Below are 112229 nucleotides of genomic sequence, written 5' to 3'. Positions count from 1 at the left end.
TTCGCCTTCGAACTGGCGCAGTCGCGTCCCAAAAAGCACCTCACCAGCGCCACCAAATCCAACGGCATTGCCATCACCATGCCCTACTGGGACGAGCGGGTTGCCGAGATGGCCAAGGCCTATCCTGGTGTCAACGTGGACAAGTTCCACATCGACATCCTCACGGCCCACTTTGTGCAGCGCCCCGACTTCTTTGATGTGGTGGTGGCCAGCAATCTGTTTGGCGACATCCTCAGCGACCTGGGGCCGGCCTGCACGGGCACCATCGGCATTGCACCCAGTGCCAACCTCAATCCGGACCGGCGTTTTCCGTCCTTGTTCGAACCTGTGCATGGTTCGGCGCCGGACATTGCAGGCCAGAACATCGCCAACCCGATCGGCCAGATTTGGTGTGGAGCCATGATGCTGGAGTTTCTGGGCCACAAGGACGCACATGACGCGGTGCTCGCGGCCATCGAGAAAGTGCTGGATCCGAAAAGTGGTGCACCGCGCACCCGCGACATCGGTGGCACGGCCAGCACCACGGATGTGGGGCGGGCAATCGCCGAGGTGCTCTGAGGCAAGAGAGCTCTCCAAGGGGCTGGCGCAGGACCTATTTCACGCTGCCAGCCCGAGCCCGCGCAGAGGTGTCGCAAAAACACCGCTGCGAGCGCCAAACACCCCCCGAAAAGAGTCTAGAATCCGCGTCCTTGCTGTTGCGAAACAGCTTGTTGTATTGACACCTTGAAGGTCCATCGCTTTAATCCTTTCAGCAGTTGAAGCTGCGAATGAGCCTCCCGCCCAGCGGACACAACCATCTCAGGATGGCCCAGCTGAGGGGAGGCAAGATTTTTGATGAGACAACCTGATCAACACCATTTCTGTACGAGGGGCTCCTTGTGAATAAGACTGAACTGATTGAGCACATTGCCAACAACGCCGACATTTCCAAGGCTGCCGCTGCGCGCGCCCTGGAGTCGACGATCGAGGCTGTGAAGAAGACCCTGAAAAAGGGCGGTACCGTTTCTCTCGTGGGCTTTGGTACCTTCGCCGTTGGTAAGCGCGCCGCTCGTACCGGTCGCAACCCGCGCACTGGCGATACAATCAAGATCAAGGCTGCTAAAGTTCCTAAGTTTCGTCCAGGCAAGGCATTGAAAGATGCCTTGAACTGAGATCCAGTTCAGGTGGGGTGCTTAGCTCAGCTGGTAGAGCAGCGCCCTTACAAGGCGCGGGTCGGCGGTTCGATCCCGTCAGCACCCACCACCACCGATGCGAAGGCGAACACATTGTTCGCCTTTTCTTTTTTGCCCTTGAAAGATTGCCATGTTTGAGTCCATCCGCAAGCACTCGAAGATCGTCATGATCGTGCTGTTCTTGCTGATCATTCCATCCTTCGTTCTGTTCGGCATTGATGGCTACAACCGGGCCATGGAAAAGGGCACGACAGTTGCCAAGGTGGATGGTCAAGCCATCACGCAGGGCGAGTGGGATGCCGCGCACAAGAACGAAGTCGAGCGTCTGCGGGTGCAGATGCCCAATGTGGACATCAAGCGCTTCGAATCTCCCGAAGCCCGTTACGTGACCTTGGAACGGCTGGTTCGCGAGAAAGTGCTGGCCTCTGCAGCCAGTGGTCAGCATCTGGCCATCAGCGATCAGAAGTTGGCACGTTCACTTCAGGACAACCCCACCATCGCCTCGTTGCGGCGCGAAGATGGCACGCTTGACGTCGAGCGCTACCGCCAGTTGCTGGGCTCGCAAGGCATGACCCCCGAGATGTATGAGGCCAGTGTGCGCGCCGATCTGGCGAGCCGTCAGGTGCTGGGTGGCATCAGCGCCAGTGTGGTGGCTCCGGCCGGGCAGGCCGACGTGGCATTGAATGCCTTTTTCGAGCACCGTGAGATTCAGGTGGCCACTTTCCGCCCTGCGGATTTTGTGGCACGGGTGACGCCCAGCGATGCGGACATCGAGGCCTACTACAAGGCGCACACTGCACGGTTCCAGATGCCTGAGCGTGCTACTGTGGAGTATGCCGTGCTTGATCTTGACAGCGTCAAGGCCGGCATCGCCCTCAATGAGGCCGACCTCAAGACTTACTATGAGCAGAACGCGGCGCGCCTGGCCTCCAAAGAGGAACGCCGTGCCAGCCACATTCTGATCACCTCGCCCAAGGATGCGCCAGCTGCAGAGCGCGACAAGGCCAAGGCCAAGGCTGAAGCGCTGCTGGCAGAGGTTCGCAAGGCCCCGGCCACTTTTGCCGATGTGGCTCGCAAGAATTCGCAGGATCCTGGTTCGGCCGCCAAGGGGGGGGATCTCGACTTCTTCGCCCGCGGCGCCATGGTCAAGCCTTTCGAGGACGCCGTGTTTGCCATGGCCAAGGGTGACATCAGCGACGTGGTCCAATCTGATTTCGGCTTCCACATCATCAAACTGACCGACATCAAGGTGCCTCAGCAGAAGAGTTTCGAGGCCATGCGCCCCGAGATGGAGGCTGAGCTCAAGCAGCAGCAAGCGCAGCGCAAGTTTGCCGAGGTGGCTGAGACGTTCACCAACACGGTCTATGAACAATCCGACAGCCTCAAGCCTGTGGCCGAACGCCTGAAGTTGACTTTGCGCACGGCCAAGGACGTGACCCGCGTGCCCGGCCCTGGCCTGCCGCCTGTTCTCGGCAACCCTAAGGTACTCGCTGCCTTGTTTGGTGCCGATTCCGTGAGCAAGAAGCGCAACACCGAGGCCATCGAAGTGGGCCCCAGCCAGATGGTGTCGGCCCGCATCGTGGACTATGTGCCAGCCCGGACCCAGGCCCTGGACGAAGTCAAGGCCAAGGTGCGCGAGTTGGTGGTTGCAGAGCGCGCCCAGGCCCTGGCCCGCAAAGAGGGCGAAGACAAGCTGGCGGCTTGGAAGACCAACCCTGCCAGCGCGACGAACCTGGGTGCTGCGGTCACGGTGTCGCGTGATGAGCTCGCCAAGCAGGCCCCGGCCGTGGTCGATGCAGCCCTGCGCCAACGTGGGTCGGCGTTGCCAGCCTGGGTGGGTGTGGACCTCGGGGCACAAGGTTATGCGGTGGTTCGCGTGGCCAAGGTGGTCCCGCGAGTGGGCGTCGAGGAGGCGCGCAAGGCCCAGGAGCGTGCTCAGTATGCTCAGTGGTGGGCATCTGCAGAGGCCCGTGCCTACTACGAGTTCTTGGCTGACAAGTACAAGGTTCAGCTCAAGACCGCCAAGCCCGCACCGCAAGCTTCTGAAGAAAATTCAAATTCGGGCGGTTAAGCAGAAAATTCGGGTTATAATTTTTGTCTGCGGTGGCTGTAGCTCAGTTGGTAGAGTCCCAGATTGTGATTCTGGTTGTCGTGGGTTCGAGTCCCATCAGCCACCCCAAGCAGATCCTGAAAACCCCGTCATGTTGAACATGGCGGGGTTTTTTATTGGCGGTCTGTACATCGCCTCGCCCCCCTTTGCCTTGGGGGCAGCCTCTTGCGGTATGACCGAGGGTTTTCCACGAAGCGATCAACCGTGGCGTGGCTCTGCGCAATTTGATTCAATCCCCTTGAGTCTCCGAGACTGAACGCTGAACGCCCGGCAGCACCAGCACCAGCGAAGACAGCGTCTTTGGTGTGGTTGTCGCAATATGATGCGTAAATTACATTACGTATAGATATGCGCTCTTCTTCACCTTCTTCCCAATCCGGCACCGATTTGCCGATCTCGGACAGTTGGCCCGATTTTGGCGAGGCGACGATGCCGCAGCCTCTGCGGGCGTTGTCCGAAGGGCTGGAGGGCGAAGAAACGCAACCCGATTTTCTGGAGTTTGATGTCCCGGACACCACGGCCCCGATGCCGATGGAGTCCATGTTTCCGACGCCGGACACGGGCCATCTGGCCTTGCTGAGAGACTGGCCGCATGCTGTCCTGGCACTCGAAATGGGGCGTGAGCCTCGCTTGCTGTTCTGGAATCAGCAGGCCGAGAACATGCTGGGATACGAGTCTCTGGACCTGGTGGGCAATCCGCTGGGTTTGACACTCTTGTGCCCTGATCAGGATTATCGAACCCGTAAATTGTCCGAGTTGCAGCAGTTGGGCGCGGCCGGTGTTGATCTGGAGTGGACGCTGACCTGCCGGGACGGGCAGAAACTGCGTTTGGCGTGGTCTCTTTTGCCCATGTTGCAGACGCAGGGTGTGTCCAGGGTGTTCTGGTTGGTGGGGGTTGATGTCAGCCGGCGAGCGTTGACCGAACAGGCTTTGCGCGGGCGGGACCGATTGTTGCGCTCGCTTTTCCGGCACCTGCCTGACATGGTTTATCTGAAGGATGGCAGGGGCACTTGGCTGATGGCCAACCCCGCCGCTCTGGCGGTGGTGGGATTGACGGAGGCCCAGGCCATTGGGCACAACAACCTTGAGCTGGCGGACCGGGGCTCGCCGATGGCAGCCGCATTGCGTTTGAGTGCGCTCAATGAGGAAGCCACTTGGCAGACGGGCCGTGCTTCCCATCTGCAAGAGGTGGGAGATGACGCTCAGGGCATGGCGCGATCGTTCGATGTCGTACGGGTGCCTAGTTTTGCCCGGGATGGCAGTCGTTTGCACATGTTGGTGATTCGCCGCGACGTCACGGAGCAGCGAACCGCTGCCACCAAGCTGGAGCTGGCGGGGCGTGTGTTGGACCAGGGCAGTGACGGCATCGTGATCTGTGATGCCGATCGCCAGGTCATGATGGTCAACCAGGCGTATTCGGACATCTCCGGATTTGCGGCCGACGAGACGGTAGGCCGCACGTACAAGTTGCTGGCCGATGGGCAGCATGATGAAACATTTCAAGCCTCCATCTGGACTGCCGTGCACGAACATGGCCGGTGGAGCGGTGAGGTCTGGGGTCGGCGCAAGACGGGCGAGGTCTATCCGCAGTGGTTGATCCTGTCGGCGTTGCGCCACCGGGCCAGTGGCGAGCTGACCCACTATGTCGCAGCCATCTCTGATCTGAGCTCCCGCAAGGCGGCCGAGGAGAAAATTGCTTTTCTGTCCACCCGTGATGTGGTCACAGGCCTGCCCAACCGCACCCAGGTGGCCATGCGGGCCGAGGTGGCGCTGGATCGCGCCCGCATCGAAGGCGATGGTGTGGCCTTGCTGGTGGTGGACATCGACAATTTCAAAACCCTCAACGATTCACTGGGGCATGCGGCGGGCGATTTTCTGTTGCGTGAAATTGGCCAGCGGCTCCAGCATTTCGGCGGTGGGCAATCGGTGGTGGGGCGTTTGAGTGGTGACGAGTTTCTGTTGATGCAGGCCGGCATCAAGACCACCACGGACGCGGCCCACCTGGCCAGCGCCATGATGGAGGCCGTTGCGCAGCCGGTGACATTCGATGGCCTGCCTGTGAATGTGTCCCTGTCGGTCGGGGTGGCGATGTTCCCCTCCGATGGGGATCGTTTTGACACCTTGTTTGGCCGGGCTGATGCGGCCATGTATGCGGCCAAGCGAGGCGGGCGGGCCGCCTATCAATTCGCCACGGCCAGCATGAATGATGCGGCGCTGGAGCGCCTGCAACTCGAGGCCGCCCTGCGTGCGGCCATTGAACAAGAGGCCTTGCGGCTGGAGTATCAGCCCCTGATCGAGTTGTCTTCTGGGCGCATGGTCGGGGTCGAAGCGCTGTGCCGCTGGGACGACCCGGAGCGTGGCTCGATTCCACCGGGTGTGTTCATCCCCCTTGCCGAAGACTCGGGCCTGATTCAGTCATTGGGACGCTGGGTGCTGCGCGAGAGCACACAGCAGTTGAAAGTCTGGCATGACGCTGGTCACACCGAACTGTTGATGGCCGTGAACCTGTCGGCCCGGCAGTTTCAGCATGGGGCGGTGCTGACCCAGGTTGAGGAGTCCTTGGTGGCCTCGGGCATCAACCCGGCGCGCCTGGAGCTGGAGCTGACCGAGAGTGTGCTGCTGCACGATGGTGAAGCGGTGATGAACACCCTGCGGCAACTCAAGGCGCTGGGCGTGAAGCTGTCAATCGACGACTTTGGGACCGGGTATTCCAGCTTTGCCTACCTGCGGCGCTTCAAGTTCGACAAGATCAAGATTGATCAATCGTTTGTGCGCGACCTGATCGACGACCCGGAAGATGCCGCCATTGTGCGCGGCATCATTTCGCTGGCCATCAGCCTGGGCTTGGCCGTGCTGGCCGAAGGTGTTGAAACCGATGCCATCGCGCAGCGCCTCAAAACACTCAAATGCACCTATGCGCAGGGTTACCACTTCGCCAGGCCCTTGCGACCAGGGGCTTTGGCAGAGCAGTTTCTGGCCGAAGCGGGTTGAGCCGCCTGCCAGCAGGGGCCGCTCACCGCAGGCCGAAAAGGCCCCCTTTGTCGGGGGCTGCTGCCATCAGGGGTTGGTCATCACCAGCTTGCCCATCACGCCGCGTGACCCCATGTGGGCATAAGCCGCCTTCAGGTCAGACATCGGCATGGTGCGATCGATCACGGGCTTGATCTTGCCCTGGGCATACCACTGAGCCAGTTCAGCCATCATGGCGGCATTGGCTTGTGGTTCCCGGCGGGCAAAGTCGCCCCAGAACACCCCCACCAAAGAGGCGCCCTTGAGCAGGGGCAGGTTCAGCGGCAGGTTGGGGATCGGGCCTGAGGCGAAACCCACGACCAGGTAGCGACCGCGCCAGGCAATGGAGCGGAACGCGGGTTCGGCAAAGTCGCCGCCCACGGGATCGTAGATCACGTCCGGGCCTTTGCCACCTGTCAGGGCTTTGATCTTCTCGCGGAAGGCATTGGGCACGCTGTCGACGCTGTAGTTGATGGTCTCATCGGCGCCGATCTGTTTGCACAGGGCGCATTTCTCATCGGTCGAGGCCGCTGCAATCACCTTGGCGCCTGCGGCCTTGGCAATCTGGATGGCGGCGGTACCCACGCCACCCGCCGCGCCCAGCACCAACACGGTTTCACCCGCCTTGAGTTGGGCCCGGTCCACCAGGGCATGCCATGAGGTGGCATAGATCATGATGAAGGCAGCGGCGTCAACGTGAGGGAACCCCGCCGGCAATGGCATGCAGAGGGCGGCTGGTGCCAAGGTGTGGGTGCCAAACCCGCCGGTACCCGAGAGGCAGGCGACGCTGTCGCCCACCTTCAGGTGCTTGACCCCTTCGCCCACGGCGGCCACCACGCCGGCATATTCCGAGCCTGGAACAAAGGGCAGCGGGGGCTTCATCTGGTATTTGTTCTGCACAATCAGCAGATCCGGGAAGTTCAGGCTGGCCGCCTTGATCTCGATCAGCACCTCGCCCGGCTTGGGGCTAGGGGTGGGCAGTTCCTTCCAGCTGAGGGCGTCCACGCCCACGGGGTTCTCGCAAAGCCAAGCATGCATTCGAATGTCTCCTGAATTTCAACCCAAAATCATAGGTGGGCTGTCTGGCGCGGGTGTGTCGCTGTAGCGACGGCTTTCAAGCCGGGTGCGCCTGCTCACGAGGGGCACCCTACAATCCGCTGTCCATCCATCAGACCATGAAAATCCTCCTTTCCAACGACGACGGCTACCAGGCGCCCGGCATCGTGGCCTTGTACGAAGCCCTGAAATCCATTGCCGATGTTGAGGTGGTGGCGCCGGAGCAGAACAACAGTGCCAAGTCCAATGCGCTCACGCTGCATTCGCCGCTGTATGTACACCGTGCTGCCAATGGCTTTCGCTTTGTCAACGGCACGCCAGCCGACTGCGTGCACATTGCGCTCACGGGGCTGTTGGGCTATCGGCCCGATCTGGTGGTGTCGGGCATCAACAATGGTGCCAACATGGGGGACGACACGATTTATTCAGGTACCGTGGGTGCGGCCATGGAAGGCTACTTATTCGGTATCCCGGCCATCGCGTTTTCCCAGGTGGAAAAGGGCTGGGCCGAGTTGGATGCTGCAGCCCGCAAGGCTCGCGAGATGGTCGAACAGATCCAGTCCCAATCCATGATCGGCGCACAGCCCTGGTTGTTGAACGTGAACATGCCCAATCTGCCCTACGACCAGTTCAAGCCGGTGCGTGTGTGTCGCCTTGGGCGCCGTCATGCGGCCGAGCGTGTGATCACCCAGGAAAGCCCCCGTGGGGAGACCATGTACTGGATTGGTGGAGCGGGCCCGGCCAAGGACGATTCCGAGGGCACCGATTTCCACGCCACCGCTCAGGGCCATGTCGCCATGACACCGCTGAAGGTGGACCTGACCGATCACGACTTGCTGGGGTATTGGTCCCAGACGGCGGCCAAGCTGCATCAGCCCCAGGGAGCGCGTTCGTGAACCGCCGCCCTGGCTTTCCGGCGCGCCTGGATCAGGCGGTGGCGGCGCCCCGCCCCTCAGGGGCGCCAGCGCCCGTGCCGACCCGTGGGGTTCGCGCTCCGGAGCGAGGCAGCCCGTGGTCTGCACCTGCCGGGTTGGGCATGGATTCCCAGGCGGTGCGCCAGCGCATGGTGCAGAAACTGGCGGCACAAGGGATCCAGTCGGCCAGTGTGTTGGCCGCCATGGGCCAGGTCGAGCGCCACGCATTTGTCGACAGTGGCCTGGTCAATCAGTCCTACGAGGACACCAGCCTGCCGATCGGCCTGGGCCAGACCATCTCAAAACCGAGCGTGGTGGCCCGCATGCTGGATCTGCTGCTGCAGGCCCCCATCGTGGCCCAGGGCGGTCTGGGGCGGGTGCTGGAGGTGGGGACAGGCTGTGGCTACCAGGCCGCGGTGTTGAGTCTGCTGGCGCGTGAGGTGTATTCCATCGAGCGCTTGCGCGGCCTGCACGAAAAAGCCCGTGACAACTTGCGGCCCATGCGCCTGAGCAACCTGCATTTGCTGCTGGGCGATGGCATGGAGGGCTTTGCCAAAGGGGCCCCTTACGCGGGCATCGTGGCCGCGGCAGGGGGCGATGCTGTGCCCCAGGCGTGGTGTGATCAACTGGCTGTTGGCGGGCGCCTGGTGGCCCCCACGGTGATGGCCGCCGGCAAGCAGGCTCTGGTGGTCATTGACAAGACAGCCCAGGGGCTGCAGCAGACCGTTCTTGAGGCGGTGCACTTTGTCCCTCTAAAATCAGGCATTGCTTGAAGGAAAGACATACTTATGCGGGGTTTGCAAGGGCGGAGTGTTTGGTGGACTGTGGCGGTGCTGGGCCTGTTGCTGACAGGATGCGCCTCCAAGACGGGACGCCAGGCGCCTGTCGAAGAGCGTGGCCCGCAATCGGTCAATTCGGCATCGGCTCCGGCGCCGGCTGTGGTGCCCCCCAAGCCTCTTCCAGGTGCCGAGAATGCCGGCAAGCCGGGCTACTACACCGTCAAACCTGGCGATACCTTGATTCGCATCGGGTTGGAGTCCGGGCAGAATTGGCGCGATCTGGTGCGCTGGAATGGCCTGGACAACCCCAATCTGATTGAGGTCGGCCAGGTCTTGCGCGTGATACCGCCCTCGGCGACGGTGGCTGAAAGCGGCGCTGTGACTCGCCCGGTGGGCAACCCGACGGTCACGCCGACCAATGGGGGTGCGTCCGGGGCTGCCAAGGCCGGTACCGCCGCGCCGGCTGCATCGGGTTCGACCGCCGCGACAACCCCAACGGCGCCCGCCGCGCCGGCTGCCCCGGCCGAGGACGATCCCGGCTTCATGTGGCCTACAGGTGGTGCCTTGCTGGCCGGCTTTGATGAAGCCAAGAACAAGGGCCTGGACCTGGCTGGCAAGGCCGGCGACCCGGTGCTGGCTGCTGCGGATGGGCGTGTGGTGTACGCCGGCGCTGGATTGCGGGGCTACGGCAACCTGATCATCCTGAAACACAACAACACCTTCCTCACGGCCTACGCCCACAACCAGCTTTTGCTGGTGAAAGAAGACCAGGCGGTGCGCAAGGGGCAGAAGATCGCTGAGATGGGGAACAGTGACTCTGACAGGGTGAAGCTTCATTTCGAGATCCGGCGGCAGGGCAAGCCGGTGGATCCCTCCCGCTACCTGCCCAACCGCTAGCCCAAAAGGTCGACCCATCATGACCGTGCGCAACGATGAACCTGTTCCTGGTGAGTCTGATGCGCATGAGGAAGCGCCTGCAGACGACGGATTGCTCGCTGCGGATGCGGGGCTGGATGGGGAGGCCGTGGCAGCCTCTTTGGCCCCCTTGCCCGCCGATGTGGAGGGGGGCGATTCGCTCGCGGTCTATCTGAGGGAGGTGCGGCGCAAGCCCTTGTTCACCCCGCAGGAAGAATTGGCGGTCGCCACCCGGGCCAGGGCAGGCGATTTCGAGGCCCGTCAGTCGATGATCGAGCACAACCTGCGCTTGGTAGTGAGCATTGCCAAAGGGTATGCCTCACGTGGCGTTCCCATGTCCGATTTGATCGAAGAGGGCAATCTGGGGCTGATGCATGCCATCGACAAATTCGAGCCTGAGCGGGGTTTCCGTTTTTCGACGTATGCCACTTGGTGGATTCGCCAATCGGTTGAGCGGGCGGTGATGAACCAGGGGCGGGTGGTGCGCCTACCGGTACACGTGGTGCGCGAACTGCAGCAGGTGCTGCGGGCGAGGCGCTCGCTTGAAAATGACCCCAGCTTTGTGGCGCGCCGGCCCGACGGGGTGCGCGCTGAGGATGTGGCGGCATTCCTGGGGCGTGAGGTGCAGGAGGTGACTGAACTCCTGGCCATGGCTGAGGCTCCCAGATCCCTGGATGCTTCACTGGATCGTTCCGGGGACGATCACACCCTGGGCGACACCCTGGTGGATGAGTTGGCGACCGACCCCAGCGGCCTGACCCAGGAACATCAGGTCGAGCGCCTGTTGGACCGCTGGGTGGATGGTTTGTCCAGCCGCGAGAAAGAGGTGCTGACTGGGCGTTTTGGCTTGCATGACCGTGAGCCTGAGACCCTGGAAGTCTTGAGCGAACGCCTGGGGCTGACCCGGGAGCGGGTGCGCCAGATTCAGAACGAGGCTTTGTTCAAACTCAAGCGCCACCTGGCACGGCACGGCATCTCACGCGATGCGTTGTTGTGATCCGTTGATGGGGATGGCGTGACGGGCCGCCCATGAGAGCCTGTTCACGAGAACAGGCTCTGAGACAATCGGGGCATGACAACCGTTTCCGAGCCCCACATCACCGACGACCCGAGCTCCGGGTTGCTGCCTCCCGCTGACACCCCAGCCAGCGCCGACCTGCCACCGGGCTGGCTGGCCATCGAATCACTTGACCTTGAAGCGCAAGGGGTCGCCCGTCGCCCCGATGGCAAGGTTGTGTTTGTCGATGGCGCATTGCCGTTTGAGCTGGTCAGTGCTCAGGTCAACCGCAAAAAGAACAATTGGGAGCAGGCCACCCTGACTGAAATCCACCGAGAGTCTTCCCAGCGCGTACGCCCTGGTTGCAGCCACTTTGGATTGCACGCCGGTGCCTGTGGGGGCTGCAAGATGCAGCACCTGCATGTGGGGGCTCAGGTGGCCGTCAAGCAGCGTGTCCTCGAGGACAACTTATGGCATCTGGGCAAGGTCAAGCCCGAAACCTTGCTGCGGCCGATTGAAGGCCCGGCCTGGGGCTACCGTTACCGTGCGCGCCTGTCGGTGCGCCATGTCATCAAAAAGGGGACGGTGCTGGTGGGTTTCCATGAGCGCAAGAGCCGCTATGTGGCCGACATGAGCGAGTGCCCTGTGTTGCCACCCCACGTGAACGCCATGCTGCTGCCTTTGCGTGCCTTGGTGGCCTGCATGGAAGCCCGAGACACGTGCCCGCAGATCGAACTGGCGTGTGGGGACGATGTCACTGCGCTGGTCCTGCGGCATCTGGAGCCCCTCAGCGAGGGCGATCTGGCACGTTTGCGTGGGTTCGCTGCCGAACATGGGGTTCAATGGTGGTTGCAGCCCAAGGGGCCCGATACGGTGCACCTGCTGGACCCTGAAGGGCCGCAGTTGGCCTATTCGCTGCCTGAGTTTGGCATCGTCATGCCTTTCAAGCCGACCGATTTCACCCAGGTGAATCCTCACATCAACCGGGTGCTGGTCAGCCGGGCCCTGCGCTTGCTGGATGTGCGCAAAGACGAGCGCGTCATCGACTGGTTCTGCGGTCTGGGCAATTTCACCCTGCCGCTGGCCACCCAGGCCCGCGAGGTGCTTGGCATCGAAGGCAGCGAGGCGCTGGTGGCACGTTCGCGCACCAACTATGCCGGCAATCAGGCATCAAGGGTGGAGGCGCCTTTGTGCCCCACCGGTTTTGTGGCCCGGAATTTGTTTGAAATGACCCCCGACATGCTGGTGGCCGATGGCTATGCCGATCGATGGCTGGTGGATCCGCCTCGTGAGGGGGCCTTTGCACTGGCCAAGGCATTGTCTGATCTGCACCAGCAGCATCTGCTACAACCCGGCAGCCTGCCTGAGGGCTGGACGGCCCCGAAGCGCATCGTGTATGTGAGTTGCAACCCGGCGACGCTGGCCCGAGATGCTGGGCTGTTGGTTCATCAGGGGGGCTATCGTTGCACCGCGGCGGGCGCCGTGAACATGTTCCCGCACACGGCCCACGTGGAAAGCATGGCCGTGTTCGAGCGCACCGCAGCCTGGGATTGAGCGCAGGGCCGCCTTGGTCGCGGCCCTCAGTGCTTGTCGCTGCCCTTGCCCTTCTTGGGTTTGGGTTCGTCTGCCTCGGCGGAGGCCTTGCTCTCCGCGCCTTCGGGGGGCGAGGCCGTCGGAATCGGTATGACCGAAGGGGCACCTTCGATCTTGTTGTCCCGCATGTATTGGTCCATTTCTTTCCAGCCATCAAAAATGGCGGATTTGGGGGCCTTGGGGTTCAGTGTGTAACAGTCTTCAATGCCACGCTGGGCGTAACGACAGGCGCCACCTGTGGCTTTGGCATCGGCCTCGCGCTGAACGACCTTCGGATCGGGGCCGAGGCCCGGAATGTCACAACCCGCCAGCATCAGCAAGGCAGGGGCGAGGATCAGCAGACGGCGCGCAAACATGATGAAGCCTGGTCAGAGTGTCTATGAGGATTATCGGCGTCACCTGAGGCGAGTTGAGCCAGGTTCATCGTTGACATGAAAAAAGGCCCCGCAGGGCCTGTTTTTTATCGCGGCACGCTTGCTGCCAACTCAACGTTATTCGCGTTCGCCGCCGAAGATACCCAGCAGTGCCAGCAGGTTCTGGAACACGTTGTACAGGTCCAGGTACAGCGACAGGGTGGCCGAGATGTAATTGGTTTCACCACCATCGATGATCTGCTTGATGTCATACAGCATGTAGGCGCTGAAGATGCCGATGGCGGCCACGGACAGGGCCAACATGCCTGCAGAGGAGCCGACGAACGCATTCACCAAGCTGCCCACCAGCAGGACCAGCACACCCACGAACAGCCACTTGCCCAGGCCCGAGATATCACGCTTGATCACGGTGGCCAGGCTGGCCATCACGAAGAACACACCGGCCGTACCACCGAAGGCGGTCATGACCAGTTCCGGGCCGTTCTTGAAGCCCAGCACCATGGCGATCAGGCGCGACAGCATCAGCCCCATGAAAAAGGTGAAACCCAGCAGCACCGGAACCCCGGTGGCCGAGTGTTTGGTTTTTTCGATGGCGAACATGAAGCCGAAGGCCCCAGCCAGGAAGACCACCAGGCCGATACCACCGGACAGCATGGCCGACAGGTTGGTGACGACGCCGATCCAGGCTCCCAACACGGTGGGGACCATGCTCAGGGCGAGCAGCCAGTAGGTGTTGCGCAGCACGCGATGCCGCTGCTCTTGCGACAAAACATTGCCATAACCCACCGACAGGTCGATGTTTTGGAAAGGTTGGTTCATGAATGAATCTCCTTGGGGAACGGCCAGAACTTGGCTTCTAAGGCATTCTAAGTGGGGACGATGAGGTGATTCTTAAAGACCCGCCTGTCAAAGGTTGGCATGCTGTCCAAATAGTGAAAATTGTTTTTCATCTAGCATCCCCCGGTGCCGGCTGAGGTGCCGCTATCCTTGCTTCTTTTCGACCACCATCAAAGGTTTTTCATGCAAACCAAGTCCGTTCTTGAACTCTCCGATGTCAAAGCCATTGCCGCAGCTGCTGAAGCAGAAGCCCTGAAGAACAAGTGGGCCGTGACCATTGCCATCGTGGATGACGGTGGACATCTGCTCTGGCTGCAACGCCTTGACGGCGCGCCGGCCATCTCGTCGCACATCGCACCGGCCAAGGCGCACACGGCCGCGCTGGGCCGCCGTGAAACCAAGGGTTACGAAGACATCATCAATGGCGGGCGCTACGCCTTCCTAACCGTGCCCAAGGTTGAGGGCCTGCTGGAGGGTGGGGTTCCTATTCTCAAGGACGGCCACTGCATCGGCGCGGTGGGTGTGAGCGGCGTGAAGTCTTCGGAAGACGTTCAGATCGCCAAGGCAGGCATTGCCGCCGTTGGCTTGTAAGCCTCTCGTCGCCAAGCCACCCGATGCGGTGGCTTGGCGTTGGGGATCCCATGTGCAAAAGCCGCTGACCCTCTTCGGGCAGCGGCTTTGTTTTGGGGGCGGCAGCACATCGGGCAGCTGCCGCATGGGCTGTGCCGCGAGGTGTGTGCCTGGGCTTCAGTTTTTGGGCTCGGTGATGAAGCCGATTTTCTTCAGCCCTGCATGCTGAGCGGCTGCCATGGCCTGGGCCACGCGTTCATAGCGAACCTCGCGATCACCCCGGATGTGCAACTCTGGCTGAGGCTCTTTGGCCGCGTTCTGGGTCAGCATGGCCTCCAGTGCAGCATCGTCGATTCGAGTCTCATTCCAGAAGTAGCTGCCATCGGCAGCGACTGACAGACGAATGGTCTCTGGTTTGGCGGCCTCGGGCTGGTTGCTGGCACGGGGCAGATCAACGTTCACCGAGTGCTTCATCACCGGGATCGTGATGATGAAGATGATCAGCAGCACCAGCATGACATCCACCAGGGGGGTCATGTTGATTTCACTCATCACCTCTTCAGAGTCTTCCTGACGTCCGAAGGCCATGATCAGACCCCTTTCTTGAGGGCCACCACGCTGGTGTTGGCACCGCTGTGAACCCGCGCTCCTGTCACGAAGAAGGCGTGCAGGTCATGGGCGAAGCTGTTGAGTTTGTTGAGAATGGCCTTGTTGCCTCGAACCAATGCGTTGTAGCCCAGCACGGCGGGAATGGCCACGGCCAATCCCAGGGCCGTCATGATCAATGCCTCCCCGACGGGGCCGGCCACTTTGTCGATGGTGGCCTGGCCGGCCGAGCCGATGCCCAACAGCGCGTGATAGATGCCCCACACGGTGCCAAAAAGGCCCACAAAGGGTGCCGTGGAGCCCACGGAGGCCAGCACGGCCAAGCCACCCTGCAGGCGAGCTGTGAACTCGTCAATGCCGTTGCGAAGGCAGCGGGTCACCCAATCACTGACGTCAAGGCTGTCGTGCAGATGCACCTTGGTGTTGCTGTGGTGCGCGGTGGCATCGCGCCCATCCAACGCCAGTTGGCGGAAGGGGTTGTCCGCATCGGTCCCCAGGCTGTTGAGACCGGCGCTCAGATCGGGGTTGTGCCAGAAGTCTTCGGCCGCGCGGGCGAACTTCTTGTATTTGATGATGTCCAGCGCCTTCAGGATGATGACGATCCAGGAGGCCAGCGACATGCCCAGCAGCAGCAGCGCAACGGTCTTGGTGACCAGGTCGCCTTGGGCCCAAACGTGGGCGAGTCCGAATTCGGTTTCCATTGAAAAGTGCTCCGTGAATTATTCGAGAACGAAATTGAGGGGAACCTGAAACCACATGGTTTCAGGGACACCACCGCGTTTGCCGGGCACGTAGCGCCAGCGCATCACGGTGGTCAAAGCGGCTTGGTCCAGGCGGTCAAAGCCGCTGGATTGCTTGATTTCTGCTTTTTGCGGCAGACCGTCTGCGCCGATCAGCACGCGCAGGATTACCTTGCCTTGTTCGCCCAGGCGCTTGCTGATGGCCGGGTAGGCAGGCTTGGGGTTTTGCAGGTAGTCGGCATCGCTGGAGGGCAGTTCGACCTTGGGCGGGGCCGGTGGCGCAGGGGGCGCTGGCGGCGCGGCAGCCACTGGCGCCGCCACCGGAGGGGCGGGTGGTTGAGGGGTGCTGACCCCTGTCGGCGCAGCAGGCGCTGGCGTGGGATCTGCAATGGCCACGGGTTGAGGGGCCGGCGGCAGCGGCGTGGGGCGGGGTGCCACCGTTTTGGGCTGGGGTACCTTGGGCACCGGAGCCGGGGGCGGTGGCGCCTTGGGGGCAGGCGGTTCGATGAGCTCGCTCAGGACTTCGGCTGGAATGATGACTTCGACCGCGCGTCGGATCAGGCCGCTTTGCAGTCCCCACAATGCCAGGGCATGAAACAGAAGCACACCACCGATGACCGCGCTGTTGCGACTGATTTTGGGACGTGCGGGAATGGATTGGGCGTGCATGGTCAGGGGTTGTGCGGGGTACCGAGTCTGGGGTTGGGGCGGGCCCTGTCCGTCATCGACGAAACACCCACCAGGCTGAGCCCAGTACGAGAATCAGACCGCCACCGAGAGTTGTGATTGTTGCCATGCTCGACCTTCCGTGAAGTGGGTGGCGAGCTGAATGGCCTGCCCCGGCATGTCCGCACGGAGTGCGGCAATCGGATGGGCAGCATTGCACTGATCCACCACGCTGCGTGCGCAACTCTCACACCGGCCACACTGGGTGGCGACACCGAGTTCAAACTGGATTTCATCGAAACCCAGCCCCGCTTTGGCGTGGCGGACAATTTCTCGGTCGGAGACGCGACGGCATACACAGACAATCATGGCAGACAGGCGGTTTGGGCTGGCTGTTGAGGATGATGTCAGTATAAATGCGAATCTGTCGCATTTGCAATAACCTCTCGAAAATCCAGGTCGCAAACCATTTTTCATGGCTCGGCTGCCCCTTGGCGCTCGTGGCAGGCTAACCATGAAAAAAGCCGACCTGAGGTCGGCTTGGCGGAGTGCTGGTCTGGCTTACTTGACGTGCTTGCCGATCAGGGCAGCAAGTTCAAACATCGAAACCTGAGCCTTGCCAAAGATTTCCTTGAGCTTGGCGTCGGCATTGATCAGGCGCTTGTTCAGCTTGTCTTGCAGATCATTTTTCTTGATGTAAACCCACAGCTTGCTCACGATCTCAGTGCGCGGCAGGGGGCTGTTGCCCACCACGGCGGCCAAGGCTGCGCTGGGGGTGAGGGCCTTCATGAAAGCCGCATTGGGGGTGCGCTTTTTGGCAGGAGCTGCAGCCTTCTTGGCGGGCGCAGCAGCCTTCTTGGCAGGAGCAGCAGCCTTGGTGGCCGGTGCTGCCTTGGCCGCTACCTTCTTGGTGGCGGGCGCAGCAGCCTTCTTGGCGGGAGCAGCGGCCTTGGTTGCCGGCGCGGCCTTTTTGGCAGGCGCTTTTGCCGGGGCTTTCTTTGCAGTTGCCATGATTGAATTTTCCTTCTGGAAGTTGATTAATCACCAGCCAAACACTGCGTTCTCGCTGGCATACCGGATGCTAATGGAGAAAAAACGGCTTTCCAAGCGAAAACGCATATTTTTCAGTGCACTCTGTTGCGCCTTTGTGTCCGCAAAGCCAATAAGGGCGCGGGTTTCGCGCATTCGGGGTGCGCTGAGGTCACTGCAGGGCCTCCGGCCATGGGTCTCCGCGCTGGCACGCTGGCACGAACTGTCGGTGGTCGGGGGCGTCTGAGCGGCACTTTTGTATGCTCTCGATCAGGCTTGTCAGTGGCGTTGGCAAGTCGTTTTCATCTCGTACATGCCATGAAAGGTCACTCTCCATGTCTTCTCTGCCTGCGGTCATCAGCACCTGCGATCTTTGTGACGAACACAAGAACGACGATTCGGGCCACTTTCGCGTGCTGCCTCCAGTGTTCAAGGCCTTTGGTGGCCGGACGGTCTTCCATGGGCCGGTGTGCATCGTCAAGGTGTTTGAAGACAATACCTTGGTGAAGCAGGCCGTCGACTCACCAGGCGAAGGGCGCGTGCTGGTGGTGGATGGGGGCGCCTCTTTGCGTCGTGCCTTGGTGGGGGGTAACCTGGCCAAGGCGGCCGCACGCAATGGCTGGGCTGGCATCGTGGTGGATGGTTGCGTGCGTGATGTGGCCGAACTCAATGCAGAGGCGGTCGGGATCCGGGCGCTGGCCTTGATGCCCCTGGCCACTGAGAAGAGAGGGGAAGGGCAGCGTGATGTTGCTGTTCAGATCCAGGGGGTGTGGGTACGTCCGGGCGATTGGCTGTATGCCGATGCCGACGGCATCGTGATCAGCTCGACATCTTTGACCTGAGCGTGTCAGGATGGCTTGGGGCTGGATGCCGCAGGGCTGGCGTCGGGCAGGGTGGCCAACACGACCCCGGCCAGCGCAATGCCAAAGGCCAGCATCTGCAACAAGGTCATGGGCTCGCCCAGAAACAGGACTCCCACGGCCGCCGCAGTGATCGGTAGCATCACTGTGAACAGGCCTGCGTGCGCAGCCGGGATGGTGCGCAATCCGGTCATCCACAGCCACACTGTCCAGACGCTTGCGGCCAGCGCGTAGAACACCAGTAGCAGCCAGTAGGCGGGTGGCACGCTGGCAAAGTTGAATGACATGGCTTGGTACAGGCCTAACGGTGTGGCCAATGCCAGCCCCCAGAGGTTGATCAAGGCGCTGATGCGTCGTGCACTCAACGCGCCGGTCAAGCGCTTGCCGATCACTGCGTAGGCGCTTTCGCACAGCACGGCGCCGACGATCAGCAGGTTGCCCAGCCAGTGTGATTCAGTCGACGCTCCGCTTGCATCCGTGCCCGGGCGCACCAGGGTGAACAGCGTGATGCCCGCCACGGCCAGGCCGATGGCCACGGCCACGCGAGGGGAGATGCGCTCTTTCAGGAATATCCAGCTCAACAGTGCCACACAGGCCGGAATGCCCGACATGATCACGCCAGTGGCCACCACCGAGGTCAGCTTGACACCGTTGAGCATCAGCACCGAGAAGAGGAAATTGCCCAGCAGGGATTCGAGGAACACCAGACGCTTGGTTGCGCTGCTCATGCGGGGTTCGTCGGGGGCGCGTCTGATCCAGCGCAACATGGCCACGGCACCGATGCCAAAGCGCAACCAGGCCAGCAGGAAAATGGGCAAGACAAGAGTGAGGGGCTTGGAAAGCGCCACATAGCTGCCGACCAATGCCATGCTGGCGGCCAGGCAGACACATGCCAGCCAACGGCTGGGGCCTGCCACCAAGCGGGGTGAAGCGTGCTGCATTCGTTACAACGTTCAAAGGAGTTGGATTGAAAACCGAAATCATGCCCGAGGAGCGGGTGCCCCGTGGCGTTCCGGCGTCGCTTGTGTTCGTGTACGGCACCTTGCGCAAGGGTGGTAGCAACGACATCAACCGCCTCGTTCCGCCGCCGGCCTTCTGCGGGTGTTCCATGGTGCCGGGGCGGCTCTTTGATCTCGGGGCCTATCCGGGCTTGCTTTTGGCAAACGGTCCCGACGAAGGGGGCAGCGCCGTTTCGGGTGAGGTGTATGCCATCGAGCCAGCACTGGAGCGGCAACTCGACCTCATTGAAGGCATACAGGGGCGGCCCGATGACGAGTATTTCCGCCGTCAGGTGTCGGTCAATGTCGAGGGGCAGAGTTGCGTTTGCCTGGTCTATGAGATCAACCCCGAGCGCGTGAATGGCCATCCATTGATCGATCACGGAGACTGGATCGGACACGTGGGTGGCGTGGTGCCCTGACGGCACCTGGACATTTGTCATGGCTTTTCACGCTACGGGTTTTGCATTTCTTATTGTGAAAATAGCCAATTGCTGCACTGCACATTAAATCCTGTCATGAGAAATTTGATTTCATAAAGAGAAATCAAAGTTGTAAGTTATTGATTTTTATAAAAAATAAAAAAGTCTTCTATAAGACATAAGATTGATTCTGACTCTTATAGAAGACTTAAAGTTCTCTCAACGCCAGCGAACTTGCAAACGCAACAAAGTTGGCACCATTCAACCAACCAGGAGTGATCACATGTCGCAATCTCTCAATTCCCAACTGAGCCGCCAGCAGCAAATCGAAGCCCTCGAAAAGGATTGGGCGCAGAACCCCCGTTGGAAGGGTGTCAAGCGCAACTACAGCGCTGCTGACGTGGTGCGTCTGCGCGGTAGCCTGTCGATTGAGCACACTTTGGCCAAGCGTGGTGCCGAAAAGCTGTGGGACCTGGTGAACGGCAGCGCCAAGAAGGGCTATGTCAACTCGTTCGGCGCAATCTCTGCTGGCCAAGCCATGCAGCAAGCCAAGGCGGGTCTGGAGGCTGTGTACCTGTCGGGCTGGCAAGTGGCTGCTGACGGCAACACTTCCGAAACCATGTACCCGGACCAGTCGCTGTACGCCTACGACTCGGTGCCCACCATGGTTCGCCGCATCAACAACACTTTCAAGCGTGCCGACGAAATCCAGTGGGGCCGCGGCATCAACCCCGGCGACAAGGAATTCATCGACTACTTCCTGCCCGTCGTGGCGGATGCTGAAGCCGGCTTCGGCGGTGTGCTGAACGCTTTCGAACTGATGAAGAACATGATCGCTGCAGGCGCTGCAGGCGTTCACTTTGAAGACCAACTGGCGGCCGTGAAGAAGTGTGGTCACATGGGCGGCAAGGTGCTGGTGCCCACCCAGGAAGCCTGCGAAAAGTTGACCGCTGCCCGCTTTGCCGCCGACGTGATGGGCGTTTCCACCATCGTGCTGGCCCGTACCGACGCCGAGGCTGCCAACCTGATCACCTCGGACCATGACGCCAACGACAAGCCTTTCCTGACCGGCGAGCGCACCCAAGAAGGCTTCTACCGTGTCAAGAACGGTCTGGAACAAGCCATCAGCCGTGGTGTGGCCTACGCCCCGTACGCCGATCTGGTGTGGTGCGAAACCGGCACGCCTGATCTGGGCTTTGCCCGTGAGTTCGCTCAAGCGGTGCACGCTGCCTGCCCTGGCAAGCTGCTGTCGTACAACTGCTCGCCTTCGTTCAACTGGCGCAAGAACCTCGACGATGCGACCATCGCACGCTTCCAGGACGAATTGTCGGCACTGGGCTACAAGTACCAGTTCATCACCCTGGCAGGCATCCACAGCAACTGGTACAACACCTTCAAGTTTGCTCACGCCTACGCCCGTGGCGAAGGCATGAAGCACTATGTCGAAATGGTGCAAGAGCCCGAGTTCGCTGCCCGTGAACAAGGCTACACCTTCGTGTCGCACCAGCAAGAAGTGGGCGCAGGTTACTTTGACGACGTCACCACCGTCATCCAGGGCGGCTCGTCCTCGGTGAAGGCTTTGACTGGCTCGACCGAAGAAGAGCAGTTCCACTGAGCGCCTGAGCGCTGCTGAGCAAGGCCCGGCGTGTCCGGGCCTTTTTTCGTGGGGTGATGAAGCTGATGTGAGGCTCGCGCTAAAATCATGGCTATTCCCTGTGTACAGGGTCACCCACTGGCAAGAGCGAGAAAGGCATCTTGGTTATGACACCGCGAACTACTTCGGAGACTCCTTCGGCTCAATGAGCCACTGGTTCGCGCCTGCTCACCTGTTTTCTGCTCCACTGAACAAAGCGCGGCCTTCCCCGCGCTTTTTTTGCGCCTTCACGGATTCAACTCACAGACATCATGATTCAGATCACGCTTCCCGACGGTTCCAAACGTGAATACCCCGGCCCGGTCACGGTGGCCGAAGTGGCTGCCTCCATCGGCACCGGCCTGGCCAAGGCCGCCCTGGCCGGCAAGATTGGCGACAAGGTGGTGGACACCAGCCATGCCATCACCTCGGACAGCCCGCTGTCCATCATCACAGCCAAGGATGCGGATGGTCTTGAGGTGATCCGCCATTCGACCGCCCACTTGTTGGCTTATGCCGTCAAGGAGCTCTTTCCGGATGCTCAGGTCACCATCGGGCCTGTCATCGAGAACGGCTTTTACTACGACTTCTCCTACAAGCGTCCTTTCACGCCTGAGGACTTGGCCGCGATTGAGAAGCGCATGTCCGAGTTGGCCGCCAAGGATGAGCCAGTCGTGCGCCGCGTGTTGCCGCGTGATGAGGCAGTGGCGTACTTCAAGGGCATCGGCGAGCACTACAAGGCGGAGATCATTGCCAGCATCCCCAGCAATGAGGACGTTAGTCTGTACCGCGAGGGTAATTTCGAAGACCTCTGCCGTGGTCCTCACGTGCCGAGCACCGGCAAGCTCAAGTTTTTCAAGTTGATGAAAGTGGCTGGCGCCTATTGGCGTGGGGATCATCGCAACGAAATGCTTCAGCGTGTCTACGGTACCGCCTGGGCCAGCAAGGATGACCTGCAGCAGTACCTGACGATGTTGGAGGAGGCCGAGAAACGAGACCACCGAAAGCTTGGTAAGGAGCTTGATCTCTTTCACATCGACGAGCATTCGCCGGGGACCGTGTTCTGGCACCCCAAGGGTTGGACGGTCTGGCAGGAAGTCGAGCAATACATGCGTCGTGTCTATCGCGACAACGGCTATCAGGAAGTCAAGGGACCGCAAATCCTGGATCAGGGCCTGTGGGAGAAGACGGGGCACTGGGACAAGTACCGTGAGAACATGTTCACCACGGAGTCCGAGAAGCGGGACTACGCGCTCAAGCCGATGAACTGCCCGGGCCACATCCTGATCTTCAAGCAGGGTATCAAGAGTTACCGTGACCTGCCGCTGCGGTTTGGGGAGTTTGGGCAGTGCCACCGCAATGAACCCACGGGTGGGTTGCACGGCATCATGCGCGTGCGGGCGTTTACCCAGGACGATGGGCATATCTTCTGCACCGAGGATCAGATTCAGAGCGAAGTCATTGCGTTCACGACCCTGCTGCAAAAGGTCTACAAGGACTTTGGATTCAAGGACATCATCTACAAGCTCTCCACCCGTCCCGAAAAGCGGATTGGCTCTGAGGAGAGTTGGGATCGTGCTGAGAATGCGTTGGCCGAGGGGTTGCGCGCATCGGGCTGCGATTTTGAATACCTGCCGGGTGAGGGTGCCTTCTATGGTCCAAAGATCGAGTACACGCTGAAGGATGCGCTGGGACGTCCTTGGCAGTGCGGCACCATTCAGGTGGATCCGAACATGCCGGAGCGCCTGGATGCCGAGTTTGTCGGTGAGGATGGTGCTCGTCACCGTCCGATCATGTTGCACCGAGCCATCGTGGGTAGCCTGGAGCGATTCATCGGAATCTTGATCGAACAACACGCTGGCGCGTTGCCCACGTGGCTGGCTCCGGTGCAGGTTTCGGTGCTCAACATCACCGATTCGCAGGCCGATTACTGCCGTGAACTGGTCAAAATGCTTGAGAATCAAGGGCTTAGGGTCCAGTTAGATCTGCGCAACGAGAAAATTACGTATAAAATACGCGAGCATTCGTTGCAAAAGCTGCCTTACATCTTGGTCGTGGGTGACAAAGAGAAGGCTGCAGGTGCCGTTGCGGTACGCGCCCGGGGTAACAAAGACCTCGGAGTGATGTCGGTGGAAGCTTTCGTTCAAACGATCGCTTCAGACATCGCCTCTAAAGCTTGACGTCGAGTCAATGATCGCTTTAGCTGACGCGTTGCCGTCGGCTAAAGCTGCATGTGCAGCCATTATTTAAAGGACACTAGCCATCGCTACTGAATTTCGTGATCGTCGCCAGCGGGAAGAGCGCAAGCACCGTCTGAACCGTGAAATCATGGCTCCGGAAGTTCGACTCTCCGGTCCGGAAAACGAGCCCATCGGCATCGTCAGCCTTGCGGAAGCGCTTCGCATGGCGGGTGAGTTGGATGTGGATCTGGTTGAAATCGCGGCCACTGCGAACCCGCCAGTCTGTCGTTTGATGGATTACGGCAAGTTCAAGTACCAAGAGCAGAAAAAAGCTGCTGAGGCGAAGTCCAAGCAAAAAGTCATCGAGGTCAAGGAAGTCAAATTCCGTCCCGGCACTGATGATGGTGACTACAACATCAAGATGCGCAACATCAAGCGTTTTCTTGAAGACGGCGACAAATGCAAGATCACCTTGCGATTCCGTGGGCGTGAGATCACGCACCAGGAAATCGGCATGGCCTTGTTGCAGCGCATTCGGGACGAGCTGGCTGACCTGATCGTGGTCGAGCAGTTCCCCAAGCTGGAAGGGCGGCAGATGATCATGATGATCGCCCCTGGAAAGCGCAAACCCTCTGCAGCCAAGGCTGTTGAGGCGGGCGCTGCAGCTGCATCGGTTTGATCAAAGCAGAACACTGAAGCCTTGCGCAAGCAGGGTTTCGGCAGGCGGCTGGCAGTGATGCCTGCTGTCCAGGTGACGGGGCTATCCCTGTTGCCGACCAAGTGGCTCGGGGCCATCAAGGCTGCAATCAGTTTGCAGACGCCTCACGAGCACAATGTAAAAGGAGCATGAACATGCCCAAAATGAAGACCAAGAGCAGCGCAAAGAAGCGCTTCCGTGTCCGTCCGGGTGGTACCGTCAAGCGCGGTCAAGCCTTCAAGCGTCACATCTTGACCAAGAAGACCACCAAGAACAAGCGTCACCTCCGCGGTGCTGTGGCTGTGCATGAGACCAACATGGGTCACATGGCGCAGATGCTGCCCGGTGCTGGCCTGTAATCAACTGACGAACAAGGAGTAATTCAATGCCTCGCGTCAAACGTGGTGTAACGGCTCGTGCCCGTCACAAAAAGGTTCTGGCCCTCGCCAAGGGTTTCCGTGGTCGCCGCGGTAATGTTTTCCGCATCGCCAAGCAGGCGGTGATGAAGGCTGGGCAATATGCCTACCGTGACCGCCGTACCAAGAAGCGTGTGTTCCGCCAGTTGTGGATCGCCCGTATCAATGCCGCTGCACGTGAACTGGGCCTGACCTACAGCCAGTTCGCCAACGGCCTGAAGAAGGCTTCCATCGAGATCGACCGCAAGATGCTGGCCGACCTCGCTGTGCATGACAAGGCTGCCTTCGGCAGCATCGTGAACCAAGTCAAGGCCAAGCTGGCTGCTTGATTTTTCACGGCTACGCCCCGCCTTGTGTGGGGCGCTGCGAACAAGAAACAAGGGCTAGGGCTTTGCACAAAGCTTTAGCCCTTTTTCATTGACAAGAGATTTTATGAACGAGTTGGACGCACTGGTCGACAGCGCCAGACAAGGTTTCGAGCAAGCTGCTACCCCGGCAGACCTGGAGAACGCCAAGGCGGTCTTTCTGGGCAAGTCGGGTCGCATCACCGAGTTGATGAAGGGCTTGGCGAGTTTGTCGATTGATGAGAAGAAGGCCCGAGGCGCCGTCATCAACCAAGCCAAGCAGGCCATTGAGGCCGCGCTGAATGCCCGTCGCCAGGCGCTTGCAGACGCCGAACTGGATGCCCAACTCAAGGCCGAGGCGCTGGATGTGACGCTCGCCGGACGTCAGGCCGGGCAGGGCGGTTTGCACCCTGTGTCGCTGACACTCGAGCGCATCGAAGGCATTTTCGGTTCGATGGGCTTTGATGTGGCTCAGGGGCCTGAGATCGAATCCGACTGGTTCAACTTCACGGCGCTCAACACGCCTGAGGACCACCCGGCCCGCTCCATGCACGACACTTTCTATGTCGAAGGCGGGACTGCAACGGCACCGAATCTGTTGCGTACGCACACCAGCCCGATGCAAATCCGCCATGCAGTGCAACATGTGAACGCGCATCGTCATCTGCTGGATGCCGGTGAGACCATGCCTGAGATTCGGGTCATCGCGCCTGGCCGCACTTACCGCGTCGACAGCGACGCCACCCATTCGCCGATGTTCCATCAGTGCGAGGGCCTTTGGATCGGCGCCAATGTCAGCTTCAAGGATCTGAAGGTCGTCTTCACGGATTTCTGCCGCACCTTTTTTGAGTCGGACGATCTGGTGCTGCGCTTCCGCCCCAGTTTCTTTCCGTTCACCGAGCCCAGCGCCGAGATCGATATTCAGTTCCAGAGTGGCCCCTTGGCGGGGCGCTGGCTCGAGGTGGCGGGGTCGGGGCAGGTGCACCCCAACGTGGTTCGCAACATGGGATTGGACCCTGAAAAGTACATCGGCTTTGCCTTTGGCATGGGCCCGGATCGACTGACCATGCTGCGCTATGGCGTGAACGATCTGCGCCTGTTCTTTGATGGCGACATCCGCTTCCTGTCCCAGTTCCAGTAACCCGTTTTGAGGCCTTGGCGGGCCGCGGTGCTCATGATGCGCCGCCTGTGCGCCACGCCTTCACCAGAAGAGTCCGACTATGCAATTTCCTGAATCCTGGTTGCGTGAGTTCTGCAACCCGCCGCTGACGACGGCTGAGCTTTCCGAGGCCCTCACGATGGCGGGTCTCGAGGTGGAAGAGTTGCAGCCTGTTGCGCCTCCTTTCACCCGCGTGGTGGTGGGGGAGATCAAGCAGGCAGAGCAGCATCCCAATGCCGACCGACTGCGTGTGTGCCAGGTGGATGTGGGCCAGGCTGAGCTGCTCAACATCGTCTGTGGTGCGCCCAATGCGCGTGTGGGCATCCGTATTCCTTGCGCGATGGTGGGTGCCGAGTTGCCGCCGGGTGAGGATGGCAAGCCTTTTGTGATCAAGGTTGGCAAGCTGCGGGGCGTGGAAAGCCAGGGCATGCTGTGTTCGGCCCGAGAGTTGAAGCTGTCCGAAGACCATGGCGGTCTGATGGAGCTGCCTGCCGATGCGCCGCTGGGTCAGAACATCCGCGACTACCTTCAGCTGGATGACACGCTGTTCACGTTGAAGCTCACCCCGAATTTGGCACACTGCCTGAGCGTGTATGGGATCGCGCGTGAAGTCTCGGCGCTCACAGGAAGCCCCTTGCTGCAGCCTGCGTTCCCCACCCTGGCGGCGGTTCATGATCAGCGGCTGCCTGTGACTATCAGTGCGCCTGATCTGTGTGGTCGCTTTTCGGGCCGTGTGGTGCGTGGTGTGAACCCCAAGGCAGCCACCCCAAAGTGGATGGTGGACCGCCTGGCGCGTTGTGGTCAACGCAGCGTGACGCCGTTGGTGGACATCTCCAACTACGTGATGTTCGAGTTGGGGCGTCCATCGCACATTTTTGATCTTGACAAGATCCATGGCGGCTTGGACGTGCGCTGGGGGCGTGAAGGTGAATCTCTGAAGCTGCTCAACGGCAACACCATCACGGTGGACGGCCAGGTGGGCGTGATCGCCGATGAGCAACAGGTCGAGTCTCTGGCGGGCATCATGGGCGGAGATTCGACGTCAGTGTCTGACGACACGCAGAACGTGTACGTCGAAGCCGCGTTCTGGTGGCCCAAGGCAGTGGCGGGCCGTTCGCGCCGGTTCAATTTCTCGACCGATGCAGGTCATCGATTTGAGCGTGGTGTCGATCCTGAACTCACGGTCGAGCACATCGAGCGTATCACCCAGTTGATCCTCGACATCTGTGGTGGCCAGCCGGGTCCGATTGATGATCAGCGGGTCAATGTGCCGTCTCCTCAGGCTGTCACGCTGCGTGTGGCCCGTGCTGAGAAGGTCATCGGCATGCCTTTGGGGCAAGATCGCTGCGCCTTGGCCCTGCGCCGCTTGGGTCTGCCACTCACCGAAGGCTCGGGGACCCTGACCGTGACCCCGCCGTCCTATCGCTTCGACCTGACCCTTGAGGAAGATCTGATCGAAGAAGTGGCTCGGATGGTGGGCTACAACAACCTGCCGACCACCAAGCCGCTGGCGCCCATTGCGCCCAAGTTGCGCGCGGAGGCTCAGCGCAGTTCCTTTGCGGTGCGTCGTCTGCTGGCGGGTCTGGGCTACCAGGAAACCATCAACTTCAGTTTCGTTGATGCGTCTTGGGAGCACGAACTCGCAGCCAATCCCAATCCGATCAAGCTGCTGAATCCAATTGCAAGCCAGATGAGCGTGATGCGCTCTTCGCTGATCGGGTCCCTCCTGCAGGTCCTCAAGTTCAATGCAGACCGCAAAGCGTCCCGCGTGCGTGTTTTTGAATTGGGCCGCGTGTTCCTGCGCGATGCCTCTGTGGCGGATTCGATCACCACGGTTTCGGGTTTCGATCAGCCGATGCGGGTGGCCGGCGTGGCCTGGGGGTCGCAGGCGTCCACCCAATGGGGCATGACCGAAAGAGCCGTTGACTTCTACGACATCAAGGGCGATGTTGAAGCTTTGCTGGCCCCGCTCAAGCCCGTCTTTGTGCCGGCTGAGCATCCGTCCCTTCACCCTGGTCGCACTGCTGCGGTGCAACTGGATGGGCACACCATTGGCCATGTCGGTGAGTTGCATCCGCGTTGGCGTCAGAAATGGGGCTTCGCCTCGTCGCCTCTGGTGTTTGAACTGGACTTGGACCCTGTGTTGGCGCGTCGTGTGCCGGCCTTCGAGTCCGTCTCGCGTTTGCAGCCGGTCACCCGCGACATTGCTGTTGTGTTGGGGGATCAGGTCACGTATGCCGCCGTAGAGTCGGCCATCCGTGCGGCCGATACGGGCAGTTTGTTGCGTGACGTGACGCTGTTCGACCTGTACCGCCCCAAGGTCCAGAAAGATGGCGCTGTGGTGCAGGGCGGTTTGGCCGCAGGGGAAAAGAGTCTGGCCATTCGCCTCACGCTGCATGGTGGCGACAATACCCTCACCGATGAGCAGATCGAAGTGGCCGTGCAGGCTGTGTTGCAGAAGCTGGCGGCCGACACCGGCGCCCGCCTGCGTGCTTGAGAGGATGCAAGACAACATGGCGACTCTTCCTGAGATCGAGTTCGCGGTCGATGACCTCGAAACGACTGCGCTGACCAAGGCTCAATTGGCTGATCTTTTGTTTGAGCAGATCGGCTTGAACAAGCGTGAGTCCAAAGACATGGTTGACGCTTTCTTTGACTTGGTCGCAGAGAGCCTGGTGTCGGGGGAGGATGTGAAAATTTCCGGCTTCGGCAATTTCCAGATCCGTACCAAGGCACCCCGCCCGGGGCGCAACCCCCGCACGGGCGAGGCCATTCCGATCGGGGCTCGGCGCGTTGTGACCTTCCATGCCAGCCACAAGCTCAAAGAGCAGATCCAAGGCTGAGGACTCGGTCACTCTTTTGCGAGAGACCTGTCCGCGCTGGCTGGCATTTGAGGCAGCTCTGCAGTAACCTAAAAGCTTTTCGTGTCGTCCGTCATCCACATGGCAAACCCATTGCCCCCCATCCCGGTCAAACGCTACTTCACCATTGGTGAGGTGGGTGAGCTGTGCGGCGTCAAGCCGCACGTTCTGCGGTATTGGGAGCAAGAGTTCACTCAGCTGCGTCCCATGAAGCGCCGGGGAAATCGCCGTTACTACCAGCACCATGAGGTGCTGATGATCCGGCGCATCCGGGACTTGCTTTACGACCAGGGCTTCACCATCGTCGGGGCACGCAACAAGCTCCAAGAGGTGGGCGGCACGGAGCCGCTTGCTCCTGAAGGTGACCTGTCTCAGGTGGCAACTCAAGGTGCTGCCTCGACGATGGCATCGACCGATGAAGGCCGGCACTTGCCGGGTCAGCTGCCGGCCGTGGGTGACCTGAACGCGCTTCGCAAAGAATTATTTGAGATTTGCGAGCTTCTCGCCGAAAGTGCCTAAAAACCGCTATATAATTTAATTCTTGTCGGCGTGTAGCGCAGCCTGGTAGCGCACTTGCATGGGGTGCAAGGGGTCGCGAGTTCGAATCCCGCCACGCCGACCATTTTATTCCAGTGAATCAATGGGTCAGTTCTCAAAAGGAACTGACCCATTTTTCATTTCTCGACCGATTGAATGCGCTCTGGGGCATGGGCCGTTCGGATGGGGCGTCAGCAGATCCCCGACATGGCTTGCCAACTAATTCACCGATTGGTTTGAGGCTTGGCCCTGCGGTGGTCGGGTTTTGTTGAAAGCGCCCCCACCCCTCGTTATGATCCTGGTGACAGAATGTTACCCATCATTACATTTCGAGCCGGCCTGCTGAAACCTTGGCACGGTCGACACGATTGTTTGATGGTTCTTTGGAATCACAAGAATCATGAACAACGCACTGCGTGAGATCTTTGCCAAACAAGGGCGCATGGCCCAGGTCCTGGAAGGCCTGAGTGACGATGCAGACCTGTTTGCAGCCGGGCTGGACAGTCTGGCCATCGTCAACGTCATGTTGGCCGTCGAAGATCGTTTCGATGTCGAAATCCCTGACGAATACCTGAACCGAGCCACTTTCTCCAGCATTGCGGCATTGGCCACTGTTCTGCACAAGTTGCAAGCTGAGCAAGCCTCCACATGACCACCGCCACCCCCATGCGCCCGGTTGAAGCCCTGCCGGGAGCGGCCTCGTGCCGCGATGATTGGGCGGCCCGAGCAGCGGCGATTGCTGAAGTGGCTGCACGCCACGCCCACGAGGTGGATCGCGATGGCCGTTTTCCCGCTGAGGCCGTGCAGGCCATGCGCGACTCGGGCTTGTTGGCTGCCTGGGTTCCCGAGTCGCTGGGCGGGCCGGGCCTGAGCTTGCGCCAGATCGCCGCCATGTGTGCCCAGATCGGCGGCGCCTGTGGTGCCAGCGGCATGATCTTTGCCATGCACCAGATCAAGCTGTCTTCGATCGTGCACCATGCCGGAAGCTCTCCCTGGTACCAGGCATTGCAAAAGCGCGTGGTCGCCGAGGCCTTGCTGCTGGGTTCGGTGACCTCCGAGGTCGGGGTGGGCGGCGATATCCGTCGCTCACTGACCCACGTGGTCCGCCGGGGAGACCGTTTCACGCTCGACAAGCATGGCTCGGTGGTTTCCTATGGTGCTTACGCAGACGCCTTGCTGATCACGGCCCGCGCAGACGAGCAGTCTCCCCCCAACGGCCAGGTCATGGTCACCCTGCTGAAAGACCAGTACCAACTGGAAAAGACGGGCGACTGGGATGCCATGGGCATGCGCGGCACTTGCAGCGACGCCTTCATGATCCGTTCCGAAGGGGCTTGCGAGCAGATTTTCGAGGCACCTTTTGCCGAGATCATTGCCAACACCATGCTGCCGGTCTCGCACATCCTGTGGTCCAGCGTCTGGTTTGGCATTGCGCACAGCGCTTTGCTGCGGGCCCGTACCCATCTGCGTGCGGTGATGAAGCAATCGGGCGGACAACTGCCGGCCGCTGCCACGCGCCTGCCTGATCTGGTGGCCCGGGTGCAGTTGCTGCATGCGCGCCTGGTGTCGGCAGCCACCCGTTTCGAGCTTGCGATGGCATCGGGGCAGGGGGCTTTGCCGATGTCCCTGACGACCGATCTGACCTTGCTCAAGAGCACCATGTCCGAAGGCTGTCTTGCGGTGGTGCAGGAGGCCCTGACCACGGTCGGCTTCGCCGGTTACAAGACCGACGGTGTGGCCAGCCTGGGTCGCCACCTGCGCGACCTGCACTCAGCTCCGTTGATGATCAACAACGCACGTTTGATTGAAACCATGAGCAGCTTCCTGCTGATGGATCCCTTGCAATTCGGATTGGCCTGATATGAGCGACGCCTTGGACACGAGTCCCACTTTTCTTGAGCAGTTGATTGCTGCGGGCCACCTGATTCCCATGGGTGTGGATGGCCTGTATGGCAAGAGCGGTGTATTCGAAGACATCCTCGACAAGCTCGATCGTCTGATCACCCGCTACGGCGCTGATCAGAAGGCCGAGGTGATGCGCTTCCCACCCGCCATCTCGCAGCAAACCTTTGAAGAGAGCGAGTACCTCAAGACGTTCCCGCATTTCGCGGGTACCGTGCATTGCTTTTGCGGCGACGAAAGCGAGCACCGGCGCATTCTCGAGTGTGTGGCCGAGGGCAAGGATTGGACCGAAAGCCAGAAGGCCTCCGGTGTGGTGTTGACGCCGGCTGCCTGTTATCCCTCTTACCCAGTGGTCGCGCGACGTGGTCCGGTGGGGCCCGACGGGGTGACCCTGGACTTGATGTCCTATTGTTTCCGGCACGAGCCTTCGCTGGAGCCCACTCGCCTGCAACTGTTCCGCATGCGTGAATATGTGCGCGTCGGTACGCCTGACCAGGTGCTTGCTTTCCGCGCCCATTGGCTTGAGGCTGGTGAAAAGCTCGTGCGCTCCCTGGCCCTGCCCTTGATCATCGATGTGGCCAACGATCCCTTCTTCGGCCGTGCCGGCCGAGTGTTGGCGGCGAGCCAGCGGCAGCAAAAACTCAAGTTCGAACTGCTGGTGCCGGTCAACAGCGAAGAGAACCCGACGGCCTGCCTGAGCTTCAACTACCACATGGACCACTTTGGTCTGATCTGGAAGCTGCGCACCCCGGGCGATGAGGTGGCTCACACCGCCTGCGTCGGTTTTGGCATGGAGCGCATCACCCTGGCCCTGTTCCGCCACCATGGGTTCGATCCCAAGGCCTGGCCGGCTGACGTGCAGGCGGCGTTGGGAGGGTTCTGATGTTGGGTGAGGCCCTTCCGCTGCCGGCCTACAGCCCGCACGCGGTGCATGGCGCCGAGCGCCATTGGCCGCAGTCCAACTGCAGCCTGGACCTTTGGATCACCTACCTCAACCACCTGGGTTTGGCGCCCGAGGCCTTGATGGGGGCGCTGGTCCAGTTGGACTACGAAGGGGATCAATTCACTTTCTGCAAGTTCGAGCCTGCCGACCTGGCTGACCTGCACGGGTTGGTTCTGCGCGAGTTGGCGATGTTCGATCGCCTGCAAGACCATGTCCAGGCCCAGGTGGCGCGTGGTCACCTGGTGCTGGTGGAGCTGGATGGCTTTCACATGCCTGACACCCGCAGCACCTCCTACCAGCGCGAGCACAGCAAGACCACCATCGGCATCGAATCCATCGACCCCGAGCGGCAGCGGCTGGGCTACTTCCACAACGCGGGGCGATATGTCCTGCAAGGGGATGACTATCGGGCCTTGTTTGCCATCGACACGGTGGACCGACAGGCCACCGGGGCGCTGTTGCCTTACACCGAAGTCCTGCAGCGCAAGCGTGCGCCTCTGCCGCCCGAGGCCTTGCGCGATGCGGCCCGAGCTGCCTTGCGTCAGCACCTGACCCTGGCTCCCGTGGCCAATCCATTCCTCGCCTACCAGCAGCAGTACGAGGCTGATCTGGCGCGGGTCATCGAGCGTGGCAATGAATACTTCCACCTCTATGCCTTCAACCATTTCCGCCAGTTTGGCGCTGTGTTTGGCTTGATGGAGCACTTTTTGCGATGGCTCGGAGACGGGGCTTTGCTGCCATTGGCAGACCATTGCGACCAGATCGCAGCTCAGGCGAAGCTGATGCAGTTTCGCGTGGTGCGCGCAGTCGCACGGCGCAAGCCGGACGACTCCGGCCGCATCCTGAGCGATGTGGCCGAACGCTGGGACGCCGTCATCGGCGGTCTGCGTCAGCACCTGGGCTGAGACCTCATGGTGAGCCCCCACTGGCAACTGCTGGAAACCCCGGGCGGTCAGTTCGACCACCCCGATCAATTGCCGCAGGCCGACGGCGCCTGGTTGCCCGCGCCTGTGCCTGGCACGGCTTGCCAAGCCTTGGCGCAGGCGGGCCGATTCGACCTGCTCGCGCCGCGTTCGCTGATGGACCTGGACATCTGGTACCGCAGTGCCTGGGCCCTGCCTGCCGCAGCCACCCTGCATTTTGAAGGCTTGGCCGGCGTCGTCGAGGTCTGGTTGGGTGGGCAGCAGCTGTGCACCCACCGGCAAATGCACCTGCCATTGAGTGTGGACCTGCCGGCTGGGCCAGTGCTTTTGATGCTGTGCTTCCGGGCCCTCTCTCGGGCGGCCGTCAAGCGCCAGGGTCGAGCCCGATGGCGGCCCCGCATGATTCAGCCCCCCAGCCTGCGCGACCTGCGTCAGACCGTGTTGGGGCACATGGCGGGATGGTGTCCGGAGTGGACCCCCATCGGCCCCTTTGGAGCGCTCCGGCTGGGCTCGCCGTCCGACGCTGAGTCCGTGAAGATTCAAGCCCTGCGCGCGGATTGGACCGGGCAGGGCGCCTGCTTGCAAGTGGCTTTGCAAGGTGCCCGGCTTGCTACAGGGGCCCAGCTTCGATGTGCCGGCACCCGGCTGCCCTTGTGCCAGCGTGATGACGGTCTTTGGTGGGCCGAAGGGGCCTTGCCCGAGGCGCAGGCCTGGACACCTCACACCCATGGTCAGCCTGTGCTGCATGAGGTATGGCTGGAGCAGGGTTCCCAGCCAACCCTGCTGGGCACGGTTGGATTTCGCCACATCGAGCTCGATCGGCAACAGGGGGCTTTCCGTCTGCTGGTCAATGGCCTGCCGGTGTTTTGCCGCGGTGTGTGCTGGACTCCGCCTGATCTGTTGCGCCTGAGCAGCTCGCCCGAGGTGTACCGCGCCTTGGTGCTTGAGCTGGTCAATGCGGGCATGAACATGGTGCGCGTGAGCGGAACCATGCTGTATGAACAGGCGGCCTTTTTTGCGGCGTGTGATGAGGCCGGCGTGCTGGTATGGCACGACTTCATGCTGGCCAACTTTGACTACCCTTCGCGCGACGCCGGGTTTCTGGCCGAGCTGGATGCCGAGGCGCGGCATTTTCTGGGCCGAACCCTGCACCACCCCTGCCTGGCCGTGCTGTGCGGTGGCAGTGAGGTGCGTCAGCAGGCCGAGATGCTGGGGGTGGACTGGCCTGAGGACGATCCTGTGTTCCAAGGCTTGCTGGCCAAGGTCTGTGCCCAGGCCCGACCCGATGTGCCCTATGTGCCGAATACGCCCTGGGGCGGGCAGCCCAGCTTCTCGACCGATCAGGGGGTGTGCCATTACTACGGGGTGGGCGCCTACCAGCGCGGCTTGGACGATGCACGCCGGGCCCGGGTGCGCTTTGCCAGCGAGTGCATGGCCCTCGCGCATGTACCGGCCGAGGCCGACCTGGCCCCAGCGCTGGCCCAGGCGCCCATGGGTCTGCGCTGGAAGCAGGGCACCCCGCGAGACGCCGCCGCGTCGTGGGATTTCGACGACGTGCGCGAGCACTACCTGCAACACCTGTATGGGGTCGACCCTGGCCAACTGCGGCGTGAAGACCCGGCCCGATACCTGGATCTGGGGCGGGCCGTCTCTTGCGATCTGGCCGAGCACCTCTACGCCGAGTGGCGGCGCCCGGATTCCGGCTGTGCCGGGGCGCTGGTGTGGCAATTGCGCGATCTGCGCGAAGGCGCCGGCTGGGGGCTGCTCGATCATCAGGCCCGCACCAAGCCGGTGTGGCACGCCTTGGCGCGGGTGCTTCGGCCCGTGCAGGTTCTGGTCACCGACGAAGGCCTCAATGGCCTAGCCGTGCACGTGATCAACGAACGCCCGCTGGCGCTGCGTGTCGTGCTCAGTCTGCAGGTGTTGCGGGATGGGCAACGCATCGTGATTGATGGCCAGCAGTCGCTGGAGCTCCCCGCCCATGGGGCTATCACCCTGAGCAGCTCTGAGCTACTGGGGCGCTTTTTTGACATCAGCTACGCCTACCGCTTCGGGCCCCCGGCCCACGACGTCAGCGTGGTGGTGTTGCGCGATGCGAACACCGACCAGGTGCTGGGCTGGGCGTGCCATCTGCCCAACCGGGTTTTGCCCGCCGCCGATCTGGGTTTCAACACCCGCCTGGAATGGCGCGACGGGGCTTGGCAACTGGGCGTCACGGTGCAGCGCTTTGCCCAGCACGTGCATTTTGTCAGCCGCAGCCATCGGCCCTCGGACGATTGGTTTCATCTGCCGCCGGGCGTCGAGAAGTGGCTGACCCTGAGCCCGCGCGAGGCCTCGCAGGTGGAGCCGGCGCTGGCCGGGGGGACTCTTGCCGCGCTCAATGGAATGACGGCACCTTGGGTGCGCCTGGTCCCGCCGCAGGTCTGAGCGCCACGTTCTACGCGACTTCATGAAATCTGTTGTTTTCTCCGGTTGCCGAGCGCAGCTTCACACGCCTGCCGATGGCGGATTTCGCCACCTGGTGCTGGTTTGCAATGCCTTCGGTGGTGAAGGCCTGTATGCCCACAGAGCGCTCTGTGCGTTGGCTGAGGACCTGGCCGCGGCGGGCATGGCGGCCTTGCACCTGGACTACCCCGGCCTGGGCGACAGCGTCGACCTGGCGGCGCCCTTGGATGCCACACAGGCCTGGTTGGACGGCGTGCGTGCGGCACTGGCCTGGGCGCGCAGCCACTTCCCGGGCGTGGTGCTGAGTCTGTGTGGCCATCGAATGGGGGCCCTGTTGGCCGCCGAGGTGGCCAGCACCGAAGCCGATGTGCGGGCTCTGCTGCTGTTGTCCCCACCACCATCGGGTCGTCACCTGGTGCGGGAGCTGCAAATCACGGCCCAGCCTGCCGCTGGGGGTGATGGCGTTTTTCTGTATGGCTGGTGGCTTGCCAATGCCACCCTGGCAGGGCTTCAGTCGCTCGATCTGGGCTGCTTGTCCCGGCGCCCGGCGCTTGCGGTTCAGGTGCTCAGTGACGCAGGTGGTCGCGCTCTTGCCAAGCTGGCGCAGGCCCATGTGCAGGCGGGTGGCGTCGAGTTTGAAGTGCATGAGATGCCTGACCTGGCGGGCCTGCGGGCCGAGCCTCATCTGGTCGAGGCGGCAGAGGCGAGCTTTGCGCGGGGTGTGCAGTGGCTGGCCTTGCGCGGCGCCAACGGCGCCAGCGCTGGGTCGTTGCACCAGCCGGCATTGCCTCTGACAACCGAGCTCCACCTGCCGCAAGGGCTGGAGATCGGGTGCCGATTCGGCCCCGCAGAGGCCTACTTCGGCATCCTCTGCCAGCCTCATGAAGCACAGCCGGATCAGCCTTGCGTGTTGATTCTGAACACCGGTGGCAATCCGCGTTCCGGCCACCACCGCCTCAGTGTGGCCCTGGCCCGTGCGCTGGCTGCGGCCGGCGTGGCGTCCTTGCGCATTGATGCCACCGGCATCGGCGACACCGTGCCCGTGGTCCGGGGGCGCAGCCTGGCGCTTTACAGTGAGGCGTCGTTGGTGGACGTCGGCTATGCGCTGAGTTGGCTTGACGGGCAGGGCTGGGTCCGCCCTGTTGTCTTTGGCATCTGCTCGGGCGGATACCTGGGTTTGCATGCTGCGGTTCATGAACCCCGCATGGGCGGGTTGGTGATGGTGAACCCCCAGAGTTTTCTGTGGGAGGGACCGTCGTTTGGCACCGAAATGCCGACGGAGGGTGGTGCGCCGGCCAAGGTGGAGATCCAGCAACTGGGGCATTACTGGCGTGTGCTGTTTGCCGGGCACTTTTGGCGGCGCTTGTGGCGTGCCGAGGTGGCGGTGGGGGGGGTGCTGCGTCAGGTGGGCAAGGCCTTGTGGTTTCGATGTGCCGCGGCGTTGCAGGCGCGGCTGCCGGCGGGTTGGGCGCTGGCGCCGCGGGCCGCCAAGGTTCAGGCCCTGTTTGCCGCTTTGGCAAAGCGGCGTCTGCCTCTGTTGCTGGTCTATGCCGACACCGACCCCGGGCTGAATGAATTGCAGGCCTGCTTTGGCCCAGGGGGGCGGCGCCTGCTGCGCAATCCGGTCGCCCATGTGCACCTGGTGGAGGGGGCTGATCACACCTTCACGGCGGCCGCGGATTCGGAGAACCTGATCCAAATCGTCAGGCAATTCGTCTCCTCCAGGTCGATCTGAAATACTTTTTCAGGCAAATTCGTAACATTCAGCAAGCGTTGGCTAGCCCATGCGCTGGCCTGCTGAGGGCTTTCGAAGTCAAGTGCGAGACATCGCGCGTCAACGGCCTGCAAACACCGCCACCGTGCCGTCATGGCCACTTGTTCTGTCCTGGGGCTTCGATTTGATGGCACTGGAGCAACCCTTGGTTTAGGGGGCTGCCCCCTTGCCGCGAGGTCATTCGGTGGCACAATCGCGTCCGCAAAAGGCCCTTCCCCAGCCACTGTCGCATCCGCCAATCGGTTCAGCCGTGTCGCGGAAGGTTTATCAACCAGCTAATGCTTCCCTGAGGGGAGCGGAGGTCCGCGGAATATGAGCGATTCTTCGTCCGTCTATCAAGCCTATCAAGGCAACACCTATCTCTTCGGGGGCAACGCGCCTTACGTCGAAGAGATGTACGAAAACTACCTGGCCAACCCGGGCAGCGTGCCTGACACCTGGCGCGATTACTTCGACGCCCTGCAGCACGTGCCCGCCGTCGACGGCAGCAATGCCCGCGATGTGCCCCATCTGCCTGTCATCAATGCCTTCGCCGAGCGTGCCAAGTCGGGTCAGACCAAAGTGGTCGTGGCCAGTGCCGACGCCGAAATGGGCCGCAAGCGCACCGCCGTCCAGCAGTTGATTGCGGCTTACCGCAATGTGGGCGCCCGTTGGGCCGATCTGGATCCGCTCAAGCGCACCGAGCGCGCGCCCATCCCCCAGCTTGAACTCTCCTACTACGGCTTCACCGATGCCGACCAGGAGACCGTGTTCAACATCAGCAACACCTTCTTCGGCAAGGACACCATGTCCCTGCGCGAACTGCACAACGCCCTGCGTGAAACCTACTGCGGCACCATCGGCGCCGAGTACATGCACACCACCGATCAGGACCAGAAGGCCTGGTGGCAAAAGAAGCTGGAAAGCATCCGCAGCAAGCCGAACTTTGGCGGTGACAAGAAAAAGCACATCCTCGACCGCCTGACTGCAGCCGAAGGCCTTGAGCGCTACCTGCATACCAAGTATGTGGGCCAGAAGCGCTTCTCGCTCGAAGGTGGCGAGAGCTTCATCGCCGCCATGGACGAACTGATCCAGTCGGCCGGCGCCAAGGGCGTGCAGGAAATCGTGATCGGCATGGCCCACCGCGGCCGCCTGAATGTGCTGGTCAACACCCTGGGCAAGATGCCCAAGGACCTGTTTGCCGAATTCGACCACACCGCCCCGGAAGAACTGCCGGCCGGCGACGTGAAGTACCACCAGGGCTTCAGTTCGGACGTGACCACCCCTGGCGGCCCGGTCCACCTGTCGCTGGCCTTCAACCCGTCCCACCTTGAAATCGTCAACCCGGTGGTCGAAGGCTCGGTGCGTGCCCGCATGGACCGTCGCGACGACCCGCATGGCAACCAGGTGCTGCCGGTGCTGGTGCACGGCGATGCGGCCTTCGGCGGCCAAGGTGTCAACCAGGAAACCCTGGCCCTGGCCCAGACCCGTGGCTACACCACGGGCGGCACGGTGCACATCATCATCAACAACCAGATCGGTTTCACCACCAGCGATCCGCGCGACATGCGCTCCAGCGCCTATTGCACCGACATCGTGAAGATGGTCGAGGCCCCGGTGCTGCACGTGAACGGTGATGATCCGGAAGCCGTGGTGCTGTGCATGCAACTCGCCCTCGAGTTCCGCATGACCTTCCGTCAGGACGTGGTGGTCGACATCACCTGCTTCCGCAAGCTGGGCCACAACGAGCAGGACACCCCCAGCCTGACCCAGCCCCTGATGTACAAGAAGATTGCGGCCCACCCTGGCACGCGTCGCCTGTACGCCGACAAGCTGGCCACCCAAGGCCTGGGCGCGACCCTGGGCGACGACATGGTCAAGGAATACCGTGCCGCCATGGACGCTGGTCGCCACACCGTCGATCCGGTCCTGACCAACTTCAAGAGCAAGTTTGCCGTTGACTGGAGCCCTTACCTGGGCAAGAAGTGGACCGACTCCGGTGACACCGCCATCCCGGCTGCTGAATGGCACCGTCTGGCCACCAAGATCACCACCATCCCGGCCAGCGTCACCCCGCACCAACTGGTGAAGAAGGTGTACGACGACCGCGCTGCCATGGGCCGCGGCGACATCCCGGTGGATTGGGGCATGGGTGAACACATGGCCTTCGCCTCGCTGGTGGCCAGTGGCTACCCGGTGCGTCTGTCGGGCGAAGACTGCGGTCGCGGTACCTTCACCCACCGCCATGCCGTCATTCACGACCAAAGCCGTGAAAAGTGGGACACCGGCACCTATGTGCCGTTGCAGAACGTGGCCGAGAACCAGGCTCCGTTCGTGGTGATCGACTCGATCCTGTCCGAAGAAGCAGTGCTGGGCTTTGAATACGGCTACGCCTCGAACGACCCCAACACCCTGGTGATCTGGGAAGCCCAGTTCGGCGACTTCGCCAACGGCGCCCAGGTGGTGATCGACCAGTTCATCGCCTCCGGTGAAGTGAAGTGGGGCCGCGTCAACGGCATCACCCTGATGTTGCCGCACGGCTACGAAGGCCAAGGCCCTGAGCACAGCTCGGCTCGCCTGGAGCGCTTCATGCAGCTGTCGGCCGACACCAACATGCAAGTGGTGCAACCGACCACCGCCAGCCAGATCTTCCACCTGCTGCGTCGTCAGATGGTGCGCAACCTGCGCAAGCCACTGGTGATCATGACGCCCAAGTCGCTGCTGCGTAACAAGGACGCCACCTCACCGTTGATCGAGTTCACCAAGGGCAGCTTCCAGACCGTCATTGGCGAACACAAGGAAGACGTGCTCAAGAAGGCCGACAAGGTCAAGCGCGTCATCGCCTGCTCGGGCAAGGTCTACTACGATCTGGCCAAGAAGCGCGAAGAGAAGGGCGCTGACGACGTGGCCATCATCCGCGTCGAACAGCTCTACCCCTTCCCGCACAAGGTGTTTGCGGCCGAACTGAAGAAGTTCCCGAATGCCACCGACATCGTGTGGTGCCAGGACGAGCCGCAGAACCAGGGCGCCTGGTTCTTTGTGCAGCACTACATCCACGAGAACATGCTCGACGGTCAGAAGCTGGGTTACTCCGGTCGTGCGGCTTCGGCTTCGCCGGCTGTGGGCTACTCCCACCTGCACCAGGAACAGCAGAAGGCCCTCGTGGATGGCGCCTTCAGCAAGCTCAAGGGTTTCGTGCTGACCAAGTAAATGCAAGAAGGGGGCTGGAAAGCCCCCGTCGAACCAGAACAAGATACCGAAAGAATTGATATGGCAATCGTAGAAGTCAAAGTCCCCCAGTTGTCTGAATCCGTGGCCGAAGCCACCATGCTGACGTGGAAGAAGAAGGCCGGCGAAGCCGTGGCCGTGGACGAAATCCTGATCGAAATCGAAACCGACAAGGTGGTGCTTGAAGTACCGGCACCGTCGGCCGGCGTGCTCGCTGAAATCGTGCAAGGCGACGGCGCCACCGTGGTGGCCGATCAGCTGATCGCCCGCATCGACACCGAAGGCAAGGCAGGCGCTGCTGCTCCGGCCGCTGCCGCTGCTCCGGCAGCCGCCCCCGCCGCTGCTGCAGCCCCCGCTGCCGCCGCTGCCTCGACCTCCAAGGCCGACGTGGCCATGCCGGCTGCCGCCAAGCTGCTGGCCGACAACGGCCTGGCCGTGGGTGCCGTGACCGGTACCGGCAAGGACGGTCGCGTCACCAAGGGTGATGTGCTGGGTGCTGTGGCTGCTGGCGTCAAGCCCGCTGCCGCTCCGTCCGTCATCCCGACCGGCGCCCCCACCAAGTCGTTGCCGCAAGTGGCCGCACCGGCCGCCCCGAGCCTGGGCGATCGCCCTGAGCAGCGCGTGCCCATGAGCCGTCTGCGTGCCCGCGTGGCTGAGCGTCTGCTGCAATCGCAGTCGACCAACGCCATCCTGACCACCTTCAACGAAGTCAACATGGCTCCGGTCATGGACATGCGCAAGAAGTTCCAGGACGCCTTCACCAAGGAACACGGCGTGAAGATCGGCTTCATGAGCTTCTTCGTCAAGGCCGCTGTGCATGCCCTGAAGAAGTACCCGGTGCTGAACGCTTCGGTCGATGGCAATGACATCGTCTACCACGGCTACTTCGACATCGGCATCGCCGTGGGCTCGCCCCGTGGCCTGGTGGTGCCGATCCTGCGCAACGCCGACCAGATGAGCTTTGCCGACATCGAAAAGAAGATCGCTGAGTTTGGCCAGAAGGCCAAGGACGGCAAGCTGGGCATTGAAGAAATGACTGGCGGTACCTTCTCGATCTCCAACGGCGGTACTTTCGGCTCCATGCTGTCGACCCCCATCATCAACCCGCCGCAGTCGGCCATCCTGGGCGTGCACGCCACCAAGGACCGCGCCGTGGTCGAAAACGGTCAAGTGGTGGTTCGCCCGATCAACTACCTGGCCATGTCCTATGACCACCGCATCATCGACGGCCGCGAAGCCGTGCTGGGCTTGGTGGCCATGAAGGAAGCGCTGGAAGATCCGTCGCGCCTGCTGTTCGACATCTAAGCCAACAACACCCTCCCAGCCGCTCGTCCCATGAAACCGGCGTGTCGAGCACCGTCTGATGGCCTCGGAGCAGGCCAAGCCAGAGATGCCGTGGAGCGGGCTTGGCCCGGCCACCGGCATCGTCCCCTTGGGGGGATGGCGCCGCAGGCGACTCAGGGGGGGATTCCAACCCACCGGGTGCAAAGCGGACACAGCGCGCACCCTGGTGGGTTTTGTTCCAACTGATTCAAGAGATTTCACATGAGCAAACAATTTGATGTCGTCGTCATCGGCGGCGGCCCCGGTGGCTACATCGCCGCCATCCGTGCAGCCCAACTGGGTTTCCAGGTTGCCTGTATCGACGAATGGAAGAACGACAAGGGCGGCCCGGCGCCTGGCGGCACCTGCACCAACGTCGGTTGCATCCCCTCCAAGGCCTTGCTGCAATCGTCCGAGCATTTCGACCACGCCACGCACCACTTTGCCGACCACGGCATCTCGGTGTCCGACGTCAAGATGGATGTGGCCAAGATGATTGCCCGCAAGGACACCGTCGTGAAGCAGAACAATGACGGCATCCTGTACCTGTTCAAGAAGAACAAGGTCAGTTTCTTCCACGGCCGTGGCTCCTTCGTGAAGGCCGCCGAAGGCGGCTACGAGATCAAGGTGGCGGGTGCCGCCGAAGAGTCCATCACCGGCAAGCACATCATCATCGCCACCGGCTCGAATGCCCGTGCGCTGCCCGGCACGCCTTTTGACGAAGTCAACGTGCTGTCCAACGACGGCGCGCTGCGTCTGGGCACTGTGCCCAAGAAGCTGGGCCTGATCGGCTCGGGCGTGATTGGTCTCGAAATGGGTTCCGTGTGGCGCCGCCTGGGTGCGGAAGTCACCATTCTTGAAGGTCTGCCGACCTTCCTGGGTGCGGTGGACGAGCAGATCGCCAAGGAAGCCAAGAAGGCTTTTGACAAGCAAGGCCTGAAGATCGAGCTGGGCGTCAAGGTGGGCGAGATCAAGAACGGCAAGAAGAGCGTCAGCGTGGCCTACACCAACGCCAAGGGCGAGGCCGTGGACCTCGAAGTGGACAAGCTGATCATCTCGATCGGTCGTGTGCCCAACACCATCGGCCTGAACACCGAAGCCGTCGGCCTGCAACTCGACGAGCGTGGCGCCATCGTGGTGAACGACGACTGCCAGACCAACCTGCCCAACGTCTGGGCGGTGGGTGACGTGGTGCGTGGCCCCATGCTGGCCCACAAGGCCGAGGAAGAAGGCGTTGCCGTGGCCGAGCGCATTGCCGGCCAGCATGGTCACGTCAATTTCGGCACCATCCCCTGGGTGATCTACACCAGCCCCGAGATCGCCTGGGTGGGTCAGACCGAGCAGCAACTCAAGGCCAGTGGCCGTGCCTACAAGGCCGGTACCTTCCCCTTCCTGGCCAATGGCCGTGCACGCGCCCTGGGCGACACCACCGGCATGGTGAAGTTCCTGGCCGATGCCACCACCGATGAAATCCTGGGCGTTCACATCGTGGGCCCCATGGCCAGCGAACTGATCTCCGAGGCCGTCGTGGCCATGGAGTTCAAGGCCAGCGCCGAAGACATCGCCCGCATCTGCCATGCGCACCCGTCGCTGTCCGAAGCCACCAAGGAAGCAGCCTTGGCGGTGGACAAGCGCACGCTGAACTTCTGATCAACCACGCATGTCGGGATCTGATGCCGTTCACTTGGCCTACGAGGCCGAGATCAAGGCGCGGGGGTTCAGCAGTGACCCCGCGCAGCTTCGTGCTGTCGAGGCCTTGCAGCGCTGTGCCAATGATTGGTCAGCCTACAAGGACAAGCGCTCCAACTCGTTCAAGAAGCTGATCAATCGGCCTGAGATTCCGCGCGGCGTGTACATGTACGGAGGGGTGGGGCGGGGCAAGAGCTTTCTGATGGATTGCTTCTTCAACGCCGTGCCCATCCGCCGCAAGGTGCGCCTGCACTTTCACGAGTTCATGCGTGAAGTGCACCGCGAGATGACCGTGCTGCAAGGCACGGTCAACCCGCTGGACGTGCTGGGCGCCAAGATTGCCAAACGCTACAAGCTCATCTGTTTTGATGAGTTTCATGTGGCTGACATCACCGACGCCATGATTCTTCATCGGCTGCTGGTGTCCTTGTTCGACAACGGGGTGGGCTTTGTCACCACCTCCAATTTCAAGCCGGACGACCTGTACCCTGATGGCTTGCACCGTGACCGCATCCTGCCCGCCATTGCCCTGCTCAACGAGCGCATGGACGTGCTGAACGTGGACAACGGTACCGATTACCGCCGTCGCACGCTGGAGCAGGTGCGGGCCTACATCACCCCGCTGGGGGCCGAGGCCGATGCCGAGATGCGTGACAACTTTGCGCGTCTGGCCGAAACCAAGGACGAAGACCCGGTGATGCGCATCGAATCGCGTGAAATCCATGCGCTGCGCAAGGCGGGCGGGGTGGTCTGGTTTGACTTCAAGACCCTCTGCGGTGGCCCACGCTCGCAGAATGATTACCTGGAGATCGCCACTCAGTTCCATACCGTGCTGCTCAGTGGCGTACCGCACATGCCCGTCAGCCGGGCCTCTGAGGCCAGGCGTTTCACCTGGCTGGTGGACGTGCTGTACGACCGCCGGGTCAAGCTGATCCTGTCGGCGGCTGTGCCCCCCGAAGAGCTGTACACCGAGGGCCCGATGGCACACGAGTTTCCGCGCACCGTCTCGCGTCTCAATGAGATGCAGTCGGCCGAGTTTCTGGCGCTGGAACGGCGCTTGGTCGACACCCGCCTCACATGATGTCCGGAACACGCCTGAATGCTCTCTTCATCTCGGTCCTGCTGTGTCTGAGTGGGGGGGCGCTGGCCGCCGATGCGCCCTCTTACCCGCCTGCACAGCCGCAGTCCGCACCGTCTTTCACCGAGGTGGAGCGTTCGCGCATCGAGCGGGAGCGCGCCGCCGAGATGCGGCGCCAACAGCAGGTGGAGAGTGGCTGCTACCAGCGCTTTGCCGTCAACGATTGCCTGCTGGAGAGCCGAGTCAAACACCGCGAGTTGATGGCCGACCTCAAGCGCCAGGAAATCGCACTCAATGACCGTGAGCGCCGCTTGCGTTCCAGCGAGCAATTGCGCCGCATTGAAGACAAGGTGTCGTCGCCCGAACGCGATATCGACCTGATGAACCGCCAGCAGCAAGGGGCGCAAAAGGCCACGGACGCGGCCAACACGGCGGCGCAAAGAGCGGTCGATGCCGCCAATCAGACGCGTGAACGCGCTGAGCGCCAGGCCGAGCAGCAACGCAAGCAGCAGCAGGCCGTCGAAAAGGCGGCAGAGCGGGCCAGCAAGGCGGCACAAGCGCCTGAGGAGGCCCGTCGGTTTCAGGACAAATTGCAGGATGCGGCCAGCCACCGCCAGCAGGTGGAGCGTGACGCCAAGAGCAGCCCGGGTCCACGCGGAGCCCCTTTGCCCGTGCCTGCCGAGGCCGGCAGCGCCCCTGCTGTCCGCCCCTGAGTGGGTTGGGATCAGCCCGGCATCGCGGCCAGGCCTGAGCTCAGCGCCGAACTGCGCTGGGCGCGCCCACCAAGGGTTCGATGCGGACCACCACCAGTGAAAGATTGTCACCGCCGCCACGGGCGCGGCCGCGTGCCTTGTCGATCAGGAACTCGGTGGCCTCGCGGGGCGAAAGGCCAGCCAGAACCGAGCCCAACTCGGCATTTGTGAAGTAGTGCCACACCCCATCGCTGCAGGCCATCAGAGAGTCGCCAGGCTTGACCTGATCGATCACATGGTAGGCCATCGGAGGATCCGATTCGGTGCCCAGGCAACCCAGCAGGATGTTGGACTGCGGGTGGTGGCTTGCTTCTTCCTCGGTCAGTTCGCCGCGATCGACCAGCGCCTGCACGTAGGAGTGGTCCAGGGTGCGCTTGATCAGTCGGTCGCCATGGAAGTGATAGATGCGTGAGTCACCTGCATGGATCCAATGGCATTCGCCATTGGGCAGGATCAAAAATGCAGCCACCGTGCTGTGGGGCTCTTGCTCGGCCGAGATGGCCGTGAGCTTGATCACCAGGTGGGCTTCTTTGAGCAACTGCTGAAGCAGTTCATGAGGCGAATCGCTTTCAGGTGCGAAGCGCTCAAACAATTGGCGCGCACTGAGCATCACCTGGTCAGAGGCCTTGCGCCCGCCGCTGCGGCCCCCCATGCCATCAGCCACCACCGCCAGCACGCAACCGTTGACTCGGGCATGGCTCAGCAGGACCACCTGGTCTTGCTGGTATTCGCGATCTCCCTTGTGTATGCCCGTGGAAGCGGTAAGTCGGTAGCCTTGAGACATGATAGGGACTTCAACCTGCAGGAGTTTCGCGCAAAGTGGTCGCCTATTATCGTGTGAAGAAATGACATGCGAATCGCAGCCAGAGCTGTCTTTTTCGGTAGGGCCCGCCTCTGCGTCGCCTCCTTGGGTGGCGCAGGTGACCGACTGGCTGAGCCCGGGAGGCCATCTGCAGCAGCGCGCTCCCGGCTTCAGGCCCAGGCCGGGGCAACTGCGTCTGGCCCTGGCGGTGGGGCAGTGCGTGGCCGAGGGTGGGGTGCTGGTGGCCGAGGCCGGCACGGGCGTCGGCAAGACCTATGGCTACCTGCTGCCCACGCTGCTCAGCGGGCGCCGCATTTTGATCGCCACGGCCACGCGCAACCTGCAGGACCAGCTTTCCACGCGTGACCTGCCTCAGTTGCTGGCCCTGCTCGGCGTGAATCGGCGCGTGGCCCCCTTGAAGGGCCGGGCCAGCTACCTGTGCACACACCGTCTGGGGTCGGCGCGTCGCGATGGGCACTACCTGGCCGATGCCGAGCTGCGGCTCCTGGCCCAGGTGGAGCGCTGGGCCCATTCGACGCGGTCCGGCGATCTGGCCGAATTGCCTGAGCTTGACGAGACCTCGCCACTGTTGCCCTTGATCACGTCGACCCGCGACAACTGCCTGGGCACGCGCTGCGCGGGCTGGCAAGGCTGTCATGTCAACGAGGCGCGACGGCGTGCCATGGTGGCCGACGTCGTGGTGATCAACCACCACCTGTTCTTCGCTGATCTGCAGTTGCGCGAGTCGGGCGTGGCCGAGCTGTTGCCCTCGGTGCAGACCGTGGTCTTCGATGAGGCGCATCGGCTCAATGACATCGCGGTGCAGTTCATGGGGCGCCAATTCAGCACCCGTCAGTTGCGTGGTCTGGCCACCGAACTGGTCAACGAGGGCATGCGTTGGGCCCGGGGGTTTCAGCCCTGGCCTGAGTTGGCCTCTTTGCTTGAGCAGCAGGCCCGGGCCTTGGACCAGTGCCTGGGGCGCGACACCCCGCGCGCAGGTGTGCGTCTGCGTTGGCTGGGTGCTACCCCGGAGGGCGTGCCGGCGCTGTTGTGGCAGCAAAGTCAGCACCAATTGGCTGCGGTGCTGGCGCGGGTGCACGAGGCGCTCACGGTGGTGGCAGAAACCGCGCCCGAGCTGCGCCGACTGGCCGACAGGGTGGCAGCGCTGCAGCAGGGGTGGTCCGCGTTCATGCGCCCTCCGGCCGGCATGGTGGTGCGCTGGCTCGAACTGGGGCGGCAGGCGAAGTTCATGGAGGCACCGCTCAACATGGCAGCAGCCCTCGCGCCGTTGATGGGCCCGGATGCCCAGGCTGACACCCGGTCCTGGGTGTTCACCTCGGCCACCCTGGGCCTGGATGAGTCGCTCAGCTGGTTCACCGAACCTGCCGGGCTGAAAGGCCATGCGACCGTGTTGCGCGTGGCCAGCCCATTTGACTACCGCAGCCAAGCGTACCTGCACGTGCCTGAGGGCTTGCCCGAGGCGCAGGACCCGGATCATGCCTCGGCCCTGGCGCACTGGCTGGTGGAGCCCGTGCGTTGCCTGGGGGGGCGTACTCTGGTGCTGGCCACCTCTTTGCGCGCCTTGGCTGAACTGGCCCGGCAACTGCAACAAGGGATGGCAGGGTCGGGCATTGATGTGCTGGTGCAGGGGCAGGGCTCGCGCAGGCGCCTGCTGGAGCGTTTCCGTCAGGGCGGTGGGGCAGGGCGCCCCTGCGTCCTGGTGGCCTCTGGCGCATTCTGGGAGGGGGTGGATGTGCCTGGCGATGCCTTGCAGATGCTGGTCATCGACAAGCTGCCATTTCCGGTGCCTGATGATCCGCTGGTCCAGGCGCGCAGCCAGGCCCTGCGTCAACAGGGGCTGTCACCGTTCGAGGCCTATGTCCTGCCCGAGACCGCCATGGCGCTGAAGCAGGGCGCAGGCCGCTTGATTCGATCCGAGACTGACCGGGGGGTGCTGGTGGTGGCGGACGAACGCCTGCTGCAGCGAAGTTATGGGCCGCCCTTGCTGGCGGCCTTGCCCGACATGCCGGCCTTGCACGGGCAGGCGGCTTTGATGAAGGCCCTCACGGCCTTGCGTCAGATGGACTAGGCCGTGTTGCCTGAGGGCTTGTTACCAGATCTTCCACCAGGGGCCGGTGGCCTTCTTGAGCCCGCTGGACTGGCCGCCCAGGTAGGCGTTCTCGGGGTAGTTCTGGGCCAGCACACGGCGGGCATCGTCACGCAACTGGGCCATGCCCAGGGCATCGTACGATCTGGCCAGGATGACCAGCGCCTCTTCGGTGGCCGGCACATCGCGGTACTCGGTCACGGCCACCTGGGCGCGGTTGATCGCCGCCACATAGGCGCCGCGTGAGAAGTAGTAGCGGGCCACGTGCACTTCGTACTGGGCCAGCGAGTTCACGATGTACACCATGCGCTGGCGTGCGTCAGGGGCGTAGCGTGAGTCGGGGAAGCGGGTGCTCAATTCCTTGAAGGACTCGAAAGAGTCCTTGGCCGCCTTCTGGTCGCGCTCGGACAGGTCCTGATGGGTGAACGAGGCGAACAGCCCCAGGTTGTCATTGAAGTTGACAATGCCCTTCATGTAGAGGGCGTAGTCCATGCCAGGGCTGGCAGGGTGCAGACGGATGAAACGGTCCAGGGTGGCCAGGGCCTGGGCCTGCTCATTGGCCCGGTACTGGGCATAGGCCTTTTCAAGTTCGGCTTGCTGGGCCAAGGGCGTGCCGGCAGCACGGCCTTCGAGCTTTTCGAACAGGGGGACGGCCTTGTCATAGGCGCCTGAGCTCAACTCATCCTTGGCTTCGCTGTAGAGGCGGTCGGGCGTCCAGTTGGCGGTCTTGTCGTAATTGGTCGACGAGCACCCACCCAACAGGGCTGACAGACAGGCAACCAGCGCGAACGCGGGGACCACGGATAATTTGGCACGTAGCATCACTGGAAACCTCTTGAAGCAAAGCAAATTGATTATATCGGCGGCCCCTGCGGCTTCCTCTCTTGATGGCCTCGGTACGGACGCGGTCGCTGAGATGCTGGAAGATGACGGCCTGGAGCGCGCGGAAGGGGCTGACGAGCCCACCGAGGAACTGCGGCAGGGTGAGGTCCCGCTGGCCAGCCATGGCCTGCGCCTGGACAAGGCCCTCACCGAATTCGTCACCGAGTTCTCGCGCAGCTACCTGCAGCAGCTCATCGACGAAGGGGCGGTGCGCCTCAATGGGCAGGCCGTGAGCAAGGCCTCGCTCAAGGTCAAGGTGGGCGACCGCCTGGAGGTCTGCCTGCGACCCACACCGCAAAGCCAGGCCTTCAAGCCAGAGGCCATGGCGCTGGACATCGTGTTCGAGGACCAGGACCTGATCGTGCTGAACAAGCCGCCGGGCCTGGTGGTGCACCCGGCGCCCGGGCACTGGAGCGGGACCTTGCTCAACGGCCTGCTGGCCCACCATGGCGGAGCCGTGCTGCTGCCGCGCGCCGGCATCGTGCACCGCCTGGACCGCGATACCAGCGGCCTGATGGTGGTGGCCAAGACTCGACAGACCATGGACCGGTTGGTGCAGCTGATTGCGGCGCGCGAGGTCAGCCGCCAGTACATGGCGCTGGCCCACAAGCCTTGGCAGGGGGCCGCTCAGGTCACGGTCGAGGCGGCCATTGGCAGGGATCCTCGCAACCGCCTGCGCATGGCGGTCGTGGACTTGACCCACCAATCGGGCAAGACGGCGCGCACCGACATTGAACTGATGGGCAATGCGCCGCAAGGCTGCTGGGTGCGCTGCAAGCTCCACACCGGCCGCACCCATCAGATCCGTGTGCACATGGCGCACCTGGGCCACCCCTTGTTGGCCGACGGACTCTACGGAGGGGCGCCCGCTGCGGGCATGCAGCGCCAGGCCCTGCATGCCTGGCGGCTCGCTTTCGTGCATCCGGTGAGCGGCGAACCTCTGGCCTTCGAGACCGCGCTTCCGGCCGACCTGCAGGCTGCCCTGGCCGATTGGGGCCTGCGTTACAATCCGCCCATCGCACCCCTCTAGCCCTCGGCTCAGCGTTGGTGCCCGGACATCGGTCAGGGGCTCGCAGCCCTCCTTACTGCCCCTCCGAGACAGCCTTGTTGCCCCCGCCCCCGTGACGGCCTTCGCCCTCCCGGGCGCCTACCCCGGAATTTTTGAACATGAACACGACGGATGCCCGGCGTATCCTCGAAACAGCGTTGATCTGTTCGCATCAGCCTTTGTCGATGCGCGACTTGCGGGCGCTGTTCGAGGATGAACTGGGCTCGGACACCCTCAAGACCTTGCTGAGCGATCTGCAGGCCGAGTGGACCCATAAGGGTGTCGAGTTGGTGTGTGTCGCCTCGGGCTGGCGCTTCCAGAGCCGTCCCGAGATGCGTTACTACCTGGATCGCCTGCACCCCGAAAAGCCGCCGCGCTACACCCGTGCGGCGCTCGAGACCCTGGCCATCATCGCCTATCGCCAGCCCGTGACGCGAGGCGACATCGAGGACATCCGCGGTGTCACGGTCAACTCGCTGGTCATCAAGCAGTTGGAGGACCGGGGGTGGGTCGAGGTGATCGGTCACAGAGAAACCGTCGGACGTCCGGCCCTGTTTGCCACCACGCGGCAGTTTCTCGATGATTTGGGCCTGGCTTCGCTGGATCAGCTTCCTTCTTTGGATGATCCGGAGCGCCAAGACCGCTTGTTGCAGGCCCTGCAGGCTGCGCCGGGGCTGGATGAGGCGGGTCTGTCGATCGCCGAGCCGGAACTGCCGTTTGAACTGAATCCATTGACCGCCGAATCGGTGGTCCCTTTTTCCCTCACCTCCGAGCCCCCGGGACTCGCAGGTGACTCTCTTACCGTCCCCGGGACAGGCCAAGCCCATGAATGATCAAGTGAATTCCCCGTCAGAGCCGTCAGAGCTCCCTCAGACCGAGGCCACGCAGCCGGCTGCTGCGGCCCAGCCCAAGTCCGAGCGCAGTCGACGTGGCCAGGCTGCCGCCCGACCCGCCCCGGCGTCGCAGGCCCCGGCCATCCGATTCGAGGATGTGGTCTCCGGTCAGTTTGATGCCGACGAAGAAGCGCCTGACCTGGCGCCCCTGAAGCGGGTGCTGGCGCCGCAGGTGGAAACCCCCAAGTTGCACAAGGTGTTGGCGCAGGCCGGGCTGGGTTCCCGGCTTGAGATGGAGCAACTGATTCTGGAAGGGCGTATCTCCGTCAACAACGAGCCGGCCCACATTGGCCAGCGCGTTCAGTATGGCGATCAGGTGAAGGTCAATGGCAAGCCCATCCGCTACCGCATTGATCCGCCGCCGGCGCGCGTCATCGCTTACCACAAGCCCGTGGGCGAGGTGGTCACCCATGATGACCCACAGAATCGCCCCACCGTGTTTCGCCGCCTGCCGCGCCTGCAGCAGGGCAAGTGGCAGTCCGTCGGCCGCCTGGATCTGAACACCGAAGGTCTGTTGCTGTTCACCAGCTCGGGCGAATTGGCCAACCAGCTCATGCACCCCCGCTTCGGCCTGGAGCGCGAATACGCCGTGCGTGTGCTGGGCGCCTTGAGCAAGGAAGAAAAAGAGCGGTTGCTCGCGGGGGTGAACCTCGACGACGGTCCGGCACAGTTCGGCTCGATTGAAGACGGTGGTGGTGAAGGTTCCAATTGCTGGTACCGGGTCACCATCTCCGAAGGCCGCAACCGCGAGGTGCGTCGTCTGTTCGAGGCGGTCGGCCATGCCGTGAGCCGTCTGATCCGCATCCGCTATGGCGCCATGGTGCTGCCGCGTGGGCTCAAGCGCGGCGCCTGGGTCGAGCTCGATGAGAGTGACATCCGCTCGCTTGTGCAGGCCGCCGGCGTGCGTGGCGAAGAGGGCGGGGCCCGCCGTGCCGAAGCGCCGGCGCCCCGTGGTCAGCGTGCTGGCAATGGCCCGCAGCGGCGACCTGCCGGCCCTGGTCCGCGTGGCAACACCGATTTCAAGCGCGGTGGCGGCCCCCGCCAGCCCGATCCGCTGACCACGGGCGTGACGGCTGGCCGATCACGCCCGGAGCGTGGCGATCGTGTCGCCCCGGGTGCGCAGCCTGACCCCATGAAAACCTCGGTGGGCTACATCGGCGCCGACAGCTTCTCGCGGGCCCGTCAGAACCGGCAGAGCAAGGGCGGCCCCCGCCGTGGCGGGCCGGCAGGTGGCTTGGCCGGTGGTCCGGGCACGGCCGGCCGGGGTGGGCCACGCGGTGGCCGCGGTCGTTGACCCTCGTGACAGGAATGGCTGTCAAGGCATTGCCGCACAGCCGAGTTAGAATCCGAGGTTTTGCCAAGTGGCAAAAATTACAAAAACTCAGTTCAGGAATCAATCATGGCAATCGAACGCACTCTCTCCATCATCAAGCCTGACGCCGTCGCCAAGAACGTCATCGGCCAAATCCTGGCTCGCTTTGAAGCCGCCGGCCTGAAGATCGCTGCTTCGCGTCTGGTGCAACTGTCGCGCGCTGAAGCCGAGCAGTTCTACGCTGTGCACGCTGCACGCCCCTTCTTCAAGGATCTGGTTGACTTCATGATCTCCGGCCCTGTCCACGTTCAAGTTCTGGAAGGCGAAAACGCCATCCTGAAGAACCGCGAACTGATGGGCGCCACCGACCCGAAGAAGGCCGACGCTGGCACCATCCGTGCTGACTTCGCTGACAGCATCGACGCCAACGCCGTGCACGGTTCTGACGCCGCTGAAACCGCTGCCGTCGAAATCGCTTTCTTCTTCCCCAGCCTGAACGTCTACGCTCGTTGATTTTCGCGAGCCACGCATGCAATGACAGCCAATCTGCTTGATTTCGACCTCGAGGGGTTGGCTGCATTCTGCGACCAGCTGGGTGAGAAGCGCTTTCGTGCCACCCAGCTCTTCCGCTGGATCCACCAGCGAGGCGAATCCGATTTCGACCAGATGACCGATCTGGCCAAGTCGCTTCGCGAGAAGCTCAAGGGACGCGCCCGTGTCGAGGGGCTATCTGTCCTGAGCCGCCATGATTCCGCCGACGGCACTGTCAAGTGGCTGTTCGATGTGGGCGATGGCAATGCCGTCGAGGCTGTTTTCATTCCCGAAGACGATCGAGGCACGCTGTGCGTGTCATCCCAGGCCGGCTGTGCCGTGGGTTGTCGTTTTTGTTCTACCGGCCATCAGGGCTTCAGCCGCAACCTCAGCACGGGCGAGATCGTCGCTCAGCTCTGGTATGCCGAGCACACCCTGCGCCGCCAGTTTCAAACCTCTGAGCGTGTCATCTCCAATGTGGTGATGATGGGCATGGGCGAGCCGCTGCAGAATTACGGCGCTCTGGTGCCTGCGCTGCGCACCATGTTGGACGATCATGGGTATGGCTTGTCGCGCCGCCGGGTCACGGTGTCCACCTCGGGCGTCGTGCCGATGATGGAGCGCCTGTCGCAAGATTGTCCGGTGGCCCTGGCCGTCTCTTTGCACGCGCCAAACGATCCGCTTCGTGACAACCTGGTGCCGCTCAACCGCAAGTACCCCATCGCCGAGTTGATGGCGGCTTGCAATCAATACCTTGAATTTGCCCCTCGTGACTTCATCACGTTCGAGTACTGCATGCTCGACGGCGTCAATGACAGCCCCGAGCACGCACGCCAGCTGATTGATCTGGTGCGACAGCACGCCAGCGGCAAAGGCGTGTGGTGCAAGTTCAATCTGATTCCCTTCAACCCCTTCCCGGCCTCCGGCCTGTTGCGTTCGCCAACCGAGCGTGTGCAGGCGTTTGCGAAAATCCTGCTTGATGCTGGTATCGTGACGACCGTGCGAAAGACCCGTGGTGATGACATCGATGCGGCATGCGGCCAACTGGCCGGCGATGTCCGTGATCGCACCCGGGTGGCTGAGCGTATTGCCCAGCAGCGCACCATCGTTCTGAAACCTGTGACCGAATTGACGGCCAACAACAAGGAGGCTTGATGGGGACTGCCCTGGCAATGCGCCATCTCTGGCGAAGTGTCCTGAGTGCCGCCGTGACCGCCGCGGCCATCGGGGTGTTCCTGGGGGCCCTGAGCGGTTGTGCCACCCAGTCCACGGCCTCCAACGACCCGGTCATTTCCGAGACCCCCGGTGGCGCCAGTGACGAGGGAGAGGCGCGTCGCCGAGCCCGCATCCGCCTGGAGTTGGCCTCCAACTATTTCGAGCAGGGCAAGACCACGGTGGCGCTTGATGAGGTGCGGCAGGTGCTGGCCGCCGACCCCGGCTTTGCCGAGGCCTACAACCTGCGCGGTCTGATTTACATGCGGCTCAATGATGAGCGCCAGGCCGAAGAGGGTTTCAAACGGGCCCTGGCGCTCAGCCCGCGTGACCCCAACATCCTGCACAACTATGGCTGGTTGGCCTGTCAACGCAAGCGCTACGGTGAAGCCGACGACTTTTTCAATCAGGCCCTGCAAAGCCCTCTGTATGGCGACAAGGCCAAGACCTTCATGGCCCAGGGGCTGTGTCAGGCCCGTGCCGGGCGCAAGGCTGAGGCCGAGCGAAGCCTGGCGCGTTCCTATGAACTGGATGCCGGTAACCCCATCACGGGCTACAACCTGGCCGCCTTGCTATATCAGCGTGGCGAACTGGTTCGGGCCCAGTTCTACATCCGCCGACTGAACAACAGTGAATTTGCCAATGCCGAGTCCCTGTGGCTCGGCATCCGGGTCGAGCACCGCATGGGTGACCGGGTGGCCATGTTGCAACTGGTCGAGCAACTGAAAAAGCGGTTCCCTCAGGCACGGGAGCTGTCGTCCTACGAGCGGGGAGCGTTTGATGAGTGAGGTGGAAGACGTGGCGGTGGCAAGCGTGCCGCCGCTCTCGGCAGGGGCCATGTTGCGTCAGGCGCGTGAAGCCGCCGGCATGCATGTGGCGGCTTTGGCGGTGGCCCTCAAGGTGCCGGTCAGCAAGCTCGAAGCGCTCGAATCCGACCGCTACGACGACCTGCCCGACGCGGTGTTCGTGCGTGCCCTGGCTTCCAGCGTGTGCCGCACTCTGCGCGTGGATGCAGCGCCGGTGCTGGAGCGTCTGCCCCAGACTCAGGCACCCAGGCTGAACCCGGACGATGCGGGCATCAACACCCCTTTCCGGGCTCAGAACGAGCGCCGTAGCCGGCTGGTGTCTGAATACCGATTCAGCCCGACGTTGCTGGCCGTGCCGCTTCTGTGCATCGGTGCCCTGGCCATATACCTTTGGCCTCGTTTCAGTCCCAGCCTGCCCGAGCCTGCGGCCCCGGTGACCCACCCTGGTGCTGTCGTCCAGGCGGTGCCAGAGCCTGAGCCCACTCCGCCACCCGCTGTGGCGCCCGCACCTGAGTTGGCTGCGACTGGCTCGGCTGCGGCAGTGGCGCCTGCGCCCGCACCTGTGGCAGTTGCCGTGGCGCCCTCGGCGCCTGCCCCGGCACCCATGCCTGTGCCTGTGCCTGTTCCGGCCTCGATGGCGCCGTCGGCTCCTGTCGCAGCGCCGGCCGTGTCCGCACCGCCCGGTGCCCCGGGTTCGTCGGTGGTGGCAGTTCCGTCGGCGAATTCGGTGCTGAGCTTCAGTGCCACGGGCAGTTCCTGGATCAAGGTGACCGATGCCAATGGTCAGGTCACCTTCCAGAAAACCATGAGCGCCGGTGAGACCGCCTCTGCCGGCGGTGTTCCGCCGCTTTCCGTGGTGGTCGGCAAGGCCGATGTCACCCAGGTCCAGGTGCGTGGCAAGGCATTCGATCTGCAATCTTTGGCGCGTGACAACGTGGCCCGTTTCGAGGTGAAGTGATGAGCGACAGCGAGCGCCCGGTGTGGGGGCAGCAACCGATTCCCACCGCCCAACCCAAGCCGCGCAGGTCGCGCCAGGCGGTGACGTCCTGGGACAGTCACCACGTCACCGTGGGTGGCGATGCGCCCGTGCGTGTGCAGTCGATGACCAACACCGACACGGTCGATGTGATCGGTACCGCCATCCAGGTCAAGGAGTTGGCGCTGGCAGGCTCCGAGATGGTTCGCATCACGGTCAACACGCCTGAAGCCGCTGCAGCGGTGCCTCACATCCGTGAGCAACTCGACCGCATGGGCATCGCCGTGCCCCTGATCGGCGACTTTCATTACAACGGGCATCGTCTTCTGACAGAGCACCCGGCCTGCGCCGAGGCCTTGTCCAAGTACCGGATCAACCCGGGCAACGTGGGCAAGGGCGACAAGCATGATCGCCAGTTCGGCCAGATGATCGATGTGGCCATCCGCTGGAACAAGCCGGTGCGAATCGGCGTCAACTGGGGCAGCCTCGACCAGGAGTTGCTCGCCAGCCTGATGGACGAGAACAGCCGGCGTGCCCAGCCCTGGGATGCGCGCCAGGTGATGTATGAGGCCCTGATTTCATCGGCCATCACCTCCGCCCAGCGGGCCGAGGAAATGGGCTTGCCTGGCCATCAGATCATTTTGTCGTGCAAGGTCAGCGGCGTGCAGGATCTGATCGCGGTGTACCGTGAACTGGGCCGACGCACCGACTACGCGCTGCACCTCGGACTGACCGAGGCCGGCATGGGGACCAAGGGCACGGTGGCCTCGGCCACGGCACTGTCCATCTTGCTGCAAGAGGGCATTGGCGACACCATCCGCGTGTCGCTCACCCCTCAACCTGGCGAGTCACGCACCCAAGAGGTGGTGATCGCCTCCGAGATCCTGCAGGCCTTGGGTCTGAGGGTGTTTGTGCCCAGCGTCACGGCCTGTCCGGGTTGTGGCCGCACCACCAGCACCACTTTCCAGGAGTTGGCCAAGCAGATCGATGATTTCCTGCGTGCGCAGATGCCGGTTTGGCGTTCGCATTACCCGGGCGTCGAAAAGCTCAAGGTGGCGGTCATGGGCTGCATCGTGAACGGCCCGGGTGAAAGCAAGCATGCCGACATCGGCATCAGCCTGCCGGGCACGGGTGAGGCGCCGGCCGCACCTGTGTTCATCGATGGCGAGAAGGCCCTGACGCTGCGCGGTGACAACATCGCGACCGAGTTTCACCAGATCGTCGAAAACTACATTGAAAAGCGCTTCGGAGCGGCCTCTTCGGCCCCGCACTCCGAGCCCATCTGATCCTTATGTCCGAGAAACCCCAGGCAGCCCCCGCGGCTGCGGCGTCCGCGCCCCGATTTGAAAAGCTTTCCGCCGTCAAAGGCATGAACGACATCCTGCCGCCCGAGTCGGCGCAGTGGGAGTGGCTTGAAGACAAGGTGCGCCAGTTGATGGCCCGCCATGCCTACCGCAACATCCGCACCCCCATCGTCGAACCCACGCCCCTGTTTGTGCGTGGCCTCGGCGAGGTGACCGACATCGTCGAAAAAGAGATGTACTCCTTCGAGGACAAGCTCAATGGCGAAGCCCTGACCCTGCGCCCCGAAAACACCGCGGGCGTGGTGCGTGCCGTGGCCGAGCACTCGATGCTGTACGACGGCGGCAAGCGCCTGTATTACATGGGCCCGATGTTCCGGCACGAGCGTCCCCAGCGTGGTCGCTATCGCCAGTTTCACCAGATCGGCGCCGAAGCCCTGGGTTTTCCGGGCGCCGAGGTCGATGCCGAACTGATCCTGCTGGCCCATGCCCTGTGGCAGGAGCTGGGCCTCAAGGATGTGCGCCTGGAGCTCAACAGCCTGGGCCAGCCGGCCGAGCGCAAGGCGCACCGCGCGGCCTTGATCGCCCACTTCGAGCAGCACGAGGCGCTGCTCGACGAAGACGCACGCCGTCGCCTGCACAGCAACCCGTTGCGCATCCTGGACACCAAGAACCCGGCCATGCGCGAGGTGGTCGAATCGGCCCCGCGCCTGATCGACTTCCTGGGTGAGGCTTCGCTGGCCCACTTCAACACCGTGCGCGGTATTCTGGATGCCTGCGGTGTGGCCTACACGATCAACCCGCGCCTGGTGCGGGGCATGGACTACTACAACCTCACGGTGTTCGAGTTCATCACCGAGAGCCTGGGCTCGCAGGGCACGATCTGCGGCGGTGGCCGCTACGACTACCTGATCGAGCAGATCGGTGGCAAGGCGGCCCCTGCCGTGGGCTGGGCCCTGGGTGTGGAGCGGGTGCTGGAGTTGCTGCGCGAGCAGGCCCCGGCACAGGCCCCGGCGCCCGATGCCTATGCCATCGTGCCCGATGCCACGGCCTTGCCGCTGGTCCTCAAAACCCTGGTGCAGTTGCGTGCCCTGGGCGTCTCGGTCCAGATGCATGCCGGTGCGGCAGAGTCCTGGGGCAGCATGAAGTCCCAGTTCAAGAAGGCCGACGCCAGCGGCGCCCGCCATGCGCTGATTTTTGGCGGCGACGAGTTGGCCCGTGACGAGGTGACTGTGAAGTCGCTGCGGGATGGCGCAGGCGCCCAACAGGCCCGCTCGCTGAGCGATCTGCCCCAATGGGCGATCACCCTACAATCCCAGAATTAACAGCAGAACGCCATGGCATCTCATCTCGACCTCGAAGAACAAGAACAGCTCGATCAGCTCAAGCATTTCTGGAACCGCTACGGCAATGCCATCAGCTGGGTGCTGATCGTGATCTTTGGCGGCTTTGCCGCCTGGAACGGTTACCAGTACTGGCAGCGCAGCCAGGCTGCCCAGGCCGCTGTGCTCTATGACGAAATGGAGCGCGCGGTCAAGGCTCAGGACCTGCAGAAGGTGGCCCGTGTGCAGGAAGACATCCACGGCAAGTACGGCCGCACGGCCTATGCCGCCCAGGCCAGCCTGCTGGCTGCCCAGGCCCTGGCTGACAAGGGCAATGCCGATGCTGCCAAGGCGGCACTGAACTGGGTGCTGGAGCAATCCGGCGACGATGGCGTGAAGGCCGTGGCCCGCCTGCGCCTGGCAGCTCTCCAGGTCGATGCCAAGGCATACGACGAAGCCCTCAAGACCCTGGGTACCGCTTTCCCTGCCGAATTCGAAGCTCTGGCAGCCGATCGCAAGGGGGATGTGCTGGCCTTGCAAGGCAAGGCCGATGAGGCCATCGCCGAATACCGCAAGGCCTATCAAAAGCTCGATGAGCGCACGGAATACCGGCGCCTGATCGAGGCCAAGCTCAATGCACTGGGCGTCAACCCGCAAGCTGCTGCCGAACCGGCGACAGCCGCGACAGCCCCTACCGAGGACAAGAAGTGAAGCACATGGCACGACCGGTCGTTGAACGCAGCCTCATGGCGGCCCTGGCGGCCGTTTCGCTGCTGGTGTTGACTGCTTGCAGCTCGGGCTCGCCCAAGCACAAGCCTGCCGAACTGGCGCCCGTGGTGGCCCTGGTGGGGGTCAAGCCGGCCTGGTCGGCCAGCCTGGGGGCGGTTGAGTTCCCGCTGGACGCCCAGGTCACGGGTTCCACCCTGACCCTGGCCTCGTCGGCAGGGCAGGTCACCGCTTGGGATGCCACCACCGGGCGCGAGCTTTGGCGCGCAGACGCCAAGGCCAGCATCACGGCGGGTGTGGGCGGCGATGGCAAGCAGGTGGCTGTGGTCACCAGCAACAACGAATTGGTCAACTTTGTGGCCGGACGCGAAATCTGGCGTCGCCAATTGCCCGCCCAGGTCTTCACTGCGCCCTTGGTTGCCGGTGGTCGGGTCTTCGTGTTGGCGGCCGATCGCTCCGTATCGGCCTTTGATGCTGAATCCGGCCGCAAGCTCTGGACCCAGCAGCGCCCGGGTGAGCCCCTGGTGCTGCGTCAACCGGGCGTGCTGATTCCGGTCAATGACACCCTGGTGGCCGGCCTGTCCGGGCGGCTCGCGGGCTTGAACCCTGCCAACGGCGGTATCCGCTGGGAGGCGCCTCTGGCCACGCCGCGCGGCACCAACGATGTCGAACGCCTGGTCGACCTGGTGGGGCGCGTGAGCCGCGTGGACGACTCGGTCTGCGTGCGCGCCTTCCAGGCTGCCGTGGGCTGCGTGCAGGCCCAGCGTGGTACCTTGAGCTGGACCAAGCCAGCCAATGGATTCACCGGCGTGCATGGTGATGCGGCAACCGTCTTCGGGACCGAGTCCGATGGCCGTCTGGTGGCCTGGCGTCGTGCCGATGGTGAACGCCTGTGGACCAGCGATCGTCTGCAATACCGCCACCTGACCGCCCCGTTGCTGTTGGGTCGCTCGTTGGCGATCGGCGACGACGCTGGCTTTGTTCATTTGCTGTCTCGCGAAGATGGCAGTTCCCTCAACCGCCTCAGCACCGACGGCTCACCGATTGCGGTGGCCCCGGTGCTGGCTGATGGCGTGTTGGTCGTGGTCACCCGCAAGGGTGGCGTGTTTGCATTCCGTCCGGAATGAATCGGCGGTAATGCTTCATGAAACCTGTTATTGCGCTCGTCGGGCGCCCCAATGTCGGCAAGTCGACACTTTTCAACCGCCTCACCAAGTCGCGTGATGCCATCGTGGCTGACTTCGCGGGCCTGACCCGCGATCGCCACTACGGCAATGGCCGTCAGGGTGCGCACGAGTACATCGTGATCGATACCGGGGGCTTCGAGCCCGATGCTGCCAGTGGCATCTACAAGGAAATGGCCAAGCAGACCCAGCAGGCTGTGGCCGAAGCCGATGTGGTGGTGTTTGTGGTCGATGCCCGGGCCGGCCTGTCGGCCCAGGATCACGACATTGCCAAGTACCTGCGTCGCCTGGGCAAGCCTTGCGTGCTGACGGCCAACAAGGCCGAAGGCATGAAAGAGGGCATGCAACTGTCCGAGTTTTATGAGCTGGGCCTGGGCGAGGTCTATCCGGTCTCGGCGGCCCACGGCCAAGGCATCCGCGGCCTGGTCGATCTGGCGCTGGCCCCCTTGAACCTGCCTGAGCCCGACGAGGATGCCGAGGAGGCTGATGCCGGCCTGATCAAACTTGCCGTGGCGGGGCGTCCCAATGTCGGCAAGTCAACGCTGATCAACACCTGGCTCGGTGAAGAGCGTCTGGTGGCCTTTGACATGCCTGGCACCACCCGGGATGCGATCTCGGTGCCCTTTGAACGCAATGGGCAGCGTTACGAATTGGTGGATACCGCCGGTTTGCGTCGCAAGGGCAAAGTCTTTGAAGCGATCGAGAAATTCTCGGTGGTGAAGACCTTGCAAGCCATCGAGTCGGCCAATGTGGTTTTGCTGTTGCTGGACGCCACCCAGGGCGTGACCGATCAGGACGCCCACATTGCCGGCTACATCCTGGAGAGTGGCCGCGCCGTGGTGATTGCCATCAATAAGTGGGATGCGGTGGACGACTACCAGCGCCAACTGGTCGAGCGCTCGATCGAGACCCGCCTGTCCTTTTTGAAGTTTGCCTCTGTGCACTTCATCTCGGCACGCAAGCGCCAGGGCCTGGGGCCGGTCTGGTCGGCGATTGCGCAGGCCCACAAGGCGGCCACGTGCAAGATGCCGACGCCGGTTCTCACCCGCCTGCTGCTGGAGGCGGTGCAGTTCCAGACGCCCAAGAAGACGGGCATGTACCGTCCCAAGCTGCGCTATGCCCACCAAGGGGGCATGAACCCGCCGGTGATCGTGATCCACGGCAACTCGCTGGAGCACGTGACCGAGGCCTACAAGCGCTTCCTGGAAGGCCGTTTCCGCAAGGAATTCAGCCTGGTGGGTACGCCTTTGCGCATCGAGCTCAAGACTTCGCAAAACCCTTTTGCTGACAAGGACGGCCATTGAGCCCATGGCCGCAGGGCCCCCGGAGTCCAGGTGCTGAAAATTGGCCTTGCGCCTTGCCAGGGGCCGGGCCTGTGGTAAGGTCTGGCTTTCCAACAACATTTTGAACACGGAGAATATCGTGAGCAATAAAGGGCAGCTTCTTCAAGACCCGTTCCTGAACGCACTGCGCCGCGAGCATGTGCCGGTGTCGATTTACCTCGTCAACGGCATCAAGCTTCAAGGTCAGATCGAGTCGTTCGACCAGTACGTGGTGTTGCTGCGCAACACCGTGACGCAAATGGTTTACAAGCATGCCATCTCGACCATCGTGCCGGGTCGTGCTGTGAACTTCTCCACTGCTGACGCTGCAGAGCCCGCAGCCGCACAGTGATCCGGAAGCCGGCCGTCCCCCGAAAGGGGGGCGGCCGGCTTTTTTACAGGCTCCGTTGATTTGACTGACAAGAATTCTCCTGCCCCCACCCCGGTCATCCTCGTGGGTGTGGATCTGGGTGGTCCGCATTTCGATGCCGACCTGGAAGAGCTGGGTCTGCTCGCCGAGACCGCGGGCCTGACGCCCGTGGCGCGCATCACCTGCAAACGCAAGGCGCCCGACGCGGCCTTGTTCGTCGGCAGTGGCAAGGCTGACGAGATCCGGTTCATGGCCGAGCAGCACGGGGCCGTCGAGGTCCTGTTCGACCAATCGCTGAGCCCTGCCCAGCAGCGCAACCTGGAGCGCCACCTCGGCTTGCCGGTCAACGACCGGACCTTGCTGATTCTTGAAATTTTTGCCCAGCGTGCGCGCAGCTTCGAAGGCAAACTGCAGGTTGAGCTGGCACGCTTGCAGTACGTCAGCACGCGTCTGGTGCGCCGCTGGTCTCACTTGGAACGTCAGCGTGGGGGCATCGGCGCGCGGGGCGGGCCGGGCGAAACCCAGATCGAACTGGACCGCCGAATGATCGGCGAGGCCATCAAGCGCACCAAAGAGCGTCTGGAAAAGGTCAAGCGTCAGCGCAGCACCCAGCGTCGCCAGCGCGAGCGTCGCGATACCTTCAACATCTCGTTGGTGGGCTACACCAACGCAGGCAAGTCGACGCTGTTCAATGCCCTGGTCAAGGCCCGGGCCTACGCGGCCGACCAGCTTTTTGCCACCCTGGACACCACCACCCGCCAGCTTTACCTGGGTGAGGCCGGGCGCTCGGTGTCCTTGTCCGACACCGTGGGTTTCATCCGAGACCTGCCCCACGGGCTGATCGACGCCTTTCAGGCCACCCTGCAGGAGGCGACCGACGCTGATCTGCTGTTGCATGTGGTCGATGCGGCCAACCCGGATTACCCCGAGCAACTCAACGAGGTCCTGCGTGTGCTGGGCGAGATCGGGGCCGCTGAGGTGCCTCAGTTGCTGGTGTTCAACAAGCTCGACGCCATCGATGAGGCGCAGCGTCCGCTGCAGGCCCTGGACACGTTCGAGCTGGCCGGCCGTCAGGTGCCCCGCGTGTTCGTGAGTGCGCGCAGTGGTGAAGGCCTGTCAGTGCTGCGTCAGCAGCTCGCCGCCTTGGCCCTGGCCCATCTGGCACCAGCTGCAGATCCCGCAGCCGGCGCCACGGAATTGGCACTTCCTTCGTCCTGATTGGGCACAATCAGTCCCGTACAAGAAAAGAGCAATGCGAATGAACTTCAAGACCAAAGCCTTGCGCTGGCCGGCTCTGCCGGGTCGCATCAAGGGGATGTTCAATCTCAACGATCCGCGCTGGGGTCGGGGGGATGATTCCTCCGGTGAACGTGGCCGTCCGGACAAGGAGGCTCCAGAGCAACCAAGCCCGCGCGGGCAGGGGGGCCAGCAGGTTCCGCCGGACCTCGATGAGTTGTGGCGTGACCTGAACCGCAAACTGGGCAAGCTGTTTGGCGGCCAAGGCGGCGGGCAGGGCGGTGGCTCGGGCGGCAAGGGCGGCGGTGGTGGCTACCAGCCCGACATGAAAAGCGCTGGTGTTGGCGTGGGGCTGATCGCGGCCGTGGCCGTGCTGATCTGGCTGGGGACAGGCTTCTTCATCGTCCAGGAAGGCCAACAGGCCGTGATCACGCAGTTCGGGCGTTACAAGTCGACCGTGGGGGCCGGTTTCAACTGGCGCCTGCCTTACCCGATCCAGCGCCACGAGTTGGTGTTTGTCACCCAGATCCGCTCGGTGGATGTGGGCCGTGACACGGTCATCAAGAGCACGGGCCTGCGCGACTCCGCCATGCTGACTGAAGATGAAAACATCGTCGAAATCAAGTTCGCTGTCCAATACCGGCTGAATGACGCGCGCGCCTGGTTGTTTGAGTCCAAGAACCCTGGCGAGTCCGTGGTGCAGGCTGCCGAGACGGCGGTGCGTGAAGTGGTTGGCAAGATGCGCATGGACACCGCCTTGTCCGACGAGCGCGATCAGATCGCGCCGCGCGTGCGTGCCTTGATGCAGAGCATCCTCGATCGCTACAAGGTCGGGGTGGAAGTGGTGGGCATCAACCTGCAGCAAGGGGGCGTGCGCCCACCCGAGCAGGTGCAGGCGGCGTTTGACGACGTGCTCAAGGCAGGGCAAGAGCGCGAACGTGCCAAGAACGAAGCCCAGGCATACGCCAATGACGTGATTCCGCGCGCGGTGGGCTCGGCCTCCCGCTTGAAGGAAGAGGCCGAGGCCTACAAGGGTCGCATCGTGGCTCAGTCTCAAGGCGATGCCCAGCGCTTCAAGTCGGTGCTGAACGAGTACCAGAAGGCGCCCCAGGTCACCCGAGACCGCATGTACATCGATACCATGCAGCAGATCTACGGCAACGTGACCAAGGTATTGGTCGAGTCGCGGCAAGGCGGCAATCTGCTGTACATGCCGCTCGACAAGATCCTGCAGCAGGCTGGGGCGGCCTCGGTCGACGCGGCACCCGCTGCTGCCGTGGTCCCTCAGGCCCCCGCCAGCGCACCCACAACAGGTGCTGCGTTTTCCAGCGAGTCGCGCGCTCGTGACAACGGCCGCTCGCGTGACCGCGAATCGCGCTAGGGAGTAGCTTCGTGAACAGAATCGGATTTTTCATTTCATCGTTGCTGGTGGCCCTGGCGCTGCTGAGCTCCATGCTGTTCGTGGTCGACCAGCGTCAGTTCGGGGTGGTCTATGCCCTGGGACAAATCAAGGAAGTCATCACCGAACCCGGTCTGAACTTCAAGCTGCCGCCCCCGTTCCAGAACGTGTCTTACATCGACAAGCGCCTGCTCATGCTTGACAGCAACGACACCGAGCCCATGCTCACGGCTGAAAAGCAGCGCGTGGTGATCGACTGGTATGTGCGCTGGCGCATCGCCGACCCGCTGGAGTACATCCGCAACGTCGGTCTGGACGAGACCGCCGGTGCCAACCAGCTCAACCGCGTGGTGCGCAATGCGTTCCAGGAAGAGGTCAACAAGCACACCGTCAAGGAACTCTTGTCGTCCAAGCGGGATGCTGTGATGAACGACGTGCGCCGCGAAGTGCTCAAGGTGGTCAAGGGCGACAAGCCCTGGGGTGTGGACGTGGTGGATGTGCGTGTCACCCGCGTCGACTACGTGGATGCCATCACCGAGTCGGTCTATCGACGCATGGAGGCCGAGCGCAAGCGCGTGGCCAATGAACTGCGTTCCACTGGGGGCGCCGAGGGGGAGAAGATCCGTGCCGATGCCGATCGCCAGCGCGAAATCACGGTGGCCAACGCCTACCGTGAGGCGCAGCAGATCAAGGGCGAGGGCGACGCTGAAGCGGCTCGCACCTACGCCGAGGCCTTTGGCAAGGACCCGCAGTTCGCACAGTTCTACCGCAGCCTGGAGGCCTACAAGGCCACGCTGAACAAGAAGAGCGATGTGGTGGTGGTCGATCCGTCCACCTCCGAGTTCTTCCGCATCTTCCGCGGTGCTGCGCCCACAGCGCCTGCCGGCAAGAAGTGAGCGCGGGTGTTGGACTCTGACGCGCTCTGGCTGGCGCTGGGCTTTGTCTTGGTGATCGAGGGCTTGTTTCCCTTCCTGTCACCGACCGCCTGGCGTCAGACTTTCACCCGCCTGCTCCAGTTGCAGGATGGTCAGATCCGCTTCATCGGCCTGCTCAGCGTGCTGGCCGGTCTGGCGTTGGTGTGGGCCCTGTCCTGAGTGGGCTGGCCAACATCTGTAAAATCACGTTTTTAACAGCCCCCCCATCACCATGTCTGCCTGGGTCCTGCCGGATCACATTGCCGATGTCCTGCCTTCCGAGGCCCGGCACATCGAAGAACTGCGCCGCGCCCTGCTTGATACGGCGCGCAGCTACGGCTATGAGCTGGTCATGCCGCCTCTGCTGGAGCACCTTGAATCCCTGTTGACCGGTACAGGTGAGGCGCTCGATCTCCTCACCTTCAAGCTGGTCGATCAACTGTCGGGCCGCACCATGGGCCTGCGTGCTGACACCACCCCGCAGGTGGCCCGCATCGACGCCCATCTGCTCAACCGCCAGGGCGTGACCCGTCTGTGCTATTGCGGCCCGGTGTTGCACACCCGGCCGGACAGCCCGCACGCCACCCGTGAGCCGCTGCAGTTCGGTGCCGAAATCTATGGCCATGCCGGCCCTGAGGCCGATCTGGAAGCACTGCTGCTGGCCCTGGATTGCCTGAAGGCGGCTGGCGTCACCGGCCTCAGCGTCGATCTGGCCGATGCGCGCATCCTTCGCACGCTGCTGGACGGTTTGCAACTGGCGCCGGCCCGCCTGCAGGCCATTCAACAAGCACTGGCCGTCAAGGCCAGCAGCGATCTGCAGGCCTTGGTGGCCGATCTGCCCTCTCCCACGCGTGAATTGCTGCTGGCCTTGCCGGGCCTGTACGGCGACATGGGCGTGCTGGATGAGGCCAGCCGGGTCTTTGCCGGGCAGCCCAAGCTGCTGGCCGCGTTGGACCAGCTGCGCTGGCTGGCCAGCCAGTTGGGTGAGGTCAATCTGACCTTCGACTTGGCCGACATGCGCGGCTATGCCTACTACACCGGTGCACGTTTTTCGATCTATGTGCCCGGTACCAGCGATGCGCTGGTCCGCGGTGGTCGTTACGACGAAGTGGGCGCGGTGTTCGGCCGCAATCGCCCGGCGGCCGGCTTCAGCCTGGACGTGCGTGAATTGGTGAGCGTGGTGGCCCCGCGTGCCCTGCGTGCGGCCATTCGCGCGCCCTGGGGCGTGGACCCGGCCTTGCGCGCTGCGGTGGCGGCCCTGCGTGCGCAGGGTGAGACGGTGGTGGGCGTGCTGCCGGGCCACGAGAGTGAAGTTGATGAGTTCCATTGCGATCGCCAGCTGGTCTCCAGCGCTGGGCAGTGGGTCGTGAAATCCCTTTGAATCAAATACTGTGATGAACAAGACAAGCGGTCGTAATGTGGTGGTGGTCGGTACCCAATGGGGTGACGAGGGCAAGGGCAAGCTCGTGGATTGGCTGACCGAAAGCGCCCAGGGCGTGGTGCGCTTCCAGGGTGGCCACAATGCAGGGCACACCCTCGTGATCAATGGCGTCAAGACGGCGCTGCACCTGATCCCCAGCGGCATCATGCGCGCCGGCGTCAAGTGCTACATCGGCAACGGTGTGGTGCTGTCGGCGGCCAAGCTGTTCGAGGAGATCGAAGGCCTGGAGAAGGCCGGTGTCGAGGTGCGCTCACGCCTGCGCATCAGCGAGGCTTGCCCGCTGATCCTGCCTTTCCATGCCGCACTTGATGTGGCCCGTGAGGCGGCCCGCGAAGAAGGCGGTACCGAGAAGATCGGCACCACCGGTCGCGGCATCGGTCCGGCTTATGAAGACAAGATCGCCCGCCGCGCCCTGCGCGTGCAAGATCTGAAGTACCCCGAGCGTTTCGCGGCCAAGCTGCGTGAACTGCTGGCCCTGCACAACCATGTGCTGACGACCTTCCTGGGGTCGCGCAAGTTCGTGTTCGGCGAGGCACTCAAGCCCTACATCGTCGATGGCGAAGTGCAGTTTGAGCCCGTCTACCAAGAAGCCATGCGCCACGCCGAGTTGCTCAAGCCCATGATGGCCGACGTCTCGCGCGAGCTCAACGACGCCCACCAGCATGGCGCCAACCTGTTGTTCGAAGGCGCCCAGGGCACCTTGCTCGACGTCGATCATGGCACCTACCCCTATGTGACCTCCAGCAACTGCGTGGCCGGCAATGCCGCTGCAGGCGCTGGTGTGGGCCCGGGCATGCTGCATTACATCCTGGGGATCACCAAGGCCTATTGCACCCGCGTGGGTGGCGGCCCCTTCCCGACCGAACTCGACTGGGAAAAAGAAGGGACCCCGGGCTGGCACATGAGCACGATCGGTGCCGAAAAAGGTGTCACCACCGGTCGCAGCCGCCGCTGCGGTTGGTTCGACGCGGCCCTGCTCAAGCGCAGCGCGCAGGTCAATGGCCTGACCGGGCTGTGCATCACCAAGCTCGACGTGCTGGATGGCCTGACCGAACTCAAGCTGTGCACCGGCTATGAACTTGACGGCGAAGTGACCGACATCCTGCCCATGGGAGCGGACGACATTGCCCGCTGCAAGCCGATCTACGAAACCATGGAAGGCTGGACCGACAGCACCGTGGGTGTGACCGACTATGACAAGCTGCCCGTCAACGCCCGCCTGTACCTGCAGCGCATCGAGCACGTCACCGGCGTGCCGATCCATGTCATCTCGACCAGTCCGGACCGTGACCACACGATCATGATGCGCCACCCCTACCTAGCCTGACGATCTGGTCTGAGATAGGCTTCTTTTCTTTACAAATTCATGAATAATGAGCCCGTCGCAGGCTTGCGGCGGGCTTTTTAGCGATCCATCCAGGAGCAAATCAGATGCTGACCGAAGACGGTAAACACCTGTACGTGAGCTACGACGAATACCACAGCCTCATCGAGAAGCTGGCCATCAAGATCCACCAGTCGGGTTGGGAGTTTGACACCATCCTGTGCCTGGCACGCGGGGGCATGCGCCCAGGTGACATCCTGAGCCGCATCTTCGACAAGCCACTGGCCATCATGTCCACCAGTTCATACCGAGCCGAAGCGGGCACGGTGCAAGGGCATCTCGACATCGCACGCTTCATCACCACCCCCAAGGGCGAGATTGCCGGACGGGTTCTGCTGGTGGATGACCTGGCTGATTCGGGACACACCCTGAACGCCGTGATCCAGATGCTGAAGAACAACTACGCCCCCATCACCGAGCTGCGCAGTGCGGTGATCTGGACCAAGCAGCTGTCCATCTTCACGCCTGACTATTCGGTGGAGTACCTGCCGACCAATCCCTGGATCCACCAGCCCTTCGAGAGCTACGACAGCCTGCGCCCTGAAAAGCTGCTGGAGAAGTGGAAGATCTGAGTCTTTCACACGCTCTTGCCCATCGGCCGCCGCACTTTCCAGTCGGCGGCCGATTTCGTTGGCGGGTTCAGGCCACGGTGCGTCTCAGGGGGTAGCGCAGCAAGCGCAGCGCGTTCACCACCACCAGCAGGGTCGAGCCTTCATGGAACAGCACGGCAGTGCCCATGTTCAGACCCAGCAAGGTGGCCGGCAGCAGCACCGCCACCACCCCCAGACTCACCCACAGGTTTTGCCGGATGATCCGGCTGGTCTGGCGCGACAGCCCGACTGCGAACGGCAACTGGGCCAGGTCGTCGCCCAGCAGCGCCACGTCTGCGGTCTCCAGCGCCACATCCGATCCCGCGGCCCCCATGGCAATGCCCACGGTGGCGTGGGCCATGGCGGGGGCATCGTTCACGCCATCACCCACCATGGCCACTTGGCCACCGTTGGCCCGCAGGGCCTGGATGGCCTGTACCTTGTCCTCGGGCATCAGTTCGCCATGGGCTTCGGTCAGGCCGATGGCCTGGGCCACAGCCTCGGCCACCCGGTGGTTGTCGCCTGAGATCATGATCAGGCGTTGGATGCCCAGCGCGCGCAACGCCAACATCACTCCGGCGGCGCCGGGGCGGGGGGTGTCCATCAGCCCCAGCACGCCCAGATCACGCTGGCCCAGGCGGACCACCATGGTGCTTCGCCCAGTCTGCTCCAGGGCCTCACGGGTCTGCTCCAGGGCCGCGTCGGGGCTGTCCTGTCCCAGGCGGCTGAACAAGGCCGGCTTTCCGATGCAGGCCGTCTGATGGCCCACCCGGGCCGTCACGCCCAGGCCCGTGAGGCTTTGCAGGCCCAAGACCTCGGGCACGCTGACCGAAGGCCCCAGGCGTTCCAAGGCGCCTTCCACCACCGCGGCAGCCAGCGGATGGTCGCTGTGGCGTTCGACCGCCAAGGCCACCGTCAGCAGCTCTTCGGCGCTGACCCCGGCGGCGGGTTCGACGTCAGTCAGGCTAGGCTTGCCTTCAGTCAGGGTGCCCGTTTTATCGAAGGCCATCGCATCCAGGCGTCCCAGGCTCTCCAAGGGCGCGCCGCCTTTGATCAATACCCCGCCATGCCCTGCGCGCGCCACGCCACTGAGCACGGCACTGGGCACCGAGATGGCCAGCGCGCAAGGGCTGGCCGCCACCAGTACCGCCATGGCTCGGTAAAAACTGGCCGAGAACGGCTCATCCACCACCAACCACGCGAAGAGCAGCAGCAAGACAAAGCTCAACACGAGGGGCACAAACACGCGCTCGAAGCGTTCGGTGAAGGTCTGCGTGGGGGAGCGCTGGGTTTCGGCTTCGGTGACCAAGCGAACCATGCGGGCCATGGTCGACTCGTTGGCCAAGCGTGCCACCACCACCTCCAGCGCGCCCCGACCGTTGAGGCTGCCGGCAAACACGCGGTGCCTGGTAGGCAGGCGTGCGAAATCGCGCAGCGCGGTCTGAGGCGTGCTGACGGGTCCCTTTTCCACGGGCAGGCTTTCACCAGTGATCGGGGCCTGGTTCACGCTGCTCTGGCCAGCCAGCACAAAGCCATCAGCCGGAAAACGTTCGTTGGGTTTGATGAGGATCTGGTCACCGGGACGCAGGGTGGCCACGTCGACCTCTCGGGTGTGTTCGCCCTCACGCAACGTGGCCCGTTCGGGGGTGAACTGGGCCAGGGCCTCGATGGCGCGTCGGGCCCGCCCCATGGCAAAGTGCTCCAGTGAGTGCCCCAGGCTGAACAGGAACAGCAGCAGGCCCCCCTCGGCCCACTGTCCCAGGGCCGCTGCCCCGGCGGCCGCCACCAACATCAGGGTGTCGATTTCGAAACGGCGCGCTCGCAGGTTGGCCCAGGCCTCGCTCACGGTGAACCAGCCGCCTGCCACATAGGCCATGACATAACAGGCCAGCGGTATCCAGCCCGGTGAGGGGTGCCAGGTTTCCAGCAGCCATCCCCCGAGCACCAACACACCGGCGCACAAAGCAAAGGCCAGCTCGGCATGCTCACCCAGCGGTCCATCGTGCGCATGCTGATGCCCGTGCCCGTGCCCGTGCCCGTGCCCGTGCCCGTGCCCGTGCCCGTGCCCGTGCCCGTGCCCGTGCCCGTGCCCGTGCCCGTGGTCATGGTCATGGTCATGGTCATGGTCATGGTGGCGCGCCGCCCTGGTGGACTCGGGGGTCGAAGCGGGCGCTTGAATCAAGGCCCGGGCCTGGTGGCTCAGCGCCTGTTCCGTGGTGCGTTCGCGCAGGTACTCCAGGTGCAGCAGTCCGTCCGGGCCCAGTTCGACACCCAACACGCCCTCGAGTGCGGCAAGGTGCTCAAGCCACACGGGTGGGGGCTCATCCCCCTCGGAACGCGAATCCAGACTCAGGTGTCCGATCTGGCTGGTGATGTGTTGCCCAGAGTCCTGCACCAACAGGCGCAGGCGGGGGAGATCGATCAAATGGGGGTCGAACTGGATGCTCAACTGGGGGGGCGCCTCTTCCTGCAGCACGCGCAACAGATTGATGCCTTGTGTCTGGCGCAGCACCGCGTCCAGGCGTTCGATGCATCGGTCCCCGGCATGGGCAATGTCAGGCAGCACAAGCGACAAGTCCATTCTCAACTCATGGGGGGGCGCCATGGATTCTTCCTTCCGTTTCTGAATGCGAGGGTGAACAAGACCCGTGTTCTGAGGCTTTCAACGATTGTCTTCCAGCCTGCTTGCCCCTGCGTGTTCTCATGGCAAGGCAGTCAACCCATTCGGCCTCGGGGCAGGGGGCTGTGATCGGATGGGGCGGCTTGCCATCCGGGCGGGGTGTGAAACACCTTCATGCCTATGTTTACAAATAGACAAGACCGAAGCTCCCCCTGGCGCGTTAAGGTCACATCAACACTAGGAGTCAATATCGTGCTTAACAAGTCAATGTCACTGGTCGGCTCTATCAATCCGTCTCGCTACTCCAAGGCGCTGAAATCAGGTTTGCTGGCGCTGGCCGTCGGCACCTTCAGTGCTGGGGCCGCCCATGCCCAGGCGTATGTGAACCTGACGGTGGGGGGGCCCATGGCCCCAGGCGTCTATGGTCAGATCTCGGTGGGTAACAATCCCCTGCCGCCTATCATCAATACCGCACCGGTTGTGATCGGCCAGCCCGTGTTGGGGGCGCCTCCGATGTATCTCTATGTATCAACCGTGGAGTATCGGAATTGGGGTCGCTATTGCCGCCGCTACCAGGCCTGCGGTCGGCCGGTGTACTTTGTCCGGGTGGATGACCGGGACCGCTGGTGGGAGCGTCGTGGTGATGGGCCGCATGGGCCGGGGCGAGGCTTCGAGCGTCACGAGGAGCGCCACCAGGACCGAGGCGAGCACCGCGGCTGGGACCGCGAGGGGCGCGGGCCGGGGGGTGATCGCGGCGAAGGTCGTGGGGATCGGCACGGCGATCGCCACTGACGCCGAGCCGGTGGGCGGCCTCAGGGCTCAGGCGATGTCGATCTGATGGATGTCGTAATGGCCGCGGCGTCGATCGGCAAAATAGCACTCCAGCGTTTCCTTGACGGTTCTGAACGCGATCTCGTCCCACGGAACTTCGTGCTCTTCGAACAGCCGGGCTTCGATGGTTTCATGCCCGGGATGGAAGGTTTCGCTGAGCAGGCGGGCTCGGTAAAAAAGATGCACCTGACCCACTCGGATCACGTTCAGGATGCTGAAGAGACCTTCCAGCTCGAACAAGGCCCCGGCTTCTTCCTGGGTTTCGCGCGCCGCACCCTGGGCGGTGGATTCTTCAAGTTCCATGAAGCCTGCCGGCAGGGTCCACTTGCCCCAGCGGGGCTCGATGTTGCGCTTGCACAGCAGCACCTTGGTGCCCAGGTAGGGCACCGTGCCCACCACGTTGAGCGGGTTCTCGTAATGGATCGTGTGGCAGACCGTGCAGACGGCGCGTGGTTTGGTGTCTCCGTCGTCCGGAATCCGATAGGCCACGACCGAACCGCAGTTGCGGCAGTGCTTGATGGGGCTGCGATACGTCATGCCACGAGTGTACGGGCAAGTGCGGCGCTGACGTGCCCAGGGGGATATCGCGTACGCCCGCGTCGGGATCAGGCCCGGACCAGGGCGGGCAACTCGGTCAGTCTCCGCGCCACCACGGCCGCCCAGCGTGCCTTGGACTCGGGATAGATCAGTGATTCTTCCAGGGCAATGTGGCCTTCACAAAGGCTCAGGAACACCTCGGCATAGTGCTGAAACTCGGCTGGATCGGTCCAGCCGTGGCCGTCAGCCATGGCTCGCAGTTGCGGGGCCAGTTCAATCCAGTTTTCCTCGATCCAGCCATGGTCCTGCTGCAGGGTGCGGATGGTCTGGGCCAGCGAGGCGTCAGCAGTGGCCAGCAGGGGCGGAAACACATTGCGTTCCTCTTCGGCGTGGTGCTCTCGCGAGGTGCCAGAGAAGAAGGCCTCAATGGCCGCAGCCTGCTGCTGGGCCCATGGATCCACACCGGTCTCGGCAACGTGCTTGACCAGGGCCTTCAGGGCCTGGAGGTGGCTGGCGATCTGCTGGTGGCAGGCGTCCAGGGCTTCGAAGTCGGCGGATTCGGTGACCGTGCTCATGACGTGCTCCTGTGAATGGGATGGCTCCATCGTAGGACGCGTGCGCCTTGCATTCTTAAGCCATGTCAAGGCTTGTGCTGAAATGAAAAAAGCCCCTCGCGGGGCTCCAAGGGCGTGTGCGTTCGGTGGTCAATCAGGCAATCCGCACGTTCAGCTGGCCCAAGCCGGTCACACCACCTTCCAGCAGGTCCCCCTTGACGACGGCTGACACGCCCTCTGGGGTGCCCGTGTAAATCAGGTCGCCCGGGCTCAACTCCCAGGCGGCCGACAGGTGCTCGATGGTTTCGGCAATGTTCCAGATCAGCTTCGAGATCTGGCTGGACTGACGCTCCTGGCCGTTCACCTTGAGCCAGATCGCGGCCTGTTCCAGATCGCTGACCTGGGCTGCCGGGGTGATGGGACCGATCGGCGCGCTGTGGTCAAAGCCTTTGCCGATGCACCAGGGGCGGCCCTGCTTCTTCATTTCGTTTTGCAGGTCGCGGCGCGTCATGTCCAGGCCCACCGCATAGCCGTAGATGTGCTTGTGCGCATCAGCCGCCGTGATGTTGCGGCCGCCGGTGCCGATGGCCACCACCAGCTCGATTTCGTGGTGCAGGTTCTGCGTCAGGCTGGGGTAGGGCATGGTGCCGGTTTCGCCAGCGTTCACCACCACCAGCGCATCCGCGGGCTTCAGAAAGAAGAAGGGTGGTTCGCGACCGGTGAAGCCCATCTCCTTGGCGTGTTCTTCGTAGTTGCGGCCCACGCAATAGATGCGGCGCACCGGAAAACGGTCGCTGGTACCCAGCACCGGGACGCTCACCGGGGGAGCGGCAGGGATCACATAGCTCATGTCAGCCTTTCAAGTCGTCTTGCAGCGGGGAAGTGAACGGGGGCAAGGGGCTTCAGTTGCCGTCGGAATGGGTCACCAGCTCGAAATGCTCCACCACCGGCGGCGCCGCAAAGAAGGGGCCCACAATGGCTCGCCATTGGGCAAACAGGGGCGACCCACGGAAGCCCTCGGTGTGGTCCTCCAGGGTGGCCCAGAAAATCTGCAGCACATAGCGTTCGGGCGATTCAATGCCGTGGTTCACGGTGAAGCCTTGAAAGCCCTTGGCCTGGCTGATCACGGTGCGCAGGCCACGCTCGATGGCCTCCTCGAAGGCGGCCTGCTGGCCGGGTTGAATGCGAATGTCGGCAAGTTCGAGAATCATGAGGCGTCTCTTTCGTGGCTCGGTCAATGATGCCCCGGAGTCTACCGTCTGCCTTTATCCTTGCGCTCATGAAGCTCTTCAACTATTTCCGATCCTCTGCCTCGTTTCGCGTGCGCATTGCCCTGCAGCTCAAGGGCCTGCCTTACGACTACCAGGCCGTGCACCTGGTCAAAGGCGAACACCGGGCCCCGGCCTACGCCAGCCTGGTGGGTGACCCGCTGGTGCCTATGCTGGAGGTCGACGGCGCCCACCTGACCCAGTCGATGGCCATCATCGAATACCTGGACGAAACCCACCCCGAGCCGCCCCTGCTGCCGGCGGATGCGCTGGGTCGGGCCCGGGTGCGTGCCCTGGCACAGACCATTGCCTGCGAGATCCATCCCATCAACAATCTGCGCGTGCTCAGGTACCTGTCGCATGAGCTGCAAGTCGATGAAGACGCCAAGAACGCCTGGTACCGCCATTGGGTGCGCCAGGGCCTGGAGGCCTTCGAACGCCAGCTCGCCCAGGCGGGCACCGGGCGCTTCTGCCACGGCGACACCCCGGGCCTGGCCGATTGCTGCCTGGTGCCACAGATCTTCAATGGCCAGCGTTTCAAGGTGAACTTCGAGGGCCTGGATCGCACCATGGCCGTTTTCGAGTCCTGCATGGCCCTGGAGCCCTTTCGGCGGGCGCAACCTTCGCAGTGCCCGGACGCCGAGGCCTGAGCATGGCGCAGCCGCCCGCCTCAGCGTTGACCGCGGCCTCAGTCTCCTGGTTCGAGCCTGATTGGCCGGTACCGCCTTCGGTGCGGGCCTTGTTCACCACCCGCCTCGGTGGGACCAGCGACGCCCCATGGGATGCCCTCAACCTGGGCGCCCACGTGGGCGACCGGGCTGAACATGTGGCCCAGAATCGGGCACTTCTGCAGAGCGCAGTGCGCGAGCGCGGCGGTGGCGAGTTGGTCTTTTTGAACCAGGTGCACGGCTGCGATGTGCTGGACGTGGACGCCTGTCCCGTCAGCCAGCCCTTGCAAGGCCAGGCTGCGGACGGATCCATCACTGCCCGCCCAGATCAGGCCTTGGCCATGATGGTGGCCGACTGCCTGCCCGTGTTGATCACCGACCGCTCTGGGCAGCGCGTGGGGGCTTTCCATGCGGGCTGGCGGGGCCTGGCGGGGGTGCAGGGGAGGGGCATCCTGGAGTCGGCCGTCGAGGCTTTTGTCCAGGCCCGGCCGCCGTCGCTTCCGGTGATGGCTTCAGACCTGCTGGTCTGGCTGGGGCCCTGCATCGGCCCTGCGGCCTTCGAGGTGGGTGACGAGGTGCGTCAGGTCTTCGGCAGTGCCCAGCCCGAGGCCCTGTCGCTGTTCCAGCCGGTGGCAAAGCGGCCAGGTCATTGGCTGGCCGATCTGGCGGGCCTGGCCCGGCTGCGTCTGCGCGCCGTGGGTGTCAGTGCCGTGTATGGGAACGATGGCACAAGGGCATGGTGCACGTACACCCAGTCAGCGAGCTTTTTCTCGCACCGGCGCGACAGCCAGCGGTTCGGCGGAACCGGGCGCATGGCCGCCTGCATCTGGCTCGTCTGAGCGGGCTTCCGTGCTCGCTGCAACGTTCGTCGGATCAATCGGATCGGCGAGCGGTGATGCCGCCATGGCCTGCGCGGCATCTGCCGCTTCTCGTTTCTTGGCTGCCTTTCGTCTTGCTGGTGCCCCCATCAGATACAGCACGATCGACATCGGCAGCAAGCCATAGAGTACAAAGGTGACCAATGCGCCCAGCAATGTTCCTGTTGTGTTGGTGGCTTCTGCCACGGCCATCATGACCGCGACATACATCCAGGCGATAAGAACGAGGTACATGTTGATATAAAGACGTGATCGAGTTGCAGAGTCTGCAAGAATCCGGATCAACCCCAATCAATTTTCAACGGACAGTTCATGAGGAGACAACATGAATTCTGAAGCACAGTGGGGTCAAAGCGCCCAGCAATTTCAACACATGCTGAGCGAGGGCTGGGGCAAGGCCCTGCAGGCGTTCCAGCAACTGGGCATCCCATCGTTGCCCACGGCCGCTGCCGCACCCATGCCCCAGATCAGCTTTGATGCTGAGAAACTGCAGGCCTTGCAGCAGCAGTATGTGAAAGACGCCACCGATTTGTGGAATGCCAGTCTGTCGGGTACCCCTGAGGCCCGTGACCGGCGTTTTGCGGGTGAGGCCTGGGGCGGTAACCCGGTGGCCAGCTTCACGGCCGCGGTCTACCTGCTCAACAGCCGCAGCCTGGCCGGTCTGGCCGACGCCGTCCAGGCCGACGACAAGACCCGGGCCCGAATCCGTTTTGCCGTCGAGCAATGGGCTGCTGCCTCGGCGCCAAGCAACTTCCTTGCCTTCAATGCTGAAGCCCAGAAGAAGGCCCTGGAAACCCAGGGCGAGAGCATCGCCAAGGGCCTGCAGAACCTGATGCACGATCTGCAGCAGGGTCACATGAGCCAGACCGACGAAAGCCTGTTTGAGGTGGGCCGCAATGTGGCCACCACCGAGGGGGCAGTGGTGTTCGAGAACGAACTGTTCCAGCTGATCGAATACAAGCCACTGACGGCCAAGATCCACGAGCGCCCCTTCCTGCTCATCCCACCTTGCATCAACAAGTTCTACATCCTTGATCTGCAGCCCGAGAATTCGCTGATCCGCCACCTGGTGGCCGAAGGGCACCGCACCTTTGTGGTCAGCTGGCGCAACCCCGATGACAGCATGGGCCAGAAAACCTGGGATGACTACATCGAGGATGCCGCCATCAAGGCCATCCACACCGTGCAGGACATCACCGACGCCAAGACGCTCAACGCGCTGGGCTTCTGCGTGGGTGGCACCATTCTGGGCACAGCCTTGGCGGTGCTGGCGCAGCGCGGTGAAAAGCCGGTCGAGTCGGCCACCTTCCTGACCACCTTCCTCGATTTCTCGGACACCGGCATCCTGGACCTGTTCATTGACGATGCCTTCGTCAAGTTCCGCGAAATGCAGATGGGTCAGGGCGGGCTGCTGAAAGGGCAAGAACTGGCCTCGACCTTCAGTTTTCTGCGCCCCAACGACCTGGTCTGGAACTACGTGGTCGGCAACTACCTCAAGGGCGAAACCCCGCCGGCCTTCGATCTGCTGTACTGGAACAGCGACTCCACCAACCTGCCCGGGCCGTTTTACGCCTGGTACCTGCGCAACACCTATTTCGAGAACAACCTGGTCAAGCCGGGCAAGGCCGTGGTCTGCGGCGTGCCTGTTGACCTGGGCAAGGTCGACATTCCGGTTTACCTGTATGGCTCGCGCGAAGACCACATCGTGCCCATCACGGGGGCCTATGCCTCGACCCGCCACCTGCCGGGCAAGAAGCGCTTCGTGATGGGGGCCTCGGGCCACATCGCCGGCGTGATCAACCCGCCAGCCAAGAAAAAGCGCAGCCACTGGATCCGCTCCGATGGCAAGCTGCCGGCCACGCACGCCGAATGGCTGGCCGGTGCGCAGGAGCATGCGGGCAGTTGGTGGACCGACTGGACCGAATGGCTGGCAGGCCACGCCGGCAAGCTGATCCCGGCCCCCAAGACCTATGGCAAGGGCGCCAAGTACAAGGCGATCGAACCGGCCCCGGGCCGTTACGTCAAGCAGAAGGCCTGATTCGGGAAACACCCAGGTACGTTTTCATTTTTCCCTGTCCCGGGCGAGACATACTGGGTGCCGAACACACTGATTTTTTGAGCAACACACTCTGGAGCACACATGGAAGACATCGTCATCGTTTCGGCCGCCCGCACGGCCATCGGCAAGTTTGGTGGCTCGCTGGCCAAGATCCCGGCCACGGATCTGGGCGCCTTGGTGATCCGCGACGTCCTGGCCCGCAGCGGCCTGTCTGCCGATCAGGTGGGCGAAGTGATTCTGGGCCAGGTGCTGGCAGCCGGCGTCGGTCAGAACCCGGCCCGTCAGGCCGTCATCAAGGCCGGTTTCGACAAAGGCACGCCAGGCCTCACGATCAATGCCGTGTGCGGCTCGGGCCTCAAGTCCGTGATGCTGGCGGCCCAGGCTGTGGCCTCGGGCGACAGCGACATCGTGATCGCCGGCGGTCAGGAGAACATGAGCCTGTCGCCCCACGTGCTGCCCGGCTCGCGTGACGGCCAGCGCATGGGCGACTGGAAGATGGTCGACACCATGATCGTTGACGGCCTGTGGGACGTCTACAACCAGTACCACATGGGCATCACCGCCGAGAACGTCGCCAAGAAATACGGCGTCACCCGCGAGCAGCAGGATGCGCTGGCCCTGGCCTCGCAGCAGAAGGCTGCGGCCGCCCAGGAGGCCGGCCGCTTCAAGGACGAAATCGTTCCGGTGACCATCCCCCAGAAGAAGGGCGATCCGCTGGTGTTCGATACCGACGAATTCATCAACCGCAAGACCAATGCCGACGCACTGGCGGGTCTGCGCCCAGCTTTCGACAAGGCCGGCAGCGTGACCGCCGGCAATGCCTCCGGCCTCAATGACGGCGCGGCCGCTGTGATGGTGATGAGCGCCAAGCGCGCCGCCAGCCTGGGTCTCAAACCCTTGGGTCGCATCGCCAGCTTTGCGACCTCGGGTCTGGACCCGGCCTACATGGGCATGGGCCCGGTGCCGGCCTCCACCAAGGCCTTGCAGCGTGCCGGTTGGGCGGCTTCGGAACTGGACCTGCTCGAAATCAACGAAGCCTTCGCAGCCCAGGCCTGCGCCGTCAACCAGGAAATGGGCTGGGACACCAGCAAAGTGAACGTCAACGGAGGTGCGATCGCTCTGGGGCACCCGATTGGTGCGTCGGGCTGCCGCATTTTGGTGACACTTCTGCATGAGATGCAACGACGTGATGCCAAGAAGGGCATCGCCTCCCTGTGCATCGGTGGTGGCATGGGAGTTGCCCTAACCATTGAGCGTTGATTTGCCATTCAAAATGGCAAACAGGTCGGGCCTGCTGGTCCGACAAATAGGAGGGGCTGCTGCGGCAGCGCTCCACAACAGGCGCAATAGCTATTAGTTACATAGCAAAAACATAATCAGGAGCGATTCATGAGTCAAAAAGTAGCGTACGTCACCGGTGGCATGGGTGGCATCGGAACCGCCATCTGCCAGCGCCTGCACAAAGAAGGTTTCAAGGTCATCGCTGGCTGCGGCCCGACCCGCGACTTCAGCAAGTGGCTGGCCGAGCAGAAGGCTCTGGGCTACACCTTCTACGCCTCGGTGGGCAATGTGGGTGATTGGGATTCCACCGTCGAAGCCTTTGGCAAGGCCAAGGCCGAGCATGGCTCGATCGACGTGTTGGTGAACAACGCCGGCATCACCCGCGATCGCATGTTCCTCAAGATGACCCGCGAGGACTGGGATGCCGTGATCGAAACCAACCTCAACAGCATGTTCAACGTCACCAAGCAGGTGGTGGGCGACATGGTTGAAAAAGGCTGGGGCCGCATCGTCAACATCTCGTCGGTCAACGGCGAGAAGGGCCAGGCCGGCCAGACCAACTACTCGGCTGCCAAGGCCGGCATGCACGGCTTCACCATGGCCCTGGCCCAGGAACTGGCCAACAAGGGCGTGACGGTGAACACCGTGAGCCCGGGCTACATCGGCACCGACATGGTCAAGGCGATCCGCCCGGATGTGCTCGACAAGATCGTTGGCACCATCCCCGTCAAGCGCCTTGGCGAGCCCAGCGAAATCGCTTCCATCATCGCCTGGCTGGCGTCGGACGAAGGTGGCTATTCCACCGGCGCCGACTTCTCGGTCAACGGTGGCCTGCACATGGGCTGAAGCAAGCCTTGTTTTCAGTCGACCCCGCCTCTGGCGGGGTTTTTTTTCGTCTTTTTTGGTCAATTAGGCCGACGAGCGGGAACCATGGGGTGATGATCGATTCCGACTGGGAGGCTTGACAGCCTGTTTACAGTGCTGCCAGGGCGTTTGCCACAGCGGCATCCTGACCGCCATCACCCCAATGAGGACCTTCTGCCCATGCCCCACAGCGTTTCCCTGATCAGCACGATTGCCGTGGGCCTGGGCCTGTCCCTGATCCTCGGCTTCGTCGCCGTGCGCCTGCGCCTGCCTGCCCTGGTGGGCTACCTGGTCACGGGCATGATCGTGGGGCCCTTCACCCCGGGCTTCGTGGCTGACGCTGAAATTGCCTCGCAGTTGGCCGAGATCGGGATCATGTTGCTGATGTTCGGCGTGGGCATGCATTTCTCCTTTGCTGACCTGATGGCGGTGCGCCGCCTCGCGCTGCCGGGGGCGGTGGTTCAGATGACGGTGGCCACCCTCATGGGCATGGGTCTGGCCTGGGCCTGGGGATGGGCGCTGGGGCCGGCCCTGATGCTGGGGCTGGCCTTGTCTGTGGCCAGCACGGTGGTGTTGTTGCGGGCGCTGGAATCGTTTGGGTTGACGGATTCTTTCACCGGCCGGGTGGCCATTGGCTGGCTGGTCGTGGAAGACCTGGCGATGGTGCTGGTGCTGGTGCTGCTTCCCCCTCTGGCAGGTGTGCTGGGGGCGTCTGACCCCGCCCACGCGGCCGCGGGCAGTGCGTCGCTGCTGGGCACGCTGGGGCTCACGCTGTTGCGCGTCGGTGCGTTTGTGGCGGTGATGCTGGTGCTGGGGCGCCGGCTGTTCCCCTGGCTGCTCAAGCAGGTGCATCGAACCGGTTCGCGCGAGCTCTTCACGCTGTGCGTGGTGGCGGGCGCCGTCAGCATTGCCTATGCCTCGGCCGCTTTGTTTGGCGTGTCGTTTGCGTTGGGCGCTTTTTTTGCTGGCATGGTGATGCGGGAGTCCGAGTTCAGCCACCAGGCGGCGGAAGAATCCCTGCCCTTGCGCGATGCCTTTGCCGTGCTGTTCTTTGTGTCGGTGGGCATGTTGTTCGATCCCCAGGTGCTGCTGGATCGCCCGCTTCAGGTGCTGGGGGTGGTGCTGGTGATCATGCTGGGCAAGACGGTGGCAGCGGCCTTGTTGGTGGTGGCCCTGGGCCAGTCCTTGAGCACGGCCTTGCGCATCGCGGCCAGCCTGGCGCAGATCGGCGAGTTCTCGTTCATCCTGGTGGGCCTGGGGCGCACCTTGGGTCTGCTGCCCGCAGAGGGGCAGAGCCTGGTGGTGGCGGGGGCCTTGATCTCGATCGCCTTGAACCCCTTGCTGTTCGGCGCCTCCGGACCCTTGTGCACCTGGCTGTGCCGCCATTCAGCCCTGGCGCGCCGGCTGGAGTCGGCAAGCTAGGCATTCCTTTGCCTGCGCCGGCTCAATCGAGAGTGGCATGCCGATCCAGCAAGGCAAAGCAAGGGTCCCGTGTTTCCATGTCTCACCCCGTTGAACCTGCATTCGAGTCGGGTTTCCCAAATACCTGAGAGGGGTTTTGCGTGTGCGCTGTGATGCCCCGCGTGATCGCCCTGGCCCAGGTTGGCCAGGGTGGTTGGTTGAGGGCTTGAGCGCTTGCTCAACGCCGGGCTGCCGGGGCTTTGTGAGTAGATGCTTACCCCTGAGAGCTTTTGTGTCTTTGTTTTGCACCTGGGTGACAAGGTCGGGTCTGTTGTGGAATTCCACAATGCTGACACGTTTCATGGGCTATACAATCGCGCCCACTTTCGAGCAGGGTCCGGTCCGTTCCGGGCTTCATCCAAATGAATTCAAACCAAAAAACGCCTCAATCCAGCCCCGCTGCCCGCCCCGCCAAGCGGCCGCTGTACAAGTCCCTCTATGTGCAGGTGCTGTTGGCTGTGACCATCGGGGTCTTGCTGGGGCATTTCAACCCTGGCCTGGGGGCCGACATGAAGCCTCTGGGCGATGGCTTCATCAAGCTGATCAAGATGATCATCGCCCCCATCATCTTCTGCACGGTGGTGGTGGGCATTGCCGGCATGGAAGACATGAAGAAGGTCGGCAAGACCGGTGGCCTGGCACTGATGTATTTCGAGATCGTCAGTTCCCTGGCGCTGGTGGTGGGCCTGGTCATCGTGAACGTTCTGGCGCCGGGCGAGGGCATGCACGTCGATCCAAGTACCCTCGACACCAAGGGCATTGCAGCCTACACCGGCCCGGGCAAGATGCAGGGCACGGTTGATTTTCTGCTCAACGTGATCCCCAACTCGGTGGTGGATGCGTTTGCCAAGGGCGAGATCCTGCAGGTGCTGCTGTTCGCGGTGCTGTTCGGTTTTGCCCTGCACAAGTTCGGCGGGCGCGGCACCCTGGTGTTCGACTTCATCGAGAAGACCTCGCACGTGCTGTTCGACATCGTGGGCATCATCATGAAGGTGGCCCCCATCGGTGCCTTCGGTGCCATGGCTTTCACCATCGGCAAGTATGGCGTCGGTTCGCTGTTCAGCCTGGGCAAGCTGATGGGCTCGTTCTACCTGACCTGCCTGATCTTCGTCTTCGTGGTGCTGGGCACCATCGCCCGTGTGCACGGTTTCAGCGTCTGGAAGTTCGTCAAGTACATCAAGGAAGAGCTGTTGATCGTGCTGGGCACCTCCTCGTCCGAGTCGGTGTTGCCGCGCATGATGGAGAAGATGGAGAACCTCGGTGCCCGCAAGTCGGTCGTCGGGCTGGTCATTCCCACCGGGTACTCGTTCAACCTGGACGGCACCTCGATCTACCTCACGATGGCCGCCGTTTTCATTGCACAAGCCACCGACACGCCCATGACCCTGGTGCAGCAACTGACCTTGCTGGCCGTGCTGCTGTTGACCTCCAAGGGCGCTGCCGGCGTGACTGGCAGCGGCTTCATCGTGCTGGCGGCCACCCTGTCGGCGGTGGGCCACGTGCCGGTGGCGGGCCTGGCGCTGATCCTGGGCATCGACCGCTTCATGTCCGAGGCCCGGGCCCTGACCAACCTGGTGGGCAACGGTGTGGCCACCCTGGTGGTGGCACGCTGGACCGGCGATCTGGACATGAAGCGCCTGCAGGCGGGCCTCAACAACGAGACCTGGCAAGAGGCCGATGCCCCCGAGGTGCTGCTCGATCAGAAACAGGAAAAATTCGGCGCACATTGAGCGTCTGCAGTCGCCTGCCTGAAAGACCAGCCTGCGGGCTGGTTTTTTTGTGGGCGCCGCGCCTCCATTAGCATCCCCACCATGTGTGCCCACTACCAATCCTTGCGTGACCCGGCCGCCTGGCAGCGGGGTTTCGGCCTGGCGCCACCCGACGGCGGGCGCGATGATGTCTGGCCCAGTTACCCGGCCGCTTTCATCCGCCACCCGCAACCCGTGCCTGCCGCCGGGCTGCCGGCAGACCGGGTTGCGGCCGAGGCCCTGATCGGGCGCTTTGGCCTGGTTCCCCATTGGGCGCGTGACGAGGCTGTGGGCCGCCATACCTACAACGCGCGCAGCGAGACGGTGGCCAGCAAGCCCAGCTTTCGCGATGCCTGGCGCCTGGGGCGCCGGTGCGTGGTGCCCGCCGAGGCGATCTACGAGCCCGACTGGCGCAGTGGGCGGGGCGTGCCCACCCGCATCCGGCGCCGTGATGGGCAGCCTCTGGCCCTGGCGGGGGTCTGGACAGGCTGGCGCAGCCCCTCTGGCGAGGTGCTGCGCAGTTTCAGCCTGCTGACGGTGAATGCCGATCAGCACCCTTTCATGCGTCAGTTCCACAAGCCCGATGAGGAAAAGCGCATGGTGGTGGTGCTGCCCCCTCAGGCCCTGCACCGCTGGTTGCAGGCCCCGGTGGCAGACGCGGCTGCCTGGATCCAGGCCTGCGCCGACGATGTCCTGTGCGTGGATGAGGCCAGCGAGCCCACCGCCCCATCCGTACCTTTGACCCCTTCAGGCGGGCTGGGCGACACCGACGAGACGCTCAGCCTGCAACTGCCCCTGACCTAAGCTCAGCCGGCCGCGTTGCACACATCGGCTGTAGTCCATTTCAGGCAGCAACTGTCCACCGGTGGTCCAGACGATGTGCGTGGCCTGGGGCAGGTGGGGCCTCAGCCCGCGTTGGTCCAGCCAGGCCTGACCCGCCGGCGAGCCCAGCAATCGCCCAGGTCCGCTGAAGCCCGCGGCCGCCGAAGGCTCGATGCGCAGATCGGCGTGGTCCAGGGCCAGCACCAGGTGCTCGAACAAGGTGGCATCGGCCACCGTGAACACCCCCGACAGGCGCGGGCGCATCAGGCCCGCCGCCAGCAATGAAGCCCGGGGCACGGCCAGTCCGTCGGCCTCGGTCTGGTTGCTCAGGCCGTGGTCGTACACCGAGGGGTGGGCATCCGGTGCGGCCATCATCTGCAGCAGAAAGCAGGGCGATTGCACCGGCTCGGCAAAGAAACAATGCACATGCGCACCCATCAGCTCGCGCAGCCCGAAGGCGATGCCCGCCGGTGCACCGCCCACACCACAGGGCAGGTAGACAAACAGGGGGTGTTCGGCGTCGACCTGCCGCCCCTGCTGCTGCAGTTGGTCGCGCAGGTGCAGGGCGGCAGTGCTGTAGCCCAGCAACAGTGACGCCGAGCGTTCATCATCCACAAAATGGCACAGCGGGTTGCCGGCGGCCTGGGCCCGGCCGGCGGCCACGGCCTTTTCATAGTCGCCCAGGTGCTCCACCACCTCGACGCCGCGCTGGCGCAGGCGCTCTTTCTTCCAGGCCTTGGCATCGGCCGACATGTGCACCACCGCCTTGAAACCCAAGGCCGAAGCCATCACACCGATGCTCAGGCCCAGGTTGCCGGTGCTGCCCACGGCCACCTGGTGTTGGGCGAACAGCGCGCGTGCCGCACTTTGGCCCAACACCCGGTAATCGCTTCCGGCGTCGATCAGACCGGCCTGCAGCGCCAGGGCTTCGGCCTGTTGAAGCACCTCATGAAAGCCACCGCGGGCTTTGATCGACCCCGCCACCGGCAGGTTGTGGTCGGTCTTGACCCACAAAGCCCCCTGTTCAGCTCCCAGGCCCAGGGCGCCCTGAAGCCGGGGGGCCGGCAACAGCGCCGATTCGATCGCGCCCTTGCTGGCCCGCAGCTCCGGAAACAGATCGGCCAACAGCCCGGCAAAGCGTTGCAGGCGCGCGGCGGCGGCCCGGGTGTCGGCCAGGGTCCATCCGATCGGGCCGTCCGGGCCATCGGAGGGGGGGCTGCAGGGGGAGGGCTTGGACAGCTCGGGGTTGAGCCACAGGGTGGGCCGGGCCTGACGGATCTGGCCCTCCAAGGTCGCGGGGGAGGCTGGCAAAGTCATGAAGGGGCGCCGGCCACGCGGGGTGGCCCTGCCTGAAAAGCCGCGCCGCAACAGCGGCCCGGTGGGGAGAAATCGGTTTCAAACCCGGCATTCTTCACCCGCTGGCCTTGCGATGCAAGCAGCACCAGCCTGGGGCGGCCTGACCCGAAACGGTGACCTTGGGCCCGGCCGCGCTGGGCGGGGCTTTGCGCCCGCTGCAACCCGTCAAGGTGCATGGCCGGGCACCAGGGCAGGGCGTTGTCCGGGGGCGGGGCCTTGGGTGAGCACCTGGCATGCTGTTTGCACTGAGTTGCCCGCCTCGGTTATCAAAACCTGTATAGACAGCATATTGGTGCAAATCCCGATGAGGTGCACTGACTTGGTGAGGGACACTGCGGCAAGCGCGCACGGCGCAGGCCGGTGGGCGTTTGCGTTCATGTGACCTGCCTTGTTGTATAGACAGGATGGGTGCCCGGATGGTCCGGGCACTTGGCGCGGCGCCAGGGGCGCCTTGTGCAAACGGGGTTTCAATCCTTACAGGAGCATCAAAAATGGGTCGTTCAATGTTCAAGCTGGCGTCGTTGGTGGGCGCTGCAGGGCTGGTGGCAGGGCTGGCGGCGCCGGTGCAGGCGCAGGAAACCAAGATCGCCCTGGGCATGTCGGGCTGGACAGGCTTTGCACCCCTGACCCTGGCGGACAAGGCCGGGATCTTCAAGCAGCATGGCCTGGAGGTTGATCTCAAGATGATCCCTCAGAAAGACCGGCACCTGGCCCTGGCCTCCAAGGCCATCCAATGCGCGGCCACCACCGTCGAGACCCATGTGGCCTGGAACGCCAACGGCGTGCCCATCGTGCAGATCTTCCAGATGGACAAGTCCTATGGTGCCGATGGCCTGGCCGTGCGCAATGACGTCAAGGGCTTTGCGGACCTCAAGGGCAAGACCGTCGGCGTCGATGCCCCGGGCACCGCGCCGTATTTCGGCCTGGCCTGGATGCTCAGCAAGAACGGCATGAGCCTCAAAGACGTCAAGGTCACCACGTTGGCGCCCCAGGCGGCGGCGCAGGCCTTTGTGGCGGGCCAGAACGATGCGGCCATGACCTACGAGCCTTACCTCTCGACCGTGCGCTCCAACCCCACCGCCGGCAAGATCCTGGCCACCACGCTCGATTACCCGATGGTGATGGACACCGTGGGCTGCGACCCCGCCTGGCTCAAGGCCAACCCCAAGGCCGCCCAGGCGCTGACGGACTCGTACTTTGCCGCGCTGGAAATGATCAAGAACGATCCGGCCAAGTCCAATGACATCATGGGCTCGGCCGTCAAGCAGACCGGTGAGCAGTTTGCCAAGTCGTCGGCCTACCTGCGCTGGCAGGACAAGGCCGCCAATCAGAAGTTCTTCGCGGGTGAGTTGACCAGCTTCATGAAGGACGCCACCACCATCCTGCTGGAGGCCGGCATCATCCGCAAGGCACCGGAAAACCTCGCCGTCACCTTCGACGCCAGCTTCATCAAGTAAGCCATGAGCCGTTCGCAAGCCATGCCTTCCGCCCTGGCCAGCCCTGTGGCCGCGGCGCCCCGCCGGCGCAGCCCCTGGGCGCCGCTCGAACCCGTCAGCCTGCGTGCGCGCTGGCTGCTGGGCCTGGGTTTCTTTGTGGTGTTCGTGTTGGTCTGGGCCGGCTTCACGCTGGGCGGCTTGGTCTCGCCCACCTTTCTGGCCAGCCCCGTCACGATGGCACAAGAGGCCTGGCTGCTCTTCACCGAGTACGGCTTTCACAAGGACATCGGCATGACGGTGTGGCGCGTGCTGGGCGGCTTTGTGCTGGCGGCTGTCATCGCCGTGCCCCTGGGCATCGCCATGGGCGCCTACAAGGGGGTTGAGGCCTTCTTCGAGCCCTTTGTCTCGTTCTGCCGCTACCTGCCGGCCTCGGCCTTCATCCCGCTGCTGATCCTGTGGGCCGGCATCGGCGAGTTGCAGAAGGTGCTGGTGATCTTCATCGGCTCGTTCTTCCAGATCGTGCTGATGGTGGCCGTGATTGTCGGCGGCGCCCGCAAGGACCTGGTCGAGGCGGCCTACACCCTGGGCGCCAATGGCCGCGGCATCGTGCGCCGCGTGCTGATCCCTGGTGCGGCCCCCGAGATCGCCGAAACCCTGCGCCTGGTGCTGGGCTGGGCCTGGACCTATGTCATCGTGGCCGAGCTGATCGGTTCCTCGTCGGGCATCGGTCACATGATCACCGACAGCCAGGCCTTGCTGAACACTGGGCAGATCATCTTCGGCATCATCGTCATCGGGCTGATCGGCCTGGTGTCCGACTTCGCTTTCAAGGCCCTGAACCGGCGCCTGTTCGTGTGGAGCTTCTTCAAATGAGCCAGTTGTCCATCCAGGGCGTCTCGCGCGTCTTCGAGTCCAGCCGCGGCCAGCGCACCCAGGCCTTGCTGCCGGTCGATTTCGAGGTGCGCGACAACGACTTCGTCACCATCCTGGGCCCCTCAGGTTGCGGCAAGAGCACCTTGCTGCGCATCGTGGCCGGCCTGGATCACCCCAGCACCGGCCGCGTGCTGCTGGACGGCCAGCCCGTGCAGGGCCCGGGCGCCGACCGCGGCATGGTGTTCCAGAGCTACACGCTGTTCCCCTGGCTGACCATCGAGCAGAACGTGCGCTTCGGCCTGCGCGAGCGCGGCATGAGCGAGGCTGCTCAGAAAGAGCGTGCCGATTTCTTCATTGCCCGCGTGGGCTTGCGTGGCTTCGAGCAGCACTTTCCCAAGCAGCTCTCGGGCGGCATGCAGCAGCGCACGGCGATTGCCCGCGCCCTGGCCAACGACCCCAAGATCCTGTTGCTCGACGAGCCCTTCGGCGCCCTCGACAACCAGACCCGGGTGCTGATGCAGGAGCTGCTGCTGGGCATCTGGGAGGCCTCGCGCAAGACCGTGCTGTTTGTCACCCACGACATCGACGAGGCCATCTTCATGGCCAACCGGGTGGCGGTGTTCAGTGCCCGCCCCGGGCGCATCAAGACCGAGCTGGCGGTGGACTTTCCGCACCCGCGCCACTACACGATCAAGACCAGCCCCGAGTTCATGGCCCTCAAGGCCCGCCTGACTGAAGAGATCCGGGCGGAATCCATGGCTGCGGCCGAGCACTGAGGTTCGACGCCCACTGTCCCGCGCCCACTACGATAGCGCCCCATGTCACCCACGCCCGCCAGTCGCCGCAAGGCCTCATCCCATCTGCCCGCCACCGCGGTGGCCTCGGCCAGCGCTGTGCCGCTGACCGCCGCCACCTCTTCGCTGCCGCCGGCGCTCGCGCTTTACCAGCAGATCAAGGACCACATCTCGCGCAAGATTCAGGACGGCTCCTGGCCGCCGGGGCACCGCCTGCCGTCCGAGCACGAGCTGGTGGCGCAGTTCGGCATCTCGCGCATGACCGTCAACCGGGCCCTGCGTGAGCTGACCGAGCAGGGCAGGGTGGTGCGGGTGGCCGGTGTGGGCAGCTTCGTGGCCGAGGAAAAGCCCCAGTCCACCTTGTTGCAGATCGCCAACCTGGCCAGCGAGATCCGCCAGCGGGGTCATGACTACCGCTGCGAGGTGCTGGTGGTGGAGCGCATCTCCGCTTCGCTGGAGGTGGCCGCCGCGCTTGACCTCCGCCTGGGCGATTCGGCCTTTCACTCGGTGTGCGTGCACCTGGAAGACGGCGTGCCGGTGCAACTGGAAGACCGTTACGTCAACCCCCGGGTGGTGCCCGACTTTGGCGCGCAGGACTTCAGCCTGCAGCAGCCCTCCGAGTACCTGGTGCGCAACGTGCCTTTCGATCAGGTCGAGCACGTGGTGGATGCCGTGCTGCCCACCCTCGAGCAGGCCGAGCGCCTGGCCATGGTGCCCACCCAGCCCTGCCTGCTGCTGACCCGGCGCACCTGGACCCGTGGTGTGCCGGTGACGGTGGTGCGCTGCCTGCACCCGGCCTCACGCTACCGCCTGGGCAGTCGTTTCAAGGCCGACGGCAACCCCGTCTTCGGCTGAGCCGGCCACGCTTTTTGGACGGCCTTGTTTTCGTTTCAGACAACTTGTATAGACAGGATGGTCAACATGACATCGAACCCCATCGCTACCGCCCCCGAGTTGCTGCTGGAGCCCGGTCAGGTGAGCCTGGCCCAGTGGCGCCGCATTGCCTCCGGCGGCCTGAACCTGCGCCTGCATGCATCGGCGCACGCCGGCCTGCTGGCGGCCCAGCGCTGCGTGCAGCGCATCGTTGATGAAGACCAGGTGGTGTATGGCATCAACACCGGCTTCGGCAAGCTGGCCAGCACCCGCATTGCCCATGAGCGCCTGGCCGAGCTGCAGCGCAACCTGGTGCTGTCGCACAGCGTGGGCACGGGTGATCCGCTGCCCGCCCCGGTGGTGCGCATGGTGCTGGCCTCCAAGGCGGTCAGCCTGGCGCGCGGCCACTCGGGGGTGCGGCCCGAACTGGTGGACGCCTTGCTGGCGCTGGCCAATGCCGATCTGCTGCCGGTGATCCCGGCCAAGGGTTCGGTCGGGGCTTCGGGCGATCTGGCCCCTCTGGCCCACTTGGCCTGTGTGCTGATCGGCGAGGGCGAGGTGATGCTGCCCGAGGGGGGGCGCCTGGGCGGCGCCCAGGCCCTGGCGCGCATCGGCTTGCAGCCCTTTGTGCTGGGCCCCAAGGAGGGGTTGGCCCTGCTCAACGGCACCCAGGTGTCCACTGCGCTGGCACTGGCTGGCCTGTTCGGCGCCGAAGAGGTGCTGGCCGCCGGGCTGGCAGCCGGGGCCTTGTCGCTGGAGGCCATCAAGGGCTCGGTCAAACCGCTGGATGCGCGCATCCATGCCGCCCGGGGGCAGCCCGGCCAGATCGCCGTGGCCGCTGCGCTGCGTGAGTTGCTGGAGGGCAGCGACATTGTTCATTCGCACGAGCACTGCGGCCGTGTGCAAGACCCGTATTCGATCCGCTGCGTGCCCCAGGTGATGGGCGCCTGCCTGGACAACCTCCAGCACGCAGCCCGTGTGCTGCAGACCGAGGCCAATGCCGCCTCGGACAATCCACTGGTGTTTGACAACGGCGATGTGATCTCGGGCGGCAATTTCCACGCCGAGCCGGTGGCCTTTGCCGCCGACATCATCGCCCTGGCGGTGTCCGAGATCGGTGCCATTTCGGAGCGCCGCATGGCCTTGCTGTTGGACACCGGGTTGTCGGGCCTGCCGGCTTTTCTCATCCGCGACAGCGGCGTCAATTCGGGTTTCATGATTGCCCAGGTCACGGCCGCGGCGCTGGCCTCCGAGAACAAATCGCTGGCCCATCCAGCCAGCGTCGACAGTCTGCCCACCTCGGCCAACCAGGAAGACCACGTCTCCATGGCCACATTTGGTGCCCGCCGCCTGGCCGACATGGTGACCAACACCGCCGTGGTGGTGGGCATCGAGGCCATGGCCGCCGCCCAGGGCCTGGATTTCCAGCGCCCCTTGAAGAGTTCGCCAGCCGTGGAGGGCCTGATGGCCGGCATCCGCCAGCGCGTGGCCTTCCTGGAGCAGGACCGCTTTTTGGCCCCCGACATCGAAGCCATGCGCCTGTGGGCTCGCCAGACCGATTGGCCGGCCTGCCTGAAGGCCGTCTGGCCCAGCGCAGCGGCTGCCGGGCTTTGACCTGACGCCTTCCATTTTTCGTCCACCGTCTTACCAGGAGTGTTGACCATGAACGCCAATGACCACCTCATCGCCGCCGCCACGGCCCCGGCCACCGATCCCCGCCACGACCCGAGCCGCGTGATCCGCGCCCCGCGCGGCGCCGAGAAAAGCTGCAAGAGCTGGCTCACCGAAGCGGCTTATCGCATGATCCAGAACAACCTCGACGCCGAGGTGGCCGAGCGCCCGCAAGACCTGGTGGTCTATGGCGGCATCGGCCGGGCGGCCCGCGACTGGGCCTGCTACGACGCCATCCTGGAGAGCCTGCGCCAGCTCAACGACGATGAAAGCCTGCTGATCCAGTCGGGCAAGCCCGTGGGCGTGTTCAAGACCCACGAGAACGCCCCCCGCGTGCTGCTGGCCAACTCCAACCTGGTGCCCAAGTGGGCCCACTGGGAGCACTTCAGCGAACTCGACCGCAAGGGCCTGTTCATGTACGGCCAGATGACCGCGGGCAGTTGGATCTACATCGGCACCCAGGGCATCGTGCAGGGCACTTACGAGACCTTTGCCGAGGCCGGTCGCCAACACCATGGCGGCAGCCTCAAGGGCCAGTGGATCGTCACCGCCGGCCTGGGCGGCATGGGGGGCGCCCAGCCCCTGGCCGCCACCTTTGCGGGTGCGGTGTCGCTGAACATCGAATGCCAGCAGGCCAGCATCGACTTCCGCCTGCGCACCCGATACCTTGACCAACAGGCGCGTGACCTGGACCACGCCCTGGCGCTGATCGCCCAGTACACGGCTGCGGGTGAGGCGGTGTCCATCGGCCTGCTGGGCAATGCGGCCGAGGTGCTGCCTGAGCTGGTGCGCCGGGCCCAGGCCGGTGGCCTCAAGCCCGGGCTGGTGACCGATCAGACCTCGGCCCACGATCTGGTCAATGGCTACCTGCCGGCCGGCTGGAGCGTGGCGCAATGGCGTGCCGCCCAGCAGGACCCGGCCCAGCATGCGACCCTGAAAAAGGCCGCGGCCCAATCGTGTGCCCGCCACGTGCAGGCCATGCTCGATTTCCAGGCCCTGGGTGTGCCGGTGGTCGACTACGGCAACAACATCCGCCAGGTGGCGTTCGATGAAGGGGTGAAGAACGCCTTCGATTTCCCCGGCTTTGTGCCGGCCTACATCCGCCCCCTGTTCTGCGAGGGCAAGGGCCCCTTCCGCTGGGTGGCCCTGTCGGGCGACCCGGAGGACATCTACAAGACCGACGCCAAGATCAAGGCGCTGTTCCCCGAGAACACCCATGTGCACCGCTGGCTCGACATGGCCCGCGAGCGCATCAGCTTCCAGGGCCTGCCGGCGCGCATCTGCTGGCTGGGGCTGGGCGAGCGCCACAAGGCGGCGCTGGCCTTCAACGAGATGGTGCGCACGGGCGAGCTCAAGGCGCCCATCGTGATCGGCCGCGACCACCTGGACACCGGTTCGGTGGCCAGCCCCAACCGCGAAACCGAGAGCATGAAGGACGGCACCGACGCCGTCAGCGATTGGCCCCTGCTGAATGCCCTGCTCAACACAGCCGGCGGCGCCACCTGGGTCAGCCTGCACCACGGCGGGGGGGTGGGCATGGGGTATTCGCAGCATTCGGGCGTGGTCATCGTGGCCGATGGCAGCGAGGCGGCCGACCAGCGCCTGGCCCGCGTGCTCTGGAACGACCCGGCCACCGGGGTGATGCGCCATGCCGACGCCGGCTACGAAAGTGCCCAGGCCTGCGCGCGCCGAAACGGCCTGAACCTGCCCATGCTCAGGGACTGAGGGCGGGAAGGCTGGAATCTCAAAAGCCGCCCCCCATTCCCAGCAGGTGGGAATGGGGTCTTGGCGGGTCTGCCCTGACGCCAGATACTGCAAGCCAAGCAACGCTTCAGCGCTCACCTCATTCCCATGACCGCCGGATCTGACACCCCCCCCGCCACCGACCGCACCCTGCAGGTGCTGTCGGTGCTGGCGCAGCACCGCGAACCACTGAGTGCGCTGGAGCTGAGTGCCGCCACAGGGCTGGCCAAGAGTACGTTGTACCGCCAGATTGCCACCTTGCGGCGCTGGGGTTTTGTCATGGAGGTCGATGGCCGCTACGGCCCGGGCCCCGCCAGTGTCGAGCTGGCCAGCGGCTTCGATGCCAACTCGCGCCTGGTGCAGTGCGCACGGGCCGACCTGCAGGCCCTGGCCCGCCTCAGCAGCGAGAGCGTGGCCCTGGTCGCGGTGCTCAACGAACGGGCGGTGTGCCTGGAGATGGTGGACAGCGTGCAGTCGCTGCGTTGCTCCTTCGACAAGGGGCGCAGTGTGCCCTTGCGTGACGGTGCCAGCGCCAAGTGCCTGCTGGCCCATCTGCCCGAGGCCCAACGCGATGCGGTCCTGGAGCGGCTGGCGCTCGATGCCACCGAGCGCGAAACCCGACGCCATGAGCTGGCAGCCATCCGTGAGCGTGGCCATGCCATCACGGCCGGCGAGGTGGATGCCGGTGTCTGGGGCGTCAGCGCGCCCCTGCTCGATGGCCAGCGCCAGTTGCAGGGTGCCATCACGCTGATGGCACCGACCTTGCGTATCGATGGCCGCGAGGCGGCCTTTGTGCACATGACCCTGGTCACCGCGGCACGCATTGCCCGCGCGCTGCAGGGCCCGTGACCCGACGCCTTGTTGTGATTCCTTTCCCCCCCCCGCTGTTTCCCTCCAACCTGACAGGACCTCCCCATGAACTTCCGTCGCCAACTCATCCTCGCCGCCCTGGCCTTCAGCAGCTTGGCTGGCCTGCACGGCGCTGCCAGCGCCCAGACCGATGTGCTGCACGTGGCCACCGATGCCACCTTCCCGCCCATGGAATACACCGACAACGGCAAGCGCACCGGCTTTGATGTCGAGTTGGTGGAGGCTGTGGGCGCCGCCATGGGCAAGAAAGTCGAATGGGTGGACATCGACTTCAAGGGCCTGATCCCGGGCCTGATTTCCAAGCGTTTCGACATGGCCGTGTCGGCCATCTACATCACTGACGAGCGCAAGAAGGTGGTCGACTTCACCGAGCCCTACTTTGCCGGTGGTCTGGTCACCATGGTCAAGGCCGGCAGTGCCATGAAGGCTCCGATCGACCTGAATGGCAAGAAGGTATCGGTGCAGGTGGGCACCAAGTCGGTGGCTTTTGTGAAGCAGGCCTTCCCCCAAGTGCAGCTGGTCGAGGTCGAGAAGAACCAGGAGATGTTCAACCTGGTGGACATCGGTCGCGCCGATGCGCTGGTGACCGGCAAGCCCGCCGCCTTCCAGTACATGCGCACCCGCCCGGGCCTGCAGGTGCTGGAGCCCCAGCTCACCACCGAGGAGTACGGCATGGCCTTGCGCAAGGACACGCCCGAGCTGACCCGCGCCGTCAATGCCGCGCTGGCCAAGCTCAAGGCCGACGGCAGCCATGCGCGCCTGGTGGCCAAGTGGTTCCCGGCTGGCAAATGACGGCTTGAGCGCCCCCTGACTGAAGGCACTCCACCCCATGGACTTCGATTTTTCACCCGTCTGGGCGGGCTGGCGCGATCTGCTCAACGGCGCCGCCGTCACGGTGCAGATCACCGCCTGTGCCCTGCTGCTGGGCTGTGTGCTCGGCCTGCTGGCCGGCATGGGCCGCCTGCGGCGCGGCAACCCGCTGGTCTACGGCCTTTGCACGGCGTATGTCGCGCTGATCCGCGGCACACCGCTGCTGGTGCAACTGTTCATCCTGTTCTTCGGCCTGCCGCATTTCGGGCTGCTGCTGCCGGCCTTTGTGTGCGGCGTGCTGGGCATGGGCATTTACTCGGGCGCTTATGTGTCGGAGATCGTGCGCGGGGCCATCCAGTCGGTGGACCGCGGACAGATGGAGGCCGCGCGCTCCATGGGCATGTCTTACGGGCAGGCCATGCGCAGCGTGATCCTGCCGCAGGCCGTGGTGCGCATGATCCCACCGCTGGGCAATGAGTTCATTGCCTTGATCAAGAACTCGGCCCTGGTGTCGCTGCTGACCATCCACGACGTGATGCACGAGGGCCAGAAGATCATCAGCGTGTCGTACCGCTCGCTTGAGGTGTACCTCGCGATCGCGGCGGTGTATTTCGTGCTCACGGGCCTGACCACCCTGGCCCTGCGGCACATCGAACAGCGCCTGCGCGCCGGAGGCATGGTGCAATGAGCCCGACCCTGAAACAGACGCCGCCCGCGGCGCAGGCGGCGCAAGCGGCCGGACCCATCGTGCGCATCCGTGGCCTGGGCAAGCGTTACGGCGATCATGTGGTGCTGAAAGGCATCGACTTCGAGGTTCAGCCCTCGCAGGTGGTGGTGGTGATCGGGCCCAGCGGCTCGGGCAAGAGCACCTTCTTGCGCTGCTGCAACGGGCTGGAGCAGCCCGAGCAGGGCAGTGTCGAGATCGTGGGCCACACCCTGGTGCGTGACGGCCAGATGCTGGGCGAGCGCGAGCTGAACGCCTTGCGCACCGAGGTGGGCATGGTGTTCCAGTCGTTCAACCTGTTCCCGCACCTGTCGGTGCTGGGCAACGTCACCCTGGGCCCGCGCATGCTGCGGGGCCTGAGTGCCGCCCAGGCCGAAGCCGAGGCGCGTGAGCTGTTGCAGAAGGTGGGCCTGTCGGCCAAGGCCGATGCCATGCCCGCCAGCCTGTCAGGCGGCCAGAAACAGCGCGTGGCCATTGCCCGGGCCCTGGCCATGCGACCCAAGGTGATGCTGTTCGACGAACCCACTTCGGCCCTCGACCCCGAGCTGGTGGGCGAGGTGCTGCAGGTCATGAAGCTGCTGGCCAGCGAGGGCATGACGATGATGGTGGTCACCCACGAGATGGGCTTTGCCCGCGAGGTGGCCGATGTGGTGGTGGTCATGGACGGCGGCGGCATCGTCGAGGCCGGCGACCCGGCCACCGTGTTCGGCGCCCCGCGCCAGGAGCGCACCCGGCAATTTCTGCAGGCCGTGCTGAGCCGTTCGTGAGCCTGGAGGCCAGATCCGAGATGCCAGACCTGCACTTCTTCGACCGCCGAGCCCTCGAGGCCATGCCCTGGAAGAACGGCGGCGGGTTGACCCGCGAGATCGTCTGCCAGCCCCCGGGCGCGGGCCTGGACGCTTTTGACTGGCGGGTGAGCATTGCCCACATCGCCAGCGATGGCCCGTTCTCCCGCTTCACCGGGGTGGACCGCGTGATCACGCTGCTCGAAGGCGCCGGCGTGCACCTGGCCTCTGGCGATGGCGCGGTGGCGCACCGCCTGTCCACACCGTGGCAGCCCTTTGCCTTTGCGGGCGAAGCGGCCATCGACAGCCGCCTGCTGGGCGGCCCTTGCGATGACTTCAACGTCATGACGCGGCGCGAGCGCTGCCGGGCCTCGGTCACGGTACTGCGTGGTGATGTGGGGCAGGCCCTGCCGTCGGCGCCAGCCGGCTTGTTGATGAGTCTGCAGGGGGCCTGGCAGCTGTGTGGCGCTGAAACCGTGGCGCTGGCGTCCGACCAGGGCCTGTGGTGGCAGGCCGGGGCAGGGCGCTTCGGCCCCTGGCGCCTGACGGCCGATGGGCCGCAGGCCGCACTGATCGCGGTGTTGATACAGGAGGTCTGAAGATGCTGGGTTCCACGCACGCCAGTGCCGAGGGTTTGTGGTTCAACCTGCGGGTCGCGCCCGGTGCGCTGACGGCCGATGGCCCGCCCGACAGTGACGCCTTGCTGGTGCAAGGGGGGCAGATCGCCTGGGTCGGGCGCCTGGCCGATGCCGTGCTGCCGCCCGGCATCCCCAGGCACGATGGCCGGGGCCATTGGCTCACGCCCGGCCTGATCGACTGCCACACCCACCTGGTGTATGGCGGGCAGCGTGCCCCTGAATTCGCCTTGCGGCTGGCCGGGGCCAGCTACGAAGAGGTGGCACGCGCGGGCGGGGGCATTGTCTCCAGCGTGCGGGCCACCCGCGAGGCCAGCGAAGACGAACTGCTGGCCAGCGCCAGCGTCCGACTGCAGAGCCTGCTCGCCGAGGGCGTCTGTGCCATCGAGATCAAGTCGGGCTATGGCCTGAGCCTGGCGCACGAGCGCAAGCAGTTGCGGGTGGCGCGGCGCCTGGGCGAGCTTCACGGCATCACGGTGCGCACCACCTTTTTGGGCGCCCATGCCCTGCCGCCCGAGTACGCGGGGCGCAGCGCCGATTACATCGATCTGGTTTGTCGCGAGATGCTGCCGGCGCTGGCAGCCGAGGGCCTGGTGGATGCGGTGGACGTGTTCTGCGAGCGCATCGCGTTCTCGCTGGCCGAGACCGAGCAGGTGTTTCAGGCTGCCCAAGCCCTGGGCCTGCCGGTGAAGCTGCACGCCGAGCAACTGTCCGACATGGGCGGCGCGGCGCTGGCGGCGCGCTACGGTGCGCTGTCGTGCGACCACATCGAGCACCTGTCGGCCGAGGGCATTGCGGCCATGCGCCGCGCGGGCACGGTGGCCGTGTTGCTGCCGGGGGCCTTCTACACCTTGCGCGATACCCAACGGCCGCCCATCCAGGCCTTGCGTGAGGCCGGTGTGCCCATGGCGGTGTCCACCGACCACAACCCGGGCACCTCGCCAGCCCTGAGCCTGCTGCTGATGGTCAACATGGCCTGCACCCTGTTCCGCCTGACCGTACCCGAGGCCCTGGCCGGGGTCACCCGCCACGCCGCCCAGGCACTTGGCCTGCAGGACACCCATGGTGTCCTCGGCCCGGGGCGGCCTGCCAACTGGGTGCTGTGGCCTGTGGGCGAGGTGGCCGAACTGGCCTACTGGCTGGGCCAGCGAGCCCAGCCCACGGTGGTGCGCCAGGGGCGCATCACCCAGACCTGTTCCGAAGCGGACGTGAGATCTTCGACATGAGCACCGACATGCGCACCAACACCTTGTTTGCACCCCACGCCCTGCTGCCTGATGGTTGGGCCCGCGACGTGCTGCTGCAGTGGGATGCGGCCGGCGTGCTGACGCACGTGCAGGCGGGGGTGCCGGTGGGCGCGCAGGCACCCGTTGGGGTGGCCCTGGCCACAGGCCCCGTGATCCCGGGCCTGCCCAATCTCCATTCACATGCCTTCCAGCGCGGCTTTGCCGGCCTCACCGAGCAGCGCAGCAGCCCGGGGCAGGGCGGCGAGGCCGACAGTTTCTGGAGCTGGCGCACCCTGATGTACCGCTTTGCCGGCAGCCTGACACCCGAGCGGCTGGAGGCCATCGCCACCTGGCTGTACCTGGAGATGCTGGAGGCCGGCTACACCTCGGTGTGCGAGTTCCACTACGTGCACCACCAGTCCGACGGCCAACCCTATGCCGACGATGCCACCTTGGCGCGTTGCCTGTTGCGGGCGGCGCAGCGCACCGGCATGGGCATGACGCTGTTGCCTGTGCTGTACCAGACCGGCGGTTTTGGCGGGCAGGCGCCGCACGGCGGGCAGCGGCGCTTTCTGCGCAGCACCGACAACCTGCTGAGCCTGCTGGACACGCTGCAGGGCGAAATCAACCAGGGCCTGCACGGCCACGGTACCCGGCTCGGCCTGGCGCCGCACTCGCTGCGTGCTGTGCCACCCGACAGCCTGCGCGAAGCTGTGGCGGGCCTGACGGCCCTCGACCCCGAGGCCCCCATCCACATCCACATCGCCGAGCAGACGCGCGAGGTGGACGATTGCCTGGCCTGGAGCGCGCGGCGTCCGGTCGAATGGCTGCTGGAGCATGCACCGGTGGACCGGCGCTGGTGCCTGGTGCACGCCACCCACATGACCGAGGCCGAATACCGCGCCGCGGCCGCCAGCGGCGCGGTGGCCGGCCTGTGCCCCAGTACCGAGGCCAACCTGGGCGACGGCCTGTTTGACCTGCCCCTGTGGCGCGATGCCGGCGGTGCCTGGGGCGTGGGGTCTGACAGCCATGCCTGCGTGAATGCGGCCGAAGAGCTGATGCTGCTGGAGTATGGCCAGCGCCTGCAGCGGCATGAGCGAAATGTGTTGGCCAGCGCCCGTCAGCCTGGCGTGGCCACGGCCATGACCTTGCAGGCCGTGGCGGGCGGTGCCCAGGCCTGCGCCCGCCCCGTGGCGGGCCTGGCACCAGGGCAGCGAGCCGACTGGGTGGCGCTGGACCCGCAGCACCTGGCCCTGGCCGGTCTGCCTGCGCCCGACATGCTCTCGGCCCATGTGTTCGGCAGCCACCGCAGCTCGGCCGTGGCCGAGGTGCGGGTGGGCGGCGTGCCCCGCGTGCAGGCCGGGCGCCACGCCTTGCACGATGAGGCGGCCCAGGCCTTTGTGCAGGCCCGCCGCGAACTGCTTGAAAGTACCTGACCTTCTCCTATCCGAGGCCCTCCCATGACCGCGACCACTTTCACCACCGATCAGGCTGCCTTCCGCCTGCACCAGGGACACCGTCCGCTGTTGATCTCCATGCCCCATGTGGGGACCTACGTGCCGCCCGCGCTGGCCCAGCGCCTGACGGCCGAAGCCCGGCAGGTGCCCGACACCGACTGGCACCTGGAGCAGCTCTATGGCTTTGCACGCGCTCTGGGCGCCTCGATCCTGGTGGCCACCCATTCGCGCTACGTGATCGACCTGAACCGCCCACCCGATGGCGCCAGCCTGTACCCGGGCCAGAGCGTGACCGGGCTGTGTCCCGTCGATACCTTTGACGACACCCCTTTGTACGCCGACGGTCGGGGCCCGGACGAGGACGAGATCGCACAGCGACGCGAAGCGGTGTGGGCGCCTTACCACGCCTGCTTGCAGGCCGAGTTGCAGCGTTTGCGGGCCCAGCATGGCGTGGCCATGTTGTGGGACGCGCACTCGATCCGTTCGGTGCTGCCACGCTTCTTCGACGGCAAGCTGCCCGACCTGAACCTCGGCACGGCGGATGGCGCCAGTTGCGACCCGGCCCTGGCGCAGCGCTTGCTGGAGATCGCTCAGGCCGCGCCGGCGCACACCGCGGTGCTCAACGGGCGCTTCAAGGGCGGGCACATCACCCGCCATTACGGCCAGCCGGCCCAGCGCATCCATGCGGTGCAACTGGAGATGACGCAGTGCAGCTACATGCAAGAGGCCTTGCCTTTTGACTACCTGCCCGGGGTGGCCGCCCGCATCCAACCCACCGTGCAGCAACTGATCGAGGCCATGCTGGCCTTTGCCGAGGGGCCTTGAACTGACCCTCAGGGGATCCCGGGTGCTTGATAGGTCTGTTCGAGCTGGGGCATGATCCACGCCGCTTGTACCCAATCAGGAGACCCCATGTTCGAAGGCATTTTGATCACCAAGGACGACGCCGGTTACCGCGCCCAGTTGCAGTCCATCGACGAGGCACAGTTGCCCGAGGGTGACGTGACGGTCCAGGTGGCCTGGTCCACACTCAATTACAAGGATGGCCTGGCCATCACCGGCCAGTCGCCCGTGGTGCGGCGCTTTCCCATGGTGCCGGGCATTGATTTCGCGGGCACCGTGACGGCCAGCAGCCATGCCCACTGGAAGGTGGGCGACCCGGTGCTGCTCAATGGCTGGGGCGTGGGCGAAACCCATTGGGGCGGCCTGGCCGGGGTGGCCCGGGTCAAGGGCGATTGGCTGGTGCGCCTGCCCGAGGCCTTCAGTGCCCGCCAGGCCATGGCGATCGGCACCGCGGGCTACACCGCCATGCTGTGCGTGATGGCTTTGGAGCGCCACGGCATTCAACCTGGTGACGGCGACATCCTGGTCACGGGGGCCAATGGTGGTGTGGGCAGCGTGGCCCTGGCCCTGCTGGCCAGGTTGGGCTACCGCGCCGTGGCCTCGACCGGTCGGCCGCAAGAGGCTGAACACCTGAAATCGATCGGCGCCGCCGAGGTGATTGACCGGGCCGAACTGGCCGCGCCCGGCAAAGCACTGGGCAAGGAGCGCTGGGCCGGGGTGGTGGATGCCGTGGGCAGCCACACCCTGGCCAATGCCTGCGCCTGCACCCGATATGGCGGCGCGGTGGCGGCCTGCGGACTGGCTGGGGGCATGGACTTTCCGGCCACGGTGGCGCCTTTCATCCTGCGCGGGGTGACGCTGTACGGCATTGACAGCGTGATGGCTCCGCTGCCGTTGCGCCAGCAGGCCTGGGCGCGCCTGGCCCGCGACCTGGACCCCACCTTGCTGGAGGCGTTCACCCGTGAAATCCCGCTGGCCCAGGCCCCCTCGGTGGCGGCCGATCTGTTGGCAGGCCAGGTGCGCGGCCGCGTGGTGGTGCGCGTGACGGCGTGAGGCCCGGCACCCTCTGACAGGCAACATTGGCCATGTCGGCTTGGGCGGATGGCGGGAACTGGCTGGCTTTTTCAGTTCTTTTCCGTTCGTCACTTCTTATCGGCTGTGTTACGAATTGTGTTGATATGAAACATAAATGAACTTAAGATGGCGGCATGTAAAAGGCACACCCGTCCGAAAGGCGGGGTCGCAAAGCCACCGGTCTAAGCCCTCAGGGGTATGACAGCGGGGTTGCCAAGCCCCTGTGGCTTCTTCTGCGAAGCCCACCTGGATCCCCAGGTCCCAGAAGCCGGCAACCCACCCGCCCGGTGTCCTGGCTTCCCTTCTTTTGATGGCTGTGCCTCCCGTCCAACTGACCGGAGAGTGCCATGGCCTCCTTGATTCAATTCCATTCCTTGCGTTCTGCGTCAGCCGCCTGCGGCCTGGCCTTGAGCGCGATGACCTTGCTGCTGGCGGCCTGCGGCGGCGGCGATGCCGGCACGGCTGCCAGCCCCTCGGTCAGCGCGACCACCACGTTGTCGGCCGAGGTGGACACCTTGCCGGAGTCGGCAGCCACGCAGACCGCCTTGCCCACGTTTCACCTGGCACCGGTGCAACTTCAGGCGCCTGACGACGTGGATGCCTCTGGCTCGGGCGCATCGGCCCAAATGGCTCCCCGCGTGCAACTGGTGCCTGCCGAATTGGCCGGCCTGAGCAGCCGTCGCCTGACGCCCGAAGCGATGATCCAGGCCAAGGCCCTGGGGGTTCCTGCCAATGTCCAGTCCGATGATTCGACCGCGAAGGCCGGGACCGCCGTGGTCACCTATTCACCGGCGCAGATCCGGGCCGCGTACGGCTTGCCGGCTACTCCGGCGGCGGGTGCCAGCCTGTCGGCTGCCCAAGCCGCTCAGTTGGGTGCCGGCCAGACGATCTACATCGTCGACGCCATGCACAACCCGAACGTGGCGGCCGAGTTGGCCGCCTTCAACAGCAAGTTCGGCCTGCCCACTTGTACCACCAAGGCCATTGCCACCACCGCCGCGCTGCCGCTGGCCGCCCCGTCGGCCTCGGCCTGCGAGCTGTCGGTGGTGTACAGCAACACCAGTGGCGCCATGACGGCAACGGCACCCGCGTACAACTCGGGCTGGTCGACCGAGATCTCGCTGGACGTTCAATGGGCCCACGCGATCGCGCCGCTGGCCCGCCTGGTGCTGATCGAAGCCCCGGACTCCGGCGTGAACAGCCTGCTGGCCGCCGTGGGCTTGGCCAACAAGATGGGCCCGGGCGTGGTGTCGATGAGTTTTGGCGCCAACGAAGGCAACTGGACCGCTTCGGCCGACAGCTATTTCGGCACCGCCAACATGACCTACCTGGCGGCCGCCGGTGACTCGGGTGCCGGCGTGAGCTGGCCGGCCGTGTCGCCCAAGGTGCTGGCCGTCGGCGGTACCTCCCTGACCTACAGCGGCACGGGCAGCCGCAGCGAAGTGGTGTGGACCGGCTCGGGTGGTGGCACCAGTGCCTACACCGCCACGCCCAGCTACCAGACCAGCGCGGTGCCCGGCATGGGCACGGTGGCGCGTCGCACCGTGTCAGATGTGGCCATGAATGCCAACCCCAACACCGGCCAGTACGTGGCGGTGATCCCTGCCGGCAGCACCACCGCCCAATGGGTCAGCGCGGGCGGCACCAGCATGTCCACCCCGCAATGGGCGGCCCTGTTGGCGGTGGCCAACGCGATGCGAGTCCAGTCGTCCAAGGCTTTGTTGGGTGCGCCGCACTCTGTTCTCTATGGCCAGATCTCGGTGAATGCCAGCAGCTATGCCGGTGCGTTTCTGGATGTGGTGTCGGGCAACAACGGCACCTGCGCCACCTGCAGCGCGCACACCGGTTTTGACACCCCCACCGGCCTGGGCACGCCCAACGGCAGCAACCTGCTGAGTGTGTTGAGCGGTGCCACCGTGACCAACCCGCCGGTGGTGGCTTCGGCCAGCATCACAGGCCAGGTGGGAACGGCCCTGTCGTTCACCGTGTCGGCCAGCGCTCCCAATGCCGTGACCTACAGCCTGACCGGCGCACCGAGCGGCATGGCGATCTCTACCGCGGGTGTGGTCAGCTGGGCCACCCCGGTGGCGGGTACCTACGCTGTGACGGTGGTGGCCAAGGACAGCAAGACCGGCCTCAGCGGCCAGGGTGTCTACACCGTGACCGTGACCGCGCCGGTGGCCCCCACCGTGACCGCCGCCACCGTCAATGGCACGCCAGGCACCGCCTTGTCATTCACCGTGAACGCCACCGGCGCCAATGCCCTGAGCTACAGCCTGAGCGGTGCCCCCACCGGCATGAGCGTCAACGCCAGCACCGGTGTGGTGAGCTGGGCCAGCCCGGTGCTCGGCAGCTACAGCGTGACCGCCATCGCCAAGGACAGCAAGACCGGCCTGACCGGGCAAGCCGTGTACACGGTCAAGATTGCAGCCGCCACCTCGACCAGCAGCGGTTTGTCGGTCAATGCACCCGCCATCACGGGTACGGCAGGCAAGGCCGTCAGCGGCACGATCACGATCACGGATTCGGGTGTGAGCTGGGTTTCGGTGTCGATCTCTGGCGCGCCGCTGGGCATGTCGTTCTCGATGACGGGCCTGACCGTGACGGCCAACTGGCCCAGCCCGACGGTTGGTAGCTACTCGCTGACCATCGTGGTCACGGACTCGGCGGGTCGCAAGGTTCAGGTTCAAATGCCGGTGACCATCAAGTAAGCAACTCGCTTTCGTCTCCATTGAGCGGCGCCAGGGAATGCCCTGGCGCCGTTTTTTTTGTGCTGGCAGACCGTCAAGGACAGTTCAAGGCCATGGCTTGTCCCTCCCAGGTGCTTTGGCGCACCGGGCCCTGGCCCGGGCAGCTGTAGCGCACGATCAGGAACTTGCGTTGGTTCGGCGCGGGGTCGCCGCACAAGCCGTTGTTCACCGCGAGCACCGGCATGGGCTGCTCGGCCAGCGTCCGGGCAATGCCGGCACGGGCATCACAGGCACGCTCGGCCGTGCCATAGCGGGCCTCGTGCAAGGTGATGGGGGCCGGGCTGGCGCCCAAGGAACCCGGCCAGCCTGGGGTCGCGCCCGGCTGCCAGGGGGCCTGGCGAGCGGCAGCCAGGCCATCGGCATAGCCCTGGTCGTAACCGCGGCGATAGGCGAAGTTTTGGCCCTCGCTCTGGGCCTGGGCCAGAGGGGCCAACAAAACAAGGCTCAGTCCGGTGATGAGCAGGGCCCCTGGCAAGGGGCGACTTGGGCGCAAAGGCATGGCGGGCTTTCAGGCCCGCGGGAAGGATGAGGGATCTGCGGGCTTGCACGCTCAATGAGTGGCGCAGGCGGGGCGTTGACACCCGATCTGTATCAACTTGTGCTGGTCTGTGAAGCGCGTCTCAAACGCCCAGGTACTGGTCCAGCAAGGCCGGGTTGGCCCGCAGTTCCTCGGAGCTGCCTTCGAAGGCCACCTGGCCTTTGACCAGGATCACGTTGCGGTTGCTGATCTGGGTGACGTGCTTCCAGTTCTTGTCGACGATCACGCTGCTGATGCCGCTTTCGCGAATCAGGCCGCAGATGCGCCAGATCTCGCGTGCGATCAGGGGCGCCAAGCCCTCGGTGGCCTCGTCGAGGATCAAGACATCGGGGTTGGTCATGAGCGCGCGGCCGATGGTCAGCATCTGCTGTTCGCCCCCAGACAGTTGCTGGCCACCGTGGTTCAGTCGCTCGGTCAGGCGTGGAAAGGTCTCCAGCACGCGCTCGTAGGTCCAGTCGCGCTGGCCCCGGGTGCCGGCGCGGGCGGCCATCTGCAGGTTCTCGCGCACGCTGAGGTTGCCGAAGATGCCGCGTCCTTCGGGCACGTAGGCGATGCCCAGGCGTGACACCTCGTAGGGCGAGCGCCCGGTCATGGCGCGGCCCGTGATGTTCACCTGGCCCGAGCGGGGCTTGACCAGGCCCATGATGCTTTTCAGCAGGGTGCTCTTGCCCATGCCGTTGCGTCCCATCAGCCCGATGGTTTCACCGCGCGCCACCGAGAAGCTGAGGTCACGCAGGATGTGGCTGGCACCGTAGAAGGTGTTGAGGCCCTGGGCCTGGATCAGCAGTTCGGGGGTGGGGCTCATTCGTCGGCTCCGAGGTAGGCGGACTGCACCAGCGGGTCGGCACGCACCTCGGCCGGACTGCCGCTGGCGATGCGCTGGCCGTTGACCATCACGGTCAGGCGATCGGCCAGCGTGAAGACGGCGTCCATGTCGTGCTCGACCAGCATCATGGCGTGGCCGGGCTTGAGCCGCAGCAGCAACTCGACCACCCGTTCGGCCTCGGCCACGCCCATGCCGGCCAGGGGTTCATCCAGCAACAGCACCTGCGGTTCGGTGGCCAGGGTCATGGCGATCTCAAGCTGGCGCTGTTCGCCATGACTGGCTGCGCCCGCGACGGCCTGGCGGCGGGCCTGCAGACCGGCCAACTCCAGGGCGCGCTCGGCGCGTTCGTTGATCGCACGGATGCTGTCGGCCCGCTGGAGCCAACGCCAGGCCTGCGGGCTGCGCGACTGGGCTGCCAACCGGATGTTGTCCCACACGCTCAAGGGGGCAAAGATGTTGGTCTTTTGGTAGCTGCGGCCCAGGCCCTGGCGCGAGATGCGTTCGGCCGACCAGCCGGTGACGTCTTGTCCGCCCAGGGTGATGCGGCCCTCACTGGGGGGCAGGTCGCCCGAAAGCAGGTTGGTCAGGGTCGATTTGCCGGCACCATTGGGGCCGATCACGGCATGGATGCAGTTGCGCCACAGATCGAGTTCGACCTGGTTGACGGCGGCCAGGCCACCGAAGCGGCGGGTCAGGCCGCGCGCACTCATCAGCACTTCGGGGGTCTGTGTGGCGTTCACGCTTGCTCTCCAGAGGGGGCTTTGCCTGCGCGCTGGGTGAGGCCCAGCAGTCCCCGGGGCGCAAACACGATCAGCGCGACGATGAACAGGCCCATCCACAGCTGCCAATGCTTGCCGGTGTCAAAGCCGCCGACGGCCGGCAGGTCCTTGAACAGGTCGAGCAGCAACTCGAAGGTGAAGGCCCCGACAATGGCCCCGGCAAAATTGCCCATGCCGCCCAGGATGACCATCATGATGGCGTGAGCGCTCATGTGAAAGCCCATCAGTTCGGGGTTCACGTAGCCACTCTGTGCACCCCACAGGTAGCCGGCCAGACCGGCCAATGCGCCGGCCAGGGTGAATGCCGCCAGCTTGTAGCCAAAGGTTCCGAAGCCCATGGCACGCATGCGGTGTTCATTGATGCGGATGCCCGCCAGAGCCCGGCCGAACGGGCTCCAGAGCAGGCGTCGAAGAAAGGCATAGACCGCCACCAGAAAGAACAGCGTGAAATAGTAGAAGCTCAGCTTGTTCTCGAGATCGAAGGGCAACCAGCCCGCCAGGCTCGCATCCGGCTTGAAGTTGATGTACAGGCCATCCGAGCCACCCAGGAGCTTGTTGTCGAAGAACAGATAGAACACCATCTGCGCAAAGGCCATGGTGACCATGATGAAGTAGATGCCCTGGGTGCGCACCACAAAGAAGCCGATCACCAGGGCCGCCAGCGCCGAGGCGGCCACCGCCACGGGCAGCGTCCACCACAGGCTGGCGGGTTCGCCTGCGGGCGTGATGAAGGCCAAGGCATAGCCGGCCAGCCCGAAATAGGCTGCATGCCCCAGGCTGACCAGGCCGGTCACGCCCTGCAGCAGGTCCAGGCTCATGGCGAAGATGGCCAGGATCATCATGCGTGCCACCATCTGCACGTAGAAATCGCTGCCCACGAAGGGGAAGCTCAGCAGGGCCAGCAGGCCCAGGGCCAGCGCGGCCTGCAGGCCACGGGGCAGGGTCTCGAGACGGGCGCGGGGGGCAGACATCAGTGGAACTCCGGGCGTAGGGGGGGCAGGGCAGGGGTGTGCGTGAACGCTGCGTCGGGGGTCATTGCTTGAACAGCCCCTCAGGCTTCCACAACAGCACGGCGGCCATCAGCATGTAGACCAACATGCCCGAGACCTGGGGCAGCAGCACCTTGCCAAAGGTGTCGACCAGGCCCACCAGCAATGCCGCGATCAAGGCACCGCGCACCGAGCCGATGCCGCCGATGACGACCACCACAAAGCACATGATCAGGACCTGTGAACCCATGTTGGGGTAGACGCTCGCAATGGGGGCCGCCACCATGCCGGCCACGGCGGCCAGGCCCACGCCGAGGGCAAACACGATGGCATGGATCAGCCGGATGTTGATGCCCAGCGATTCGGCCATGTCGCGGTTGAAGGCGCCGGCCCGGATCTTCATGCCCAGCCGGGTGCGCGAGATCAGCAGGTACAGGCCGAGGGCCAGCAGCAGGCAAACCACCGACATGAACAGGCGGTAGGCCGGGTAGGAGAGGGTGTCGGTCAGTGGCAGCGACCAGTCCAGCGCCTTGGGGATGTCCACGCCGTGAACGTCGTCGCCCCACAGCAGCGAACGCAGCTCTTCGAACACGTAGATCAGGCCGAAGGTCAGCAGCACCTGATCCAGGTGGTCGCGCTGGTAGAAATGGCGGAACAGCAGCCATTCAAGCGCCAGGCCCAAAGCCACCGACAGCAGGGCCCCGAGCACGATGGCCAGCGGCAGGCTGCCCACCTGCGCGCTGAGCCACCAGGCCAGATAGGCCCCGAGCATGTAGAAGCTGCCATGGGCGAGATTGACCACGCCCATGATGCCGAAGATCAGCGTCAGGCCGGCCGCCAGCATGAACAGCAGCAGGCCGTACTGCACGCTGTTGAGCAACTGGATCAGAAGGTTGGCAAGGTCCATGGCGGGGCGGGGTTTGAAGTGGGTGGGCCGTCGGATCGGATCAGGTGTGGCGACGCGACATCAGCAGCAAGCCACCCATGAGGGTGAACAGTCCGCCCGAGATGCGGTTGAACCACTGCATGCGGCTGCTGGAGCGCAAGGCCGGGGCCAGCCGCGCCACGCCCAGGGCGCACGCCGAGAGCACGGTGAATTCAAAGCTCACGAAGGTGCCGGCCAGCAGGCTGAACTGCGGCAGAAACGTGGCGGTCGGGTTGATGAACTGCGGAAAGAAGGCCGTGAAGAACAGGATGGCCTTGGGGTTGCTACCCCCCACCATCAGGCCCTGCAGGTACAGGCGTGCATAGGACTGGGGCTGACGCTGGCACGGCGAGTCGGCGGCCTGGGGTGAAAAGACCGTTGCCCGACTGCGGAAGGTTTTGATGCCGAGCCAGATCAGGTATGCGGCACCCACGCTTTTGAGAACCAGGAAGGCGGTTTCTGACGCTGCCAGCAGGGCGCCCAGGCCCAGGGCTGAAAGCAACATCACCCCCAGCACGGCGGTCACACTGCCCGCCACCGAGGCCAGGGCGCGGCGTGGGCCGTACTGCAGCGAGTTGGTCATGCACATGAGCATCGTGGGGCCGGGCGACAGCACGAGCAGGGCCACGGCGGCGAGGTAAAGCAAAAAGGTACTGAGGGTCATGGCGATGAGGGGGCAGGTGAGGCAAGCACGGGTCGTGGCCACGGGATCCAGGCGCACGAACAACAGGCCGGCGCTCCAATCGAAGCGCTGGTCACATCATTCTTGCAAATGCCGGGCCCCTGTGGGCAGGCCGCCCCCGTTCGATCAACCCAGCCGGCAACCCGCGCCGCTGTCGGCCAGGGCCTTGGCGGCCACGCCGAGCACCTTGTTCTCGCCTTTTTCAACCACCCGCAGGTAGATGTCCTGTACCGGGTTGTGGGCCCGGCTCATGGTCCACTTGCCACGCGGGCTGTCGATCACAGCCGACTCGAGCGCCTTGTACAGCGCTGGCTTGCTGCCGCTGAGGTCCCCTTTGACGGCATTGGCGCCTTGCACCAGCAACAAGCCCGTGTCGTAGCCCTGCACGGCATACACATCCGGTTGCATCTTGAAGGTCTTGGCATAGTCGAGGCGGAACTGCTTGTTGCGCGGCGTGTCCAGCGAATCACTGTAGTGCATGGTGGTGATCACGCCGTCGGCGGCCGGGCCGGCGGCCTCGATCACGCCTTCGGTCAGAAAGCCCGATCCATAGAGCGGGATCTTTCCCTTCAGACCGGCTGCCGCATAGTCACGCATGAACTTGGCGGCCCCACCTCCGGCAAAGAAGCAGGCCACCGCATCGGGCTTCAGTGCAGCGATTTCGGTCAACAGGGCCTGGAACTCGACGTTCGGGAACGGCAGGCCCAATTCTTTGACGATGGTGCCACCGGCCTTGGTGTAGCTCTCCTTGAAGCCCTCGTAGGCCTCGTCGCCAGCGGCGTACTTCCAGGTGATCCAGACGGCCTTCTTGTGGCCACGGGCCACCATGGCCGCGCCCAGCGCCTGGGTGGGTTGGGCATTGGTGAAGCTGGTGCGGAACACGTTCGGGGCGCACAGGGCCCGGGTCGCTGCATGCACGCCGGCGTTGGGGATCAGGCTCAACACCCCGCTGTCGCGTGCCACCTTCTGGATGCCCATCTGCACGCCCGAGTGCACGGTGCCAATCAGCACATCCACCTTGTCTCGCTGGACCAGCTTGTTGGCGTTTTCGATGCCCTTGGCGGGCTCTGATTCGTCGTCGACCTTGAAGTATTCGATCTCGCGCCCGCCGAGCTTGCCGCCTTGCTCATTGATGGCCATGCGCACCCCGTTCTCAATGGCCACGCCCAGTTGGGCGTAGGTGCCGGTGTAGGGCAGCATGAAACCCACACGCAGCTTGCCGGTTTGGGCTCGGGCCAGTTCGGGCAGCCACAGGCCGCTGGACGCTGCACCCACCAGGGCTGCGCTGCGGCTGAGGATCAGTCGGCGTGAGGTCATGTGTGTCTCCAGTTGTCGATTTTCAAAACATCGGGTGCGTTGTCAGTGCAAGGCCTTGACCGAAGGCGACACCCCGCTGAACGGCAAGCTTTGGTGCCAGCGGGTGGCTCGCTTGGCGCGACTTCGATGAAGGCGCTCCGCATCGTGGCTGGGTGATCATCTGCTTGGTATGCAATAAAGTGCCTGCACGTCTTGTGCACGCAGTATATTGCCGGCATTCGAATTCAAGCCATTTTTTTCTGCCCGTGAAAACCCTGCCCGGCTTCGGCCAGTTGAGGGTCTGTTTGAGGGGGAAGCGCTTTGCTGCGATCAGGCAATGTCATCCGATGGCAGGCTGTCGCGTTGTAGGGTGGTCTTTACAGGAGATCACTCATGCAAGTCCCTCTGAGCAAGCCCCAGCGCCCAACCCTGGGCATCTGGCCGTTTGACGAACGCGACCGCAAGCGTCAACCCGCATGATCAGATGCAGGCGTGCTGAGGCCGCCGCCCCTGCGCTGGCCAGCGGGGCCTCGGTGGCGCGCCAAAAAGAAACCCGGCCAGAGGGCCGGGTGCAACCCCTTGCGGGGCCTGCGCAGGGAGTCGGACGCAGGGTTCGGGTTGGCGGGGTGTGACAGCGATGTTTGAGCTTAGACGCTGGGCCCGCTTTTTTCCAGCAGAGCTTGGACTGCGCAGTGCCCTGACCCAGGCGGCAATGCCCGAAGCGCATGCCGGCGATGAGACCCATGAGCGTCACGGCGGTGGGGCGACGCAAATGTGTCAATGCGTAAATCCAAACTGAGCGCAGCAGGCCATCGCCGCGCGGGCCCCGCCCGTCGTGATAAAACCGGCGGAGTGACGGGATGCTGCTGCAACGGATATTTGCAAAGCGCTTATTCAATGGTTTTCGAGGTAACAACGAGAAACATTTGAACCTTATTTTTCACGACTCTGCCCTTAGTATCGCGCCCTGTTCATGGTGTGTCTGGCTGATTCACAAATGCCGCGTGATCTGCTTCCAGACCTGCCAGCTCTCTCGAATGCCTTGCTGGCCAGGGAGTGATTTTTCAGGGAATACGCGTGTGAAACTCGAAACCTTCGTGCCCATCGCCATGGGCTTGCTTCAGGAGCCAGGACTGCGTTTTGAGGTCTTCCTCAACAGCCGGATCCGCATTCATCGCCCTGAGGCCCCACGCACCATGGTGATGCACCTCATGATTTATGTGGTTCAGACCCTTGAGCGGGCTGATTCCGATCTGATTCAATTGGCGGCGCGTAATTTTGGTGCGATATACCGTGAAGCCTTGAAGCAGTGGGCGGTTGATCCGGAGGCGCAAGAGCCTTTTCGGTACCTGATAGATACTGAGATATTTACACTTTGATGGTGTCTTGTCAGAGTTCAAACCATTCGATGGCCC

103 protein-coding genes, 3 tRNA genes, 1 pseudogene and 1 riboswitch (1 of these 108 running past the window's edge) are annotated in these 112229 nt (G+C 63.8%); of the genes and pseudogenes, 82 read left to right on the top strand and 25 right to left on the bottom strand.

What is annotated here, in order from left to right; genetic code table 11:
* The 6 genes from AC07VS_RS11565 to AC07VS_RS11540 all read left to right on the top strand — a co-directional run.
* Nucleotides 1-558, top strand: the 3' portion of a protein-coding gene (locus tag AC07VS_RS11565) for a tartrate dehydrogenase (protein ID WP_494750994.1). 528 nt of this gene lie to the left of the window's left edge; the window shows 558 of its 1086 coding nt (coding positions 529-1086); the start codon falls outside the window, past its left edge; its stop codon occupies nt 556-558.
* 320 nt (nt 559-878) lie between these two features.
* Nucleotides 879-1151 carry an HU family DNA-binding protein gene (locus tag AC07VS_RS11560; RefSeq protein WP_007858657.1) on the top strand — a complete coding sequence of 91 codons (273 nt, stop codon included), beginning with the start codon at nt 879-881 and terminating at the stop codon, nt 1149-1151.
* A 15-nt stretch (nt 1152-1166) separates the two neighbouring features.
* Nucleotides 1167-1242, top strand: a tRNA-Val gene (locus AC07VS_RS11555).
* Between the two features lie 60 nt (nt 1243-1302).
* Nucleotides 1303-3243, top strand: coding sequence for a SurA N-terminal domain-containing protein (locus tag AC07VS_RS11550; RefSeq protein ID WP_492345111.1), 1941 nt, complete (start codon nt 1303-1305; stop codon nt 3241-3243).
* Nucleotides 3244-3275: 32 nt separating this feature from the next.
* Nucleotides 3276-3351 (top strand) — tRNA-His (locus AC07VS_RS11545).
* 360 nt (nt 3352-3711) lie between these two features.
* Entirely contained in the window at nt 3712-6273 is a 2562-nt protein-coding gene (locus AC07VS_RS11540; RefSeq protein ID WP_494750993.1) for a sensor domain-containing protein, read from the top strand.
* A 66-nt stretch (nt 6274-6339) separates the two neighbouring features.
* Here AC07VS_RS11540 and AC07VS_RS11535 read toward each other — a convergent pair whose 3' ends face one another.
* On the bottom strand, nt 6340-7329 hold the full coding sequence (locus AC07VS_RS11535) for an NADPH:quinone oxidoreductase family protein (RefSeq protein WP_492345113.1): 990 nt from the start codon (nt 7327-7329) through the stop codon (nt 6340-6342).
* A 137-nt stretch (nt 7330-7466) separates the two neighbouring features.
* Between AC07VS_RS11535 and surE the strand changes: the two genes are divergently transcribed.
* The 5 genes from surE to rlmD all read left to right on the top strand — a co-directional run bounded on the left by surE (nt 7467) and on the right by rlmD (nt 12506).
* Nucleotides 7467-8243 carry a 5'/3'-nucleotidase SurE gene (gene surE / locus AC07VS_RS11530; protein ID WP_492345114.1) on the top strand — a complete coding sequence of 259 codons (777 nt, stop codon included), beginning with the start codon at nt 7467-7469 and terminating at the stop codon, nt 8241-8243.
* Entirely contained in the window at nt 8240-9034 is a 795-nt protein-coding gene (locus AC07VS_RS11525; protein ID WP_492345115.1) for a protein-L-isoaspartate(D-aspartate) O-methyltransferase, read from the top strand. Before surE ends, AC07VS_RS11525 begins: the two co-directional genes overlap by 4 nt.
* 15 nt (nt 9035-9049) lie before the next feature.
* Entirely contained in the window at nt 9050-9937 is an 888-nt protein-coding gene (locus tag AC07VS_RS11520; RefSeq protein ID WP_494750992.1) for a peptidoglycan DD-metalloendopeptidase family protein, read from the top strand.
* 19 nt (nt 9938-9956) lie between these two features.
* Entirely contained in the window at nt 9957-10952 is a 996-nt protein-coding gene (gene rpoS / locus AC07VS_RS11515; RefSeq protein ID WP_494750991.1) for an RNA polymerase sigma factor RpoS, read from the top strand.
* Between the two features lie 75 nt (nt 10953-11027).
* Nucleotides 11028-12506 (top strand): 23S rRNA (uracil(1939)-C(5))-methyltransferase RlmD, encoded by a 1479-nt coding sequence (gene rlmD, locus AC07VS_RS11510; protein WP_494750990.1) that lies wholly within the window; start codon nt 11028-11030, stop codon nt 12504-12506.
* 26 nt (nt 12507-12532) lie between these two features.
* Here rlmD and AC07VS_RS11505 read toward each other — a convergent pair whose 3' ends face one another.
* A complete protein-coding gene (locus tag AC07VS_RS11505; RefSeq protein WP_492345119.1) occupies nt 12533-12901 on the bottom strand; it encodes a hypothetical protein in 369 nt (122 codons plus the stop codon).
* 135 nt (nt 12902-13036) lie between these two features.
* Nucleotides 13037-13738, bottom strand: coding sequence for a Bax inhibitor-1 family protein (locus AC07VS_RS11500; protein WP_492345120.1), 702 nt, complete (start codon nt 13736-13738; stop codon nt 13037-13039).
* A 201-nt stretch (nt 13739-13939) separates the two neighbouring features.
* Here AC07VS_RS11500 and AC07VS_RS11495 point away from each other — a divergent pair, with 201 nt between their 5' ends.
* Nucleotides 13940-14347 carry a GlcG/HbpS family heme-binding protein gene (locus tag AC07VS_RS11495; protein WP_492345121.1) on the top strand — a complete coding sequence of 136 codons (408 nt, stop codon included), beginning with the start codon at nt 13940-13942 and terminating at the stop codon, nt 14345-14347.
* Between the two features lie 156 nt (nt 14348-14503).
* On the opposite strand, the gene AC07VS_RS11490 is transcribed toward AC07VS_RS11495, so the two are convergent.
* From AC07VS_RS11490 to AC07VS_RS11470, 5 genes are all read right to left on the bottom strand, one after another.
* Nucleotides 14504-14914, bottom strand: a complete 411-nt coding sequence (locus AC07VS_RS11490) for an ExbD/TolR family protein (RefSeq protein WP_492345122.1) — start codon at nt 14912-14914, stop codon at nt 14504-14506.
* Between the two features lie 2 nt (nt 14915-14916).
* On the bottom strand, nt 14917-15633 hold the full coding sequence (locus tag AC07VS_RS11485; RefSeq protein WP_492345123.1) for a MotA/TolQ/ExbB proton channel family protein: 717 nt from the start codon (nt 15631-15633) through the stop codon (nt 14917-14919).
* An 18-nt stretch (nt 15634-15651) separates the two neighbouring features.
* Nucleotides 15652-16341 (bottom strand): energy transducer TonB, encoded by a 690-nt coding sequence (locus AC07VS_RS11480; protein ID WP_492345124.1) that lies wholly within the window; start codon nt 16339-16341, stop codon nt 15652-15654.
* 93 nt (nt 16342-16434) lie between these two features.
* The gene (locus tag AC07VS_RS11475) at nt 16435-16707 is read right to left on the bottom strand and encodes a (2Fe-2S)-binding protein (RefSeq protein WP_492345585.1); all 273 of its coding nucleotides are present in this window, start codon (nt 16705-16707) and stop codon (nt 16435-16437) included.
* A 192-nt stretch (nt 16708-16899) separates the two neighbouring features.
* The gene (locus AC07VS_RS11470; protein WP_494655530.1) at nt 16900-17349 is read right to left on the bottom strand and encodes an SWIB/MDM2 domain-containing protein; all 450 of its coding nucleotides are present in this window, start codon (nt 17347-17349) and stop codon (nt 16900-16902) included.
* Nucleotides 17350-17702: 353 nt separating this feature from the next.
* On the opposite strand from AC07VS_RS11470, the gene rraA reads away from it, so the two are divergent.
* Nucleotides 17703-18209: a ribonuclease E activity regulator RraA gene (rraA, locus tag AC07VS_RS11465; RefSeq protein ID WP_494750989.1), complete on the top strand. Its 507-nt coding sequence runs from the start codon at nt 17703-17705 to the stop codon at nt 18207-18209.
* 5 nt (nt 18210-18214) lie between these two features.
* On the opposite strand, the gene AC07VS_RS11460 is transcribed toward rraA, so the two are convergent.
* Entirely contained in the window at nt 18215-19096 is an 882-nt protein-coding gene (locus AC07VS_RS11460; RefSeq protein ID WP_494750988.1) for a DMT family transporter, read from the bottom strand.
* A 98-nt stretch (nt 19097-19194) separates the two neighbouring features.
* Here AC07VS_RS11460 and AC07VS_RS11455 point away from each other — a divergent pair, with 98 nt between their 5' ends.
* The 22 genes from AC07VS_RS11455 (at nt 19195) to AC07VS_RS11350 (ending at nt 45471) form a co-directional block, all read left to right on the top strand.
* Nucleotides 19195-19647 carry a gamma-glutamylcyclotransferase family protein gene (locus tag AC07VS_RS11455; protein ID WP_492345128.1) on the top strand — a complete coding sequence of 151 codons (453 nt, stop codon included), beginning with the start codon at nt 19195-19197 and terminating at the stop codon, nt 19645-19647.
* A 283-nt stretch (nt 19648-19930) separates the two neighbouring features.
* Nucleotides 19931-21262 (top strand): isocitrate lyase, encoded by a 1332-nt coding sequence (aceA, locus tag AC07VS_RS11450; protein WP_492345129.1) that lies wholly within the window; start codon nt 19931-19933, stop codon nt 21260-21262.
* Between the two features lie 290 nt (nt 21263-21552).
* The gene (thrS, locus tag AC07VS_RS11445) at nt 21553-23460 is read left to right on the top strand and encodes a threonine--tRNA ligase (protein ID WP_492345130.1); all 1908 of its coding nucleotides are present in this window, start codon (nt 21553-21555) and stop codon (nt 23458-23460) included.
* 82 nt (nt 23461-23542) lie between these two features.
* The gene (gene infC, locus AC07VS_RS11440; protein WP_492345586.1) at nt 23543-24139 is read left to right on the top strand and encodes a translation initiation factor IF-3; all 597 of its coding nucleotides are present in this window, start codon (nt 23543-23545) and stop codon (nt 24137-24139) included.
* A 173-nt stretch (nt 24140-24312) separates the two neighbouring features.
* Complete coding sequence (rpmI, locus tag AC07VS_RS11435) at nt 24313-24516, top strand: 50S ribosomal protein L35 (RefSeq protein ID WP_027475501.1); 204 nt, start codon at nt 24313-24315, stop codon at nt 24514-24516.
* 26 nt (nt 24517-24542) lie between these two features.
* Nucleotides 24543-24902 (top strand): 50S ribosomal protein L20, encoded by a 360-nt coding sequence (rplT, locus tag AC07VS_RS11430; protein WP_027475500.1) that lies wholly within the window; start codon nt 24543-24545, stop codon nt 24900-24902.
* A gap of 103 nt (nt 24903-25005) precedes the next feature.
* Complete coding sequence (pheS, locus tag AC07VS_RS11425; RefSeq protein WP_492345131.1) at nt 25006-26058, top strand: phenylalanine--tRNA ligase subunit alpha; 1053 nt, start codon at nt 25006-25008, stop codon at nt 26056-26058.
* Between the two features lie 79 nt (nt 26059-26137).
* On the top strand, nt 26138-28573 hold the full coding sequence (gene pheT / locus AC07VS_RS11420; protein ID WP_494750987.1) for a phenylalanine--tRNA ligase subunit beta: 2436 nt from the start codon (nt 26138-26140) through the stop codon (nt 28571-28573).
* A 16-nt stretch (nt 28574-28589) separates the two neighbouring features.
* On the top strand, nt 28590-28919 hold the full coding sequence (locus tag AC07VS_RS11415; protein ID WP_425389175.1) for an integration host factor subunit alpha: 330 nt from the start codon (nt 28590-28592) through the stop codon (nt 28917-28919).
* A gap of 99 nt (nt 28920-29018) precedes the next feature.
* Entirely contained in the window at nt 29019-29456 is a 438-nt protein-coding gene (locus tag AC07VS_RS11410) for a MerR family transcriptional regulator (protein ID WP_494751090.1), read from the top strand.
* A gap of 26 nt (nt 29457-29482) precedes the next feature.
* Nucleotides 29483-29559: transfer RNA gene (locus tag AC07VS_RS11405), tRNA-Pro, on the top strand.
* 315 nt (nt 29560-29874) lie between these two features.
* On the top strand, nt 29875-30126 hold the full coding sequence (locus AC07VS_RS11400) for an acyl carrier protein (RefSeq protein WP_492345133.1): 252 nt from the start codon (nt 29875-29877) through the stop codon (nt 30124-30126).
* Nucleotides 30123-31334 carry an acyl-CoA dehydrogenase family protein gene (locus AC07VS_RS11395; RefSeq protein ID WP_494750986.1) on the top strand — a complete coding sequence of 404 codons (1212 nt, stop codon included), beginning with the start codon at nt 30123-30125 and terminating at the stop codon, nt 31332-31334. Before AC07VS_RS11400 ends, AC07VS_RS11395 begins: the two co-directional genes overlap by 4 nt.
* A gap of 1 nt (nt 31335) precedes the next feature.
* Nucleotides 31336-32259 carry an amino acid--[acyl-carrier-protein] ligase gene (locus AC07VS_RS11390; protein ID WP_492345135.1) on the top strand — a complete coding sequence of 308 codons (924 nt, stop codon included), beginning with the start codon at nt 31336-31338 and terminating at the stop codon, nt 32257-32259.
* Entirely contained in the window at nt 32259-33224 is a 966-nt protein-coding gene (locus AC07VS_RS11385) for a DUF1839 family protein (RefSeq protein WP_492345136.1), read from the top strand. Before AC07VS_RS11390 ends, AC07VS_RS11385 begins: the two co-directional genes overlap by 1 nt.
* 6 nt (nt 33225-33230) lie before the next feature.
* Nucleotides 33231-35669 carry a glycoside hydrolase family 2 protein gene (locus tag AC07VS_RS11380; protein WP_494750985.1) on the top strand — a complete coding sequence of 813 codons (2439 nt, stop codon included), beginning with the start codon at nt 33231-33233 and terminating at the stop codon, nt 35667-35669.
* Between the two features lie 22 nt (nt 35670-35691).
* On the top strand, nt 35692-37422 hold the full coding sequence (locus AC07VS_RS11375; protein WP_494750984.1) for a serine aminopeptidase domain-containing protein: 1731 nt from the start codon (nt 35692-35694) through the stop codon (nt 37420-37422).
* Between the two features lie 351 nt (nt 37423-37773).
* The gene (locus tag AC07VS_RS11370) at nt 37774-40650 is read left to right on the top strand and encodes a 2-oxoglutarate dehydrogenase E1 component (RefSeq protein ID WP_492345139.1); all 2877 of its coding nucleotides are present in this window, start codon (nt 37774-37776) and stop codon (nt 40648-40650) included.
* 60 nt (nt 40651-40710) lie between these two features.
* Nucleotides 40711-41973, top strand: a complete 1263-nt coding sequence (gene odhB / locus AC07VS_RS11365; RefSeq protein ID WP_492345140.1) for a 2-oxoglutarate dehydrogenase complex dihydrolipoyllysine-residue succinyltransferase — start codon at nt 40711-40713, stop codon at nt 41971-41973.
* Nucleotides 41974-42213: 240 nt separating this feature from the next.
* Nucleotides 42214-43641 (top strand): dihydrolipoyl dehydrogenase, encoded by a 1428-nt coding sequence (gene lpdA / locus AC07VS_RS11360; protein ID WP_494750983.1) that lies wholly within the window; start codon nt 42214-42216, stop codon nt 43639-43641.
* A gap of 10 nt (nt 43642-43651) precedes the next feature.
* On the top strand, nt 43652-44761 hold the full coding sequence (gene zapE / locus AC07VS_RS11355) for a cell division protein ZapE (RefSeq protein ID WP_492345142.1): 1110 nt from the start codon (nt 43652-43654) through the stop codon (nt 44759-44761).
* Nucleotides 44758-45471 (top strand): hypothetical protein, encoded by a 714-nt coding sequence (locus AC07VS_RS11350; RefSeq protein WP_494750982.1) that lies wholly within the window; start codon nt 44758-44760, stop codon nt 45469-45471. Before zapE ends, AC07VS_RS11350 begins: the two co-directional genes overlap by 4 nt.
* A 40-nt stretch (nt 45472-45511) precedes the next feature.
* On the opposite strand, the gene AC07VS_RS11345 is transcribed toward AC07VS_RS11350, so the two are convergent.
* The gene (locus AC07VS_RS11345; protein ID WP_492345144.1) at nt 45512-46294 is read right to left on the bottom strand and encodes a PP2C family protein-serine/threonine phosphatase; all 783 of its coding nucleotides are present in this window, start codon (nt 46292-46294) and stop codon (nt 45512-45514) included.
* Between the two features lie 136 nt (nt 46295-46430).
* On the opposite strand from AC07VS_RS11345, the gene yoaA reads away from it, so the two are divergent.
* Nucleotides 46431-48401: a DNA repair helicase YoaA gene (gene yoaA, locus AC07VS_RS11340; protein WP_494750981.1), complete on the top strand. Its 1971-nt coding sequence runs from the start codon at nt 46431-46433 to the stop codon at nt 48399-48401.
* A 21-nt stretch (nt 48402-48422) separates the two neighbouring features.
* Here the strand turns inward: yoaA and AC07VS_RS11335 are convergent, their stop codons facing one another.
* A complete protein-coding gene (locus tag AC07VS_RS11335; RefSeq protein ID WP_494655538.1) occupies nt 48423-49241 on the bottom strand; it encodes an outer membrane protein assembly factor BamD in 819 nt (272 codons plus the stop codon).
* Nucleotides 49242-49335: 94 nt separating this feature from the next.
* On the opposite strand from AC07VS_RS11335, the gene AC07VS_RS11330 reads away from it, so the two are divergent.
* From AC07VS_RS11330 to AC07VS_RS11235, 20 genes are all read left to right on the top strand, one after another.
* A complete protein-coding gene (locus AC07VS_RS11330) occupies nt 49336-50331 on the top strand; it encodes an RluA family pseudouridine synthase (RefSeq protein ID WP_494750980.1) in 996 nt (331 codons plus the stop codon).
* Between the two features lie 137 nt (nt 50332-50468).
* Nucleotides 50469-51182, top strand: coding sequence for an SMC-Scp complex subunit ScpB (gene scpB, locus AC07VS_RS11325; protein WP_492345148.1), 714 nt, complete (start codon nt 50469-50471; stop codon nt 51180-51182).
* Nucleotides 51175-52536 (top strand): pseudouridine synthase, encoded by a 1362-nt coding sequence (locus tag AC07VS_RS11320; RefSeq protein ID WP_492345149.1) that lies wholly within the window; start codon nt 51175-51177, stop codon nt 52534-52536. Before scpB ends, AC07VS_RS11320 begins: the two co-directional genes overlap by 8 nt.
* Before the next feature lie 105 nt (nt 52537-52641).
* Nucleotides 52642-53067 carry a nucleoside-diphosphate kinase gene (gene ndk / locus AC07VS_RS11315; RefSeq protein WP_492345150.1) on the top strand — a complete coding sequence of 142 codons (426 nt, stop codon included), beginning with the start codon at nt 52642-52644 and terminating at the stop codon, nt 53065-53067.
* A gap of 21 nt (nt 53068-53088) precedes the next feature.
* Nucleotides 53089-54240, top strand: a complete 1152-nt coding sequence (rlmN, locus tag AC07VS_RS11310) for a dual-specificity RNA methyltransferase RlmN (RefSeq protein WP_492345151.1) — start codon at nt 53089-53091, stop codon at nt 54238-54240.
* Nucleotides 54241-54257: 17 nt separating this feature from the next.
* The gene (gene pilW, locus AC07VS_RS11305; protein WP_492345588.1) at nt 54258-55085 is read left to right on the top strand and encodes a type IV pilus biogenesis/stability protein PilW; all 828 of its coding nucleotides are present in this window, start codon (nt 54258-54260) and stop codon (nt 55083-55085) included.
* A complete protein-coding gene (locus AC07VS_RS11300; protein ID WP_494750979.1) occupies nt 55078-56061 on the top strand; it encodes a helix-turn-helix domain-containing protein in 984 nt (327 codons plus the stop codon). The genes pilW and AC07VS_RS11300 overlap by 8 nt, the downstream gene beginning before the upstream one ends.
* Complete coding sequence (gene ispG, locus AC07VS_RS11295) at nt 56061-57365, top strand: flavodoxin-dependent (E)-4-hydroxy-3-methylbut-2-enyl-diphosphate synthase (RefSeq protein ID WP_494750978.1); 1305 nt, start codon at nt 56061-56063, stop codon at nt 57363-57365. The genes AC07VS_RS11300 and ispG overlap by 1 nt, the downstream gene beginning before the upstream one ends.
* Nucleotides 57366-57370: 5 nt before the next feature.
* Complete coding sequence (gene hisS / locus AC07VS_RS11290) at nt 57371-58705, top strand: histidine--tRNA ligase (RefSeq protein WP_494750977.1); 1335 nt, start codon at nt 57371-57373, stop codon at nt 58703-58705.
* A 12-nt stretch (nt 58706-58717) separates the two neighbouring features.
* Entirely contained in the window at nt 58718-59413 is a 696-nt protein-coding gene (locus AC07VS_RS11285) for a YfgM family protein (RefSeq protein ID WP_494655543.1), read from the top strand.
* Nucleotides 59414-59418: 5 nt separating this feature from the next.
* A complete protein-coding gene (bamB, locus tag AC07VS_RS11280; protein WP_492345156.1) occupies nt 59419-60555 on the top strand; it encodes an outer membrane protein assembly factor BamB in 1137 nt (378 codons plus the stop codon).
* A gap of 17 nt (nt 60556-60572) precedes the next feature.
* Nucleotides 60573-61916: a ribosome biogenesis GTPase Der gene (gene der, locus AC07VS_RS11275; protein WP_492345157.1), complete on the top strand. Its 1344-nt coding sequence runs from the start codon at nt 60573-60575 to the stop codon at nt 61914-61916.
* Nucleotides 61917-62034: 118 nt separating this feature from the next.
* The gene (gene hfq, locus AC07VS_RS11270) at nt 62035-62286 is read left to right on the top strand and encodes an RNA chaperone Hfq (RefSeq protein ID WP_019575375.1); all 252 of its coding nucleotides are present in this window, start codon (nt 62035-62037) and stop codon (nt 62284-62286) included.
* Nucleotides 62287-62346: 60 nt separating this feature from the next.
* Nucleotides 62347-63522 (top strand): GTPase HflX, encoded by a 1176-nt coding sequence (hflX, locus tag AC07VS_RS11265; RefSeq protein WP_494655544.1) that lies wholly within the window; start codon nt 62347-62349, stop codon nt 63520-63522.
* A gap of 40 nt (nt 63523-63562) precedes the next feature.
* Nucleotides 63563-64921 carry an FtsH protease activity modulator HflK gene (gene hflK, locus AC07VS_RS11260; RefSeq protein ID WP_494750976.1) on the top strand — a complete coding sequence of 453 codons (1359 nt, stop codon included), beginning with the start codon at nt 63563-63565 and terminating at the stop codon, nt 64919-64921.
* An 11-nt stretch (nt 64922-64932) separates the two neighbouring features.
* Nucleotides 64933-65835: a protease modulator HflC gene (gene hflC, locus AC07VS_RS11255; RefSeq protein WP_494750975.1), complete on the top strand. Its 903-nt coding sequence runs from the start codon at nt 64933-64935 to the stop codon at nt 65833-65835.
* A 6-nt stretch (nt 65836-65841) separates the two neighbouring features.
* Nucleotides 65842-66033, top strand: a complete 192-nt coding sequence (locus AC07VS_RS11250; protein WP_492345161.1) for a DUF2065 domain-containing protein — start codon at nt 65842-65844, stop codon at nt 66031-66033.
* A 52-nt stretch (nt 66034-66085) separates the two neighbouring features.
* Nucleotides 66086-67234, top strand: a complete 1149-nt coding sequence (locus tag AC07VS_RS11245) for an ATP phosphoribosyltransferase regulatory subunit (protein WP_492345162.1) — start codon at nt 66086-66088, stop codon at nt 67232-67234.
* A gap of 13 nt (nt 67235-67247) precedes the next feature.
* On the top strand, nt 67248-68621 hold the full coding sequence (locus AC07VS_RS11240; protein ID WP_492345163.1) for an adenylosuccinate synthase: 1374 nt from the start codon (nt 67248-67250) through the stop codon (nt 68619-68621).
* Between the two features lie 104 nt (nt 68622-68725).
* Nucleotides 68726-69250, top strand: a complete 525-nt coding sequence (locus AC07VS_RS11235) for a phosphoribosyltransferase (RefSeq protein ID WP_492345164.1) — start codon at nt 68726-68728, stop codon at nt 69248-69250.
* A gap of 67 nt (nt 69251-69317) precedes the next feature.
* Here AC07VS_RS11235 and AC07VS_RS11230 read toward each other — a convergent pair whose 3' ends face one another.
* Entirely contained in the window at nt 69318-71849 is a 2532-nt protein-coding gene (locus AC07VS_RS11230; protein WP_494750974.1) for a heavy metal translocating P-type ATPase, read from the bottom strand.
* A 291-nt stretch (nt 71850-72140) separates the two neighbouring features.
* On the opposite strand from AC07VS_RS11230, the gene AC07VS_RS11225 reads away from it, so the two are divergent.
* Nucleotides 72141-72680: a hypothetical protein gene (locus AC07VS_RS11225; protein ID WP_492345166.1), complete on the top strand. Its 540-nt coding sequence runs from the start codon at nt 72141-72143 to the stop codon at nt 72678-72680.
* A 27-nt stretch (nt 72681-72707) separates the two neighbouring features.
* On the opposite strand, the gene AC07VS_RS11220 is transcribed toward AC07VS_RS11225, so the two are convergent.
* The 4 genes from AC07VS_RS11220 to AC07VS_RS11205 all read right to left on the bottom strand — a co-directional run bounded on the left by AC07VS_RS11220 (nt 72708) and on the right by AC07VS_RS11205 (nt 75021).
* Nucleotides 72708-73256, bottom strand: a complete 549-nt coding sequence (locus AC07VS_RS11220) for an NUDIX hydrolase (RefSeq protein ID WP_494750973.1) — start codon at nt 73254-73256, stop codon at nt 72708-72710.
* Between the two features lie 68 nt (nt 73257-73324).
* Nucleotides 73325-73831 (bottom strand): hemerythrin domain-containing protein, encoded by a 507-nt coding sequence (locus AC07VS_RS11215; protein ID WP_492345168.1) that lies wholly within the window; start codon nt 73829-73831, stop codon nt 73325-73327.
* A gap of 133 nt (nt 73832-73964) precedes the next feature.
* Nucleotides 73965-74660 (bottom strand): fumarylacetoacetate hydrolase family protein, encoded by a 696-nt coding sequence (locus tag AC07VS_RS11210; protein ID WP_492345169.1) that lies wholly within the window; start codon nt 74658-74660, stop codon nt 73965-73967.
* Nucleotides 74661-74712: 52 nt separating this feature from the next.
* On the bottom strand, nt 74713-75021 hold the full coding sequence (locus AC07VS_RS11205) for an antibiotic biosynthesis monooxygenase family protein (RefSeq protein ID WP_027475463.1): 309 nt from the start codon (nt 75019-75021) through the stop codon (nt 74713-74715).
* A 68-nt stretch (nt 75022-75089) separates the two neighbouring features.
* Here AC07VS_RS11205 and maiA point away from each other — a divergent pair, with 68 nt between their 5' ends.
* Together maiA and pgeF are read left to right on the top strand one after the other, a co-directional pair.
* Entirely contained in the window at nt 75090-75728 is a 639-nt protein-coding gene (maiA, locus tag AC07VS_RS11200) for a maleylacetoacetate isomerase (RefSeq protein WP_494750972.1), read from the top strand.
* A 2-nt stretch (nt 75729-75730) separates the two neighbouring features.
* A complete protein-coding gene (pgeF, locus tag AC07VS_RS11195; protein WP_494655549.1) occupies nt 75731-76585 on the top strand; it encodes a peptidoglycan editing factor PgeF in 855 nt (284 codons plus the stop codon).
* Here pgeF and AC07VS_RS11190 read toward each other — a convergent pair.
* Nucleotides 76502-76858 carry a hypothetical protein gene (locus tag AC07VS_RS11190; RefSeq protein WP_492345172.1) on the bottom strand — a complete coding sequence of 119 codons (357 nt, stop codon included), beginning with the start codon at nt 76856-76858 and terminating at the stop codon, nt 76502-76504. The genes pgeF and AC07VS_RS11190 overlap by 84 nt on opposite strands.
* Before the next feature lie 91 nt (nt 76859-76949).
* Here AC07VS_RS11190 and phaC point away from each other — a divergent pair, with 91 nt between their 5' ends.
* From phaC to AC07VS_RS11160, 6 genes and pseudogenes are all read left to right on the top strand, one after another.
* Entirely contained in the window at nt 76950-78662 is a 1713-nt protein-coding gene (gene phaC, locus AC07VS_RS11185; RefSeq protein WP_492345173.1) for a class I poly(R)-hydroxyalkanoic acid synthase, read from the top strand.
* Between the two features lie 102 nt (nt 78663-78764).
* A complete protein-coding gene (locus AC07VS_RS11180; protein WP_494655552.1) occupies nt 78765-79943 on the top strand; it encodes an acetyl-CoA C-acetyltransferase in 1179 nt (392 codons plus the stop codon).
* Nucleotides 79944-80072: 129 nt separating this feature from the next.
* Nucleotides 80073-80810, top strand: a complete 738-nt coding sequence (phbB, locus tag AC07VS_RS11175; RefSeq protein ID WP_492345175.1) for an acetoacetyl-CoA reductase — start codon at nt 80073-80075, stop codon at nt 80808-80810.
* A 198-nt stretch (nt 80811-81008) separates the two neighbouring features.
* A pseudogene (locus tag AC07VS_RS11170) lies at nt 81009-82238 on the top strand (cation:proton antiporter domain-containing protein); the annotation flags it as partial.
* A 413-nt stretch (nt 82239-82651) separates the two neighbouring features.
* Nucleotides 82652-84019, top strand: coding sequence for a dicarboxylate/amino acid:cation symporter (locus tag AC07VS_RS11165; protein ID WP_494655553.1), 1368 nt, complete (start codon nt 82652-82654; stop codon nt 84017-84019).
* A gap of 81 nt (nt 84020-84100) precedes the next feature.
* Nucleotides 84101-84841: an SOS response-associated peptidase gene (locus AC07VS_RS11160; RefSeq protein ID WP_494750971.1), complete on the top strand. Its 741-nt coding sequence runs from the start codon at nt 84101-84103 to the stop codon at nt 84839-84841.
* On the opposite strand, the gene dsdA is transcribed toward AC07VS_RS11160, so the two are convergent.
* Nucleotides 84785-86176 (bottom strand): D-serine ammonia-lyase, encoded by a 1392-nt coding sequence (gene dsdA, locus AC07VS_RS11155; protein WP_494750970.1) that lies wholly within the window; start codon nt 86174-86176, stop codon nt 84785-84787. The two genes, AC07VS_RS11160 and dsdA, sit on opposite strands and share 57 nt — an antisense overlap.
* 530 nt (nt 86177-86706) lie before the next feature.
* On the opposite strand from dsdA, the gene AC07VS_RS11150 reads away from it, so the two are divergent.
* The 16 genes from AC07VS_RS11150 to AC07VS_RS11075 all read left to right on the top strand — a co-directional run bounded on the left by AC07VS_RS11150 (nt 86707) and on the right by AC07VS_RS11075 (nt 104740).
* Complete coding sequence (locus tag AC07VS_RS11150; RefSeq protein ID WP_492345181.1) at nt 86707-87672, top strand: ABC transporter substrate-binding protein; 966 nt, start codon at nt 86707-86709, stop codon at nt 87670-87672.
* 3 nt (nt 87673-87675) lie between these two features.
* Nucleotides 87676-88524, top strand: a complete 849-nt coding sequence (locus AC07VS_RS11145; RefSeq protein WP_494655556.1) for an ABC transporter permease — start codon at nt 87676-87678, stop codon at nt 88522-88524.
* On the top strand, nt 88521-89300 hold the full coding sequence (locus tag AC07VS_RS11140) for an ABC transporter ATP-binding protein (protein ID WP_019575348.1): 780 nt from the start codon (nt 88521-88523) through the stop codon (nt 89298-89300). Before AC07VS_RS11145 ends, AC07VS_RS11140 begins: the two co-directional genes overlap by 4 nt.
* Nucleotides 89301-89342: 42 nt before the next feature.
* The gene (gene hutC, locus AC07VS_RS11135) at nt 89343-90173 is read left to right on the top strand and encodes a histidine utilization transcriptional repressor HutC (RefSeq protein WP_492345183.1); all 831 of its coding nucleotides are present in this window, start codon (nt 89343-89345) and stop codon (nt 90171-90173) included.
* Nucleotides 90174-90239: 66 nt separating this feature from the next.
* Entirely contained in the window at nt 90240-91805 is a 1566-nt protein-coding gene (hutH, locus tag AC07VS_RS11130; RefSeq protein WP_494750969.1) for a histidine ammonia-lyase, read from the top strand.
* A 48-nt stretch (nt 91806-91853) separates the two neighbouring features.
* Nucleotides 91854-93587: a urocanate hydratase gene (gene hutU, locus AC07VS_RS11125; protein ID WP_494655559.1), complete on the top strand. Its 1734-nt coding sequence runs from the start codon at nt 91854-91856 to the stop codon at nt 93585-93587.
* Between the two features lie 126 nt (nt 93588-93713).
* Nucleotides 93714-94454 (top strand): IclR family transcriptional regulator, encoded by a 741-nt coding sequence (locus AC07VS_RS11120; RefSeq protein ID WP_494655560.1) that lies wholly within the window; start codon nt 93714-93716, stop codon nt 94452-94454.
* A 66-nt stretch (nt 94455-94520) separates the two neighbouring features.
* A complete protein-coding gene (locus AC07VS_RS11115) occupies nt 94521-95267 on the top strand; it encodes a transporter substrate-binding domain-containing protein (protein ID WP_492345187.1) in 747 nt (248 codons plus the stop codon).
* Between the two features lie 37 nt (nt 95268-95304).
* Complete coding sequence (locus AC07VS_RS11110; protein WP_492345188.1) at nt 95305-95973, top strand: amino acid ABC transporter permease; 669 nt, start codon at nt 95305-95307, stop codon at nt 95971-95973.
* Nucleotides 95970-96776 carry an amino acid ABC transporter ATP-binding protein gene (locus AC07VS_RS11105; RefSeq protein ID WP_494655561.1) on the top strand — a complete coding sequence of 269 codons (807 nt, stop codon included), beginning with the start codon at nt 95970-95972 and terminating at the stop codon, nt 96774-96776. Before AC07VS_RS11110 ends, AC07VS_RS11105 begins: the two co-directional genes overlap by 4 nt.
* Nucleotides 96777-96796: 20 nt before the next feature.
* Complete coding sequence (locus AC07VS_RS11100; protein ID WP_494750968.1) at nt 96797-97393, top strand: HutD/Ves family protein; 597 nt, start codon at nt 96797-96799, stop codon at nt 97391-97393.
* 2 nt (nt 97394-97395) lie between these two features.
* Nucleotides 97396-98655 carry an imidazolonepropionase gene (hutI, locus tag AC07VS_RS11095; protein ID WP_494750967.1) on the top strand — a complete coding sequence of 420 codons (1260 nt, stop codon included), beginning with the start codon at nt 97396-97398 and terminating at the stop codon, nt 98653-98655.
* 8 nt (nt 98656-98663) lie between these two features.
* Complete coding sequence (locus AC07VS_RS11090; RefSeq protein WP_494751089.1) at nt 98664-100091, top strand: formimidoylglutamate deiminase; 1428 nt, start codon at nt 98664-98666, stop codon at nt 100089-100091.
* Between the two features lie 24 nt (nt 100092-100115).
* Nucleotides 100116-100937, top strand: coding sequence for an N-formylglutamate deformylase (gene hutG / locus AC07VS_RS11085; RefSeq protein WP_494655563.1), 822 nt, complete (start codon nt 100116-100118; stop codon nt 100935-100937).
* 87 nt (nt 100938-101024) lie between these two features.
* Nucleotides 101025-102008, top strand: a complete 984-nt coding sequence (gene acuI / locus AC07VS_RS11080; RefSeq protein WP_492345193.1) for an acrylyl-CoA reductase (NADPH) — start codon at nt 101025-101027, stop codon at nt 102006-102008.
* Nucleotides 102009-102161: 153 nt separating this feature from the next.
* A riboswitch (cyclic di-GMP riboswitch) is annotated at nt 102162-102247 on the top strand.
* A gap of 129 nt (nt 102248-102376) precedes the next feature.
* Nucleotides 102377-104740, top strand: coding sequence for a putative Ig domain-containing protein (locus AC07VS_RS11075; protein WP_494750966.1), 2364 nt, complete (start codon nt 102377-102379; stop codon nt 104738-104740).
* Nucleotides 104741-104813: 73 nt separating this feature from the next.
* Here the strand turns inward: AC07VS_RS11075 and AC07VS_RS11070 are convergent, their stop codons facing one another.
* From AC07VS_RS11070 to AC07VS_RS11040, 7 genes are all read right to left on the bottom strand, one after another.
* A complete protein-coding gene (locus AC07VS_RS11070) occupies nt 104814-105278 on the bottom strand; it encodes a hypothetical protein (RefSeq protein WP_492345195.1) in 465 nt (154 codons plus the stop codon).
* 121 nt (nt 105279-105399) lie between these two features.
* Entirely contained in the window at nt 105400-106122 is a 723-nt protein-coding gene (locus AC07VS_RS11065) for an ABC transporter ATP-binding protein (protein ID WP_492345196.1), read from the bottom strand.
* Nucleotides 106119-106853 carry an ABC transporter ATP-binding protein gene (locus AC07VS_RS11060; protein ID WP_492345590.1) on the bottom strand — a complete coding sequence of 245 codons (735 nt, stop codon included), beginning with the start codon at nt 106851-106853 and terminating at the stop codon, nt 106119-106121. Before AC07VS_RS11060 ends, AC07VS_RS11065 begins: the two co-directional genes overlap by 4 nt.
* 26 nt (nt 106854-106879) lie before the next feature.
* Nucleotides 106880-107893, bottom strand: coding sequence for a branched-chain amino acid ABC transporter permease (locus tag AC07VS_RS11055; protein WP_492345197.1), 1014 nt, complete (start codon nt 107891-107893; stop codon nt 106880-106882).
* Nucleotides 107894-107954: 61 nt separating this feature from the next.
* Complete coding sequence (locus tag AC07VS_RS11050; protein ID WP_492345198.1) at nt 107955-108818, bottom strand: branched-chain amino acid ABC transporter permease; 864 nt, start codon at nt 108816-108818, stop codon at nt 107955-107957.
* 40 nt (nt 108819-108858) lie between these two features.
* Nucleotides 108859-109500, bottom strand: a complete 642-nt coding sequence (locus AC07VS_RS11045; protein WP_494750965.1) for a LysE family translocator — start codon at nt 109498-109500, stop codon at nt 108859-108861.
* Nucleotides 109501-109644: 144 nt separating this feature from the next.
* Nucleotides 109645-110835, bottom strand: a complete 1191-nt coding sequence (locus AC07VS_RS11040) for an ABC transporter substrate-binding protein (RefSeq protein ID WP_019575328.1) — start codon at nt 110833-110835, stop codon at nt 109645-109647.
* Between the two features lie 839 nt (nt 110836-111674).
* Between AC07VS_RS11040 and AC07VS_RS11035 the strand changes: the two genes are divergently transcribed.
* The gene (locus AC07VS_RS11035) at nt 111675-112193 is read left to right on the top strand and encodes a hypothetical protein (protein ID WP_494750964.1); all 519 of its coding nucleotides are present in this window, start codon (nt 111675-111677) and stop codon (nt 112191-112193) included.
* Nucleotides 112194-112229: the final 36 nt, after the last annotated feature.

Source organism: Curvibacter sp. GW821-FHT01G03, from assembly GCF_059422285.1.
This window is presented reverse-complemented; position numbering and strand designations above follow the sequence as displayed.

What these genes read in the sequence shown, in the direction of transcription:
- AC07VS_RS11090 (WP_494751089.1), top strand. Translation starts at nt 98,664, where the DNA reads ATGCGCACCAACACCTTGTTTGCACCCCACGCCCTGCTGCCTGATGGT.
- AC07VS_RS11210 (WP_492345169.1), bottom strand. Translation starts at nt 74,660, where the DNA reads ATGAGCTATGTGATCCCTGCCGCTCCCCCGGTGAGCGTCCCGGTGCTG.
- phbB (WP_492345175.1), top strand. Translation starts at nt 80,073, where the DNA reads ATGAGTCAAAAAGTAGCGTACGTCACCGGTGGCATGGGTGGCATCGGA.
- pheS (WP_492345131.1), top strand. Translation starts at nt 25,006, where the DNA reads ATGAACGAGTTGGACGCACTGGTCGACAGCGCCAGACAAGGTTTCGAG.
- AC07VS_RS11150 (WP_492345181.1), top strand. Translation starts at nt 86,707, where the DNA reads ATGGGTCGTTCAATGTTCAAGCTGGCGTCGTTGGTGGGCGCTGCAGGG.
- AC07VS_RS11145 (WP_494655556.1), top strand. Translation starts at nt 87,676, where the DNA reads ATGAGCCGTTCGCAAGCCATGCCTTCCGCCCTGGCCAGCCCTGTGGCC.
- hisS (WP_494750977.1), top strand. Translation starts at nt 57,371, where the DNA reads ATGTCCGAGAAACCCCAGGCAGCCCCCGCGGCTGCGGCGTCCGCGCCC.
- AC07VS_RS11495 (WP_492345121.1), top strand. Translation starts at nt 13,940, where the DNA reads ATGCAAACCAAGTCCGTTCTTGAACTCTCCGATGTCAAAGCCATTGCC.
- phaC (WP_492345173.1), top strand. Translation starts at nt 76,950, where the DNA reads ATGAATTCTGAAGCACAGTGGGGTCAAAGCGCCCAGCAATTTCAACAC.
- AC07VS_RS11050 (WP_492345198.1), bottom strand. Translation starts at nt 108,818, where the DNA reads ATGGACCTTGCCAACCTTCTGATCCAGTTGCTCAACAGCGTGCAGTAC.
- AC07VS_RS11345 (WP_492345144.1), bottom strand. Translation starts at nt 46,294, where the DNA reads ATGTCTCAAGGCTACCGACTTACCGCTTCCACGGGCATACACAAGGGA.
- lpdA (WP_494750983.1), top strand. Translation starts at nt 42,214, where the DNA reads ATGAGCAAACAATTTGATGTCGTCGTCATCGGCGGCGGCCCCGGTGGC.
- AC07VS_RS11540 (WP_494750993.1), top strand. Translation starts at nt 3,712, where the DNA reads ATGCCGCAGCCTCTGCGGGCGTTGTCCGAAGGGCTGGAGGGCGAAGAA.
- AC07VS_RS11110 (WP_492345188.1), top strand. Translation starts at nt 95,305, where the DNA reads ATGGACTTCGATTTTTCACCCGTCTGGGCGGGCTGGCGCGATCTGCTC.
- AC07VS_RS11035 (WP_494750964.1), top strand. Translation starts at nt 111,675, where the DNA reads ATGCTGCTGCAACGGATATTTGCAAAGCGCTTATTCAATGGTTTTCGA.
- AC07VS_RS11060 (WP_492345590.1), bottom strand. Translation starts at nt 106,853, where the DNA reads ATGAGTGCGCGCGGCCTGACCCGCCGCTTCGGTGGCCTGGCCGCCGTC.
- AC07VS_RS11500 (WP_492345120.1), bottom strand. Translation starts at nt 13,738, where the DNA reads ATGAACCAACCTTTCCAAAACATCGACCTGTCGGTGGGTTATGGCAAT.
- scpB (WP_492345148.1), top strand. Translation starts at nt 50,469, where the DNA reads ATGAACACGACGGATGCCCGGCGTATCCTCGAAACAGCGTTGATCTGT.
- AC07VS_RS11375 (WP_494750984.1), top strand. Translation starts at nt 35,692, where the DNA reads ATGAAATCTGTTGTTTTCTCCGGTTGCCGAGCGCAGCTTCACACGCCT.
- hutH (WP_494750969.1), top strand. Translation starts at nt 90,240, where the DNA reads ATGACATCGAACCCCATCGCTACCGCCCCCGAGTTGCTGCTGGAGCCC.
- AC07VS_RS11535 (WP_492345113.1), bottom strand. Translation starts at nt 7,329, where the DNA reads ATGCATGCTTGGCTTTGCGAGAACCCCGTGGGCGTGGACGCCCTCAGC.
- AC07VS_RS11400 (WP_492345133.1), top strand. Translation starts at nt 29,875, where the DNA reads ATGAACAACGCACTGCGTGAGATCTTTGCCAAACAAGGGCGCATGGCC.
- AC07VS_RS11115 (WP_492345187.1), top strand. Translation starts at nt 94,521, where the DNA reads ATGAACTTCCGTCGCCAACTCATCCTCGCCGCCCTGGCCTTCAGCAGC.
- AC07VS_RS11220 (WP_494750973.1), bottom strand. Translation starts at nt 73,256, where the DNA reads ATGACGTATCGCAGCCCCATCAAGCACTGCCGCAACTGCGGTTCGGTC.
- hutI (WP_494750967.1), top strand. Translation starts at nt 97,396, where the DNA reads ATGCTGGGTTCCACGCACGCCAGTGCCGAGGGTTTGTGGTTCAACCTG.
- maiA (WP_494750972.1), top strand. Translation starts at nt 75,090, where the DNA reads ATGAAGCTCTTCAACTATTTCCGATCCTCTGCCTCGTTTCGCGTGCGC.
- AC07VS_RS11300 (WP_494750979.1), top strand. Translation starts at nt 55,078, where the DNA reads ATGAGTGAGGTGGAAGACGTGGCGGTGGCAAGCGTGCCGCCGCTCTCG.
- pheT (WP_494750987.1), top strand. Translation starts at nt 26,138, where the DNA reads ATGCAATTTCCTGAATCCTGGTTGCGTGAGTTCTGCAACCCGCCGCTG.
- AC07VS_RS11350 (WP_494750982.1), top strand. Translation starts at nt 44,758, where the DNA reads ATGATGTCCGGAACACGCCTGAATGCTCTCTTCATCTCGGTCCTGCTG.
- AC07VS_RS11330 (WP_494750980.1), top strand. Translation starts at nt 49,336, where the DNA reads ATGCTGGAAGATGACGGCCTGGAGCGCGCGGAAGGGGCTGACGAGCCC.
- AC07VS_RS11245 (WP_492345162.1), top strand. Translation starts at nt 66,086, where the DNA reads ATGTCTGCCTGGGTCCTGCCGGATCACATTGCCGATGTCCTGCCTTCC.
- thrS (WP_492345130.1), top strand. Translation starts at nt 21,553, where the DNA reads ATGATTCAGATCACGCTTCCCGACGGTTCCAAACGTGAATACCCCGGC.
- AC07VS_RS11065 (WP_492345196.1), bottom strand. Translation starts at nt 106,122, where the DNA reads ATGAGCCCCACCCCCGAACTGCTGATCCAGGCCCAGGGCCTCAACACC.
- AC07VS_RS11190 (WP_492345172.1), bottom strand. Translation starts at nt 76,858, where the DNA reads ATGTACCTCGTTCTTATCGCCTGGATGTATGTCGCGGTCATGATGGCC.
- AC07VS_RS11470 (WP_494655530.1), bottom strand. Translation starts at nt 17,349, where the DNA reads ATGGCAACTGCAAAGAAAGCCCCGGCAAAAGCGCCTGCCAAAAAGGCC.
- AC07VS_RS11205 (WP_027475463.1), bottom strand. Translation starts at nt 75,021, where the DNA reads ATGATTCTCGAACTTGCCGACATTCGCATTCAACCCGGCCAGCAGGCC.
- hutC (WP_492345183.1), top strand. Translation starts at nt 89,343, where the DNA reads ATGTCACCCACGCCCGCCAGTCGCCGCAAGGCCTCATCCCATCTGCCC.
- AC07VS_RS11520 (WP_494750992.1), top strand. Translation starts at nt 9,050, where the DNA reads ATGCGGGGTTTGCAAGGGCGGAGTGTTTGGTGGACTGTGGCGGTGCTG.
- AC07VS_RS11395 (WP_494750986.1), top strand. Translation starts at nt 30,123, where the DNA reads ATGACCACCGCCACCCCCATGCGCCCGGTTGAAGCCCTGCCGGGAGCG.
- rplT (WP_027475500.1), top strand. Translation starts at nt 24,543, where the DNA reads ATGCCTCGCGTCAAACGTGGTGTAACGGCTCGTGCCCGTCACAAAAAG.
- AC07VS_RS11380 (WP_494750985.1), top strand. Translation starts at nt 33,231, where the DNA reads ATGGTGAGCCCCCACTGGCAACTGCTGGAAACCCCGGGCGGTCAGTTC.
- AC07VS_RS11550 (WP_492345111.1), top strand. Translation starts at nt 1,303, where the DNA reads ATGTTTGAGTCCATCCGCAAGCACTCGAAGATCGTCATGATCGTGCTG.
- hutU (WP_494655559.1), top strand. Translation starts at nt 91,854, where the DNA reads ATGAACGCCAATGACCACCTCATCGCCGCCGCCACGGCCCCGGCCACC.
- AC07VS_RS11490 (WP_492345122.1), bottom strand. Translation starts at nt 14,914, where the DNA reads ATGGCCTTCGGACGTCAGGAAGACTCTGAAGAGGTGATGAGTGAAATC.
- AC07VS_RS11075 (WP_494750966.1), top strand. Translation starts at nt 102,377, where the DNA reads ATGGCCTCCTTGATTCAATTCCATTCCTTGCGTTCTGCGTCAGCCGCC.
- ndk (WP_492345150.1), top strand. Translation starts at nt 52,642, where the DNA reads ATGGCAATCGAACGCACTCTCTCCATCATCAAGCCTGACGCCGTCGCC.
- AC07VS_RS11070 (WP_492345195.1), bottom strand. Translation starts at nt 105,278, where the DNA reads ATGCCTTTGCGCCCAAGTCGCCCCTTGCCAGGGGCCCTGCTCATCACC.
- dsdA (WP_494750970.1), bottom strand. Translation starts at nt 86,176, where the DNA reads ATGACTTTGCCAGCCTCCCCCGCGACCTTGGAGGGCCAGATCCGTCAG.
- AC07VS_RS11165 (WP_494655553.1), top strand. Translation starts at nt 82,652, where the DNA reads ATGAATTCAAACCAAAAAACGCCTCAATCCAGCCCCGCTGCCCGCCCC.
- AC07VS_RS11045 (WP_494750965.1), bottom strand. Translation starts at nt 109,500, where the DNA reads ATGACCCTCAGTACCTTTTTGCTTTACCTCGCCGCCGTGGCCCTGCTC.
- AC07VS_RS11485 (WP_492345123.1), bottom strand. Translation starts at nt 15,633, where the DNA reads ATGGAAACCGAATTCGGACTCGCCCACGTTTGGGCCCAAGGCGACCTG.
- AC07VS_RS11385 (WP_492345136.1), top strand. Translation starts at nt 32,259, where the DNA reads ATGTTGGGTGAGGCCCTTCCGCTGCCGGCCTACAGCCCGCACGCGGTG.
- ispG (WP_494750978.1), top strand. Translation starts at nt 56,061, where the DNA reads ATGAGCGACAGCGAGCGCCCGGTGTGGGGGCAGCAACCGATTCCCACC.
- surE (WP_492345114.1), top strand. Translation starts at nt 7,467, where the DNA reads ATGAAAATCCTCCTTTCCAACGACGACGGCTACCAGGCGCCCGGCATC.
- AC07VS_RS11100 (WP_494750968.1), top strand. Translation starts at nt 96,797, where the DNA reads ATGCCAGACCTGCACTTCTTCGACCGCCGAGCCCTCGAGGCCATGCCC.
- AC07VS_RS11160 (WP_494750971.1), top strand. Translation starts at nt 84,101, where the DNA reads ATGTGTGCCCACTACCAATCCTTGCGTGACCCGGCCGCCTGGCAGCGG.
- AC07VS_RS11320 (WP_492345149.1), top strand. Translation starts at nt 51,175, where the DNA reads ATGAATGATCAAGTGAATTCCCCGTCAGAGCCGTCAGAGCTCCCTCAG.
- AC07VS_RS11235 (WP_492345164.1), top strand. Translation starts at nt 68,726, where the DNA reads ATGCTGACCGAAGACGGTAAACACCTGTACGTGAGCTACGACGAATAC.
- odhB (WP_492345140.1), top strand. Translation starts at nt 40,711, where the DNA reads ATGGCAATCGTAGAAGTCAAAGTCCCCCAGTTGTCTGAATCCGTGGCC.
- rpoS (WP_494750991.1), top strand. Translation starts at nt 9,957, where the DNA reads ATGACCGTGCGCAACGATGAACCTGTTCCTGGTGAGTCTGATGCGCAT.
- AC07VS_RS11055 (WP_492345197.1), bottom strand. Translation starts at nt 107,893, where the DNA reads ATGTCTGCCCCCCGCGCCCGTCTCGAGACCCTGCCCCGTGGCCTGCAG.
- AC07VS_RS11475 (WP_492345585.1), bottom strand. Translation starts at nt 16,707, where the DNA reads ATGATTGTCTGTGTATGCCGTCGCGTCTCCGACCGAGAAATTGTCCGC.
- AC07VS_RS11120 (WP_494655560.1), top strand. Translation starts at nt 93,714, where the DNA reads ATGACCGCCGGATCTGACACCCCCCCCGCCACCGACCGCACCCTGCAG.
- hutG (WP_494655563.1), top strand. Translation starts at nt 100,116, where the DNA reads ATGACCGCGACCACTTTCACCACCGATCAGGCTGCCTTCCGCCTGCAC.
- AC07VS_RS11370 (WP_492345139.1), top strand. Translation starts at nt 37,774, where the DNA reads ATGAGCGATTCTTCGTCCGTCTATCAAGCCTATCAAGGCAACACCTAT.
- AC07VS_RS11480 (WP_492345124.1), bottom strand. Translation starts at nt 16,341, where the DNA reads ATGCACGCCCAATCCATTCCCGCACGTCCCAAAATCAGTCGCAACAGC.
- rlmN (WP_492345151.1), top strand. Translation starts at nt 53,089, where the DNA reads ATGACAGCCAATCTGCTTGATTTCGACCTCGAGGGGTTGGCTGCATTC.
- rpmI (WP_027475501.1), top strand. Translation starts at nt 24,313, where the DNA reads ATGCCCAAAATGAAGACCAAGAGCAGCGCAAAGAAGCGCTTCCGTGTC.
- hflK (WP_494750976.1), top strand. Translation starts at nt 63,563, where the DNA reads ATGAACTTCAAGACCAAAGCCTTGCGCTGGCCGGCTCTGCCGGGTCGC.
- AC07VS_RS11390 (WP_492345135.1), top strand. Translation starts at nt 31,336, where the DNA reads ATGAGCGACGCCTTGGACACGAGTCCCACTTTTCTTGAGCAGTTGATT.
- pgeF (WP_494655549.1), top strand. Translation starts at nt 75,731, where the DNA reads ATGGCGCAGCCGCCCGCCTCAGCGTTGACCGCGGCCTCAGTCTCCTGG.
- AC07VS_RS11285 (WP_494655543.1), top strand. Translation starts at nt 58,718, where the DNA reads ATGGCATCTCATCTCGACCTCGAAGAACAAGAACAGCTCGATCAGCTC.
- rraA (WP_494750989.1), top strand. Translation starts at nt 17,703, where the DNA reads ATGTCTTCTCTGCCTGCGGTCATCAGCACCTGCGATCTTTGTGACGAA.
- acuI (WP_492345193.1), top strand. Translation starts at nt 101,025, where the DNA reads ATGTTCGAAGGCATTTTGATCACCAAGGACGACGCCGGTTACCGCGCC.
- AC07VS_RS11040 (WP_019575328.1), bottom strand. Translation starts at nt 110,835, where the DNA reads ATGACCTCACGCCGACTGATCCTCAGCCGCAGCGCAGCCCTGGTGGGT.
- der (WP_492345157.1), top strand. Translation starts at nt 60,573, where the DNA reads ATGAAACCTGTTATTGCGCTCGTCGGGCGCCCCAATGTCGGCAAGTCG.
- AC07VS_RS11240 (WP_492345163.1), top strand. Translation starts at nt 67,248, where the DNA reads ATGAACAAGACAAGCGGTCGTAATGTGGTGGTGGTCGGTACCCAATGG.
- zapE (WP_492345142.1), top strand. Translation starts at nt 43,652, where the DNA reads ATGTCGGGATCTGATGCCGTTCACTTGGCCTACGAGGCCGAGATCAAG.
- bamB (WP_492345156.1), top strand. Translation starts at nt 59,419, where the DNA reads ATGGCACGACCGGTCGTTGAACGCAGCCTCATGGCGGCCCTGGCGGCC.
- AC07VS_RS11230 (WP_494750974.1), bottom strand. Translation starts at nt 71,849, where the DNA reads ATGGACTTGTCGCTTGTGCTGCCTGACATTGCCCATGCCGGGGACCGA.
- aceA (WP_492345129.1), top strand. Translation starts at nt 19,931, where the DNA reads ATGTCGCAATCTCTCAATTCCCAACTGAGCCGCCAGCAGCAAATCGAA.
- AC07VS_RS11180 (WP_494655552.1), top strand. Translation starts at nt 78,765, where the DNA reads ATGGAAGACATCGTCATCGTTTCGGCCGCCCGCACGGCCATCGGCAAG.
- AC07VS_RS11335 (WP_494655538.1), bottom strand. Translation starts at nt 49,241, where the DNA reads ATGCTACGTGCCAAATTATCCGTGGTCCCCGCGTTCGCGCTGGTTGCC.
- rlmD (WP_494750990.1), top strand. Translation starts at nt 11,028, where the DNA reads ATGACAACCGTTTCCGAGCCCCACATCACCGACGACCCGAGCTCCGGG.
- AC07VS_RS11460 (WP_494750988.1), bottom strand. Translation starts at nt 19,096, where the DNA reads ATGGCATTGGTCGGCAGCTATGTGGCGCTTTCCAAGCCCCTCACTCTT.
- AC07VS_RS11105 (WP_494655561.1), top strand. Translation starts at nt 95,970, where the DNA reads ATGAGCCCGACCCTGAAACAGACGCCGCCCGCGGCGCAGGCGGCGCAA.
- AC07VS_RS11410 (WP_494751090.1), top strand. Translation starts at nt 29,019, where the DNA reads ATGGCAAACCCATTGCCCCCCATCCCGGTCAAACGCTACTTCACCATT.
- AC07VS_RS11505 (WP_492345119.1), bottom strand. Translation starts at nt 12,901, where the DNA reads ATGTTTGCGCGCCGTCTGCTGATCCTCGCCCCTGCCTTGCTGATGCTG.
- AC07VS_RS11140 (WP_019575348.1), top strand. Translation starts at nt 88,521, where the DNA reads ATGAGCCAGTTGTCCATCCAGGGCGTCTCGCGCGTCTTCGAGTCCAGC.
- AC07VS_RS11215 (WP_492345168.1), bottom strand. Translation starts at nt 73,831, where the DNA reads ATGAGCACGGTCACCGAATCCGCCGACTTCGAAGCCCTGGACGCCTGC.
- AC07VS_RS11415 (WP_425389175.1), top strand. Translation starts at nt 28,590, where the DNA reads ATGGCGACTCTTCCTGAGATCGAGTTCGCGGTCGATGACCTCGAAACG.
- pilW (WP_492345588.1), top strand. Translation starts at nt 54,258, where the DNA reads ATGCGCCATCTCTGGCGAAGTGTCCTGAGTGCCGCCGTGACCGCCGCG.